The following is a 115,343-nucleotide window of genomic DNA, read 5'->3' on the forward strand; positions in this document are numbered from 1 at the left end:
TGACATTCATCTTTCTTGCCACCTGGCGATGGGGATCGTTGGGGTGTGCTCCGGACTCAATCAGGATCGTGCTGGCCCCGGTACCGGCAATGTTGTCACCAAATGAGCGCTGCGAATAGGTATCGTCGTAGCGGCCGATATGGCAGGGCAGCCAGTGGCTCAGGGTATCAGCCATGCAGGCAATCAGTTGTTTTGCCCGCAGGCGCGGCGCATCAACATGCTTATCCGGATGAAAAGCCGGCGCAAGAAAAGCAATGGTAGCCGGGTAAGCCGTTGGGCCAACCGAATAGTAAGGGTTTTGGTCGTGCAGGTTAAAGGCCACATCCGGTTTAAGCGTTTGCACCTGTTGCCACAACAATCTGCCTTCCGGCGTTTGCAGCTGTTTGGCATCCCGGTTGATGTCTATGCCCTGCTCATTCACCCGTGTATCACGCTCAGCGCCATCCGGATTCAGCATAGGGATAATGTGCAGGGTAACCAGCGACATCCAGTCATTGCCTAATGCCAGTGCATTACTGCTTGTATTGAGGTGTAGCAGTTTCAGCCAGTCGAGCACCGCTGCGGTAGCTGTAGGCTCGTCGCCGTGCATTTGAGTCCAGGCCAGGATAATCAGCGGACCATTGCCCATACTTAATCGCTCAATGGATTTGCCGGTGCAGCTGTAACCGATAGTTTCACGGGTAATCGACGGATAGTCACCAATTTCATCAAGCACCGGCTGAATATCCTCGTGGCGCAGATGGGCTTTATCCAACGTATTAAAATAATGAGAATCCCAGAGACTGGCGATGGCCTGTGCTGGCGCGTGGGGATGGGCAGCTTTCATAATTTACGGTAACCTTACAAACAGTTAAACGCGTAGAGCGCCGAAAACACTATTTAAAGAGATTTTGATATTCTTATCAACTGGTTTATATTTGAATAAAAAATTCTTTCGTTATTTTTGTTGTTGGTTTCTTTGCTTAGTAACCGACGCCGACAACCGGGAACAAGCGCATGTCAGCTTTTGTTAAAATTAAAGCAATAAAGCATTCATTGTCGAGCAGTGAATCAAAACTAGCGACTTTTACGCTGGATTCACCTAACGCTGTGCGGGACCTGTCTTCCCAGGAGCTGGCCAATGTGGTGGGAGTGAGCCAGTCCAGTGTGGTGAAGTTCGCGCAAAAGCTCGGTTACAAAGGCTATCCGGCGTTCAAACTGGCAGTGATTGATGCGCTCAACCGGGAAACTCCCAACACCCAGCTACATGGCAAAATAACCCTCAATGACGGTTTTGAGCAAATGGCCGACAAGCTGCTGAGCAGTAAGATCAGTGTGCTCAATGAAACCCGCAACCTCAACGAACTGGTGGAGTTTGAGAAGGCGGTTGAAATCATTAAAAACGCCAAACGTATTCTGATCTGTGGGGTGGGCGGCTCAGGACTGGTGAGCAAAGATTTTTCATTCAAATTGCAAAAGCTCGGCATGATGGCAATTGCCGAGGCCGACGGGCACGTGCAATTAGCGCTGGCTGCTACTTTTAACGAGAGTGATGTGGTGGTGGCCATTTCTGAGTCTGGCGCTACCCGGGAGATTGTTAACGTGGTCAATCAGGCTAAAGATAATCACGCCAAAGTTATCTCCATTACCAAATATGGCACTACGCCGGTGTCGGAGCCGGCTGATGTGCAGCTTTATTCGGTGGCCGAAGAAGCGTCGGCGCGGTTGTCCTCAATCCTGGCCAGAACCGCTCAGGAGCTGATTATCGACATGCTGTTTATTGCACTTACTCAGGCATCACGGCCTGGCCGCAAACTGCTGGAGAAAACCAACGAGATTGTTTCTCAGTTTCGACGCGGCGGTTCGGGTACTCCGGGTAGCTGAACCAAGGCTGATTAGTGCGGGTAAAGTAAGTACGGCTGGCGCTGTGCTTTAAAGGCATCCAGGCCCGGTTGCCAGGTTGTGCGGATGGCGGCAGGGTCAAGCCCTTCATTCAGCTGTTTACGTAGCTTGTCAGTACCGCTTAACAGATCAAAAAAGTCGGGACGGTCGATAAAGGTCTGCCCACGTTCCTCAAACTGCTGATACACTGCGTAAAGCAATTCAATGTTAAAGCCCTCAATGTTGCTGTCGCGTAAATCACGGCCAAATAATAATTCGCCCTTTAGCTTTGGGGTCGGCGCGCTTTCCGGCATGGGGTGCGGGGTAAAGGTAAACTCGCCAAGAGCTATCTCATTATGACCGATAACCTGAAACGGCCAGTCGGTACCTCTGCCTATACTAACTACGGTGGCTTCGAATAAGCATAGCGACGGATACAGGCGAATGGCCGTGCTGTTGGGCAAATTCGGGCTGGGTGCCACCGGTAATGCATAGTCGAGCGCTTTGTTATACCCGGCAACCGGGATAACTGTGAGGCTTAGCTGTTCTGCCTGATTTATCCAGGCTTCGCCTTTTATCATTGTTGCCAGCTCACCCACAGTCAGCCCATGTAGCAGCGGCAGCGGGTCCAGACTGACGAATGAGGTAAACTCGGCTTCTCGTAGGGGCCCGTCAACATAGCGCCCGTTGGGATTGGGGCGGTCCAGCACAATAACCTCGATGGATTGTTCAGCGGCGGCTTCAAGCACATAGTGCAGGGTGCTGATGTAGGTGTAAAAGCGCGCGCCGACATCCTGAATATCAAATACCAGCAGGTCGATGTCGCTGAGCATTGCCTGGTCTGGCTTTTTATATTTGCCATACAGTGAGCGGATCGGCAGGCCCGTTTTTGGATCTGTGCCATCGGTGACTTTTTCACCGGCGCCTAATTTGCCTCGGAAACCGTGCTCTGGCGCGAATACGGCCTGCACTGCCACATTGCGACTCACTAAGAAATCCACCAGATGGGTTTGTTTTACCCGGCTGGTTTGGTTAACTACCAGACCCACCTTTTTACCTGCCAGCAGCGGTAAGTAACGCTCTGGCTGCTCAGCGCCAACCTGTAGCGCTTTACTTTGTGAGGTTGCCGAGGTGAGCAACAACAGAATAATGGCCAGAAATCGGGTCATGACTAGGAATGAGATTGCACGGCACGGCGTAAAAAGCCACCGTTGTCGGCCAGTTGTGCTTCTGCTTCAGCGGCGCTCTGGCCGGTGAGGATCATCAGAATAGCCAGCTTGGCGCGGTTATTGGCGGCCTGTAGCGCTGCATCGGCTTGTTCTTCGCTGCAGTCAGTAGCCTGCATTACAATGCGCGTGGCGCGGGCTTTTAACTTCTGATTGGTGGCGTTTACGTCTACCATCAGGTTTTCGTATGTTTTACCTAATCGGATCATGCTGGCCGTACTGAGCATATTAAGAATTAGCTTTTGTGCAGTGCCCGATTTCATGCGGGTTGAGCCGGTAATGCATTCAGCACCTACCACGGCACAAATACCAATAGCGGCTACATGCATCATGGGTGACTCTGGGTTACAGGTCACAGAAATGGTGGCGGCGTTGAGCGAGTTTGCGTAATTCATTGCTTCAATTACGTAAGGCGTGCGGCCGCTGGCCGACAAGCCGACCAGTACGTCATTGGTACAAAAGTTAATGGCTTTTAAATCTTCCACACCCATCACGGTGTCATCTTCGGCGCCTTCCACAGCGTTCTTAATGGCCTGATCACCGCCGGCGATGATTCCGATGACCATGGATTCCGGTACGCTGAAGGTTGGCCGGCATTCTACTGCATCGAGAATACCCAGACGGCCGCTGGTTCCGGCGCCCATGTAAATCAATCGACCGCCAGCCTGTAGGCTCGGCACTATAGCGTCTACGGCTTTGGCGATGTGAGGGATGGTTTTACGCACAGCATCGGCTACCCCTGCATCTTCCTGGTTGATCTTTTCCAGAATTTCGATGGTCGGCAGTACATCAATATCCATCGTGTGAGGGTTACGGCCCTCGGAAATAATTCTGTTCAGTTGTTCAAGCAATGTTGCTGACTGTTTATTTGTCATGTGCATAGTTAACTGCCGACCTTAGGGTTAGCTATCGTCCAGGTTAAACGTGTTAGTCCATTCATTTTACTTCCGCCTTTGTCTCAGGCATGTATTCAGGCTGGCGGCCTGCAGCACATACCAGCGTGGCCACCAGCGTTCCAATCACCAGTTGCCAGGTGAACCCCAGACTCAGTTGCCAGGCTTCAGGTAAATACCAGCTCATCACATAAGGTTGTAGCAGCAAGGGGATAATAAAACCACACAATAATGCTGCTGTGACGGAGGCAGGGCTGCCTCGCTGAGTAAATAGTGTAATAAAGTATACGCCAAGTAAGCCACTGTAGGAAAAAACCATCACACCCAGGGCAAACTGTAATAACGGCGTATCTGAATACTGTTGCCAGTAATAGCATAAACAGGCCATCGACGCTAACGCCAATGCTACTATCGCCATGGCGACCCGGCCGGCGTTTACAAAATGGTGCTCACTGCGCTGCTGGCCCCGTTTGCGTTGCCAGGGGCGGTATAAGTCCTGTATGAGTACACTCGACATGGAATTTAACCCGGAGTTCAGTGTGGATAGCGCGGCGGCAAGGATACCTATGGTTACCAGCCCTTTTAAACCCGCAGGTAAGTCGGTGAGTACGTAATACATAAAGATAGTGACCGGCTCGCCGGCAAACTGCGGCACCGGTGCACCGGCATTGCTGGCCATCAAAGCTGGTTGCTGATAATAGATATACAGCAGCAGGCCTATCACGATAAACAATAACATTACCGGGATTACCATAACCACCGACCAGAGCATGGCTTTGGCCCCTTCCTGCGCGTTGCGGCAGGTTAGCACCCGCTGAGTCATATCCTGATCGAGTCCAAAGGCGGCGATATTCAGTAACACAAAGCCGGTAAATACCGAAGTCAGGGTAAACACGCCGGAGGGTGAAAAGTCGATGCGGCTGTCGAACAGGGTGAGTTTTGAAGGCTCGCCGGCACCGGGGTTTTGTAAAACGTCGAGGATTGCCGGCACATCCGCGGGGATTGCATTCAGCAGCGCTATAATCACCGCCACGGCGGCGCCGATGTAGGTGAAAGCCTGCATGACATCACTGTAGATAACCGTACGGATACCGCCATAAATACTGTATATCAGCCCGATAACACTGATCAGCAGTGTGGCGGTGATGACGCTACTGGCAGCAATATTGCCATACAGGATCATTGCGACAGCCAGTGCGGCCATGTAGAGTCTTGCCCCACTGGCAAAGATGCGACCAAACAGGTACATCAGTCCGGCCTTTTGTTTGGCGCCGGCACCAAAGCGAGTTTCCAGTAATTCGTAAACGGTAAACACTTTTAGCTGGTAAAAGCGTGGAATGAGCACCCGGGCAACGAAAAAAGCGGCTATAAAAGCGCCGAGGTTGGTTGCCAGATAGGTCAGGTTACCGCGATAACCCTGATCGGGGCCGCCTAAAAACGTGGCGGCAGACTGGGATGTTGCCAGTACAGACATGGCAACCATCCATACCGGCATTGCCTGACCACCTAAAAAGTAGTCACTGGTGTTTTGCGCACGTCGATTAAAGTACCAGCCAGATACCAACAGCAGCAGCCCGTAAAAGGCAAACAGCAATAAGTCTGGCAGGGTGTAATTGGCTAGCATTTATTCTCGTTCTCACCGTTTGAAAGCTGGGTTATCATGGTGCTGTGTAACCAATAACCATCGATATCGACACCAGTTTGTCAGAGTTGGTGTGATTTTAGAATATATTATTCTGCGCTATTTTCAAATTAAGAATTTATTAATTTATAAGCAAGGTGTATTGTACAGGATATACCCAATGTAATCCGCAACCTGAGAGTCAGTCGCTTGAGCAGATCAACCCGCGCCATCATTAACCCGGATGCTATTCGCAATAATTTCCGCCAGCTGAGTGCTGGCCGGGATTGTACGGCTATTGCGGTGATTAAGGCAGACGCGTATGGGCACGGTGCGATAACGGTAGCTAAAGCGCTGGCAAAGCAGTGTGAATTTTTTGCCATTGCTATTTGCGATGAAGCGGCGGCACTCAGAGAGGCAGGTATTAACCAGCCGTTACTGGTACTTGAAGGGCCTCATGATGCTGATGATTGCCGTGCAGCCCGGGCCGGTAATCTTATTTTGTTGGTGCATAACCAGCAACAGTTGGCCTGGCTGGACGAACTTGAACAGGCACAACGGCCCGAGGTCTGGCTCAAGGTTGATACCGGCATGCACCGGTTAGGCTTTAACGCTGACGATATTGCTATGGTACTGAGTAGCTATGAATGGCTTAATCAACAGCAACCGGTGCTGGTTTCTCATTTTGCCTGTGCTGATGATCCTGACAACCCGAATAATGCCGCCCAACTGCAACAATTTTTAGCGCTGACAGGGTCACTGGCCCTGCCGGGTTGTATGGCGAACTCTGCGGCGACTTTATGTAACCCGGCGAGTCAGGCCGACTGGTGCCGGTTAGGCATTGGTCTCTACGGCGCCAGCCCGGTGACTGGTCATGCTGCTGCTGAATATGGCCTCACACCGGCTATGACGCTGATGGCGCAAATTATTGCATTACATAATGTAAAGCAAGGCGAGACTGTAGGCTACAGCCAGACATGGACGGCCCCGCGAGACAGTGTCATCGCTACTGTGGGGATAGGCTATGCCGACGGGTACCCCCGCCATTGCCCGAATGGCACGCCGGTTATCGTGCGTGGTCAGCGCGGGCAACTGGTAGGCAGGGTGTCCATGGACATGATTACCATTGATGTTACCCATATCGGGGAGGTTGCCCTGGGTGACGACGTGGAATTGTGGGGCGCGCAATTACCGGTAGATGAGGTGGCCGACCGGGCCGGCACCATTAGCTATGAATTGATCACCCGCGTCTCGGCCAGAGTACCAAGAGTCACTGGTTAAAATGGGAAATGGGTAATTGGATAGTTCACAAATAGTTTGGGCTGGTGTTATCGCCAGTGGCTGTGCCAGTCTGGGTACTGCTGCTGGAAGCCTCGGGGTCTTTTTAATCAGGCAGTTGTCACGCCGGCTGGAAGATGCCCTGCTTAGCCTGGCTGCCGGGATCATGCTGGCCGCCACCTTCTTTTCGTTGTTACTGCCATCGCTGGAATATGGCAGTACCTTATACGGTGGTGAAATGGCGGGCGGTATGGTGGCCGCAACGGGGCTGATGACCGGCGCGTTTTTATTGTTTTTTATTCACCAGACGGTGCCCCATGAGCATTTTGTTACCGGGCGTGAAGGGGCGTCGAAAACCAAATTAGCCAGGATTTGGCTGTTTGTACTGGCCATCACCCTGCACAACTTTCCAGAGGGCCTTGCCGTTGGCGTTGGCTTTGCTGGTGGTGAAATGGCAAATGGACTGTCTCTGGCACTGGGCATCGGCCTGCAAAATATACCCGAGGGCCTGGCGGTATCAGTGGCCTTGTTATCGGTGGGATTTACTCCAGCCAGAGCGTCACTGATAGGTATTGGCAGTGGCCTGGTTGAGCCGCTTGGTGGACTTGTGGGCGCAGTCGCTGTGTCGGGCGCTGAAGCGTTTATGCCATGGGCGCTGGCGTTTGCTGCCGGTGCCATGTTGTTTATCATTTCTGATGAAATCATTCCGGAGACCCACCAGAATGGTAATCAGAACATAGCCACGTTCAGCCTGCTTATTGGTTTTGTGGTAATGATGTTGTTGGATGTTTTACTGGGGTGATGGAAATGACACACAACCTGAAGTACGGCGAATACTGGCTAGGCGTAGACGGCGGCGGCACCAAGTGCCGGGCTGAGCTGTTTAACGAACTCGGTGAGTCGTTAGGACAGGGAGTTGGCGGGCCTGCCAATATCGCCAGGCATGGGCAGCTGGCTTTATCGTCAATACTGACCGCTGTAAAGCATGCTGTGGCCGATGCCGGGCTGCAGTTTAGTGACATCAGCAGTGAGCTGGTAGTCAGTGCGGGCCTGGCCGGTGCCTACCTGGACTCCTCCACAGCGCTGCTCAATCAGTGGCAGCACCCTTTTGCTGAACTGGTTTTCTCTTCCGATTTGCATACTGCTTTACTCGGTGCCCATGGTGGCGAGGATGGTGTTGTGATTATTACCGGTACCGGCTCTTGCGCTGCGGTGCTGCAAAATGGCAAAGTTACTCAGTATGGCGGCTACGGTTTTCAGCTTGGTGATCAGGCCAGCGGTGCCTGGCTCGGCCAGATGGCAGCCAGACAAGCGTTGCTGGTGGCCGACAAACTTGGCCATGACAGTCTGTTATGGCCTGAAGTGAGTCGTTTCTATCATTGTTCAACCCCGTCCGGATTAGTTGAGCGACTCAACAGCGCTTTGCCTGGTGAATTTGCCCGCTTTGCGCCCCGGTTGTTTGAACTGGCTAAGGACGATGCAGCGGCAGCGGCGATTATTAAAGAGGGTGCCGGATATTTAAATGAGCTGGCTAAACGAGCGCTTGTAAACAGCAACATGAATCTGGTGTTCAGTGGAGGCCTGGCCACCGCATGGCGGCCTTATCTGGCGGAGTCTGTTGCTGCGCGCATCAAACCTGCCCGGCAAGGGCCGGAATGGGGTGCAGTTTACCTGGCTAAACAGCAGCTTACAGCAGTGGATACCAGCTTTTAGCCGTTTTGCGGGTGCAGATGCTCCACTTCATCATCTGCCTGAGACTTTTTTACGGCGGGCAGGGTGTAACGTTCCGGTCGGTGATTCAGTGAAATCACCATGTTCAGACAAAACGCTGCCAGAATAGAGATTAGCACCAGATGCGCGTCGATAAACACAAACGACAAACTCAGGATGCAGGTATCAGCAATTAGCTGGAACGAACCGGCGCGAATATCAAACCGACTTTGCAGATAATAAGCCAGGATCCCAAGTCCACCAAGGCTAGAGCTGTGACGAAACATGATGAGCATGCCCACGCCAATTAAAATGCCGCCGAACACTGCCGCGAAAAAGGGATCGACCCGTGAAATATCAACAAAATGGGGAACCCACTCAGAAAACAGCGACACGGTAGTAACGGAAATAAACGTATTGATCATAAACCGCTTGCTGATATGTCGCCACGCCAGATAATAAAACGGTAAATTGATCAGGAAGAATAACAAGCCAAACTCAAGCGGTGTTACATAAGTCGCCAGCAGGGCAAGACCCGCGGCGCCACCCACCATGAGCTCCTGAGACTGAAACAGGAAAATACCAAACGCCACAAACAAACCGGCGCATAGCAGAGCAAAAACATCTTCAAAAACACTGTGTGATGCATTTTTCATAATAATAAACTGGATTTCTGTCGTTCTGAATGAAGTTAATTCGTCTGTTAGTTTTATAGGTTGACGAAAAATTAAGCGTCTATTATACGTGCATTACAGCATCAGAGTAGCCTGCGGCGGCCACTCGGGACCAGAGTAGAGACTCTTCTGGTATGGTAGCTTTACGTGGTGTTGCTTAGTTATTTTTAATATGTATTTTTTTTGTAAATTTAATCGCTGCTGTGGCCAGTGTATTGTGGCCTTGATCGTGAAATGACTGAGCTGGCAGGGTAAATTGATTGCCTGATGAGCAATTCGTTTCTTGAAATACTCACCTTTATAAAACCAGACAGTTTATTGCTTAAGAAAATCGACCAGTTTATCAACCGGTAAGGGTTTACTCAGCAGGTAACCCTGAATGCGATCACAACCGATGGCGGCTAGCGTCTCACGCTGGGCATCATCATCCACGCCCTCAGCAAGCACTTCGAAATGCATGGCTTTACAAATATCAATCATACCTTTGTAAATTTGCCGGGCTTGCTCACAATGAGCCAACTCTCTGACAAAGCTCATATCAATTTTTATAGTGTCTACCGGTAATCGGGTCAGGTAGCTCAAAGAGCTGTAGCCAGTGCCGAAATCGTCGATGGATAGGGCAAACCCGGCGTCACGCAGGGCGGTAAGAAGTAATATGCAGTGATCAAAGTCGCTGATAAAAGCGCCCTCGGTGATTTCTAACTCGATGTCACTGGTATCGATGTTATAAGGCTTGAGCAACGCCAGCAGACTATCGACCAGTTTAGCTCGCATAAAGTCGTTAGCTGAGATATTGATAGACACTTTGCCGGTAAACCCGTGCATGCGCAGTTTCGGGATGTCTTTGGCAACCTGACGAACAACAAAGTCGGTAATGCTGCAAATTAAACCGGTGCGTTCAGCAAGGGGGATAAACTCACCGGGGGAAATCAGTCCTTCGGTAGTATGGTTCCAGCGGATCAGTGCTTCCAGACCGTTAATCTGCCGGTTATGCAAGTCCTGCTTGGGCTGGTACCACACCAGTAAACTATCTTCTTCGGTCAGCGCCTGATTGAGCTGGGCTTCGAGCAATACCTGGCGGGTCAGGGTGTGTTCCTGCTGAGGATTGTACAATTTCTCTTTGGTCAGCGGGTCGTCTTTAGCATGGTTGAGGGCAATATACGCACTTTCCAGCAAACTAACGGGTTCTTTGCCGGTATTGATATTCAGAGACAGGCCAATTGAGGGGGTCAGGAAGACGGCACCTTTCTGGGTCATAAACGGTGGTTCGAACTGTTCGCAAATCCAACTTGAGACCTGCCAGATAGCCTCGGCATCGGCTAGTTGCGTGACCGCCAGGGCAAACTCATCACCATGCAGCCTGACCAGCTTAAACCGGGAGCCATGGTAACGCTCGAGGCGGCGGGCAATTTCAAACAGGACAAGATCACCGGCTGCATGGCCAATGGTATCGTTAATATCACTGAAATCGTCGAGCTCGACCAGACAGATACCGGTTATCGCCTCCGGGTCCTGTTCGTACCAGATACCCAACTGACGCAATAGAGACACACGCAATGGCAGTTGGGTGACGTGGTCAATTTTTTCCTGCTCCCGGTTAATTACAATTTCGACTTTGTCATCTTTTGCGATGAGCGTGACACAGCGGTGGCACAAAGGGACCACGCCATGGGTATTCTGCTCTGACGTAGCATGCAGTTTATGCAGATTTTTAATCAGGTATTCGCACTCATCGGGATAGATAACAGAACGACTTTGCAGGTTCAGCAGGTGCGCTTCAATATCAGAGACGTCACATTCAAAATACCAGATTCCGGTTGAGTCACTTTGCATTGCGCTTTCCTTCAAAAATAAAGCCGGGAGGGAAGGATATAAAGTAGCCAGACGCCAAGGTCACGCTGGGTCAGGCCTGTACACACTATTAAAACTATACGCCCATGCCGACTTTATAAAGCTTTTTTTTGTGCACGGCTGAAAAAAGTCGCCATTTAGCAACACATCGGATTTGTAGGGCTAATTTGTCAACTTATGTCCTATAAATGACCAGATAAAACCCATAAAATACAAAAATTAAGTTCACCATAAATCGACAGGTTGACTTCTTTTCACGATATTCGGGTAAAGCGCCCCACGTAATAGTGCAAATTGCCGGGTATTGGATTATATTGAACTACTATTGGTAGTAATAGTGGGTATTTGGAGACACTATGGCAGTGTGCAGTGGAAGCATCAGACAATATTCTTTCGTAGTTGCCGCATTTTTTGTTGCTTTTCTGAGCGTTGTGAGTGCACCAGCGACCGCTAAGCTGGTTGAAGCCAAAGGCATCAGCGCGGTGGCAGACAACAACATCGTCGAAGCCCGCAAAGTGGCCCTGGAAAATGCAAAACGGGCCGCAGTAGAACAGGTGGTTGGCACCTTTGTGCGCTCCCGTACCGACGTTAACAATTACCTGCTCGGCAAGGACCAGATCTATTCCAGCACTGCTGGCCAAATCGACGAGTACAAAATTATGTATGATGGCGTTGGTGACAGCCAAGACATCTATGAAGTGGTAATTCAGGCGGATGTACGGGTTGATTTACTGGTCGACAGAGTTGCCCAGATTCAGGCCTCTATGGGCTGGACCAAAATGCCCCGCGTTACCGTAGTGCTGGACGAGAATTCGACTAACCCTATCATTGCCCAGCATGCCCGTAACGAAATGACCGAACGCTTGTTACGGGATGGCTTTCAGGTGTTTGACGAGGACGAACCCATTTATGCCGGTTTTGCCGTTAACCTGACCGTGGATGCTCAAATAAAGCCGGAACAATTTCAGGGCATGAAGATTAATGCCAACGAGCTGACCCTGGGCATGCAGGTCACCCGGGTGGGTGATAACCAGGTGCTGGCTGCAGGCAGCAAGAGCGCCAGCAAGCCGGGCGTTAAATCGAACAGTATTTTTGCAAAGCTATCAGCCGATATCATTCGCAAGGAATGGCCTCAGTTACGTAAGCAACTGATCCGTTTCTGGCACCAGGAGCAGGTAAAAGCCCGCAATGTGTTTCTTGATATTGAAGGCGTTGAGTCACTGGATGTCGCGAATCAGATGAAAGCAGTCATTCAGGAGGCCATGCCGGCCATTCAGCAAATCGAAATTTCTAACATCGCCAATGGTGTGGCACACCTTGTCATTAGCTATAAGGGCTGGACAGAACAGTTATATGAAGAACTGCTGGCCAGTAACATAGCGCAACGACATAAAATACAGATTGTTGGCGTCACAGGTAACAAAATCACCGCAACCAAAGTTTGAGGATCAACCAATGAGACGGTACGTATTGGCCGCTCTGGTATTGTCAGCCCTGGCAGGCTGTCAATCAACGGGCAAGGGAAAAAAAGAGTTTGATGTATCTCAGCAGCCAGGGCAACCGCATACTTTTACCCAAAAATAAGCTCTGCTCTGAATTCATCGGCCCAGCCAGCCATTTTGAGTTTGCTTCTCATGCTGGCTTTCTTGGGGTGTAAACGAGCCATATTCAAACAAAACCGCCTAATCACTCCGACATTTTCCGCTCCGTCCTCTTTGCGTATTCGGCTATCATCTTCTTTGAACGTCACGTCTAACACCCAGTGGACTTTATTTTCGACTTCCCAGTGTGCTCGGATAGCCTGGTTGACCGCAACGGGGTCAATATCCAGTGAACTGATGTAATATTGCGTTTCAGTGCTCACCTCTTTGTCTTTAAGGTGGCGCTCTCGCTCTATTTTGATAACACTGCGTATACCTTTCCAGTGCTGTGCTTCACTTATCCACTCACTGACTCTTAGTTGCTGGCACCGGCGTACTTCAATTCGTCCATGGCCAGAATCAGTCTGTTCATTACAGGCAATCCAAGCGGGATTATCCCTCTCTACCTTATGGAAATAGGCGGCAATTTCATCGCGTAGTTGTTTGTGGTTGTTTTTGATGCAGAGCACATAATCTGCGTTCTCCGAGCTGATTTTCTCGACTATCTTTTTCTGAGAGTTCATGGCATCTGCACTGATAAGAGCGCCTTTAATATTAAGCGTGTCGAGTAGGTCCAATACCGAAGCATTCTCATTTTTCTTGCCCGATGACTTCAGTTGCGCAAGCACTAAACCTGCATCTTTGCTCCAGGCGGTAATGCTATGTAATGCCGTTTGCTTATCGCCATCGTAGGAATGACGAAGTGTCTTACCGTCGATGGCAATTTGAGGCTTACCCGTTTCAACACGCACTTCATTCACCCAATTCATAAAGGCTTTATTTAATTGTTCAGGGCATATTACTCGAACAATTCGGGCAATGGTATCGTCAACAGGAATGCCGTTTTCAAAGGGACGGTATTGGCGCAACCAATCAAGTTTATCTCGACCAAACACTTCTATATCGCTCCAACCCTCTGCTCCAGAAAGGACTGCACTCACAGTCAGAAATATCACATCAATAAAGTCATGTTGAACATTAATTTGCGTGCGGGGATCGGTAACTTCTGAAAAATGGCTTAGAAAACTCATAATTAACTCGTGTCATCAAAAAAACTATTTGATCACACTAATGATGATAAATATAACGAATTAAATCGATCAGATATCAGAGTAATTTAACAAAAGTACGATCTTGCCCTGTCTCAGCAGCTCGCTGCAGCCGGGAATTATGCTGAGGCCATTGCTTACCTTAAGCAGGCAATTGCCAAAGAGCCGGATAACCAACAGTATTCAGCTCAGCTTAGCAGCTTACGCCTGAAAGCCTCACAGACACTTATTAGTCAGGCTCAGGGGCTGCTGAATGCGGCCAGTGTCAACATTAATGATATTGAGAAAGCAGAGTCTCTGGTGGCGGAAGCAAAGCAGTTCTCGCCGAACCTGCCGGCCATCGTGCCGCTGGAAAGTCAGATTGATACCTCACGCAGTGAACTCATTGATGAAGTGAAAGAACGTTATTCTGAAGCACTGGCACTGATTGATCGTCAGGACTGGGTGCGCGCCAACCTCACACTACAGCAGGTACAAAAGCTGTATCCAAACTTTGAAGCATCAGTCCCCTTAGCTTCGCGGATTAAAACCGAAGGTACCCGGGACTATTTGCTGCAAGCCAAGAAGGCTTTCGTTGAGTATGAGTTTGAAGATGCCAAGCTGGCAGCTCGCAAAGCCACCATGCTGGATCCAAACAACGCGCCATCGCCAAGAAAATGGCCGCCGATGCCGACCAGAAAAACAATGCCACTTTCTTTAAAAACCTGGCTGCCCAGTCGTTAGATACGCAAAACTGGAGTCAGACTGAATTTGCCTGTGAAAAAGTGCTTTCGTTCAGCCCTAACGACCAGGACTGCATTGCATGGAAAGCCACCGCGCTGGAAAAACAGGTTGACGAGAAAATTGTTGAAGCCACCCGTTTACTGCAACAGGGCTACATCGCCCGGGCAATCAATCTGGCGATTGAAATCGATGAGAATACCGGTGGTGCGCTGCCTCCGCGTGCCGTTGCACTGCGCAACGCCGTGGTATCCCGCGCCGAAGATATTGCCATTGAATACATGGACAATCGTTACTGGGGTGTTGCCTGGTACATGTATGAGTTAATCGGCAAGCTCGATCCGTTAATGGAAGGCCTGTTCGAGAAGTCACGTGATGTGCAGGATAAAATTCGCGAGCGTGTCATCAAATCTATCGCGGTATTCGACTTTAAGAGTCCTTCTTACAACATGGATGCGGGTGGCCTGATTGCTGGTAAGCTGATTTCCAACCTGTTCAACAACGCCACCAAGGATATCAACATCCTTGAGCGTGAAAACCTGAAGTCAATCCTGGAAGAAATGAAACTAGGCCAAATCGGGGTGGTATCTGAAGATACCGCGAAAGAAATGGGCCGTTTATATGGTATCGACGTGGCAATCATGGGCTCGGTACTGCTGTTTAAAGTAGACGAAACCAAATCCGAAAGTGCCGAAACCGTACGTTATCAGGTAGGCCAGGAAATTCAGGACAACATTGACTTCCTTAACTGGAAAGCGCTGAACCCGAATCCGGATAAAAACGACCTGAAAGAAGCGCCTCAGGCGAAAATTATGGTGCCGGTTTATGCGGAAAAAGAATACACCGTAAACAAAGCCAAAAAGGTTGGTTTTATCGAGATTTCGTACCGTATCGTTGATGTTTCAACCGGACAAAACGTGAGTGTGGATACCATCCGGTCGCGTCTGGTGAAAGAAGACGTGGGTAACGACGGGGTAAAAGACGCCAACATCGCTTACGATCCACTGGAAATCGCCACCGACACTGAAATGTTGCAGATGATGGCCGATCAGGTGGTGGAAGACTTATCCCGTAAGGTATTACAACCACTGCGTAACCGAGAAGTGGATTACTTCGAAGCCGGTGAAGAGTTACTGCTTAAGCGGAAAGAATCGCTGGAAGCACTGGAGCGGTTTGTTGATGCCAAGTTTGACGAGCGGGTTAAATCAAACGTTAACTCTCCAATCTCCGCCAAAATTGACGGGTACATGAAGCAAATCATCGAAACCTATCAATTTAAAAACTAGTTAGCAGGCGAGGGATATGCAAGCAGTAATCTATAGAGTAGTAGTGTTGGTGATGTTGTTGTTACCAACCACTACTTTTGCAAAAACCAGCCTCGCTTTATTTAACTTGTCACCGGCCAGTATTGATGCTATTGGTCTGGACGGTGACCTGCTCTTTTCCATGCGAAAGGAGCTGGAGCGTTCGCAAACCTATCAACTGCTGTCTAGGCGCCAGATGGAAGAAGGCCTGTACCGTATTGGCGGTGCACAGGTAGCGGATACGCAAAAGATTATTCAGTACGGCAACGGGCTGGGCGTTAATTTTATTTTGTCTGGCTCCATCGACATTAAACGCGCCACTATTATTGTGGACTTCAAGCTCATTGATGTGTCAAATGGCCGGGAAGCAGCGATTTGGCAGGAAAGTTTTCAAACTCAGGGAGAGTTGGTTACCCGGGCGCCAGAAATCGTTGAGTCACTGGAACGCCGCATTCGCCGCGCCTTGTCGGTGCAGCCGGATATCGCACAAGCCAGTGCCGCACTCACTACGTTTACCAGCAAAGCGCAGGGCGAACAGATTGTGCTGAACTGGGCAACGGCGGATATTGGCGCGGTTTTTTATTACAATCTGTACCGCGGCGAATCAGAATCGGGGCCTTTTGAGTTTGTTGAAAGTACTACTGAAAGCCAGTATGTCGATACCCGAATTCCCCAAAGTGGCACTTTTTATTACCGCCTGGATATTATCCTGGAAACCGGTGATGAAATGGATGGTGGCCTGGTCAGTAAAGCCACTATTGCTAAAACTCAGGCCAGTGCCGATGTAGCAGCGCCGTCTATCCTGCAGCATCAGGTTTATGTTAATGGCGTCAAGCTCGACTTTGTTCCGTCGATTGCTAATCAGGAAAAAACCGCTGCCTATCAGGTATATTATCGTGAAATCGGCGGCGTGTGGGCGCCTGCGGTAAAAATTGAAGACACCGGTAAAATTAATTACTCCGTTTCTGCTGTTAATCTGATGGAAGCGGATAAAAGCTATGAGTTTGCGGTAACTACGGTAACCAACAGTGGTAAGGAAAGTGCAAAGTCTCCACCGGTGATGGTCACCAGTGCACCGATCATCCTGCTTAATGCGGAGAGTGAGATAAAAACCCGTGAAGTCACCCTGCAATGGCAGCCGGCCGCATCAGAATACAGTGTGCGCATCGAGCGTCGCGGTGCCGGCACCAATGACTGGCAAACGGTGGGCGAAATTAATCCGGGCCACAACGGCACATACGTAGACAAACAGGGGCTGGAAGATGGCCTGGTTTATGAGTATCAGGTTCGCCTGTTCGATCAACTGTCTGCCTCTGCGCCTTCTAATATAACCCGCAAGGAAACCAAAAAACTGGCGGCACCGGCAGAGTTCAGCGTGTCTGGCGGGGTGAAATCTGCGCACTTGTACTGGCAGGCGGTAAAAGACGATGATGTGGTGGGGTATCGGATCTTCCGTACGGAAGGAGAGCTGAAGCAGGATACCCTGCTCGATGAATTAGCCGATGTCAGCGGCGCCGATAAAACGCAATTTATTGATGGCGTGGATAATGGTCAGCCTTTAAAAGACGGCACGACCTATCATTACCTTGTGGTTGCACTGAATAAATTCAAAGGCGTTGGTTTTGTATCAGCAACCCGCAGTGCGCAAACTAAGCCACGCCCTGATCAGGCGCAGAGCCCGGCGCTCTCGGCAGACAATAATACAATTCGTGTCAGCTGGCCGCCATCGGGCGAGGTAGATATCAAACAGTACCGTTTATACCGCCGCTGGAATAACCAGGGCTGGCAGGAAATTGCGATGGTGCCCGCCAATGAGTCAGCATTTATCGATGCTAATCTTAAACCCTATGCGCAAACTTCCTATTATGTGGTGGCCGAGGATAAAGACGGCTTGCGCAGCGACCCGTCGGCGTTTGCCAGTATTGCTAGTCCTGATGAAGTAACGCTAAGTGTGGCTGCTCAGGGCATGTTGCGACGAACAGATTTAAGCTGGACTGCTCATAAAAATATTGATGGCTATAAACTGTACCGCCGGGTGCAGGGTGTAACTGACTGGGACTTGGTAAATGCTATCACAACACCGAGCATTACTCAGTACTCCGACAATGACCGCCGTAATCTGGCTGATGGGGTTAGCTATGAATATGCGATTAGTGCGGTAGACGGTGACAAAGAAACGCAAAAGTCGAATATCGTGACGGCCACTACCAAAGCGGTGCCGGCAGCACCTCAGAACTTTGCGGCAGCGAGTAATCAGGTGAAGCAGGTAACACTTACCTGGCAGCCGGCTAACGATGCCGATATTAAAGGCTATAAAATCTATCGTGAAGACAAAGGCAAATTTGATTTGCTGGACACCCTGAGCAGTCGATCGGCCAGTCGCTATGTTGATGAGGGGAGCTTCTTCAGCAAACTGGGGGATGGTCAAACCTATCGCTACAAAATACTGGCGTATAATCTATATGATGCCAATGGCGTAACCTCGCCGGTGGTTGAGGCCAGAACCAAACCGCTACCGGCCCGCATTGAGGGACTAAGCGTTATGGAATCGGCGCCTAACGTGGTCTTGCAGTGGCAGCCGGCGCCCGAAAGCGATATTGATTTTTATCAGATATACCGTGGCTCCAGTTGTGGCAATGTAAGAAAACTGGCTGCTGTCAGTGCCGCCAACTACGTTGATACAGATGTCTCTGGCAATCGCAGTTACTGCTACCGGGTATCCGCGGTAGATAAAGATGAATTAGAGGGAAGCGTCTCTGCTTCTGCTGAAATCACCACTGCACCGCGTGCAGAAGGGAACTAAATATGATCAAATTATCCAGGCTGTTATTGCTGTGCTCGGCAGTAACAGTGTTTTCCGGTCTCAATATGGCTGTGGCCAATGAGTATTCTGCGATTAAGAAAGTGAGCGAGTCGAAAGAGCTGGAAGGCCTGCGCGACAAGTACCGCGAGTGTGTATTAGCCAAAGGCACGCTATATTTAAAAGTCAACGATGTGAACTCTGCTATCGCTCATGCGCCCATTGCCTGTAAGCGTGAATTACTGAGCGTGCGTCAGTTTTTGCTCTCCGGTGCGTTTAAAGTGGAAGTTGTTGATCAATTGATGGATTCAGTACGGGAAGGTGTAGAGATTGACCTGGTTAATCACGTCTACGCTGAGGTACTTAAGCAAAAAGGGATTAAACCATGAAAGTAACGTTTTTACTGCTGCTGTTGACCGGTTTTATCGGCGTAGTTCAGGCTGAAGATTTACCCGGTGTAGTGACGGCGCAGGGTTTTGGTACTGTGGATCCGGCGATGGCAAAAACCAACGCACAGGCTCGTATGCTGGCTAAACGCGCCGCCCAGCTTGATGCTCAGCGCCAGTTATCTGAGCAGGTAAAAGGTATCGAATTACGTGCCGGTTCTACCGTAGAAGAATATGAAGTAAAAAGCGATATCATTGCGACCCGCGTGAAAACCTGGTTACAGGGTACCGTTGTGGTAGATGAGAAGGTGTATGAGCAGGAAGGTACCTGGATTGCTGAAGTGGTACTGGGCATTTGCCTGACAAACGAAGCAGATATTTGCAAAGAACGGGAAAGTCTAGAGGCGATCAGTAATGCGGCACGTTCTCAATATTAGCCTACTGGCCGCGTCGCTGGTAATCAGTCCGCTCAGTGCTGCGCAGTCGGTAGATGACTTCGATGAAATCAGCGCGCGGATGGATGCTGAATTTGAAAACCAAACAAAGCGGATCGATGATATCTACCAGGCGGTCGATGAAGCCATCGACCGCGCTTTTCGTGGCCTGACCAAACGCATTGAAGTTAAATGGCCGGATGGCGCCCTGCCTGAAAGGCACCGCTGGGTTACCTATAACAAAACCATGAGCAGCCGGGCAATCGCCGACTTTGAGTCGGGTGAATTGATCATCGAAACCCTGGTTGAGCCTGGTGAGGATCTGCAGGAACGGGTTGCTGAACTGATGGAAATGTCATCTTCCATTGCCACTGCCACACCCGCCGAGCTGGATGAGCAGGACGTATTGCTCCAGGAAGTCACCAAAGAGGTGGCCGAGGTCACCGAAGAGCCGGTAGCGATTACATCATCTACTGATTCATCCCTGGCCAGTGTGCTGCCCGACACCATCGGCGGTCAGCTCGAAGGTTTGGCTGACGCTTTACAGCAGGATTTCTCTGCAGTGCCTGAGTTAAAGATTGAATCTGAGTCGGTTGATATCAGTGCGGTGGTAAGCAAAGTGGCGCAACAGCAACAACTAGCCAAAGACAATGCGGGGCAGCCACGGCCGCAGCCAAAGGTAAATGACAAGGCGGAAGAATCACCACAAGTCGCCGCTGTACCTGTAGAAAAATCACCTGTTGTCGTTGAGCAGCCAGCTACACCGCAAAACCCCAAAGTGGAAACTGAGATAGCAGCAACCCCACAACCTGCTGAACAGGCCAAACCCTTTCCGGTACCCGCCCCCATGCCGGTGTTGAGCGTAGTGGAAGAAAACGGGCAAACGCGCCTGCAGTTAAAAATTGAGTTCGTGAACGGTTATCAGGAAAAACTCGTTAAGCAGTATTTTGATGATATTAAAGGCTATGCAGAACAGTATGATGTGCCGGTCTCAGTGATCATGGCCATCATCGAAACAGAATCAAGTTATAACCCCAGAGCGGTATCTCCCGTTCCCGCGTTTGGTTTAATGCAATTGGTTCCTAAAACCGCTGGCCTCGACGCACACCTTTTTGTGCACGGCGAGAAAAAGATAGTAAGTGCTGAGTATTTGTTTAATGAGGATAACAACCTGAAGCTTGGCTCAGCTTATTTCCACCTGCTAACCCACCGCTACCTACGCAAGATCACCGACCCGCAGGCGCGTTTTTACTGTGCGGTTGCCAGTTACAATACCGGAGTGGGCAACGTAGCCAGAACCTTTACCGGCAAAAAGAGCATTACCGCCGCGGTGAACACCATCAATGAGATGTCACCCGATGCTGTTTATGATTTTCTGATGGAAAACCTGCCAGCCCAGGAAACTAAAAACTACCTGAAAAAGGTAGTTACCCGAATGGCCAAATATAAACAATTTGATGCGTAACCCGTTTAAAGTGAGAGCAACAATGAACACAATGCGATATTTAACTTTGGTGTGTGCGTTCCTTACCGGCCTCGCGAATGCAGAAGAAGTCGTTGAGCAAAAGCCCGGAGGCTTAATTAACTGGTCTTCCGGGGTGATTTCAGCCTACGGTTACGGCGTTGCACCGGATGATGTACCGCTTGTAAAACAACGGTTGCTGGCCCGTCGGGCAGCGCAACTGGATGCTTACCGGAACCTGGCCGAGATGATTAAAGGCGTGCGGGTATCGTCTGAAACGGTCGTTGAGCAAATGGTGGCCCAGAGCGATACGGTGAAAACCAGCCTGGAAGCCATGATTAAAGGCGCTGCGATGACCGCCGATCATTACCAGAACGACGTTGCAACGGTTACCATGACCATGTCACTGGACGGTCGTTTTATTCAGATGATTGCGCCTGAGGTAGCAAAAGGCGGCATGACGGCGGCAAACTGGTACGATAAACCGGTGCAATGGGTACTGGCACGCACCGGCCAGATTGAATGGCCCTCGCTTACCCTGTTCCCCACGGCTGCGGCAGCAGAAACAACCCAGAGCCATCTGGTTATCGACAACCCCAACCAACTGGAACTGGTAAAAGAAATTACCCGGTTACTGAAAGCCCACAGCCAGCCACAGGTTATCGCTCAACTGGAACAACAAATAGAGTTCTACGAGAGTAACAGTAACTTTACCGGCGTATTAATTGATGCCAGCCAGATTGCTAATTTTGAACTGGCGACCATTCCGCGTATCAGAAATCAGAAGGGCGACATTATTTACCCTACCGCGGACGATTTAACCCAGGGCCGGATCAGCAGCCGCCCGGTGTCTTACGACTTTGATGTGAATGATGCGGTACGCAACGCGCGAATTGCGGTTAAACCTTTTATCATTCCGGCTGAAGGCACCTATAAATCGCGTAAGTCAGATTTAGTCATCAGTGACGCTGCCGTGGCGTTACTGAAATCCCAGCAAACCCTGCAAAAAGCGCTGGGTAACGCCGAAGTGATGATAGTGATTGCCAGATGATGAGCGCCACCTGCTATCGAGGGTTATTGGTGTGCCTGCTGCTGGTGTTTTGCCAGCCGGTTGCCCATGCGTCACCCAAAGTAGCGATTGTTGAAGCGCAAATCCTCATTGAAAGCGGCGAGTACGAAGAAGCTATTCGTTATCTGGAGAATGCCACGGTACAGTACCCGGGCAATGACATGCTGCTGTCGCTTTATGGTGATGCGCTGTACGAAAATAAACAGATAGCCGAGGCCGAGGTGGCCTTTCGGCGGGCGCTGGAAATCAACCCGTTGAATGCCCTTGCGGCCCGCCGGATAGAAGTAATACGGTCTATTTACGATGCGTCGGTGAGTGAGCAGGCTCAGCAGTTAGAAGAACTCACCCTTGATAAACTGTTCGACCTCATTGCGATGGCCATGGCGTTTGCCCTGGGTACGGTGATGTCGAAATATCTGCGTAAATTTTCCGACTGGAATTTTATGCGTCGCAGCCGCAAATTGTTCTTAAAAGGCGATTACGATGACTTTGTTGATTTGCTGGAAATTCAGTTGTCGACTAACGAGCTAAAACCTCTGCGCCGTAGTATAAACTTTATGCAGGAACAAATGTCGCAGGACGAAATCATGACGTTGCTTAATCGCTACGTAAACACGGAAGATAATCTCCATACCCTCACCCGTATGGTAAGGCTAAGTTATGAACACGGCGATACTGCGAATACTTAGCTTTTGCTGCGCCGCCTTGTTGTGGAGTTGTGGCAGTACGCCACCGCCACTCAGTCTGTCTGCACAGTATCAACAGCTCGCGCAGGACGCCGGTTTTCCGGTGTACGCCATGCGTAATATTGCCAATCAGGCCTATCTGAATAACGACCTGCCACTGATGGCGAAGGCGCTGTGGAAATTATGCCAGCGAGGGGTTGCCTCCACGGGAGTCACCGATGATTGTGCGGCACTGCTGGACGTGGCAATTATTCAGGGCGATGAGTTAGCCCAGGCAAGAGCCCACCTGGGGCAGTATTTTATTACCGGCAACCCGGGTGATTACGCGCGCGCCATGGCGGCACTGCCAGCCAACGACGCGTCTTACCGGGCCATCTTTGATATCAGTGTGGATAACTGCCTAAACAGTACACAAACAACCGAATGGTTAGCCTTACAGTGTTATCTCTCTGGCAAAGCCGCGTTCAACGAACCGGCCTTACAAAAAGCGTTGGTGTTATTTGAGCAATTTGATGCCCGCCATAACATGGCAGACAGCTATTTTTTACTGGCAAAGTTAAAATACGAGCAGGGACAACCGGACACGGCAGCGGATTATGCGTCGCGGGCAGCGCTGCTGCTTAGTCAGCTGGGCGAGGCCGCCCGGGCAGAGCAGGTCAGAGCCTGGCGCAGGGATACGGTTCATGCTCAGTAGCCTGGGATTAAGAGCCCGGCGTTATGCCAATGTGCTGGTAGGGATAACCGGTCTGCTCGGGCTGGCGATTAATACCTGCCCGCAACTTTTAAAGCCTCAGCGGCGTCGTATATTCTGGTTGCTGTTTAAGCGTCAGTTGTATAACTCAGGCCTCAGAGCAGCGTCGATCAACACTATTATTGCTGTGTTGCTGGGCGTGTTCGTGATGTCCAAGGCTTATTCGGTTATTCCCAATAATATGCAGTTTATCGATTACTACGCGCAGTTTTTTAATATTGTGGTGAATCGGGAAATCGGCCCGCTAATTTCCGGCATTATACTGATCGCGCGTTCAGCTTCGGCGGTAACCGCAGAAGTGGGGCAAATGCAGCTATACCGCCAGTTTGATGCTTTGTCTGCGGTGAATATGAGTCCGGCACTGGTTTTCTTGCTGCCCGTGTTCTTTGCGTTTCCGCTGTCTTTGTTGCTGATGTTTTTCTATTTTAATCTGATATGCGTGTTTACCTCCTATGCGGTCATCGAGTTATATCATGAGGGTGGCATTACACTGATGGCATTTATCCGTGCCCTGCTAGAGCAGCTCACTTTCACCGAAGTGCTGGTGAGTATGACCAAGGCGCTGGTGGGCGGTTGCCTGATTGGTCTGGCGAGTCTGTTTTTTGGCTACAATGTACAAGACCGTTTTACCGATGTGTCGCGGGCAATTTCTAATTCAAACACCTTTCAACTGTTTGCCTTTTTTGTGCTGAACGTGGGCTTGTCTTACCTGGTGTACCTATGACTTGCTTACAGATAGATAATGTTGATTTGCGGTTTAACGATAATGTGGTGTTCCGGCAGCTCAACCTGCGCGTTAATAGCGGTGAAATTGTGTGTGTGGAAACTGGCGTGCTCGATGGTGGGTCGAGTCTTTTAAAGCTGGCTGCCGGGCTGTGCGAACCGGATGACGGCAACATCATTATCGAAGGCTTATCGCTCAGGGATATGACCGAACAGGCGCGGTTTAAAGCTACCTGTATGGCTTTTGAAGACGGTGGGTTACTGAGTATATTTACTAACTACAATAACATTGCCTTTCCGATGCTGTACCATACGCGGATGTCTGAAAAGGAAATTGCTGAACACATAGAGCCCCTGGCAGAGGCGCTGGCAATAACCGAATTACTGGCGCTCGAACCGCATCAGCTGAATGATGTGCAAACCCGTATGATGAACCTGTTACGGGCCATGGTGTTTCGGCCTAAACTGATACTACTGGATGAAGTGCAAAGCGGAATGTCACACGAAATGCGTGAAAATATGCTAAATGTGTTGCTCAGGGAACAGCAAGCGCATCAGTATGCGGTAGTGATGACGGTCACCGCCGGCGATCGCACCGACTTTGCCGACCGGGTACTGGCAATCCATAACCATCAACTGGAGGAAGTACAATGAGCTTTGCGCCATCACAGTCGCTGTCTTCCCGTGCGCAGGATACGCTGCTTGGTTTGTTTGTGGTTGTGGCTGTGTTACTGGCTGGCTGGTTACTGTTTGAGGATTTACAGGAACAACACGCCGATCAACTGCGTTTTCGGGCTAACCTTTCTTCGTCGTTCGGACTGAGCGTGGGCTCGCCGGTGAAAATTAATGGTGTCAGCGTGGGCCGGATTGATAATATCCGCCTTAGTGAGCAGGGGCAGGTGGCGCTGGACTTAGTGATGCAACGGGAATACCAGCCACTGTACCGGGCGGGAAGCCGGCTTAAGATAGATTCTACGCTGGCCATTGACAACGTGCTGTCGGGCGCGGCCATTGCTTTTATTCCCGGGCCGGCGGGGCAATTACAAAACGGTGCCTTGCTGGAAGCCGAAGAGCCACGGTCAATCCAGGATCTTATGCAGGAATGGGATATCCAGGCGCTGTCACAAAAAGTGGCCGATATACTGGTGAACCTCGACAACATAGTGACCAATGTCAGTGATAATCAGGACTCACTGACGAAAAGTCTGGAAAACGTTGCTGCGCTGACCTCCAGTATGACCGAAGCCAGTCAGCAGTTGCCTGACGTGCTTAATCAGATGCAGCGCACCATGCAGGTGATGGAAAACACGCTGCAGGAAGGCTCGCAAACGGTGAACGATAATATGGCTACCTTTGCCGAGGTGGCAGAGCAGTCGGCACAGTTAATGGAAAGTATTAATGCTATCGCGGTGAATATGGAACCCACTGTGGCAGACATGCCAGAAACCCAGGCATTACTTAACAATTTATTGTTTGAGGTAAATGGTCTCACCCGCCAGTTACGTCAACATTGGTTATTACAGGGCGGGGAGCCCGCGCCGATACCAGGCAAGGGGCGGGAAAATAATGGTTTGTTCCCGCCTGATGAATCCCTATACGACCCTGCGGTACCACCGCCTGTGGAAGGAGAATCCAAGTCATGAATAAGCTGTCTGTGCGCCTGTGGTTAGGTGCGGTGTGTCTGGTGTTGGCTGGTTGTACGGTAAGTACAAAAGACACGGTGCTGGTGGGTCCACCGCAACGTTCAACCAGCAGCGAAGTTGAGAACAACACCGGCGTAAGCGGTGACCAGCAGGCGATTCCTTCGAGCATTGCCATTTTACCCTTCAGTAATGTCACCGAGGAAAAAGTCGCCGGACCGCTGCTTCGACAAGTCATTAACAGCCAGCTTTCCGGCCGGAACTTTTCGGTAATGCATCCGGGGGAAGTGGATAAACGGCTGCCATCGGGTCCGCTTGATCATACTCAGATGGCGTCTTACCTGGGCGTTGAAGGGGTACTGGTTGGTGAAGTGGTAGACTTCGAACGGTTTTTTGCCGGAATTTATTCAGAGATCCGGCTGGGCATTAAACTGTCACTGTATAACACCAAAGGCGATGTGGTATGGACCGGCGAGCATGAGGTCACTCAGCGTGCCGGTGGTGTATCGACTACCGCCTGGGGCTTATTACTCAATGCTGCGATTGCCGCCATGAACCTGGATGATGAAAACCTGCTCGCGGCCGCCGACGAACTGGGTCGCAAAGTGGCTTTTGAATTTCCTCAACCGCGCTTTTATAAAGGCAGTGCCGGACCTCTTATTGAATCAGTTATTCACGACAAAGCTGGCAAATGGCTACGCTATGGCGACGTAATCGAAGTTGGCGTGAAAGGCGAAGCAGGTTTGCAGGCATTTGTAGAGCTTGGTAATCAGCTACGTACCGAGCTTAAAGAAGTGGAGCCAGGGATTTATATCAGTGAGATCCCGGTACAACCCGATTGGAACGAACAGCGGGTGCCGGTTACCGGTATTCTGCAAGACACCGATGGCAGCACCAATACCCTGCTGAGTATTACCGGCCTGGTGAATTTTGATAATGAAGCGCCACCGCCGGTCACTAATCTGGTAGGCAGTCAGACTGAAACCACCCTTAAACTGGCCTGGCAGGATGCTGAAGTTGCAGCCGCCTATAAAGTAACGCGTACCAATGACGGCGGTAGTCAAGTCATACAGCAGAGCAGTGACTCCTTCGTGAACCTCGACATTGATTCAGAAGCATTCAGTAAGAGTACCTATGAGGTGGTGGCCATTGATGAGGCCGGCAATGCCAGTGAGCCTAAGGCACTGACGCTGACTACCTATATAAAGGAAGTGGGTAAACAAACCTTTGTGAGTGGCCCGCTGCAGGGTGGTTATACCGGTATATTGTCGCTAACCGAAACCTTTAGTCCTTATCAGGTAAAAGGTGAGGTGGTGTTTGAAGAAGACAGTGAGTTGTACATTGAGCCGGGTGTGGTGCTGGAGTTTGAACCCGGTGCGACTATCGAAATTAATGGTGAGGCGTATTTCTGGGGGCTGAAACAGGATATCCGTATTCGTGCCAGTGGCGAACAAGCGCGCCGGGAGCCATACCTGATTGTTAACAATACCAAACCAACACAAATCTCAGGACTAAAAATGTCCGGCGCCGGCATCGGCATACTGGTTAAATCCGGTCAGCCACTGCTGGAAGCCATTGAGATAACCGGCAGCCGTTTTACCGCGTTGAGTATCGAAGGTGAATCCAATGTGACCTTACGCTCCTGCGTAATTGACGGCAGTAATACGGCCGGTATTGTGGTGAGTGATTATGCCAAGCTCAATATGACCGACTGCACGCTGCAGAATAATTTCCCGTTTCATATTCAGAACGCGTCCAGTTATGAGGTCATAGCCGAGGGCAACCAATGGCAACCTGCGCCATCTGAAACGTCAATTTTAGGTAAGGTAAGGACTAAATAATGAGAAAGCTTTTATTCGCCCTGGCGCTGGTAAGCAGCAGTAGCATTGCCGCGGACGCTCATTATGAAGAATGGACAGCGGCCGGCGGTAAAATTAACTGGACCACGGCGCAAGTCTCTGCCGAAGGTTATGGTTTGCCGCCGGGCAATGTGGGCGGTAAAGCCGGGCCATTACTGGCGTGCCGTGCGGCAGTGGTGGATGCTCAGCGTAATCTGCTGGAGGCAACCCAGGGCGTCCGGGTTACTGCGACCACCGTTATCGACAACTACATGTTGAGTAACGATAAGGTGAAAAGTGAAGTGGAAGGGATCATTCGAAATGCCCGCATTATTAGCCGCACTCCTGCCAATGACGGCAGTTGCAAAATAGAAATGGTGATTAACCTGGGCGGTAAGGCTTCTAAAACCATTTATCAGGAAGTCTATCAGGAAACCGGCCTGCAAAGTTTCTATCGCTCAACACTCGACTGGTTAGGCGGAGCAGTGATCAGTAAAGCCTATGCTCAGGACGATGTGGAGCTGGAGCAACCGGTATGGCTACAGGAAATGGAAAAGCTCAACCGTCGGTTATCGGTTATTGAGCAAAAACTGGTTGAGAACCGTCGCCAGGAAGCTCAGCCTGCGCCGGCCACCGATGTGCAGCCTACCGGGCTGGTAGTGGATGCCAGAGGCAGTAACTTTATTCCGTCACTGAGTCCGAAGATTCGCCAGTTACGCGGCGCGGTTGTTTACCCGGATCAGGGCGCTAGTAATGAGCGCTTACTGGAGCGTGGTCAACTGGTGTCTTTGTTCGCCCGCGATGTGGACTTTGCTGTGCAGCACCCGGTGGTTGGAAATCGCCCGCTGTTAGTTAAGGCGCTGCGTACTTATGGTGATACACGTACCGAAATTGTGCTGGCCAGCGAATATGCCGAGCGCATTATCGAGCTTAATGATAAAGGCTTTTTCAATGAAGCCGGCGTTATTATTGTGCTCGACTAAGCGGTAATCGCTTAACAACCTTGCGTTGTTAAAAACGATTCTTACTACATTAAATTGGGCCGTAAAGGCCCAATTTGCTATCCGTTACCTGTGTCAACATAGCCAAACTCAGGTCTTTTAAGGCATACTTGACGACCTCGAAGATTACTGTCTGTGTCTATGCCTGATTTATCCCAACGCCATACTTTTGGTATCGCCAGTCGTTGCCGCGTGCTCCACGAATTTTGCTCGGTGCAGCAACTTCTCGATTTATACCCCCGCGAAACCCCTTGTTACATCATGGGGGAGGGAAGTAATACGATTTTTACCGAAGACTATGATGGTCAGGTGCTGGTGAACAAAATAACCGGCGTTGAAGCTTGTCATGAGCCCGGTGGCGTGAGCCTGCGGGTGGGCGCTGGTGAAAACTGGCATACACTGGTGGCCTATACCATAGAGCAAGGTTGGGGAGGCCTGGAAAACCTCGCGCTGATCCCTGGTTCTGTAGGTGCCGCCCCCATTCAGAATATTGGTGCATACGGCCTGGAAGTCGGCGAACGTATCAGTCAGGTAGAGGTGGTAGATGTTATCACCGGCCAGACATTCACATTAACCCGGGACGAATGCCAGTTTGGTTACCGGGACAGCCGCTTCAAACGCGCCGAGGCAAAGCACTGGGTCGTCACCCACGTGCACTTCTGGCTGGCCAACGATATTGCACCGGTAACGGCTTACGCAGAGCTGGAAGCGCTGGATAACCCAACACCTGTTGAGATTTTCAATAAGGTGATAGAGGTGCGCCAGCAGAAACTACCGGATCCTGCGGTGCTGGGTAACGCCGGCAGTTTTTTCAAAAACCCGACTATCACTACCACTGAGTATGCAGCACTGAAAAAGTCGCATCCGACTATTCCTGGCTTTGTGGTGAATGACCAACAGGTAAAAGTACCGGCGGCCTGGCTAATTGATAACGCCGGTTTTAAAGGCCAGTGCATCGACGGCGTTTGTTGTTATCATCGCCAGCCGTTGGTGCTGGTTAATCAACATCAGGCTACGGGTGAAGCACTGCTTGCGTTGGCCCGGGCGATTCAGCAAAAGGTCTCACAGCTATTTTCTGTCACGCTGGCGCCCGAAGTGAGACTACTGGGTAAACAAGGACGTATAGAACTATGAAACATAAATCCCGCGAGGTAAGGCAACAGCTACTTTGCTTGCTGGCGGACGGCGACTTTCACTCCGGTGAAACCCTGGCCCAGACATTAAACCTGTCCCGCACTGCTATTGCCGGGCATATCAACCAGCTAATTGACTGGGGCCTGGACGTCTTCAAGGTAAAAGGCAAGGGCTATAAATTAAATCGCCCGCTTAAGCTGCTCGATACTGAAACCATTACCGGTGCTTTTTGCAATAAGCCTTATGCCGACATCAGTGTGCTGCAGGTAATCGAATCAACCAATACCGAACTGAAAAACACCGACCGTGTGCGGGCGAATGGCGATACGGTACTGGCTGAGATCCAAACCGCTGGTCGCGGCCGCCATGGTCGCCAATGGCTGGCGCCGGTGGGCGGCAGTTTAACATTTTCCATGTACTGGCGTTTTAATGATGGCTATCAGGGCATGGCTGGTTTGTCATTATTAGTTGGCATAGCCATATGCCGGGCATTACGAGACTGCGGTGTGGAAGAAGCACGCCTTAAGTGGCCAAACGATGTGTACCTGTATGGTAAAAAGCTGGCCGGGGTCTTAATTGAAGTGGAAGGCCAGATTGGCGCCCCCGCCGATTGTATTATCGGCATCGGGCTGAATGTTATGGTACCGGCTCACGAATACGATGTCGGCCAGCCGCATACCGATTTAAGTCAGGTTCTCGGCCCCGATGTCGATCGGAATGAGGTAGCGGCCCGTATCATTGAACAACTCTGGACATTACTGCCTGATTTTTCCCAGCGTGGTTTCGAACCGTATATCGAAGAATGGCAACACCTGGACTGGTTTGCCGACCGCACTGTGGTAATCAAAACAGGCGACAAACGAATCAGTGGCATAAACCGGGGCATCGACGCCAGTGGCGCGCTGCTGCTGGAAACAGCAGACGGCATAACCCGGTTCCACGGAGGCGAGGTAAGTTTACGTGCAAACTAACAGCGTATTGCTGGTGGATATTGGCAACACCCGAATTAAGTACCGTTTATTAACTGATGATGCCGATAACGTCACAACGGTGGATGACTTGTCGGCATTGATTACTTATATAGAGGCCGCACCGGTTACGCATTTATATATTGCTAATGTGGGTAAGCCGGCGGTGGAAGAAGCGCTGGCACAATTATGTAACGAACAACAGATGACATTTTGCGCGGTAAAAACAGAAAGCGACGCATTTGGTATTACTAACAGTTACCAGAATCCACAAAAAATGGGTGTGGATCGCTGGCTGGCCATTTTAGGTGCGGCAAAATTAACCGATAAACCTTTTGCTGTTATTGATGCCGGTACAGCCGTAACGGTAGATTTTGTGGCAGGTGGTCAACATTTAGGCGGTTGGATAGCACCAGGCTTTCATACAATGAAAAAAGCATTGCTGTCGAATACCACCCGGGTTTTCGAAAATGAGACCGTGCCGGAACAATTAATGGCTGCCAGTGACACCGAAGAATGTGTGGCCATGGGATGCTTAGCGGCATTGCAGGGCGTTTTTTGGTCAGCTAAGCGCCGATTAAATAATCAATTCAAAGAAAATGTCATAATTTTTACCGGTGGCGACAAAAAACTGCTGACAAGTGCTTGCGACGGTGATAGTCTCACCGCCGCGAATTTGGTGATAGACGGCCTTGCCCGCTATGCTGAAAAAGCTTCTTTTGGTTGATTTTGTTCAATTAAACGACAGGGTGGTAAATTAATGACCACTCAGTCAAAAAAAAGAAAATTTTTCGCAAAAGCCTATTGCACTGAGTGATTCATTACTCTAGAATTCGCACCCACTTGATGAGGAGCCGACTTAGCTCAGTTGGTAGAGCAACTGACTTGTAATCAGTAGGTCGCCAGTTCGATTCCGGCAGTCGGCACCATTCATCAATCTCTGGAGGGGTACCCAAGCGGTCAACGGGAGCAGACTGTAAATCTGCCGGCTCAGCCTTCGCAGGTTCGAATCCTGCCCCCTCCACCACTTTCTATGAGTGTGGCAAGAGAATTAGGAATGCGGGCATCGTATAATGGCTATTACCTCAGCCTTCCAAGCTGATGATGCGGGTTCGATTCCCGCTGCCCGCTCCAAGTCCCGTGCTGATATAGCTCAGTTGGTAGAGCGCACCCTTGGTAAGGGTGAGGTCGGCAGTTCAAATCTGCCTATCAGCACCATTTCTCCCCAGCTCATGTAATAATACGTAAATTCACCTAACATTGTACTTTGCTGGGATATTAGAAAAATGGCAAAAGAAAAGTTTGAACGTTCGAAACCCCATGTAAACGTGGGTACTATCGGCCACGTTGACCACGGTAAAACCACTCTGACTGCAGCAATCACTACTGTTCTTGCAAAGACTTACGGTGGTGCGGCTCAGGCGTTTGATCAAATCGATAACGCGCCTGAAGAAAAAGCACGTGGTATCACCATCTCTACTTCACACGTAGAGTATGACACTCCAAGTCGTCACTACGCACACGTAGACTGTCCTGGACACGCTGACTATGTTAAAAACATGATCACTGGTGCTGCTCAGATGGACGGCGCGATCCTGGTAGTTGCTGCAACTGACGGCCCTATGCCTCAGACTCGTGAGCACATCCTGCTTGGTCGTCAGGTAGGCGTACCTTACATCATCGTATTCATGAACAAATGTGACATGGTTGATGATGAAGAGCTGCTTGAGCTGGTCGAAATGGAAGTTCGTGAACTGTTATCAGAATACGATTTCCCAGGTGATGACCTGCCAGTAATCCAGGGTTCTGCACTGAAAGCCCTTGAAGGCGATGCAGCTTGGGAAGCGAAAATTGTTGAGTTAGGTGAAGCCCTGGATTCATACATCCCAGAGCCAGAGCGTGACATCGATAAGCCGTTCATCCTGCCAATCGAAGACGTATTCTCAATCTCAGGCCGTGGTACTGTTGTAACTGGTCGTGTTGAGCAAGGTATCGTTAAAGTAGGTGAAGAAGTAGAAATCGTTGGTATCAAAGATACTACCAAGACTACTTGTACCGGTGTTGAAATGTTCCGTAAGCTGCTTGACGAAGGTCGTGCAGGTGAGAACGTTGGTGTTCTGTTACGTGGTACCAAGCGTGATGACGTAGAGCGTGGTCAGGTACTGGCTAAGCCAGGTTCAATCACTCCACACACCAAGTTTGAAGCGGAAGTATACGTACTGTCTAAAGATGAAGGCGGTCGTCACACTCCATTCTTCAAAGGTTACCGTCCACAGTTCTACTTCCGTACCACTGACGTAACCGGTGCTGTTCAACTGCCAGAAGGCGTTGAAATGGTAATGCCTGGTGACAACCTGAAGTTCGAAGTTGAACTGATTGCACCAATCGCGATGGACGAAGGTCTGCGCTTCGCAATCCGTGAAGGTGGCAGAACTGTAGGTGCAGGCGTAGTTTCTAAGATTATTGAATAATAGAAGCTAGCTGCATTCCAAAAAGGTCACTTCGGTGGCCTTTTTTTGTGCCTGTTGGAAAGGTCGTATTAAACCCACGATATCATGTCGGGGGTCCACGCTAAAAAGCGCGCGGGGATGACGATTTATAATCTTGACATCCCGGCCCTCGAGCCGGGATCTCCTTAAAAGGCTGACTCACCAGACACAGCCTTTTCGCTGAGGAAGTATTTATTGAGACGGAGGCGGCAATAAAGCTAATGCTGAAGGTGGCAGAGCAGACATATCAATGATCACGCCTTTCTTTGCTGCTTCCCGACCTATAATAGCGCCGATATCCTGGGGAGACTTAGCGCCGGATGCTGTCACCGCAGCCTCTACGGCACCAAAGAATTCCTGAAAGTGCCCAGGCGCAACCATTACCAGTAACTGAGCAGGCTCATCGTAAGGATTCCAGAAACCGTGCTGATTGTTGCGTGGCAATGACGCTACCGTGCCAGACTCGGCAATCACCTCATCGGTCCCATTCAGAAAATGTACCGTACCGTCTAACACGATGAATATTTCATCTTCATTGGTATGGGTATGCGGCGGAGCGCCGAGTGACTTTGCCGGCAATATTTCCTCGAACAGGCCAATTTCGGAAGGTAAATCACCCGCTTTAACATGTTGGTATATAGGCCTGCCGGTATAGATTATGGGCTTACCTTCACCAAGCTTAGTAAAGGTAGCGTGGTATTCATCATGGGACGATTCGTGTTGATGTGCAAAAACGGGAGTCGCCAGTAAAGCCGCCACACCTACCACCGCACTTAGTGTTACCTTTTTCATAGATACTCCTTGTTATTATCTGCATAAAATATGAGCAATCAATGAGCGGTGGTCAAGTTTTCAACCTGTATCAAAAATTTCTGGTAGCCGGTACAGCTTAAAAAATGCCAGACATAAGGCAGGCTAAAGGTAATCAAATTTTATCCTCTGCCTGTAAAGGGCTCAGAAAATCCAGGTAAGACTATGTTTAAAATAGTAACGTGCCATGCTTTTCAGGCGTTTGGTATCTATATGGTTTACATCAACGTTCTCAATTGGATGACGAACCAGACATTTGAGCTGATTACAGACACAAGCCTACTGCCTTATTTCTTTATATTATCGGCTTGTAATCTGTTTCTTCGTAAGGAAGAGACAATGATTCAGCGTAGCCTTTCTTCATCGTAACGAACTTAGCGGTGTAGTTATCAGCAAAATATGACGTCATGTAAACGTCATAAATCTGGGGTAGCGTCGGGCTTTATTTGCCGGCGAGGTAAAGCGATGAAATGGGATTCAATTAAGTCCCGGTTACTCCTTATGACAACTTTATGTGTGCTGGGCATGGTGTTAATGACCATTAACCAGCACTATTTTGGTCAGAAGTTAAGTGCGCTGAACGAACAGAATGTAGCGTTACAGCAAATGCAAACTGACTTACTGCAGTTAAGGCGTCACGAAAAAGATTTTTTACTGCGCCATGACCGTCGCTACATCGATCAGTTTCGTGAGCAATACCAACGTTTTATCGCTACTATTAACAGCCTCGACCAAGTCATTGGCCAATATGAATTACCCGCTAGCCTGGTCAGCGATATCGCAATAAATAGCGAACTTTACGCTCGCCATTTTTATAAATTGACTCAGTTGATGGAAGTTTACGGTCTCACCGCAGACACGGGCATCAACGGCGAACTGCGCCAGCTTTCCACGGCGTTAAATGCCCGGGCTGAAGAGCTTACGCCAGCCCTGGTAAATTTGCTGGGGCGAACTACTTATCTGGCTGCCGACTATCAGCTTATCGCCGATCCGGAAACGCTGGAAGCGCTCAGACAAACGCTGTCAGTCATACTTAGCAGTCAATCGTTACCTGTGGAAGTAGAACGTCTGCTGATTGATTTTCGCCAGCAGGTGAATCGCCTGGCTAAGGTGAAGCAGCAAATCGGCCTTACCGAACAGCAGGGCCTGCGCGGTCAGTTTCGCCAACAAGCCCATCGGGTTGAAGAGGATCTTAAAGCGCTGGATAACGCCTTACAGCCAGTGCTGGTATCACACAAAGAACAGGCTACAGTGTTCAGTACGGTTATTGCTGTACTGACGTCAGTCGCACTAATCTTGTTACTGGTCAAAAGTTTTGCCACCTTTCACCGGTCTTTTGCTAACTTCGTACTGTTTTTTTACCGCTGTAAACGGCAATATCAACGTATAGACCCAAAGCAACTGGGATTTTCGGAGTTTCGCTCGCTGGCTGCACTGGCCAATGAAATGGTTGAAAGCCGCCGGCAAATTGAGCGGCGACTGGCTAAGTTAGAAGCGACTGACTCAAAGCCCGCGGAGGTTGCACCATAACATTTTAAAAGAGGGCAGCAATGCAATTTAATCAACTAGGTAGCAGTGATTTACAGGTATCGGAAATTTGCCTGGGGACCATGACTTTCGGTATTCAGAATACTCAGCAGGATGCGAACGACCAACTGGATTACGCGATTGATTACGGTATTAACTTTATCGATACCGCCGAAATGTACCCTATTCCGCCTAACGAAGCGACCTACGCTGATACTGAGCGCTTTATTGGAAACTGGCTGGCAGCTAATCAGGATAAGCGTGATAAGCTGGTGTTGATGACTAAAATTGTCGGCAGTGGTCTCGCTTATATTCGTGATGCCAGTCCCATCAGCAGCAAGACCATTGCTATGGCACTGGACGACTCTCTGAAGCGGCTGCAAACTGATTACGTGGATGTGTATCAACTGCACTGGCCAAACCGTACCTCGCCCCATTTTGCCAAACACTGGCCCTGGCGCACTAACCCACAGGATACTGATGTGGAGCACGAGCGCGAAGGCATGCGCGACATTGTTAAAGGCATTGGTGAGGCAATCGATGCCGGTAAAATCCGTCACTGGGGGCTCTCTGATGATACTCCTTGGGGGATCCATACATTTTTAACCCTGTGTCAGGAAATGGGTGTGCCAAAGCCGGTTTCCATCCAGAATGAGTTCAGCCTGTTACATCTAAAAGACTGGCCTTATCTGATTGAGACCTGTGTATTTGAAAACATTGCTTACCTGCCCTGGTCGCCACTGGCAACCGGATTGCTAACCGGTAAATACCAGAATGATGAACGACCTAAAGGCAGTCGCTGGACCTTTGTGCAGCGTCAGGGATTATTCAGAAATACCATCGAGGCGCACGAGGCGACGGCGCGCTATCTGGAAGTTGCCGAGCGCGCTAAAATTACCCCCGCACAATTGGCGCTGGCCTGGTGTAAGCAGGTCCCCGGCGTGACATCTACCATTATTGGCGCAACCAGTGTGGCACAGTTGAAAGAGAATATTGAAGCCTTTGAAATAAACCTGTCAGAAGACACCAAGAGACAAATCAACCAGGTAATCAAGCGCTACCCTATACCGTTCTAGGGCGTTTACCCCTTCATCGATTTGTCATGTAACGTCCATAGACTGAAGGTTGGTTTACTTTCCACCTTCGGTTTATGTCCACATCATCACTTCCATTAGGCAGCCAGGCGGGCGCTGCACCTCAACCAAACCGCCATCAGTGGGTGGTCTTACTAGGGCTTATATACCTCATGCTGGTTGCCGTATCGGTAATTGGCAATGGTTTTCAGGCGATGACCGCCGGCCATGCAGAGTCACTCTTTGAGTTTGCTGAAAACCCGGTTACTGGACTTATCATCGGTATTCTCGCCACCGCTTTAATTCAGTCATCCAGCACAGTCACCTCGATTATTGTGGCGATGGTGGCCGGTGGCCTTCCCATAACCCTGGCGGTGCCGATGATGATGGGGGCCAATGTTGGCACCAGTATTACCAATACCATTGTGAGTATGGGGCATATAAAAAATGCTGATGAATACCGCAAAGCTTTTCAGGCCGCGACGATTCATGACATTTTTAATCTAATGGCGGTACTGCTCTTCCTGCCATTGGAAATCATGTTCAACCTGCTTGAGAATATCAGTGGCGTATTAGTGAGTTGGATGCACAGCGACGAGGTGCTGGAGGTTGGTGGGTTTAATCCTATTAAAGCGGTCACCTCGCCGGTAAGCAAGCAACTGGAGTCGATGCTATCGGGCTTATCTTCAGGCTTTGCTGGGGCGCTGATGATAGCAGCAGGCATAATTCTGATTATCCTCTCCATTACTTATCTCGGCAAAATAATGAAAGCGCTGATGGTCGGCAAGGCCAAGGCTTTGCTGTACAGCAGTATCGGCCGAGGGCCGGTTTCTGGTATTGCGTCTGGCACGGCGGTAACCGTACTGGTGCAGTCTTCGTCAACCACTACGTCGCTTATGGTGCCGTTAGTCGGCAGTGGCGTACTTACCGCCAGAGATATATATCCTTTTACGCTGGGCGCGAATATCGGTACCTGCATTACCGCGATTATTGCCGCGCTCGGGGTAGGGGGCCTTATGGCAGAACCTGCTCTGCAAATCGCGCTGGTGCATTTTGTTTATAACCTGCTGGCAGTGCTGTTGATTTTTGGCCTACCGTGGTTACGGGAAATCCCGCCGCTGTTGTCTGGAGTGCTGGCTGACAGGGTCGCCAAACAAAAAGTATTGGGTCTGGTGTATATTCTGGGAGTCTTTTTTGCGATGCCTTTCGGCTTTTTATTGTTGTCGGGATTTAAGCTGCCATAAAAAAGGCCACAATCAATGTGGCCAACTTGGGAACAACCGAACACAACGGGCAGCGCGCACACGCTGCCTTTTAAAGTGTAGTCTTAAAAAGCGTACTTCGCAGAAAATTGCACGCGGCTCATATCACCTTCAAGACCTGCATCGGTTTCACGCTTAGCGTAAGCATATTCAGCACCCACCGTAACGGTTTTAGTCATCGAATAAATGTAGTTTACGCGGGCACTGTAGGTTTTGTCGGTGTAATCAACCATGGTGACTTCAGTGACTTGCTCAGCGTCGGCATCGAAGGCCGAAAACATGATGCTGGTGCGGGCTTTGTCGGTCCACATGTGGCGATAAGCCACACCGTAACCAGTTGAATCAATGGCGTCCAGGCTGCCGGTTTCTTCGTTGTACACGGCACCCTGCGCGGCATTCAGTGCAGCATAACGGCCAAGGCCACTACCTGTGAAGAAAGTGAAACGCAGGTCGTCGGTATCACTTAACTTTACCTTTGAGGTAATAGATACACCCATACCGGTATCCGAGGCATCAATACCGCCAACCTCATAAGATAACTGGCGTAAGATACCGGCTACTTTCACGTGACCCCAGTCAGCTTTATGCGTGTAGGCACCAATCACGTCTGGTACTGAGTTGTCGTCTGTCGCACCCACACCTACTACGGTGGTTTCCGGGTTTTCCAGAGCAAAATCAAAACCGTTTTGTGAATAACGCACCATTACCTGACGACCGAAGGTAATCCCATCGGTGGTACCGATAAAGTCCAGAGACTCCGGTAACGCACCCACGTCCATAAAGGTGGTCCAGGTTTGGCCCACTAACCAGTTTTTGTATTTTAAGAAAGCGTGACGCATACGAGGCAGATAAGAGTTAGAAATCCGCTCGTTGTCGTAGTCGCCTTTGGTTATCATGAAATCAAGTTCCAGCACACCTGTGATGCTGTCACCGCCATCTACCGGTGTATTGGTGGTCAGACGAAAGCGAGACTGCCTTGCTTGGCCGTCAAAGCGGCCGCCAATATCATCATCAGAGGCGCCAACAGCAATAGTGGAAGGTACATAAAAATCCCGGTTCAGAGGATGACCTTCACCGTTGGAGTAATCACTGTAGATGCCATCTACTTTGATGTAACCGGTGTATTTAACGTCTGTTGAGCCGATGGTAGCGGCGTTGGCGGATGCCATACCAAAGCCAGCTACTGCCAGTGTTACTGCGCGGGTAATTGTTTTCATAGTGGTTTTCATGTTTCTCGTCCCATTTGTCCAGGAATTGGATGATTGGTAAAAAAAGTGTAAAAATACAGTTAACGAATAATAATTTGGATGAGTTTAGACCAATTGCAAATAAGCGGATGGTCTATAAGACGAAAGTCGTAACACATGGTAAGTAAATAGAATTTTCGCATTCGATAAGACCAAAGTCGCATTTTTCTTTGGTCAGGAACGGCTACATTGATCTATCAACAATATCACTGCTTTTTATTAAAAAATTGGAGGCACATCAAATGACTGCCAGCAAGATATACCCGGTTCCAGAGGACATCAAAGCATCTACACACCTGACTGAAGAGCAATACTTCGAGATGTACAAGAAGTCGGTTGAAGATCCTGAAGGGTTCTGGGGCGAACATGCCAGCACGCTGGATTGGTATACCAAGCCTACAAAAGTAAAAAATACTCACTTCGGCGCCGATGACGTCTCAATTAAATGGTTCGAAGATGGTGAGATCAATGCCAGTTATAACTGTATTGATCGTCACCTGGCTGAAAACGCAAAGAAAACTGCCATTTTCTGGGAAGGCGACTCGCCTGAAGACAGTGATGAAATTAGTTTCCAACAGCTTCATTATGAAGTCTGTAAGCTGGCCAACGGCCTGAAAAAGCTGGGCGTCGAAAAAGGCGACCGCGTTGCTATTTACATGCCGATGGTGCCGCAGGCAGCGTACGCCATGCTGGCGTGTGCGCGCATTGGTGCTGTGCACTCAGTCATTTTTGGTGGTTTCTCGCCAAACGCTATTGCCGACCGTATTAACGACAGCAGTGCCAAGGTAGTAATTACCTGTGACGAAGGCCGTCGTGCCGGTCGCAGTGTACCGCTTAAAGCAAACGTTGACCGCGCGCTGGCCAATGATGCCTGTCCTTCTATCACAAACGTTATCGTGCATAAGTTAACGGGCGGTGATGTTGCCTTTGATGACAGCGTTGATGTGTGGTGGGACTCGCTGGTAGAAGACTGCTCTGCGCAGTGCGAGCCAGAAGTGATGAACGCAGAAGATCCGCTGTTTATTCTGTATACCTCAGGATCTACCGGTACCCCTAAAGGTGTGGTTCACACTACCGGCGGTTACCTGCTATATACGGCAATGACCTTTAAATATGCCTTCGATTATCGCGAAGATGATATTTACTGGTGTACCGCCGATGTGGGTTGGATCACCGGTCACAGCTACATGACCTACGGCCCGCTGATTAACGGTGCTACGCAGGTATTCTTTGAAGGTGTACCCACTTATCCGGATGTACGTCGTATTGCTCAGGTTGTTGAAAAGTACAAAGTAAACTCTCTGTATACTGCGCCTACTGCTATCCGTGCGCTGATGGCCCACGGTGATGCGCCGGTGGAAGGCTGCGATCTGTCTTCTCTGCGTCTGTTAGGTTCGGTAGGTGAGCCAATCAACCCGGAAGCCTGGGAATGGTACTACCGCGTTATCGGTGAAAGCCGTTGTCCTATTATGGATACCTGGTGGCAAACCGAGACCGGCGGTATGATGATCACGCCGCTGCCTGGTGCAACACCACTTAAGCCGGGTTCTGCTTCACGCCCGATGTTCGGTATTCAACCAGCGCTGTTCGACGCAGAAGGTAAAGAGCTGGACGGCGCCAGCGAAGGTAACCTGGTGATTAAAGAAAGCTGGCCTAGCCAGGCCCGCACAGTCTATGGCGACCACGAGCGTTTCATTAATACCTACTTCAGTGCTTATAAAGGCGTTTACTTTACCGGTGACGGTGCCCGTCGTGATGAAGATGGTTACTACTGGATCACTGGCCGCGTAGATGATGTACTCAATGTATCTGGCCACCGTTTAGGTACTGCAGAAATCGAAAGTGCGCTGGTTGCTCACCCTAAAGTGGCAGAAGCTGCGGTAGTGGGTTATCCGCACGATATTAAAGGTCAGGGCATCTACGTGTACATCACACCGAATGAAGGCGTGGAGCCTGACGACGAGCTGACTAAAGAAATCCGTGCCTGGGTACGTACCGAACTGAGCCCAATCGCAACACCGGATATGATCCAATGGTCGCGTGGTCTGCCGAAAACCCGTTCAGGTAAAATTATGCGTCGTATCCTGCGTAAGATTGCAGCTAATGAGCATGAGCAATTAGGCGACACGTCAACGTTGGCGGATCCGTCGGTTGTTGATACACTCATAGAGGAGCGTCTTAACAAGTAAACGGAGTAACAATGATAACGCTGCTGATTGCCGACGATCACCCTTTATACCGCGATGCGCTAAAGGGAGCGTTGTCATTGTCGTTGCCAGACCTCACTATCCTCGAGGCTGGCGACCTTACTGCCACTGCCGACATTCTCGAAAAAGAGGATGTCGACTTGTTATTACTTGATTTACATATGCCGGGCAGTAACGATTTGTTTGGCTTATTACATATCCGTAAACTCTATCCCGACTTACCTGTAGCGGTGGTTTCTGGCACTGAAGATGCGACCATCATCTCTAAAATTGTGGGCGTGGGTGCGCTCGGTTTTATTCCTAAAACCACCAGTGCCGATAACATTGCCAAAGCGGTGGAGGTGATCCTCGACGGCGACATCTGGCTGCCTGAGTCAATCAGCGAAAAAATCGAAGATGTCGACGAAGAGTTCTCAGAACTGGCGGATAAAATGTCAAGCCTTACACCTTCTCAATACAAAGTGCTTTGTTACATGCGTGATGGGCTGCTTAACAAGCAAATCGGCTATAACCTCGATATCGCTGAAGCCACAGTAAAAGCTCACGTTACGGCAATCTTTAAGAAGCTGGGAATCAACAACCGCACCCAGGCGGTTCTGATTGCTTCACAGCTGGAACTGGAACCGCCGGCCACATCAGGCAAATAGTTGTTTTAAAATAAGTGCTCAAGCGGGCTGTCGAAGCGTGCTGTCGCTGCTTTGGTGGCATCGGACAGTAGTGGGTTCTCCAGACTGATAAGCGTTCTGCCTGCGAGCAGGTTACGCGCTCTGATATAGAAATGCTGGGAGGTAAGCAGGCGGGACAAGTCGCCATTGGCGGCGAGAATTGCTAACCCTTTTTCTAACCGGCGGGCGAGCTCGGGTTTGCGCTTAGAGACAAAGAAAAACATCGGGTTATCGTATTGCAGGGTGATGTGGCTGGCAATAACCAGGTCTCTGGATGCCCGCATCGCCAGTTCTTCAAAAACCTCATGGGCTGCTCGGGGAAAGTAATCTGCACTGCCGTCACTGAGCCTCTCAAAGGTTTCATCGTAGCTGTCTGTTATTAACTGAAAACCGTTATAAGTGAGTATACTGTTGTCCGGCCAGCCGGTTCCCTGTATTGCCGTAAGTGCCTTGAGGGTGGCAATAGAAAGCGGCTGCGCAAAGCGCTCGTCGTTTTCTCGTACCAGCATCACCCGATAACCAAATAAGCCGGCGGTTAAAGGCACCCGCACTGCAATGTGCTGCTGCTCCCTTTTTATTGTGGTAATTGACCAGGTAATGTCGGTCAGCCCGAGGGTTAACTCTTCAAACTGTTGTTCCTGAGAAACTACCCGGGCGTCGGGTACCAGTATTACAGGGCCATACTGGTTATCAGTCTGGGCCAGGGCCAGACTCAGTAAGGTTTTGATGTAAAAATAAAATTCACCGGTGCCCGGCTGATAAGTGGGAATATGAATTTCGCTTACTTCACCAAAAGCGGTAGGTTGTGCCAGACCGCTGGCAGACGTGAAAGATAACCAGCCGGCGAGCAGGGTTGCGATGATTAACCTTATCCGTGGTCGTGTTCTCATGCTACTACCTAATCATTATTGGTATAGGGAGCCTGCAGTAATTGCTGATACTGTTCCTCAGCTTCAAGACACTTACCCATAGAGCCATTGTTTACAAGATTGAAAATAGTCCTGTCCTGCAACATTTCCTTCGCGTTTTGAAACCACTGCTGAGATTGCATCAGGGTCTGAAATTTACCGTTTTCCAGGTTGTGGTTAAAGCCCTTAGTCAGTCTTTCAGCGAGCTCTGTATTGCTCTTTTTCACATAAACCAGAAACAATAGCGGATAGCGTAACGCGTGTTGAGGCGCCACCGTGAGCCCTTTGGTTTCGGCTATCTCCATCTCGCCAATGACTTCAGCTATGCCCCTGGGGTAGTAATCGGCCAGGCCTTTCTCAACGGCACGGTAGGCCGAAAAACGGTCTGAAGAGAATAGCGTAAAGCCATTATTCACCAGAATATCGTAGTCGTGCCATTTTGAAGACTGCACTGCAACCAACCCTTTAAGGGTTTCAACTGAGTTAATGGTAGAAAAGCGCTGGTCGTTTTCACGCACGACACTTACCCGAACACCAAAAAGTCCGGCTATCTGAGGGACTAACACGGGTTGATAAGCCTGGTTACGTTTGACAGAGCAGGTCGCCCAGGCGATATCGGTAATGCCCTGGTTTAGATTGCGCAGTTGGCGCTCTTCTTCGACCGGGATCTTCAACCATACAACATCTGTTTCACCATAATCCTGCTCGGTGGCTCTGATGGCCTGCTCCAACTGTACATGAAGGTACTGGATAATAGGGTGTTCTGTAGTGAAGGTCGGTAGCCTAATAACGTCCTTGGCATTACTCTTTACCGAGTAAATTCCAAGTACAACAAGGGCTAAGAGGGCCAGTTTCTTCATGGGCTGCAGACTTCTGTAATCATCACTGTTCCAGTATAGGTGATGGGTTTGTTTCCTGCACAATCGTTAGGCAAAAATTACTGAAGTTATGGTTAAATCCGGAAGCAGGTGCTTCCGGATAGCTTTCATTGGCAGCACTATGGTCGGGTTGGTAGGATAAACTCGTACTCCGGATCTACGTAAAATTTTCCTACCATGGCTTGTCTGCCCAACAGCATCAGATACGTCATTTCTGAACGGTCAGTCAGTGTCAGTTTAATTTTCCATGACCGGGTACCCATCTGCAGGCGCGTGTTTATGACATAGCGCCGCTGCCGGTCAGCGGTAGAGCTTTTAATTTTTTTCTGGCTGAGCACCTTACTTTCGCAGCGTACCGTGCGGGCAACGTCGTGTATATCCGGGTGAATATCAAAGCGGATCCAACGTTCGTTGTCGCGCTCGAATTCTTCGATGTTGTCTACGTGCAGCGAAGACGTTGCGGCGCCGGTATCCACCCGCATGACTAAGTTACTGATCCCCAGTTCTGGCATACTGCCATATTCAAGGGCGCCAATCATTTGTTTGGTTTTACTGGATTTGCTCATTTACAAGGCCACCGTAGTGTCATTAGGAACCAGATCGTCTTGCAGCATTCCCACCTGCTCTGCAACAGTATCCGGTGTTTTAAAATAGGCGATGTGATAAATCGCCTCGCCTTCCTGGGTAAGCGGAATATTCTGTTTACCGATGACGACGCCTTCAGACGGGCTGGTCAGGGTACCCAGAAACTGGCCGTAAGAATCGGCTATTGTGGCCAGTTTATCGCCTTTTTCCACATGATCGCCCAGTTGCGCCAGGTGGTTAATAAAGCCGCTTTCAGGCGCCCGAACCCAACCGCTGGAGCGGGCGATATAGGGTTTAATCGGCACACCTTTGGCGCGGCTTTTATTGAGCATACCCAGATGACGCATGGTGTTGATAATGCCTTTTACCCCGGCCCGAATGGAAAACTCGTCGTAACGCAGGGCCTGCCCGGCTTCGTACAACAGAATTTTGATACCGGCTTCACTGGCTGTAGCACGTAACGAACCATCACGGATATCGGCGTTTAGGAGCACGGGTACTCCAAAGGCCTGCGCCATAGCGAGGACTTCCTCATCGTCGAGATCGGCGCGGATCTGCGGTAAGTTGCTGCGATGAATCGCTCCGGTGTGCAGGTCTATACCGACGTCACACTTACTGACCACTTCATTAAAAAACAAATGTGCCAAACGCCCGGCCAGGCTACCTTTTCGACTGCCCGGAAAGCTGCGGTTCAGGTCCCGTCGGTCGGGTAAATACCGTGACTGATTGAGTACGCCATATACATTAACGGTTGGTACAGCGATGAGTGTGCCCTTTAACCTGTCGATGGCCCGGGATTTAATGAGACGGGCAATGATTTCAATGCCGTTCAGCTCATCACCGTGGATTGCCGCACTCACGAATAACGTAGGGCCTGCACGCTTACCGCGCTTCACATACACCGGAATACTCATACTGGTAGCAGTATAAAGAGGCGGCATATCCAGGGCGATTTTCTTCGTTTCACCCGGCAGTATGGTTTCACCGCCAATCACAAGCCCTTTGGTGGCCATCAGCCTTTTCCTTTCGTTTTAGTTTTATGTGGCTTTGCTGACGTTTCGATAAATTGAATAATCATGCTGGCCACATCTTTGCTGGTCGCTTTTTCGATACCCTCCAAACCGGGCGAGGAGTTTACTTCCATCACCACGGGACCGCGTGAAGAACGTAAAATGTCTACACCACAACAGTTTAAGCCCATGGTTTTCGCGGCGTTGATAGCGGTTTTTCGCTCTGCTGGCGACAAGCGAACCAGGCTGGCTGAACCACCACGGTGCAGATTAGAACGAAACTCCCCCGGTGCTGCCTGGCGTTTCATTGCGGCAATTACTTTGCCACCAACAACGAAACAGCGAATATCGGCACCACCGGCTTCTTTAATGTATTCCTGAACCAGAATGCTGGCATTAAGACCCATAAAGGCTTCGATCATTGCCTCAGCCGTTTTTTGAGTTTCAGCCAGTACCACGCCGATACCCTGAGTGCCCTCAAGTAATTTAATCACCACGGGCGCGCCGCCAACGTTTTTAATAACATCGTCAACTTTATCCGGGTGGTGAGCAAAGCCGGTACGGGGCATGCCAATCCCTTTACGGGATAAAAGCTGTAAAGAACGCAGTTTGTCCCGTGAGCGGCTGATGGCCACCGATTCGTTGATGCTGTAAGTGCCCATCATTTCAAACTGACGTACCACCGAGGTGCCATAAAAGGTCACCGATGCCCCAATGCGCGGAATAACCGCATCATAGTCAGGTAGTCTCTCACCTTTATAGCGAACCGACGGATCGCTGCTGGTAATGTCCATATAGCAGTGCATGGTGTCTATGATATCCACGGTGTGTCCACGCTCCTCTGCAGCTTCTTTGAGGCGGCGGGTAGAGTAAAGGCGGGGATTTCGGGATAGTATTGCAATTCGCATGGTTCAGCCTAATTCTGGTTGCGGCAAAAAACGGCATACTTTGCCTTGTGTGAGAGTAATGTAAAGTAAATAAAATTTGTCGTGACGGTGATAAATATTGAGTAATAACAACACTCACCGTCTACCGTATTGTTTATAGCATACGCCTAAAAAAGGGCCGCTGTCACGGGGAGATGCTGCCCACAATTAGTGGGCAGATTTAATATACCGGGTCATACTTTTCAGCAAAGCGCGCAGCTTGGCCGGTTTAATGGGTTTGCTCAGATAATTCACCCCTTGTTCCTTACAGCGGGTCACTACATCCTCATCGTGAGTGGCGGTAACCAGTGAGGCAGGCAGCACAATATCGAGATGCTGACGAATAGCGTCAATTAAATCCAGACCATTCTGATCGTTGCCAAGCTGGTAATCCATCAGCAAAATTTGCGGCGAGAAAATATCGGCCTGAGTGATAGCGTCGTCCCAGTTATCCGCAAGCACTGTACTGACACCCCATTTTTCTAACAGGGTTTGCAGTGCGTCGAGGTTTTCCTGCTGGTCGTCCACACACAGTACCCTTAAACCGCGGAAGGACGCGGTGGGGTTGGCCAGCGACGTATTCTTTGAGATCTGAGGCTGGGTTATAGGGAAGCTTAATGAGAAACAACTGCCCCGGCCCACTTCAGATTCCACTTTTACCTTACACTGCATCTGCTGGCTTAAGCGTCTTACTACACCCAAACCCAGACCGATGCCATGCTCGGAGCTTTCATTGGTGCGATAGAAGTCGCTAAAGATGAGCGCCTGTTGCTCCTTGGAAATACCAATGCCGGTATCACGAATTTCAATCAGTAATTTGCCACCGCGTTTACGGATAGAGAGCAGTACTTTACCTGAGTTTGTGTATTTCACCGCATTAGACAGCAGGTTCTGAATAATTCGATACAGGAAGGTTTTATCGGCATAGACCCAGCAGTCCAGGATGCGGGTACGCAGGATGAGGCCTTTATCCTTAGCCCGCATAGATAATTCATCGACAATGGGATCACATAAATCCTTAATGTTTACCGGCTCAGGGTTAGGTTTGAGCTCGCCCTGATCGAGGCGGGAAATATCCAGCAGAGTGGCTATCAGCGCCTCACTGGAGGTTACCGAGTGGTTGAGTTTGTTGACAATGTTATTCACCGCCTCCGGCAATTTAGCCTCCTGCAAGGCTGAAACATATAGCTTGGCCGCGTTTAGCGGCTGTAATACGTCGTGGCTGGCCAGCGCCAGAAAGCGGGTTTTACTGGCATTGGCATCTTCGGCCTGTTTACGGGCCCGGATGAGTTCTTTCTCTACGCCGCGGCGACGCTCAATCTCGAGGCGTAATTCGGCGTTAATCGAGTGCACTTCTTCCGTGCGCTTTTTAATGCGCAACTCAAGGTCGATATTGGACTCTTCCAGCGCCTGCTGGATTTCCACGTGCCCGGTAATGTCATTAAAGCTAGTTACGAAGCCACCACCAGGGAGCGGGTTGCCAACCATTTCAATAACCCGGCCGTCGCTGCGCTGGCGGGTAAACCGGTGTGGCGTACCGGAACGCAAATGTTCCAGGCGTTTCTCGATTTCGTCTTCAATATCATTTACCCCGAATTCGCCACGTTCAGCATTGTAGCGAATGAGTTTTTCTATCGGCATTCCGACCACTAAAAAGTCTTCCGGGTAGGTGTACAGCGTGGCGTACTGTTTATTCCAGGCCACCAGATTCAGGTGTTTGTCGATGACGCTGATACCCTGATCCATGTTTTCCAGTGAGGTAAGCAGGGCCGTCATATTAAACTGCATGGCCTGGGTAGTGTCGTCAAAGAAGTTAATCACTTCGGTAAAGTCGAGCTTTTTACCGCGTAATACACTGTCGATTAGCGCTTTGGCACTGGATGCCCCGATTACTCCGCCAAGTGCCCGTTCGCAGAAAGCCATAAAGGCTTCATCCGGTACCTGAGAGCTTTCTATGGTGGTGTGGTGAAGTTGCTGGTATTCGTTAACCAGTTGCTTACAGCGTCCGGTGCCCATAAACGTGGAGAGCAGTGTGATCAAATCGGCAATGGTCACGTTGACACTCTGATTTTTAAGCGGGGTATTACGGACCTCGGCCGGTGATACAAAGGCTTCGGCCTGAATCCGGTCAATCAACCGGGCCGGGGCAAACCAGGAGAACAGGCAATAGGCGATGGTGTTGGCGATAAGACTGATGATAGCGCCCTGGCTTAGCAATTCACTTTGTTCAAAGTCTGACGAGGAAACATTAACGATCGGCAAAACCAGCCACAGCACCCAGGTAATGAGGCCCACCACCAGCCCGGCATAGACGCCGTGAGCATGGCCTCGTTTCCAGTACAAACCGCCAATCACAGCGGGCATCAGCTGAATTACCAGTGAAAAAGCAATTAACCCTATGGAGTGGAGCGAACGACTGCCGGTCATTTGCTGATGGTATAAAAACGCCAGCAGCAGAATAATGCCGATGATAATACGCCTGATTAAACGGATACGTTTACCATAGTCGCCGTAGGAGGCGGAATGCTGTTTAACCGCCAGCAACCGGGGCAGAACCACGTCGTTGGTCAGCATAGTACTGAGGGTTAAAGTGGCCACAATAATCATTGCCGTGGCAGCAGATAACCCCCCTACGAATACGATCACCTGGAGCAGGAAAGACTCTGAGAACATAGCCAGCGATAACACGTACGTATCCGGCTCAATAGGGTTATCGGCGAATACAGACTGCCCGGCCATAGCAATAATAGGAATAACTGCTGCTGTGATTGCCAGATACAGCGGGAACAACCAGCGTGCGGTTTTTAAATGGTTCAGGCTCAGGTTATCAACGATCGCTACATGAAACTGACGGGGCAAACAAATGACCGCCGCGGCAGCCATAATAACCTGAGCAAAAAAGGTAAAAGAAGAAAACTGAGACAACGCCTCAGTGGTAAGGAAGTCTTCCAGGATTGGCCTGGTTTCCTGCTCGTACCACGCCTGATAGCCGACGATGGCTACAAGAACCAGCGCTAACAGTTTAATTGAAGATTCAAAGGAAATGGCCAGAATTAAGCCGCGGCGGTATTCGGTAACGTCGGTTTGCTTAGTCCCAAAATAAATGGCAAACAGGGCAATAAAGGCGGTGGCCAGGACAATAATAAACTGGCTGTTAGGCTGATTGGTTAACAGTTTAAAGGTGGCACCTATGGCTTTTAATTGCAGCGCTATGTACGGAATGGTAGCCATCAAAGCGATGATGGTCACCAACAGGGCAACCGCCTGACGTTTGCCATACCGGGACGCAATAAAGTCAGCAATAGTGTTGATATGCTGCTTTTTGCTGACCAGTGTCAGTTTATAAATAAACCGGTAGCCGAGCACGTAAACCAATACAGGCCCAAGTAAAATAGGTAAATATATCCAGGTATCGCGCGATGCCTGGCCTACCGCGCCAAAAAAGGTCCAGGCGGTACAGTAAATGGCCAGTGCCAGCGAGTAGATCACCGGGTGTGAGGTTATCCATCTGGCAGTGGGAGAATTCTTATCTCCCCAGCTGGCGATATAGAATAATAAAAATAAATAAACGAGTGCGAGCGAAACCCAACCGAACGTCATGCCTTGTCCTAACAGGTTTTTAACAAATCTGACTGCATTATAACCAACCCCCTAAGACCTGACCTACGACCATGGTCTCATTTCTTGAATTGTCATGCCCGTCTAGAGTATATCCGAAGCTCCTAATTATGCGGTTTTTAGGCGATTTTGGCGGTTTGGGATTGCTAAAGTAAGCGCTAAAGTCGCCTGAGAAGCTCTCCGTTAGGAAAATGTAAAAATAGAACATCGAATTAACCTGTTGATGAGGACGGAAAGATGGCATTTAAAAGTGATGACGACAAAACGGCGTATTGGAAGGAGAATCTCTCCATCCTCGCCAAATTGTTAGTAGTCTGGTTTGTCGTGTCTTTTGGCGCCGGCATTCTCTTAGTAGATGTGCTAAACGAGATCCAATTCTTTGGCTTTAAGCTGGGATTCTGGTTTGCACAGCAAGGTGCAATATACGTGTTTGTGGTACTCATTTTTGTGTATATGGCCAAAATGAATGCGTTAGACAAAAAATACGGCGTAGACGAGGAGTAATCCAATGGATGTACAATTATTAACCTTTATCATCGTTGGCGCCTCGTTTGCCCTGTATATCGCTATTGCGATTTGGGCTCGCGCTGGTTCAACCAACGACTTTTATGTTGCCGGCGGTGGTGTTCCACCTGTCCTTAACGGTATGGCAACCGCAGCGGACTGGATGTCAGCCGCATCATTTATTTCTATGGCCGGTCTGATTTCCTTTATGGGTTACGACGGCGCGGTTTACCTGATGGGCTGGACCGGTGGTTATGTACTGCTGGCGTTATGTCTGGCACCGTACTTACGTAAATTCGGTAAATTTACTGTACCGGATTTCATTGGTGATCGCTACTACTCACAAACCGCACGTACTGTGGCGGTATTCTGTGCCATCTTCGTAAGCTTTACTTATGTTGCCGGTCAGATGCGTGGTGTTGGCGTAGTATTCAGCCGCTTCCTTGAAGTTGATATTGTTACCGGTGTGGTTATCGGTATGGCAATTGTATTCTTCTACACTGTACTGGGTGGTATGAAAGGCATCACCTACACTCAGGTTGCCCAGTACTGCGTATTGATTTTTGCTTACTTAGTACCTTGTGTATTTATTTCTGTAATGGTGACTGGTCACATTCTGCCACAAACTGCCTTCGGTGCAACGCTGGCTGACGGGTCCGGGATGTACATGCTGGAGAAACTGGACCAGATTTCACTGGCACTTGGATTTGCTGAGTATACCACCGGAACGAAGAGCACCATTGACGTATTCTTTATTACCTTCGCACTGATGGTAGGTACTGCGGGTCTGCCTCATGTAATCGTACGTTTCTTCACTGTACCTAAAGTTCGTGATGCACGTAAGAGTGCGGGTTGGGCGCTGGTCTTCATCGCTATCCTATATACCACTGCACCGGCACTGGCTTCATTTGGCCGCGTAAATATGATTGAAACCATCAATGGTCCGGATCTGGCGGGTACGCCTTACGCTGAAGCGCCTACCTGGATTAAGAACTGGGAAAAAACCGGCCTTATCGAATTTAACGATAAGAATGGTGATGGCAACATGTACTATGCAGCGGGTAGCATTACCGACCCTAACAGCGCTAACGAAGTGAAAGTTGACCGTGACATCATGGTGCTGGCTAACCCTGAAATCGCCAATCTGCCGGCCTGGGTAATCGCGCTGGTGGCAGCTGGTGGTGTAGCCGCGGCACTGTCTACTTCAGCGGGTCTGCTGCTGGTAATCTCTACCTCGGTATCGCACGACTTACTGAAACGAAACTTTGCGCCAAACATCTCCGATAAAGCTGAGCTGGGCTATGCCCGACTGGCAGCCGGTGTGGCGATTGTTATTGCCGGTTACTTTGGTATTAACCCGCCAGGATTCGTCGCGCAGGTGGTCGCCTTCGCGTTCGGTCTCGCGGCCTCGAGCTTCTTCCCTGCCATCATTATGGGTATCTTTAGCAAGCGTATGAATGATAAAGGTGCTGTGGCAGGTATGGTCTCGGGTATCGCGTTTACCGCCGCCTATATCATCTACTTCAAGTTTGTGAACCCGGCGGCTAACGTACCTGCTAACTGGTGGTTCGGCATTTCACCTGAGGGTATCGGTACCCTGGGTATGCTGGTGAACTTCGCAGTAGCTTACGGCGTGTTCAAGATGACTGATGAAGCACCTCAGGAAATCCAGGAAATGGTTGAAAGTATCCGCTTCCCGAAAGGTGCGGGTGAAGCTTCGGCTCACTAAGATTGACTAACATTTAATTAAGAAAAGGCTCACCTTGTGGTGGGCCTTCTTTATTTATCCCTGAGTTGCTTTTTAAGCAGGCAATTCAGGCATAAACAGGGTTGATCCAGCACAGTTTGTTACTGGCTAAAACCCGCTATGCTGTATCTACTAAAAGAGAAAAACGCGACCGGGGACAGCTTATGAGTAGCACGCCACAGCAAGTTATCGATTTTCTGAAAACGTCAGCACCGTTTGACCAGTTGAAAAATGAATTGCGCGAAGAGCTGGCGCAAAAAGCGCGGCTTATCTACCTGGCTAAGGAAAGCCAGGAAACGCTACTCAAGGAAAATGCCGGTCGTCTGTTTCTTATTCAAAGCGGCCAGTTCTCGGTGAAAGACAGTGACGGACCCCAGCGCCACTTAAGTGAAGGCGATTACTTTGGTTTTCATGCCCTGATTGATGGTGTGACCTACCCGTTGGAAGTCGAAGTGGACTCTCCCGGGCTGGTGTATTCGTTTAGCGAGGCCGCGTTTAAAAAATCCCTGGAAATGCCGGAAATCGCCAACTTCTTCCTGGGCACCAAAAGTGAGGCCCTGCAAAATCAGGCGGTGCAGGACTCAAACTCCATGTGGCTGTATAAAGCCCTGTCTGAAGTGATTGAGCGTGCACCGGTAAAAATAGATGTGAATCTGTCTGTACAGCAAGCTGCCGAGGTGATGTCAGAGAGTAATGTGTCGTCGTTGCTGATCACCGAAAATGACAAACTGGCTGGCATAGTGACCGACCGTGATTTACGTAACAGGGTAGTAGCCACCGGCCTGGATGTTGGTCTGCCGGTCAAATCTATCATGACAGAAAAACCGGCCATGATTATTCAGAACCGCACTATGTTTGATGCCATGGCGCTGATGACGGAGCGTAACATCCACCATCTTCCGGTTGTCGATCGCACCACCCGGGAGCCGATGGGGATGGTCACCGCATCCGATGTAATACGGCATCAAAAGGGTAATGTGTTGTTTGTGATTGGTGAGCTGTCCAAGGCTGAAAACCTTTACGAACTTACCCGTCTGTCCTGGCAAATGCCTCATTACTTCGCCACCCATGCCAAGCGACCCGGGGACTTTGATATTGCCGGTAAAGTACTTGCACAGGCCACCGATATCATGACCCGCAAACTGATTAGTTACTACCAGCAGCAACACGGTCCCGCTCCGCTTGATTTTGCCTGGATAGTGTATGGCTCTCAGGCCCGGGAAGATCAGACCATGGGGTCAGATCAGGATAACGGCTTATTACTGGAGCGCGAGCCTAATCAGGAGGAAGCTGAGTATTTTGCTGGTATGGCCGAGTATGTATGTAACGGACTTGGTAAATGCGGGATAAAACTGTGCCCGGGCAATATTATGGCTAGTAACCCGGATCTCAGGCTATCGCTTGATGCCGCAGTAGATGAAGCTAAAGGCTGGGTAGCTCAGCCTACCAATAAAGCCATTATGTATTTTAATATTTTCCTGGATGCCCGGGCGGCAGCCGGTGATGTGGATTTATTCAGAAAAATGCAGATGGCCCGGGCGCCTTTATTGAAGCAGCCTATGTTTTTGGCCGCGCTGGCACGTCAGGCCAATGATGCCTCGGTGCCCCTGTCGATGTTTAAGAAGTTTACCTATGAAAAAGGTCACACCGTTAAAGATGCCATAGACCTGAAGGTGAGGGCTATTGCCATTATTAATAACCTGGTGCGGCTTTATGCGCTGGCAAACGGCCTGACCATGCCGTCCACCCTGGGGCGGCTTGCCGCGCTGCCGGCCGGCGCCGGACTATCGAGCCGCGATGCAGATAACCTGCGGGATATCTGGTTGTTCTTAAACCGCCTGCGCTGGCGTCATCAGCTACATAATAAAGTGACCAATAATCTGGTGTCTGTGAGCGACTTGTCGTCGATTGAAAAACACCAGCTTAAGGCGGCTTTTCAAGCCATAGAGCGAGCCCAACAGGCCGCTGTTATGAAGTTCTCTGGTGGAATGTCCTGATATGTCGACACCACAACAGCCTCCAATCTGGCGGCGCATACAGCAGTGGCTGAGCGGCGGAGCAGCGCTACCAGAGAGTCGTAAACACCAAATGCTCAGGGATGTCCCCTTGCTGGCGGTGGATCTGGAACTGACCTCGCTGGACCCACAGAAAGCCAAGATAACGTCGATTGGCTGGACTGAAGGGAAAGCGGGCAGTATCGATCTGAGCAATTGCTATTATGCGGTGGTCAGGGCATCCGGCGATTTGGAACAAAGCCCGGTTATCCATGGCCTGACAGCTGATGAAATTGCCCGGGGAGCACATATTAAAGAGGCGCTTGAGCAACTGGTGCCGTATGCGCAAACCCATGTCTGGGTATTTCATAACGCCGGGCTGGACTTAGCTGTACTGGATAAAGTGCTGGCCGCTAACGATATGTATCTGCCAGAGGTGATTACCATTGATACGTTGAAGCTGGCGGTGTATCAGTTGCAAAAACAGCACGACGTACTGCCGCCTAACAGCGCTACCCTGACTGTTTGTCGGCAGCGATTAAATTTACCGCTGGCGCCCGCGCACAACGCCCTTGATGATGCGATGGCCACTTTGCAGCTCTGGTTTGCGCAATATTACAGCATGGACCCCAGCGGCAAGATGAGTTTGCAGGATATTGCCCACACTCAGGCAGTCGGATGCAAAAATTTAGGAAAAAGTTCGAATAAGTGATTGACAAGATTAGCCCAAGAGCGTATCTTTCCGCCCGCGTTGAGCAACGAGCTAAACGCAAAGGCCCAGGTGGTGAAATTGGTAGACACGCTAGCTTCAGGTGCTAGTGACCTCACGGTCGTGGCGGTTCAAGTCCGCCCCTGGGCACCATTCCTCGAAAGACGTTTTAAACTTCCTATTTCTAGATAAATTCAAGCTTTTATCAAATCGGCGGACTATTCCAGCCGAAAATCGCAGATTTTCGTCGTTCATCCGTACGCGAAGCAGAGCTTCGCATAAAACGTACGGCTTCACCCACCCCTGGGCACCATTCCTCGAAAGACTCTCAAAAAATCAAACTCCCGATTTATAAAACTAGCAGGACAAGACCTGTTGGTGACTGTTTAATTAATAAAGCTCCCGCTAACAGTTCATATGTGTATTACATCCCTGTAGCACCGTCCAGCCACGCCATCCGGGCGTGTCGTTCTTCGTGCTGCGTTATGCCACTGGCATAACGGTCACTCATTACCCAGCCGAAAATCACAGATTTTCGTCGTTCCTCTGTACGCGAAGCAGTGCGTAATTAAACGCGATTTCAGTAAATTTTAATCTGCGTAGCGTACGCCCTGGCAGAATTGCTGCTAATATAGCGCCACGTTATCCGGCGACATTAATTTTTGCGCCATCTGCCGTTCTCATTGTTCACTATTCAGGATCACCATGGCACTTAAAGCAACCATTTTTAAAGCAGACCTGTCGATCACCGATATGGACCGCAACTATTACAACGACCATAACCTGACCATTGCCCGGCATCCGTCTGAAAATGATGCGCGTATGATGCTGCGAATTATTGCGTTCATCGTGAACGCGCATGAGCGACTGCAGTTCACTAAGGGATTATCCGATGATGATGAACCGGACCTGTGGCAAAAGAACTTCAGTGATGAGATTGAGCTGTGGATTGAATTAGGCCAACCCTCAGAACAACGTATTAAGAAAGGCTGTAATCAAAGCCAGCAGATGCTGATTTACTCCTACGCCGACAACAGCTTTGATGCCTGGTGGAAAAAGGAACAAAACAAGCTGCAAACCCGCAAGAATCTCTCGGTGTTTACGGTGCCTGAAGAACTGGCTTCCACGCTGGAAAACGTCGTGCAACGCTCAATGCAAATTCAGGTTACTGTACAGGACGGTCAGATGTGGCTGACTATCGAAGGGCCGGATGTCACGGAAAGTGTTGAAGTGGCTATTGAACAGCACATGTAGCAGGCGGTAAGCGACGGACGTCTGGAACGTCCGTCGTGTATTGTTCGGTAGCAGGAGAACGGCTAGTTGAACAGACCGTTAAGTTTGTCTTTGCCTTTTTCCATTAACTTGTCTTTTTCTTCCTCAAGTTTTTCTTTGGCTTTATCGGCTACCACTTTTTTCGCTTCGGCTTTTGCCTGTTTAATGGCGTTATCCAGCATTTGTTGCACAATAGCAGCACCCACCTGGTCAGCCGGCAAACCGTCGGGCTTACCAATTGAACCGGCGTTAAAGGTTGGCAGCGTGACTTCATAAGCCTTTTTATCAATCTCAAATTCTCCGGTGTCGAGGTTTTCAAAATTCAGCACCAATTTAGCGTTACTAACGGTGACCTGGTCGACAATCAACTTTGGGCTGGGTGATGAAGGCTCGGCAGGTTGCTCATTGCCGCCTTCAGGCAGGTTGGCGGTCAGGTTGTTCTTAAGCACTACCAGGTTGCCCTGGCCGCTGCTATCCAGTTCATACAGGATTTCCGGGCCGTCTACGGTGACCTCCTGAATACGGTAAGGCTCTTCGGTTGAACCGCCTAAGTCCAGGGTAATACCAGTGAGGCTGAGAGCGTCTTCGTCGCTAAAACCATCCGGATTCTCCACGTCGATATCGTTGATGGTCAGGCGGCCTTCACTGAACGACAAATCTACCGAAGCCACGCTCACCGGGGTGTCTAAATATTTAGTTCCCTGGGTTTCTATCTGCGAGCGGATAAATTCATTGGCACCGCTGGCGAGATACACCACGCCACCCACAATGGCGGCAATCACTACCAATAAAACGATAAGAACTTTTTTCATTACGCTTCCCTTTATCTAATGAGTTATACGCATCCTACTACAAAATACGTAACGGCAAACAATACTCGCGATGAAATCCCTACACTGCTGTTTAATCACTACGGCAAACCGCCTAAAAAGTATTATTTGGCAATGCGTTGATCACCACTAAGGCGGAAATCCTCGCTTTAGGATTCTGAGCTGTTAAATAAACCAGAGCTAAAACTCAGACCGCCCACGCCCAGTACAAAGCCGAAATCGTACCAACCGCCATTGTTGTAAATGGCATAGATTGCTACGTCATCGAATATTAATGAGGCGAGCCAGGAAAAAATAATGATCAGCCCGTGCCACAAGCCGTGTAAAAAGCCCACTTTATCGGCCTGCTGCGCCTCCTCAAAGGTCATTTGATCGGCACAACCAGCAAGCAACAGGACTGCCACGGCCAGCATGATCAATTTGCTCTTTGCCATAAGTATTTCCTTATACGGGGAACCAGTTGGCAGATTAGCAAAGTCTGACCCCGTTGTGCATGACAAAGTCAATTTTTGTGCGATAACAGTTGGGTAATTGCTTGAGCCACGACAACCGGTTGGTCTTTATGGGGTTGGTGGCCAAATTGTTTTGAACGGATATGCCAGGCCTGCTCTGAATTAGCAATCAGCGCCTGATGCAAGGTAAGCCACTGCTGTTTGCCTTGCTCGGTTTCTTCAAAAAATAAGGGGTCTGCTGCGCGGCGGGTGGAAGTGAACAAAACTACGGGTAACTGTGCGGGCAATGGATAGGTGTCGATAGCGGCATCGTCGAGTTGTTGAATCAATAATTGATACTGGGCCAACAGGTGGGCAGGCAGGTACTGCCGCATCATCTCGTCATCTTTGGCAATACGCTGGCTATCAATGGCTTTAAACTGCCGTCGCTGGCTGAGTACGGTAGGCTCAAGTAACACTACACCGTGGATTAATTCGGGAGTAAGCTCAGCGACCTGCGAAACAATCAGCCCGCCGTAGGAATGGCCTACCAGAACGATCTCCTCACCCTGAAAAGGCTTAAGCCGGCTAATCAGATGCTGCACGTCCTCGGCAATGCTGGTGGGTTTTGCATTCGCTTTGGCAATACTCGGGCGGGTATAGGTTATTACTTTATAATCGGCTGGCAGGTGTTTTAACAGAGGACCCCAGCTTTGTGCTGTTTGGCCAAAACCGGCCTCAAACACAACCACTGTGGCAAGCACGGGGCTGGCTGATAACAGCAGAATAAAGGGTAAACAAAAGTGAATGATTTTGTGCATAACAGGCCTGTTGATAAAGGTAAAAACAGCATGTTAGCGGGCAGGGGGTAAAGTCGGGGTCAAACAACCGGGTAAGATTGCCAGCGGCAAAGGCCGCTGGCATACAGAGGCTACAGGCTGTTCATGCTCTGTACCGAAACCGGACCAAGGCCAGCGGCTTCAACTTCATCTTTAATTTTCTCGGCATCACCAATGATAAGCCAGGTCAGCTTATCCGGGTGAATGACCTGTGCTGCCGCTTCATTAAGGTCGTCCAGGGTGAGACCGTTGTATTTTTCTACCAGGGTTTCCGGATAGTTATACTGGCGGTTAAAACGGCTACTGGAAAGCAGACTGCCCAGCACCGAACCGGCAGTTTCAAACTGCCCCGGCAGCGAGCGTACTTCATCCAGACGGGCACGTTCTAGTTCCATGGCCATAGGCGGCTTATCACCTAAGTAACCATTCAGCTCTTTCTTAAGCTCCAGTAACGACGGGCCGGTCTGGTCGGTCTGCACCGGTGCATACACCATAAACGGACGCTGACCACGGGCATCCTGCAGGAACGTATAAGCGCCGTAGGACCAGCCCTTATCTTCACGCAGGTTCATATTAACCCGGGCAGTGAACGCACCGCCTAAGGTCAGGTTCATTGCCTCAATGGCAATGTTGTTGTCGATACCGGTGGGTGGCGCTAAATGGGCAGCCAGGATCAGCGACTGCTGCGAGCCCGGACGGTCAATAATAATCGCCTGGCCCTGTTCAGGTAGTTTGGCCTTAGCGATTTGCTTGCTGCCTTTGCTACCTGATACTTTCCACTTACCAAACTCTTTCTCCAGTTCCGGTTTAATCTCGCTTAAGGTGGTGTCACCTACTACGAAGATAGTGGCGTTATCCGGGCGTAACCAGGTGTTTTTAAAGTTAACCAAGTCATTACGGGTAACCGCCTGCACATCTTCAGCCGTTCCGGTGCCGGTAAATGGGATGCCGTAGGCATGGTCGTCACCGTAAATAAGCGGTGGCAGCAGGGTCAGGGCGATACTTACCGGACGGGTCTTTTGCTGAGCAATATTACTTAAGATAAGCGCACGCTGACGCTCAATTTCTTCCTTGTCAAAGGATGGATCTTTAAGGATATCACCAAGTAAGGCCAGTGATGGCTTCATGTTTTTCTTCAGCATCGACATGCTGACGGTAGTCGTGTCGAGATTAGAGCCACTGTTTAAGTTAGTGCCCAGTTGCTCCAGCTCGGCTGCCAGTTCCAGTGCGTCATAGTCACCGGCACCTTCATCGAGCATTCGGGTGGTAAAGCTGGCAAGGCCCAGCTTACCGCCTGCATCGGCCGCATAACCGGCATCAAACTGTACTGCTACATTCACTAACGGCACCGTAGAGCGCTGTGCGAAAACCACTTTGATGCCATTCGACAACTCAGTTTCAGTGACTTGTGGGAAGCTTAGCTGGGTTTCTGCATCAATCGATGGCAGGCCAGTGCTGCGGTCAACACCTTCTGCTTTGGCGGTATGTTCTTCGAAAGGCACAAAGGTAATCTGATGCCAGCCATCACCTAGCCACTGCTGGGCCGCCGCCTTAACTTTTTTAGGGGTGGAATCAGCCAGTTCTTCCAATTCGGTTTTGAAGTAATTGGGATCGCCGGCAATGTATTCACCGGTAGCCAGCGTATCGGCCTTACCGCCAAATCCGCCGACTTCCTCAAGGCCACGAATAATCGAGGCGCGACGCTTGGTGGACACCAGTTCAACCTCATCACGGCTGGGGCCTTTACGCAAGAATTCGGCGATAATTTTATCCATTTCGCGTTCAACTTTAGCCGGATCCTCACCGGCTTTTACGTCTACACTGACACCAAAAATAGACGCCATCTGCAGTTCATAATTAAACACCGAGGCGTTGGTCGCAATTTGCTGATCGTAAACCAATTCTTTATACATCCGTGAATTCTTGCCATCGCCTAACACACTTGCAGCAATAAACAGGTCTGTGGCAGTAGGACTGGTATTCTCGGGTGAAACCCACAAACGATAGATACGGGTTTGTGGTACCTTATCCTGCACGACCTGACGGGTATTGGCCTTACGCTCAGGTACCCAAGATTGCCATTTGGCCAGGGCCGGGCCCGGCTCAATATCGCCAAAGTATTTGTCGACCAGCGGTTTGGCCTCGGCGACGTTAATATCACCACTGAGCACTAAAATGGCATTATTAGGCCCGTAATACTGATTAAACCAGGCTTTTACATCGTCCAGCGAGGCCGAGTTGAGGTCATCCATCGAGCCAATAACCGTGTGATTGTATGGGTGGCCACTGGGAAACAGGGCTTCAACCACATGATTAAACAAGGTGCCGTAGGGCTGATCTTCACCCTGGCGTTTTTCGTTTTGTACTACACCTCGTTGCTCGTCGAGCTTATCCTGGGTTACCGCGCCGAGCAGGTGGCCCATGCGATCTGACTCCATCCACAAAATCCTGTCGAGGGCTGGGGTGGGAACGGTCTGGAAATAGTTAGTGCGGTCAAAGTTAGTGGTGCCGTTCAGACCTGTAGCGCCAGCCTCCTGTAATGGGCCGAACCACTCGTCATCGTAGTTTTCAGAACCATTGAACATCAGGTGCTCAAATAAGTGAGCAAAACCTGATTTTCCTTCCGGCTCATCCTTAGAGCCCACTTTGTACCATACCGCTACCGCTACTACCGGCGCTTTGCGGTCTTCATGGACAATAACGGTAAGGCCGTTATCGGTGGTAAATTTCTCGTAGTCGATGTTAATGTCGTCTTTGGCAAACGCAGCAGTTATACATAAACCACTGAGTGCCAGCACACCAACGCCTCTAGTTTCAGGCCTTTGGTGAGGTGCTTGATTACTGTCATGTTTGTCATCCTTAATCATTTTTTTAGCGTTGAGTATCGCCCGGGCAAATATACCAATCCGCATAGTAGTTTAGCCTCTCAGAGTGAGACAAAACGACTTAGATCACGACGCGTTCTCTGCGGCATAGTTATTCTATGTCCAGAGGGCGCAACACAGATGTAAGTCGTTTTGGCCACTCCCTTTGGGCAATGCTGTCAGGTTTTCTGGCGTTGTTATGCTTGCTTGATTTGGAACCACCAAACCTGTGCAACCAAGCCTAGCCAGAAAGCCTGACAGTCTTGCTGAGTGGGCAAACTACTATGCGAATTGGTATTATGCCAGTGTTAAACATAAAGCATTCCGCCAGTTAATAAAGTGCTGGCGGAATGAAAACTGTAAATGTTTGTGAACGGCTCAGATTTGACCCGGTTTATTCGGGAACATGCACCTCAGGTACTTCGGTAAATGGCTGAATTCCAAACGAAGGGTAGACTTCGGTAGGAAAGTAAATTCGACCCTGCGTAGCCACCATGGCAATGGTTTTAATGGCTTTGAGATCCTCGGTAGGATCGCCGGGTACCAGAAAGAAATCGGCCTGCTTACCCACTTCAATAGAGCCGCGTTCTGTACGCCCCAGATACTGCGCCATATCATAGGAGCCACGCCGTAGCGCTTCGGCTGCGGTCATGCCTATTTTTTCAAACAGCTCCAGCTCACGATGCAGGTAAAAAGCGCCGCCCATATCGGTTCCGGGCACCAGCAGAATGCCACGTTTATGCATGAGTGCGAGGGTATCAAGAATTTTCTGGTAAGCGGCCAGATAGGCCTGATCCTCTGCATCGTCTGCGACATTTAGCATGGCGGATTTGGCTGACCGTTGCACGCTAATGGGCATATGGTCTATGTAATCGCGCACTGCCATGGCTGTTACGCCATTACGTGAAGTCATACCATACTCGTGGATAACGGCGGTTGGGTCGTGAGCGATATTATTTTCCACCATTAAATCCAGTATATGCTGCACTTTATCGCTGTTAAGATCTAAGTCGACAAAGCGTTTCATACCCGTAATCCTGAACAAGGTACGGGTGTCCTCTTCCGGCCCCAGCACCCAGCCGAGCATTATCTGATTAATATGGGTTAATTCGTCGTAGCCCGCTTCAATCATCTGATCGGCGCGGTAAAACGCCGGAACGTGGCCTGCTACCCGCATACCCAGCCGGTGAGCTTCAGCGGCCATTTCTTCAACCCAGTCACCGTTCATTGAGTTATAGATTTTAATTTGCCAGTAGCCTTTTTCGGCGTAGCTTCTGACCAGTTCCAGCGCTTTTTCTTTACTGTCTGCCAGCTCTCCGGTGGCTGCGCTGAATTCGCTTACGCCTTCAATAAAGCCGCTCTTGGTAATCGTTGGGCCAATCAGTACGCCGCGGTCAATCTTATCTATCAGGTCTGATAGTACGTCGTCTTCATTACCCATATCACGAATGCCGGTAACCCCGGCCATGACATTCATGATTGCCTGATTGTCGCCCACGTGGCCATGCATGTCGTAAAGACCTGCCACCAGTGTGCCACCTTCGCCTTCGATAAATACTTCATCAGCGCCGGGGGCAGAACGAACGTCTTCGATAGCGGTAATGGTATCGCCGGTCATGACCACCGATACCGGAGCGGTCAGACTAAGTGACTTTGGATCGAAAATGCGCACATTGTTTATCCGCACCGGCTGTTCATATTCATGGGTGACGTTACTGGCGATGTCCTCGTAACGCTGGGTATTGAGGGTGGCCGTTAGTTCGCGCAGGCGGCTGTCTTCATCCTCATAGCCTGTTTTTAATAGTGCAAAACGAGGAGATACGGTGCCTACGTACTGCTGTTGTTCATCGAGTAATATATAGCTCGGGTTGAGGTTGATGCCGCCAACGGCATACAGAGTAACGGCCAGTTCGCCGTCTTTACCCTGTAAGGTAAGGGACTCTTTCGGCGTAACTGTTACCTGCCCGGCCGGTAAAGCAGGGTAGGGCTCACCACCGGCATCGAGAACAGTTTTCGCATAAGTATACAGCGCATAAGGACTGGGGTTCTGGGCAATATAAATGGGCTTGTTGCTGGCATCGGCTTCGCCGCTGCCAGCCGCAGAAGTCCAGCTGGCCTGGCCGTCTTTTACCTCGTAGGTTTCATTAACCTGGTTACCAAATGTTGTCTTTCCGGTGATTTTCCAGCTGATTGGCAAGCCAGCTTCAGACAGTAACAGGGTTTCTTCGCTGCTGGCACCACGGCCGTTATTGCTAAATCCATAGCTGATATCAAGCAGCGTGCCGGACTGGCTGATGGTCATATCGCCCACATCGGTACCGCCAAACAGTACATTGTAAGTGGCGGTTTCAACCTGTGGTTGCTGGCTTTGTGAAGCCGTTGTGTCTGAGCTTACTGGTGCTTCACCGCTACAGGCAGCTAAACCCGTAAGTGTGAGTAAAACAATCAGTTTTCGCATGTTTCATCCTTTCTGTCGTTATTATTCTCAGTATGTCACAAAGCGGACATTAGCCTAATATTTAAAATTACCCATGGTACGCTCAAGCAGCGCATTGTTGGTTTGCAGGTCGGTTGTCAGTGCTTTGAGTTCGTCGGCAATGGAAACCTGATGGGTAGCGGCGTCCTGCACCGAAATCACATCCTGAGCAATTTGATCTGAGGTAACCGACTGTTGCTCGGCAGCAGCCGACATCGCATTGGCCTGTATTTCCACGTTACCGGCGCTCTGGCGTACGGTATTAGCGGTGCGCTCACCGCTTTCGGTTAGATTGAGTGAGGTACGAGCGGCTTCAGCACTTTGGCTTACCCCGCTAATCACTTTGGTACTCACTTGCGCCAGGGTATCGAGTAGCGATGAAATTTTATCGGATGAGCCGCGACTGGCTGTGGCCAGCTGGCGCACTTCGTCGGCCACCACGGCAAAGCCTCTGCCGTGCTCACCGGCCCGGGCAGCCTCAATGGCGGCATTCAGCGCCAGCAGGTTGGTTTGATCTGAGAGAGTGTTGATGGTGTCAAGAATACCGCTGATTTCGCTTAGGTGTTCGCCCATGGTTTTAGCGCTGTTTTCTACATCCTGCATTTGTTCTGTCAGGCTGTGAATCGATGTTTTAATAGTGTTATTGGCCTGGGTCGCCTCATCGGCCAGTTTGTCGAGGGCCTGACTCGACTCCAGGGTATTAAAAGCTGACTGAGCAATTTCCTTACTGGTTTGAGTCATCTGCTCAATAGCAGTAGCTATGCTCATGGCACGTTGTTGAGTTTGTTCTGACTCAGTGTGAATGGTATCGGCCGACTCGGCTACACTGTCGCCCAGCCGGGTGCTGGTATTTACCGATTTGGCTAATCCGGTAATCAAGTCCCGGATCGCCATTAAAGTTTGATTTACCGCTCTGGAAATAACGCCTAGTTCATTGTCGCTATTGAGTTTAACGTTAATGGTGAGGTCGCCGCTGCGGGAGATGTCGTTGAGCCTGTAAGTCAGTGTAGAGAGCTGAGAATTAAGGGTTTTGACCAAAGTGATCACCAGTAAAATAACTACTGCAAATACCGCTCCGGTTACTGAAACCAGGACAATCAGGCTGGTGAGCTCTGCCTGGTATTCAGCCTCCGCACTGGCTTTTACCTCTAGCCAGGTGCCGTCCAGCAACCCTTTTACCAGGCCAATCTGGGCCGTGGCCTGACCAAACCAGTCGGATGCGGCCGGTAATTGTGAAAAATCCACTGAGTCAGCGACTAAAGCGCGGTAAACCTTATCCATAAAGGCTTTTTGAGAAGACCCTGCAACAGCATTAAAGTCAGCCAGTTCCTGACCAGTTAAGGCATTTTTTTGTACGGTAATAAGGTAGTCAATGCTGTCGTGGTATTCCGACAGGTCGTCGGCTAGCTGTGGCGTAATGCTCTGGCTGGCCAGTACACCATTAATTTTGCCGCGTAATTGGCCGAGACGTTCTTTCAGCCACGCGTAGGTCAGGGCGTGAGCCACGGTAGTACTCACATCGCTGTTGGCAATGTTGAGCACCAGCGTATTGGCGGTATCGAGCGCCATACGGTTGACCTTGCTGTAATAAGCGAAAGCCTTGCTGCCTTCACGCCTGTCGACTTGTTGGTGAATGGCACTTTTGTTGTCCAGCATAGCAAACAGACCGCTGAGCTGGTGTTGAATACTGAGTGAGTCAGGCCAGTCCTGGTCAGCAAGCTGGCGTAGCGTATTTACCGATGCACTGGCTTTTTGCCGTTGCTCGAGGACTCTGGCCCGCGCTTGTTCACTGCCTGAGCCCAGAAAACCGGCGGTTAGTCCACGCTCTACCGCGTGATTATGGGCAATTTTTTCAACCGCATCGACCAGTTCTACCATGCGGGTTTCCAATTCATCCTGGTTTAACTGAGTTAGGCTTTTGTTCACTGCGATGCCGGTCATCACCAGCATTAATCCGCCAATCAGGCCGATACACAGTAGCGTCAGGTTTACTATCGAAAAACGCATATATCCATTCATAGTCTGCCCTTCAGAAGGACCCTGGACTACACAACTCAGAGGTATCTTGGTTAACAAGGCTTATAACAGCGGTGTCTGAGGGGAATCTTCTGGTTTATTTCCCGTCACTTAGACTAAAGTATAGTTACAGATTTCGGTTTCGCGAGGATTTGCCTGAGCGATATGAAAAGTGGGCCCAAAGGCCCGTAACAGATTGGCTTTTAAGCATTAAACGGCTTGCTGCCAGTAAAGGTGAATATCGGTCAGTGCGGCGATGTCATCTACATACTGCTCCACCGGTTGTGGCCATTGAAGGCCTTTTACCATGGTCAGGTTACGCAGGAACGGGAAAGTAAGCACATCATCCATGCCCAGGCTTGCAGAGGCCTTCAGCGGTGGCAGTTTGCTGAGCATTTCATTCACCCGGGCAATGTAGTGTTCTGACTGCGACATGGCTTCGGCAAAGGTCATGGCAATCACTTTTTCTTTTTTCGCCTGAAAATAGTCACGGGCCGCTGCGGTTGCAAACTCCGGTTGGTCGATAAGGATATTGCGCGGGAAGAGTAAACCGTTCATATCGCTGCTATATTCGCTTAGCAAAGCAGTAACTTTTTCAGCTTGTTGTGCTGGCTGTAACTGTTTATCGGCAGGGGCCAGAGACAATATTTTAGCAACAATATCCAGGCTTTCGCCCATTGCGCTGCCATTATCGGGTTGTAATATCGGCACCATTTTTTTACCAATCAACTGGTGACAGGTCTCATCGTCGTCGTTAAGCAGCAGTACCTTCTTGTGAGGAACACCGGTATAGTTGGCTACCATATCGGCGCGCACGCAAAACGGGCAGTGTAAATATTGATACAGGGTGAACATTGAGACACTCCTTTTGGCTGAATTTGTTGATAAACTATAACGTATTCACCTTACACATTTCATTTTTCAAAGATAATAAGTTATTCATTTCATGACCTTAACGCCTGATACCCTTATGGCCTTTGTAGTAGCAACGCTGATCATCAGTTTGTCGCCCGGCCCCTCCAATCTGTACATTATGGCTTGCACGCTGGGTTCAGGCCGTACCGGCGGCACCGCTGCAGCACTGGGCATGGCAGTAGGGTCTTCCAGTTATGCCATTGCCACGGCTTTTGGACTGGCGGCCGTTATAGCTTATGTCCCTGTGGTATTTACGGTGATAAAGGTGCTGGGCGCGCTGTATCTGATATATCTGGGTGTTAACGCGTTACGTTTTGCCGCGGCTCCCCATCTGCGCAAGCCTGTTCAGGCATCGACCCGGCGGATTGTTTCCAGAAGCTTGCTGGTAGAACTGAGTAACCCTAAAACCGCGCTGTTTTTTATTGCCTTTCTACCGCAGTTTACCCATGCAACCGGCGATGTATTGATTATGGATTTGCTGGTCCTGGGGCTGTTATTCAGTGTAATTGCACTCTGTTGTGATTTGCTGGTGGTGCAACTGTCGCATCAATTGGGGCGTTGGATGGCAAAGAATCCACGCATTGCGGTGCGTCAGGAACAACTGGTCGGGCTGATTTTTCTTGTCCTGGGCGCCACCCTGCTGCTGGACTTTGGCCAGACAGCAACGGTTTAGTCAGCCGGCCAACCTTAACTGCCTTCTACCTCATCGAACAGCGCCGCAATTTGCTTGGTTACCTTATGGCTGGGCATTAAAAATGGTAGCGGTGTACGATGGGAGTGGGATTCTTTCACTTTCACAGAGCTGCTCAGCCGGGTTTGAAACAAGGGCAAGCCTTTTGCCTGTAACTCACCAATCAGCGCTGCTGGCAGCTTGGCCTGAGCGTTATACTGATTGATCACCACGCCGGATAGTGCCAGTGACTGGTTGTGGTCTTCTTTGATTTCCATAACATTTTCCAGCAGGCGTTCAATGGCCTGGGCAGAAAAATGATCGCAATCAAAGGGTACCAGAAATTCATCGGCAGCAATCAGTGCTGCTTTGGAGTAAAAGTTAAAATTGGGCGGTGTATCAATATAAATGCGTTCAAATTCTTCACTTAGCGCTTCGAGGGTCTCGCGCAATTTGAACATCTTGTAGCGTGATTCCAGTTCTCGCTCAATGGTGGTGAGAGTTGGATCTGCTGGCAAAACAAACAGATTTTCGAAAGCCGTTTCCTGCACAAATGCCGTGGGCGGTTGGGGCTTGGAAAACCAGCCGACAATTTGCTTAAACATGTCGGCCACGGTGAGGGTCTCTTCGCTAATATCGATGCCTGCATAGTGGGTGCTGTTACCCTGAGCATCGAGGTCAACCAACAGGGTTTTATATCCTCTTAAGGCACTTTCTGCTGCGAGATTGGTGCTGATGGTTGATTTGCCAACGCCGCCTTTTTGATTGAATACCACCCGTTTCATGTGACTCCCTTTTTTTTCCTCATCGATCGATGAGATGCAGACCCGCTGTATAAATAACCGCCGCTTTCAGCATAAGTTATCCCTGCCGAAAAGTAACGGATTAAAATGTTTAAAAAATGTTAATTGTATGTGAATTGAGCTAAACTTATACAAGCTATTTTAATGGAGTGGCCTGCCTATGAAAGTTTATGCATTGGTTGTGGTACTCAGCAGCTTCATCTTGCTTGGCGGATGCGCCAGTACCGAACGCGATACCGGTAACTATTTGTACCCGGTTTATAACGACGCTTTTCCGGCTGCCAGCTCAGTAAACATTGAGTCGCCAGCCCAAATCCTCACGCTGCCTGAAGAGGCCAAACGGTTTTTAACCAAAATTAGGGTGACGGCGAATCTAAAGCAATCCACCCCGCTAGAAGAGCTGGTCAATAGCCTGTTTGCCGAGCAAGCGCTTGGCTTAAGTTACTATGGCGATGCAAATTCCACGGTTGCAGAAACTTTTACAAACCGCCAGGCAAACTGTCTCTCGCTCACCCTGATGACCTACGCGCTGGCGAAGGGCCTGGGGCTTGATGCCAGCTTACAGGACGTGTTTATTCCTGAATACTGGTCGCGCAAGCAGGGCTTTAGCCTGCTCAACGGCCACGTTAATGTACTCCTCACCGACACGCGGGATCCGTTCGCTACGCCAAGACTTGTTGACTTTGATGCCCGCATGCAGGGCCAGCAATTTAAATCTGAAACCATGTCTGTAAACCGTGCGCTGTCGATGTTTTACAACAACAAGGGTGCCAATGCATTGGTATATGGCAATTATCCGGTGGCATTCCGATACCTCAGGGCGGCTCTGAAGCAGGACGATCAGTTTACCGCGGCGTGGATCAATCTTGGGGTACTGTATCGGTTTGCTGAGCATTATCGTTACGCCGAAGAGGCCTATCAGAAAGTACTTCAGCTCGACGTACAGAACCTGACAGCCAGAGAAAACCTGGCAATTTTGTTTCGTCTAACCGGCCGGGATTCCAAGGCCGATGAGCTGGTCAAAGAAGTACATCAGCTGAGGGTAGCTAACCCTTATTACCATCTGATCCGCGGCGATGAGGCCTTTGAAGAGGGCGACTTTAACCTTGCTCACAATTACTACCGGCGGGCCTACCGTTTAGACAGAACCAATCACTTGATCCTGTTTGCCCTGGGCAAAACGGCGCTGGCAACGGGTGAAACTCACGATGCACAAACTTTTTTGGAACGCGCCATCAAGCGCGCCGAGTTACCGGCCGACAGGCAGCGCTATGCAGCCAAGCTGGCCGTACTGAGTCATTTTTATGAGGAACAGCTGTAATGAAGTTATCCCTGTTAATCGCAGTCTGGGGGATTGGGTGGTGTGCATTGGCGAGTGCCAGTGAGCCGGTATGGGTGCAGGATCTTAATGTGCTGGCCGATGATATGATGGAAGGCCGTGAAGTGGGTAGTAAAGGCTCAAAGCGTAGCCGCGAATACCTGATACAGCGCTATGCCGAAATTGGCATTGAGCCACTGCCGGCACTTAACAACTATGGTCAGCCTTTTTCAGCCATCCGCAAGAATAAGCCACTGGCCGGCACCAATGTGGTTGGTCAGCTCAAAGGCGCTCTGGACCGGTATATTGTGGTAAGTGCTCACTACGACCATATAGGACGTAAGGGGAGGCGTATATTTAACGGAGCAGATGATAATGCCAGTGGTGTGGCGGCTATGTTGTATCTTGCCGCGCAAAGTCAGCAAAGTGGGCGGCAGTGTCACCAGGTGTTTTTAGCTTCAGACGCCGAAGAGCATGGACTGCTTGGCGCCAGGGCCTTTGTGGCGTCCGACGTAGTGGCGGCTAAGTCGATATTTGTAAATCTCAATCTCGATATGCTCTCGCAACCGGGCGGCCGCAAGGAAGTCCTGGTGAGTGGCAATCTCAGCCATCCGGCGTTTAACGGCCTAATCAAGGATATCGAACTGGCCAGCAACATGCCCATGATTGCTACCGATGAAAAACGTCGCGTCGGCCGCTACCCGAGTCTGACCGATCGCCGCAAGGTAAGCGACCATGCCGCTTTTGCCGAACAGGGGATCCCGTTTCTTTTTTTGGGTGTGGGCCGGCATAACTACTATCACACGCCAAGAGATACCGCTTCCCGGGTAAATCAATCGTTCTATGGTGAAACGGTTGCTATTGCCTGGCAATACCTGCAAAAGCTGGATGCTTTGTGCGCCCAAGCTGCCGAACAGCCATAAAAAAGCGGAGCCATTGCTCCGCTGCTAATTCTTACCGACGCCTTAGATTACGCCCAGTTCACGCAGGCGTTCCTGTAAATACGCCTCGGCAGTATAGCGGTCAGACAGTTTAACGTCGGGACGTGGGTGCAGGAACAACGGCAGAGAAATACGTGATTTAGTCATATCCGCACCGTCGGGATTAATTACCCGGTGGATGGTAGAGGGGTAATATCCGCCACTGGCTTCCTGCAGCATGTCGCCAATATTCACAATCAGCGTACCGAAATCACAGGGAACATCCATCCATGAACCGTCTTTTCGCTGAACCTGTAGGCCCGGCTCGTTAGCTGCCGGTAATACGGTTAGCAGGTTAATATCGCCGTGAGCCGCTGCCCGGATAGCATCCGGCTCTTCATTGCCGTCCAGTGGCGGGTAGTGCAGTACCCGCAGCAGGGTTTGCTCACTGCCATCGATCATTTGCGGCAATGGCTCGTTAAAACTGGCCTTAACGTCATCAGGTGCATTGTCTTCTACCCAGCTGAGTAATTCAGCGGCGAGGTTGGTGGTTTTGGCGTAATAGTCTGCCAACTGCTGCTTCAACTCCGGCGGGCACATGCCCCACGGGTAGTAGTGAAAATATTCCTTAATGTCTTTTTTCTTAAAGCCTTTGGCAACTTCGGATACCGACTTGGAAAAATAACCGTCCTGAGTGCCTTTATTGTAGGTGTAATCGAACTTTTCTTCGCTGTCGAAAAACGCCTGCCAGGCTGTGTAGATATCTTCTACCAGCTGTTTCTGAATAGGGTGATTTTTTAATACGCCAAAACCGGTTTCATGCAGCGATTTTGCGAATAACTCGGCAGCGTTGTCTGCCTGATAATCTACGGCAACTAAGTTCATTAGGGTTTCCTGTCGTTCTGATTTTACAAATTATAATGTGGCTTTGAGGTACTGCAAATGCCGCCGGCTTGATACATATCAAGCCGGATTGATTACGGCCGAATTTAGCCCAGTGTCAGATAAAAACCGGCCAGGGCAGCGCTCATCAGGTTTGATAAGGTGGCGGCAAAAACCGCTTTTAGACCCAACTGAGCGATCTCCTTACGCCGGGTCGGGGCCATGGCGCCAATACCACCCATCAGAATGGCAATGGATGAAAGGTTGGCAAAACCACATAAGGCAAACGTGATAATCGCCTGACTGATAGGAGACAGCTCAGGCTGCGCCGCAATAAAGTCCAGGTAGGCTATGAATTCGTTAACCACTATCTTCTGACCAATAAAGCTGCCCGCTATCTGCGCTTCAGACCAGGGTACGCCCAGTGTCCAGGCCAGAGGTTGCAACAAGAAGCCGAGAATTTCCTGAATAGTGAGGTTTTCAAAGCCGACCAGACCGCCAGCCCAGCCAATAATACCGTTAAGCATTGCTATCAAAGCGACAAAAGCCAGCAACATTGCGCCTACATTCAGCGCCAGCTGTAAACCGGAAGCAGCGCCACTGGCGGCGGCGTCGAACACGTTGGCATAGTGGGTTTTTTCTTCTTCGGTTTTTTCCAGCTCGTTGTGCGGCTCTGAGGTTTCCGGCTGCATAATTTTAGCCATTAGCAGGCCACCCGGTGCGGCCATAAAGCTGGCAGCCAGCAGATACTTAAGCTCAACGCCCATGCCGGCATAGCCAGCCATTACCGAACCGGCAATAGAAGCGAGCCCGCCCACCATAATTGCAAACAACTCAGAACGGGTCATGTTGGGGATAAATGGCCGAACTACCAGCGGTGCTTCGGTCTGACCGACGAAAATGTTGGCGGCTGCCGACATCGACTCCGGGCGACTGGTTTTCAGGGCTTTTTCCAGCAAACCCCCGATCAAACGAATGATAATGTTCATCACTTTGAGGTGATACAGCACGGCAATCAGGGAAGAGAAAAAGATAATAACGGGCAATACATTAAAGGCAAAAATAAAGCCCAGGGATTTGTTACCAATCGGGCCAAACACAAAATCGATACCGGCCTGGCTGTAGTCGATAATGTTCTGCACAAACTCGGTGGTTTTAAGTAACAGCTGAATACCGGGTTCAAAATACAGGATAAACGCGCCCACGGCCGCCTGAATGGCGAAAGCGCCACCCACGGTGCGCCAGTTTATGGAACGTCGATTACTTGATAAAGCGAATGCAATACATAACAGCAGGGCGACGCCCAGTAAACTTATCATGGGGTAATCCTTTACTTAATAGCTTGTTGTATGTGTGATTTTATTACGTCCAGCGCAATTTGGTTTTTGCCACCCTGAGTGACCACTACGTCGGCGGTAAAGCGACTGGGTTCAATAAACTGGTGGTACATGGGTTTTACGGTTTTTTCGTACTGCTTGGCCACTGAATCCATGGTCCGCCCGCGCTCTTTAACATCCCGCATCATGCGGCGCATCAGACAGATATCCAGCGGTGTGTCGATGAAGATTTTTACATCGTATAAAGGCAGTAACTCTACTCTGGCAAGCAGCATAATGCCTTCGAGGATCACTACCGGGGCAGGCTGCAACCGCTCGGTTTTAGGTAACCGGGTATGGGTTTTAAAGCAGTAATGCGGGTAGTCAATGGGCTCACCATTACGCAAAGCTCCGAGGTGGGCTTTTAATAATTCATGCTCAAAGGCATTGGGATGGTCGTAGTTGTTTTTTTCCCTTGCTTCCATGGGCAAATGGTCCTGGGCCCGGTAATAATGGTCCTCGCGGAGGATTTGTACCGGCCGACCTTGCTCAGAAAAAGCATTAATTAGGTTCTGCGTAAACAACGACTTACCAGAGCCAGAAGCACCGGAAATAGCAATAATCAGGGGTGTTTGCATAGTGGGAATTACGTATTTTTAGTTATAGCAAAGATACGCAAATGCACCGCGCGAATCAATCCCGCAGTATAGGCTTTAAATCAGATAGCGCCGTTCGGGGGTGTTTTGACATCCCGGCAAATGGTGAGTCTTTGCATTATAATGCTGACCATCTGTTCAGGTTACCATTGTTTTCCCAGCTTGCAAACTGTCTGTCATCAGGGGGGGCATATCTGTGCTGTACAAGCGTGATTACAAATCCTGTTATTCACCAATAATGTCGATGTCACTGGCATGCAGTAGCGGCAGAGCATAGGAGTGTTGCTTGGAACGTGAGCCTTCACCCTGTGCACGCGGCGGATAGTAACGTGTTTTCTCTTCACTGAAGCCGGCAAATACCTCATCGAGGGCGGCCCGGATCTCACTCAACGTTTTATCCAGGTTAGCGTTAAAGTCTGGTCGTTTGCGTTTGGTATGACCTAATTCCATCAGGCGCGTAAACACCTTACTGGCCAGGTGGGTCAGTTCAGGCGGGATGTCTTTGTGGTGAAGTAGTATCGCGTTTGGATTTTCAATGCAATAGTGCAACAAAGCCGTATAAAAGCATAACGGTTTATTTTGTAGCTGCACAGTGACATCGTTAACACCATTGCCCAGGGTTTTCTCGTTGAGGTTAACAGTTAACTTAGGCGTAATCTTAACAATTGGCACCGCTTGCGCTAACGTGGCTGCTTTTATTGCGCGGCGTTGGCTGGTTCGCACCTTCACAAATGCCGGTGAGACCAACAGGGCTGCTAACAGTGCTAACGGGCTGAATGACAGATAACGATAAAGCGGTTTGGTAGCCAGCTGTAGGTTGACGGTTTGTTCGGAATTTTCCAGTACCAGTTGGGTTAAACGTGCATTTTCAGGCTGCCCCGCGGCATTGGCAGTAACCGACTGCAGAGACAGCAACCATACGCCGGTTTGCTGCTCGCTGAGAATGGTATTAATCCGGTTAAGATAAGCTTTAAGCGTATCCTGATTAGGCGGCGTTCTTAATGTTTGGTTTCCCACGTCCAGAAATTGCAGATCCAGGCTTATGCGTGCCTTTATCTTATCCACTGCCTCATGCTCGGCATATAACCGGGCACCGGTCTGGCCCAGCAGAGCACCAAGCTGAAAGATAACAAACAGTAAAAGGGTGACAAGAGCGCCCTTCAGCCAGTCGTTGGGTGTAATATCATAGGTTTTCATTTGAATTACACTCGTTAATTAGCACCACATCGCGGTAGTACTTACGTGGGTGGTTATTGGATATCTCGGTGATAACCTGCTGAATAGCACAGCGTAAATCCGTGTTGTTATCCTGCATCTTTAAATACCAGCGCATACCGGGCACGCTGTTTTCCAGTGATGTAATGTAATTACGTGACAACGTTTGCTCATCCGCTTTACCCCAGTAGCTGGAGATAATATCCACCTCTCCGGCCATCAGTGCGCGGCGGAGTTCCTGATGCGAATTGTAGTAATAAAGCTTGATGTTAGAATCGTTCAGGCCTAAACGCTGCAATACCGTTTTGGGTACAATATGCCCTGAACGACTGCTTGGGTAATCGAGTATACCGATGCGTTTGCCCAGCAGATACTCCTTAGTGAGCACCGGTTTTTCACGCAGGGCAATAAAATATGCGCTGTAATCGGGGTGAGCTGCTATGCTGTCGTAGTGATAGATGCGGTCGGCGCCGAAGGCGTCTACCACGTTACTTTTAACCAGGGTGAGTTCCGGCACGCCGTGATTAACAAACCGGAAGGTATCAAAGTCGTTACGACCGATAATCACTTTTACATCGCCAAACTGACGTTGCACTACATTATTAGCACATAGTAATGGCAGGGCTTTTTCAGCTATAGATTGCTCAGTAAGGTACACGTTAAAGACTTTGCTGTTTTGCGACAACGGCGTATCGCACTGCAACTTGCTGGTAGTTTGCGGTGAAATATCATTTATTTTTTGTGAATTTTGCACAAAGCCAACCACGCCACTACAAATAAAAATAGCAGCAACAATCAGCCATCGTGTTGTTGAATTCAGTCGTAAACGGTGCAAAGTGTTTTAGAGTTAGTTTTACTTGTTTGACCAATTTGAACAGTTAAACTTATTTAATGCAATAAGTAAGTTTATTTTGAGAGTGTAAGTGACTGAAAAAATGAATTATTCATTAAGTAACTTTGAATTTGCTTAAACGCTGTTTATTCATTGTGGTTATGCGAAGAATATAGCTGGGCTTGTGAGCAGGGCCGGGAGTTCTAATAATTACGGTAATTAACTGACCGTTCGTTCAGGAAAATATAAAAATAATAAGCGTTGTCAACTTTTTAAGTAGTTCAACCAGAGCGAATTTGTCATATTGCTGAAACAATAATAATGAACAATCTCGGCCCGATTTACGCTGTTTCAGAAAAATGGAATGTCACCGATAAAACGGCAAGGTGGCCGAACCAAATTGATTTTACTGCCGGAAGCAAACGGTTGCTGTATTAACTCTTGTTTACGGGGGTGAGACAAACGCCTAATGAATATAAATGGGAAACACACTAATGATGACAAAATCTAAGTTTAATCGCATTGCCCTCGCGGTAGCGATGTCTGTAGGCTTATCTACAGCAGCTATAGCACAGGAAACGACATCGTCGATCCGTGGTAGTGTTGTTAGCGAAGCCGGTGCCAACTTCTCTGGCGCTACTGTTACCATCAAGCACGAACCATCAGGTACTGTGTCAACAGCAACAACTACCTCTAACGGTTCGTTCTCAGCGCGTGGTTTACGTGTTGGTGGTCCATACACGATTACCATTAAAGGCGATGGCTTTGTTACTACTCAGGTAGATAACGTTTATCTGTCTCTTGACCAAACCTTCTCTCTTCCTGTGACTGTAGAAACTTCAGAAAGTTCAGAAGTTATTGTGGTAACGGGTACTCGCGCTGCGGCGGGTTACTCAAACGAAGGTCTGAGCACTAGTCTTGGCCTGGAAGCGTTAAGCGAAGTTACGTCAATCGACCGTGACATTACTGATGCAGCTCAGCTTGACCCGTTTGCATCGGTTAACGTGCAAAGCGGTGGCGCGAAAGAGCTGTCAATCGCTGGTGCGAACAGCCGTTTTAACTCACTGACTGTTGATGGTGTTGCGTTAAACGACCGTTTTGGTCTGAACGCTAACGGTTACCCTACTCAACGTTCACCTATTTCTTACGATGCGATTGAATCACTGTCTATTCAGACTGCACCGTTTGACGTTGAATACAACGGTTTCACCGGTGGTACTATCAACGCGGTAACCAAGTCTGGTACTAACGAATTTCACGGCTCTGTAGGTTATTACTACACTGACGACTCAATGATCGGCGACCAGAATGGCGACGACGAATTCGACTTCATCTTTGAAGAAGAAACTTTCGTAGCCACATTAGGCGGTCCAATCATCAAAGACAAAGGCTATGTTCGGATTAACTGTTGTTGAATCGAAAAGAGCCTGTTTCCGTTAAGGTTTTCTGGGTTATCCATAAACCTGAACCAACCAAGGTAATGTTCTAGGTATTTTGTGGCTACTCCGTGAAACCGTTTTATCCACGCTTTCAGACGACTGTGATAGGCGTTAACATTCTGAATATGAAAGACTTTATCTATCACCTTAACACCTCCCGCCACGTCTAAGCGCTTGTGTATTAAATCATTTTTCTCAGAAAGAGCTATGTAGGGCTTATATCCATCACTACATAACACACTGTCTTTCTCTAATTTTCCTGCTAGCTCCTGATGCAGAGTTGCCGATGTAACACTTGGCACAACGGCCTCATACGTATTCTTGGCTCTGTCTCTGACCGTTAAAACGGGCACCCAGTCATCTTTTGAACGCCCTCGTTTTTTCGCTTTCATCCCTCTTTTGCGGGGCTGACGAGTCATCCGTTTTGAGCCTTTCTCTGAGTAGGGAAAAAGTGTTTCGTCAGCCTCGATAATACCTTCTAGTTTGCTCGCCTTCAGTGCTGATGGTAGCGCTAGGAATCGATGCCGCCACCTGAACGATGTTTCAAGGTGGAGACCACATTCTTCGGCACATTTACGCAATGGCTTACTGTCCAGCATACAGCGAATATATTCTAACCAAAGCTCTTTGTACCTCAGTCGAGCTAGCGGTGTCGCCGTTGTCGCTACAAAGGTTTTGCCGCAGTTCTTGCAGCGATAACGCTGCATCTTGTTTACCTTGCCGTGCCGATTGATCAGTGAGCTATGACAGTGCGGACATTCAGGGTTTTCAACCATCCGCTCCTCAAGCTCTGTTATCAACTGTGAGACGCTATCAGTGCCTTTCAGCAGCTTCTCAACATAACGGGTTTGACTATCTGTTAAGTGTTCTAACTCGGCTATAAGCTTTGTAAATTGTGCTGGGATCATGATTAACCCTCAATAACTGTATCTATATACAGTGTAGCAACAATTTAGCAGAACATAGCCAAGACAAATTGTTCTTCTTTGTTGCTTACGACAAGTTTGAAGCAGTTGCTCCTCTGCGTAACGGACCTACTGGTTCTGGCGCGCTGAACGAAGAGCCAGACATCTCTATGGATGACGTAGCAGCGGTTGGCGAAATCGTTTCTAACGTTTGGGGCTTCGATATCGGTGACTTTAACAAAGGTCCTGAAGAAGACGAGAAAGTTCTGGCGAACATCGACTGGAACATCAACAACGATCACCGTGCAAAGTTCACTTATATGAGAACCGAAGGTAACTCAATTAATGAACAGAACGGTAATAACTTCCTGGCTTCTGACAACATCCTGGGCGCTTCTTCTGCGTGGTATGACCGTTCAGAAAAAATCGAAAGCTTCATCGGTCACCTGTTCTCAGACTGGACAGCGAATTTCTCGACTCAGTTGAAAATTGCCAGCACTACTCAGGCGACTGGTCAGGATCCGTTAAATGGCGGTGAGTTCCCTAACTTTGCAGTATTCCTGCGCGAAGTAGACGGTGAAGAGAACTACCTGACAATCGGTCCGGACCGTTATCGTCACGGCAACTCGCTTGACCAGGACTTCCTGCAAATTAAAGCCGTTGCTATTTACTCGATGGATGATCACATCATCAAAGCGGGTTTTGAGCGCGAAGACGTAGACGTGAACAACCAGTTCTCGCAAAACTCTGAAGGTTCATACCTGTTCGACAGCCTGGAAGACCTGCAAAACGCTCAGGCCTCTGCATTGCTGTACAACAACGCTGTGACTAACAACGAAGATGATCTGCGTGCAATCTGGGGTTATGCATCTAACTCTGTTTACATTCAGGATTCATGGGCAGCTTCTGCTGACCTGACCGTTGATTTTGGTCTGCGTTATGACTGGTATGAGTCAAGCGGCGAAATCCGTGAAAACCAAAACTTCATCGACCGTTACGGTTTCACCAACAGTACCGACATCGACGGCCTGGACGTGATTTTGCCACGTATCTCATTCGAATGGTTTGCGGGTGATTACACTACTGTACGTGGTGGTATTGGTCGCTTCTCTGGTGGTGCACCAAGCGTTTGGATTTCAAACAGCTACTCTAATGACGGTGTTATCTCTGATGACTACGAAGATTTTGGTTCTGGTATGACTTACCAGGTTCCAACCACGCCAGATGCAGCGACTGGTCAGTACATCCCACAAGACGTGCTGGATGCCCTGGCGAATACCGCTCCGGATGGTTCAGTTAACGCACTGCGTCCTGACTTCGAAATCCCGGTAACCACTAAAGTAAGCTTAGGTGTTGCACACGAGCCGCAGATTGATGCGCTTGAAGGCTGGGTATTCTCTGCTGACGTATTGTACAACAAGCTTGAAAATGCCACGTATTGGTACGATCAACGCTGTGAAGACCCAGTGGGTACAGCGCCAGACGGCCGCGGTGTTTACGACTGTAGCAATGGTCCGGAAGCACTGGTTGTAGGTTCAGTTGATGATGGCGACTCAATGCTTTACGCAGTGTCTGCGACCAACGAGTGGGATACAGCATACGGTACGTTTGATTTCTTCACCAGCTACACTTACGCAGATGTTGAAGATGTTGGTTACGGTACGTCTTCTACTGCAACCTCTAACTACTCTGACTTCGCGGCCTATGACCGTCAGAAGCCTCGCGCTGGTACGTCAAACTTCCAGACCGAGCATCTGTGGAAAATGCGCTTTAACTGGAGCAAAGAGCTGATCGACGGTTATCAAACCAAAGTATCGGTATTTGCGACTCGTCGTTCTGGTCAGCCTTACAGCTATACCTTTAACGAAAACAACGCGTGTGTGCTAGATGCCGATGGTGGTCGTTGTGCTCGTGAGAGCCGTAACGATGATGCCGGTCACCTGTTGTATGTACCATCTGGTCTGGACGATCCATTGTTCGCAGCCAGCTCATTTGGTGGTGACCTTGCCGCGCAACAAGAGTTTATGGATTACATCGCTAACTCTGAGTTAGCTGGCTACGCTGGCGGCATTGCCCCACGTAACGGTGACAACTCTCGTTGGTCAACAATTATCGACGTCCGTATCCAACAAGAACTGCCAGCATTTATGCCAGAGCATAAGCTGACCGTGTTCTTCGATATCGAGAACTTCGGTAACCTGTTAAATGACGACTGGGGTCGTATTGAGCGTACCCGTTACGAGTATGAGCGTGCAGTAGTATCTGCTCAAATCGTTGACGGCCAGTACGAATACTTCGACCTGAGAAGCCCAAGCCGTATCGAGAACTTAGAAGTACTGTCTCAATCAGTATGGCAAGTTCAGTTCGGTGTTAAGTACGACTTCTAATAGTTAAGTCTTTATACCTAAACGAAAAAACCACCCGCGAGGGTGGTTTTTTTATGTCTGGAAATGCGCGTGAAGGCAAAAGATTGCAACGCTATGCGCGTGCTGACGCTACACGTTGTCGAATAAGTCCTCTACACGCTGGCGCAGGTTTTCGATTTTAGTAACATCGGCCGGCGCAATAAAAATGGTGTCATCACCGGCAATGGTACCCAGCACACCGTCTTTTTTACTTAGTGAATCCAGCAAACGCGCGATGAGCTGAGCAGCCCCCGGACTGGTGCGGATAATTACCATCACATTATTATGGACAATATCCAGTACCAACTGCTTGAGTGGGCTTTTAGCCGTTGGCATGCCCAGTTCCGGCGGCAGGCAGTACACCATGTCGCCACGGGCATTGCGGGTGCGCACCGCGCCAAATTTACTTAGCATGCGGGATATTTTACTTTGGCTGATATTGTTGAAGCCCTGATGTTTGAGTCCTTCAACAATTTCGCCCTGAGAACCGTAACTTTCTGCCTTGAGGATGTCTTTGAATGCTCTGACGAGCTCTTCCTGCTTATGATTTGCCATTAAAATCCTGACGTTTATTAGTATCGTGATGGTAGCCTTGGTGGCTATGCAATAATGGTTAATCGATTCGGCTTACCCGTCGGCTTGGTGTATACTATGACTCGCGAAGGGTTCAGGCCGGTATGATTATTCTTACCCTAACTGTATAAAACCAGTTATTTTGCCTTGTTTTGCATGAAAAAACAACATATTTGCATAACTATGCAGTTATGTTGAATATAACCCGATTATTCGCTCGTTCATCCCTCATAAGACTAATAGGTGATTGAGTTTTAGGCTGACATCCTTTAGTGTGTTCGGCCGTTATTAAACGTGATTCTTTCCATAGGAGAAATGGTATGAAAGTAGCCGTGTTAGGTGCTGCCGGTGGTATTGGTCAGGCGCTGTCACTGTTGTTAAAAACACAACTGCCAGCGGGTTCTGAGTTAGCTTTGTACGACGTTGCGCCGGTTGTTCCTGGTGTTGCTGTAGATTTAAGCCACATCCCTACTGCAGTTAAGGTTACCGGTCACGGTAAAGACGATCTGGCTGAAGCATTAACCGGTTGTGATGTAGTATTAATTCCAGCAGGTGTTCCTCGTAAGCCTGGTATGGACCGTTCAGACCTGTTCAACATCAACGCTGGTATCGTGAAGGCGCTGGTTGAAGGTATTGCAGATAACTGTCCTTCTGCATGTACCTGTATCATTACTAACCCGGTTAACACCACCGTAGCAATCGCTGCCGAAACGCTGAAAGCAAAAGGCGTTTACGACAAGAACAAACTGTTTGGTGTAACCACTCTCGATGTTATCCGTGCCGAGACGTTTGTTGCTGAACTGAAAGATCTGGACCCTGCAAATACGCATGTACCGGTAATCGGCGGCCACTCTGGTACTACTATTCTGCCACTGCTGTCTCAGGTTGAAGGCGTAGAGTTCTCTGACGATGAGATTTCTTCACTGACTACCCGCATTCAAAATGCCGGTACTGAAGTCGTTGAAGCTAAAGCGGGCGGCGGTTCTGCTACCTTGTCTATGGGTCAGGCGGCAGCGCGCTTCTGTCTGTCTCTGGTTGCTGCTATGCAAGGCGACAACGTGGTTGAGTACACTTACGTACAAACCGACGACAGCGACGACGCAGCGTTCTTCTCTCACCCTGTACGTTTAGGTCCAAACGGTGTAGAAGAAATCCTGTCTTACGGCGAACTGAGCGCTTTTGAACAAAAAGCCAAAGAAGATATGCTGGAAGGCCTGCGCGGCGACATCAAACTGGGTGTTGACTTCGTAAACGGCTAAGCGTCCTCTTACGTTATTTAAGAAACCGGCTCTCGTAGCCGGTTTTTTTATGTCCTAAAGTAGTGTTCACAAAATCATCATTTATGTGGCGAACTATCGGCGTTGATTTATACTAGGCGAGAGGCGGATTGGTATCCGCCGCTTGCTAATGAGTCGGGCAGACAGTGATTCTCTTACCCGGCTAAGCACTATCGGTATTTTGCAGTATAAAAGGGTGGTGGGGTGAAGTTCGTTACAAGAATGGCGTTGAGCCTTGCTGTGTTTCTGAGCTGTAACGGTATAGCCTGTGCTAATGCTGGTGCACAGCAGGCGCCGTCGCAACCCTGGCACAACATTGACTTCGTAACCCATAGCTCAACGTTTTACGATGCTTTCAGAGACCAGGCGAATACCGAGCCCGGTTTAGCTGCCGACGTTTACAGGGCATTGTTTAGCCAAATGGGCTTTGTGCCCACAATCCGGCTGGATGTGATCAGCCGAATCAATTCACTGGACTTTGACTCCGAGTCGGCCTGCAGCGTGTTAATGCTAAAAAGTCCTGCACGGGAAGCGGCATTTACCTTTAGCCTGCCAGTCGATTTTTTACTCTCACACCGCCTTTATCAAACAAATGAGACGCCAGCGGTTCCGGCTGAGGTACTCAATGATAAAGGTGAACTACTTAGTCTTTCGGCGCTATTTTCGCAGCGGGAAAACCACCAATTGATTGTGCTGAAAGGGCGTTCTTACGGGTCTGTTCTGGATGCGCAGATAAGGCAGTTACCCGATGCTGCAAAATATACGCGCTGGGGCAGCAATCAGTATGATGCTGACATCAGAATGCTTGCCAGAGGCCACGGAAATTACATTCTCGCTTATCCCTATGATATTCATCGTGAAGCGGCAAACTTTGCAGGAGTATCATTTAAAAGTACGCCGATTGCCAACAATACAGCGATCCGCACCGGGCATATTATGTGTACAAAGACACCCCTAACTTTGGCGTTTTTGGAAGAGGTAAATACTCACTTACGTAAGCTATATCATCAACAGGTTTATATTGATGCGCATTTAAAGCATACCCCGCCGGACTCGCATCAGGCCCTGCATGAAGGTGTTGCTTACCTGAGATCGTTGTAATAAAAAAACCACGCCGAAGCGTGGTTTTTTGTTACAAACTACTGCGCAAAACAGCTTTCAAAATCCTCATTTACTCTTTGTAAACTGCGGTTTTTCAAACAATTTTTGCTTGTAAGAGCTAGCCGGTATTACGCATACCGATAGCAATACCACTGATCGCCACCATCATGGCTTTATCCAGCGTGGCATCATGCTCGTCTTCATCTAACTGACGCAGACGGGATAACAGCTCGATTTGCAGGAAGTGCAGAGGCTCAAGGTACTGAGCACGAATGTTCATCGACTCTTTACCTTGTGGATCGGCTTCCATAATGTCGGCCTGGCCGTTGATATCCAGCTGCAGCTTAATGGCTTCCTGTAGCTCCGCGCGCAAACCTTCACCAAAGTGCTTCAGTTCATCGGGTACCAGACGGTCATCGTATTCGGCGCTGATACGCGGGTCAGCCTTCTGGAATACCATGTCGAGCATGGATAAACGTGACTGGAAGAACGGCCAGTTCTCGCGCATTTCCTGAAGCTTCTCGTGGTTACCTTCCTGACGAACCGCTTCAATGGCTTTCATGCTGCCTAACCAGGCTGGCAGTACCAGACGGGTTTGTGCCCAGGCAAAAATCCATGGAATAGCACGCAGGCTTTCAATACCACCAGTTGGTTTACGTTTGGCAGGACGACTACCTAACGGTAATTTACCCAGTTCCTGCTCAGGTGTAGCCACTCTGAAGTAAGGCACAAATTCCGGATCCTGACGAACTACGCCACGATAGAAATCACGACCCTTAGCGGCCATGGCTTTCATCAGTTCACGCCACTCGTCTTTAGGAGCCGGTGGTGGGAACAACATGGCTTCTATAATCGCACTGGTGTAGATACCCAGGCTGCGTTTAGCCAGTAATGGCATACCAAACTTATAACGGATGGTTTCACCCTGTTCGGTGACCCGGAAACCGCCGTCCAGTGAACCCGGAGGTTGCGAGTGGATAGCGGCATGTGCCGGTAACCCGCCACGGCCAATTGTACCGCCGCGACCATGGAACAAGGTCAGCTTAATGTCGAACTCCTCAGCCAGCGCAACCAGCGCTTCCTGAGACTCGTACTGCGCCCAGCCTGCGGCAATGGCGCCCGCATCTTTGGCAGAATCAGAATAACCAATCATAACGAACTGCTTACCCTGAATATAACCGCGGTACCAGTCGATGCTCAGCAGTTTACGCATCACAATCGGTGAGTTATTCAAATCGTCCAGGGTTTCAAACAGCGGTGCTACTGGCATTGGCCAGTCAACGCCCATTTCCTGTAGCAGTAACTGTACGGCCATGACATCAGACGCTTCACTCGCCATGGAAATGGTATAGATACCAAACCCGTGTTTACTGTGGCTGGCAATCACCTTACAGGTGTCCAGCACTTCCTTCACATCTTCTGAAGGTTCCCAACAACGCGGGAACAGTGGGCGTTTGGAGCTTAACTCGCGGAGCAGGAAGGCTTGTTTGTCGGCCTCGTTCCAGTGCGCGTAATCGCCTAAGCCCAGATAGCGGGTTACTTCGCTCAGTACATCAGCGTGACGCTGTGAGTCCTGACGCACGTCCAGGCGTAACAGGTGCACACCAAAACACTTAACGCGGCGGATGGTGTCGAGCAGCATGCCGTTGGCGGTAACTTCCAGGCCCGACTCACACAGTGAGCGGTAGCACATCAGCAGCGGCTCTAACAGTTCATCGTTAGACCCAATCCACTGGCTGGAATCGTAAGGACGACCGTTGAAGAAGTCGTAAATACCGTCGCGAGTGTCTGCACAACGTTTTACCAGCGGACGTAACAATGCGCGGTACGGTTCGTAAACTTCGCCAACCGCAGACTTGAGTTCATCGTTGCAGTCGTTCATCGACAGCTCAACCTGCAGACGATCAAGGTCAATGGTCAGCAGTTTGGCGGCACGGCGACGGGCCAACAGCAGTACTTCTTCGGTGACCTTGGCAGTAACAAACGGGTTACCGTCGCGGTCGCCGCCCATCCACGAACTAAAATGAATCGGCGCTGCATCGATTGGCAAACTAACGTTGTAGTCCTGCTGTAAGCGCTCATCTAAGTCGCGCAGAAACTCAGGCACCGCATCCCACAGAGAGTTTTCGATGACTGAGAAGCCCCAGCGTGCCTCGTCAACCGGGGTAGGGCGTACCGAACGAATTTCTTCGGTGTGCCAGGCCTGGCTGATTAAGTCGGCAATGCGGGTTTCCAAACGTTTACGTTCAGTGTCACTTAATTGCTCGTGGTGAATGCTCTTTAAGCAATACGCCAACTCTTTGTGCTTGTGAATAAGGGTGCGACGGAATACTTCGGTAGGGTGAGCGGTAAGCACCAGATCGATGTCCAGCTTTGCCACCGCTTCTTCCACTTCAAGCGCACTCAGTTCCGCCTTATCGAGGTGTGAAAAGAGCGAGTCGATGGATGCGTCGACATCCAGGCCGGCGTTGTATTCCTGTTCGGCGATATTGCCCAGGTTAAGAAACTGAGCGAATGCTCTGGCTACTACCAGTAATTCGCTGTCGGACATGGTTTTGAAAGTTTCTTTCAGATTTTTACTGCAATCTGTATCACCCTTAAACGATGCACGGCCGTCAAGGCGAACTTTCTCTATTTTCTCTAACCAGTCATTTCCCAGCTGAGCTTTGATTGTTTGTCCCAGCGTTTTTCCCAAATAGCGAACAGTGTCTTTCAACTGCGCGTCATAATGTGATTGCATGGCGTCCTCCAAAAAACAGTGCTATCAACATACTGTCTCTTAGTTAAATTGTCTAATAGCTTTTTATCTAACAACCCCTTGAAACGGGCTCTTCAAACCGGTCGGAACAATGTCGCGGGCACGGATTATCTGGGTGTGTTACACTACGCCAGCGAAAAATCGAAGCGTAATAAAAATTTTCAGAATACTACGGGTTTTGATTAATAATTGCGCAAAAAGTGTAATTTTATTTCAGGAGACACTGTGTCAGATTTATTTAAAACAGTAGAAACCCAGGCTAGTTACGGAATTGGTTTCCAAATGGGTCAGCAATTACAATCAAATCCATTTGACGGACTGGATCTGGACTCTGTTGTAGCAGGGTTACAAGATGCATTTACGGGTCAGGCTCCACAGGTTGACAACGACGCTCTGCGTGCCGCATTTGGTGAAATCCATGAACGTATGCAGGCAGCTAAAGCTGAGCAACATAACGCGGCGATTGAAGAAGGCGAAAAGTTTCTGGCTGAAAACGCCAAGCGAGAAGAAGTTCAGGTAACTGAGTCTGGTTTGCAGTACGAAGTAGTTAATGCCGGCGACGGTGAAGTACCGACTGCAGAAAGCACTATTCGTGCTCATTATCACGGTACGCTCATCGACGGTTCTGTATTCGACAGCTCTTACGATCGTGGCCAGCCGGCAGAATTCCCGGTCGGTGGTGTAATTAGAGGCTGGACCGAAGCACTGCAAATGATGCCGGTTGGTTCTAAGTGGCGTTTATATGTGCCGCACAACCTGGCATACGGTGAGCAGGGCGCAGGTGGCGCGATTGCACCATACAGCACGCTGGTATTTGATGTCGAGCTGCTCGACGTAATTGCTTAAGTAACTACCTGTTGCTTATAAAAGCCCGCAACCGCGGGCTTTTTGCTATTGTGCGCCGGGCATGGCGCGTGGTGTTTCGACACCGTTTAACTCACTGTGGTGGTGAGTTGATGACTTGGAGGTGAAAGTCCTCTGCACACCCGGCAAGGGGAAGTGTTAGCCGAACGGCAAGGGTGTTCACCGCGAGGTGAAATCTGAAGGAAGCCGAAGGCAAAATGCTGGCCTGACGAACAGGAAGCGGTTTAGGCGTTGCTGCAGGGTGAGGTGGCGATTATCACTAAAGCCCAATACTTGCACGGAATGCAGCAACGTAAAGCCGACAGGCATAAGCAGGAAGGTCGCGCGAATTACCCCGGGAGGTCTGATGTTCTGCCTCTGATTTATTTTTTTTTAAAAAAACAGCGTGCTACTGACATCAAGAGGTGTTGGGATGGAATATCAGAAGTCAGCCGAGGCCGTAGTAGTGTTATTAAACCGATAACATGAAGGGCTGAACATACTTAACCGCTATTAGGACACTGTTACTCGATGTTGATTAATGATGCACAAGCGCAAAAGACTGCGGCCAGTGAGTGCGAAGACGGGCGGAACCTGTCGGGATACGCCTCTGGTGTTGAAATTGACACGGCGGGCAGTGGGCGAACGAAAGCGGAACCATCGGTGACGATGGAAGCAGTGACAGACCGAGCCAATATGATGCTGGCCTATCAGCGGGTGGTGGAGAATAAAGGCGCAGCGGGTGTAGATAACCTGAGCACGCTGGACTTAAAACCGTGGCTGAAACAGCATTGGCAAGGTGTGAAGGTCTCACTGACAGAGGGCAGCTATCTACCGCGGGCCATCCGTAAAGTGGATATCCCGAAACCGAACGGCGACGTCAGGACGTTAGGCGTACCAACGGTGGTAGACAGACTCATCCAGCAAGCGATAGCACAACGGCTAAGTCCGTTGGTAGAACCGTACTTCTCTCACTCCAGCTACGGATTCAGACCAAACCGCAATGCATGGCAAGCAGTGCAACAAGCACAGCAATACATACGTAGCGGAAAACGGTGGGTCGTAGACATGGATTTGGAGAAGTTCTTCGACCGGGTAGACCATGACATCTTAATGTCGAAACTGGCGAACCTGATAGAAGATAAACGGCTGTTGAAACTCATCCGTCGCTTCCTTGAAGCGGACATGATGGATAATGGCGAATGGGTCACAAGGGACAGAGGCATGCCGCAAGGCGGCCCACTGTCACCATTGCTATCAAACATCCTGCTGGATAGCTTAGACAATGAATTAGAGCGACGAGGTCACAGCTTCTGCCGCTATGCCGATGACTGCAATATCTACGTGAGCAGTCAAAAGGCAGGCGAGAGCCTACTGGCCGATATCACCGACTTCCTGTCTAACGAACTGAAGCTGCAAGTGAATGTCAACAAAAGCGCGGTAGCCCGGCCATGGGAACGCAAGTTCTTAGGCTATAGCTTTACCCGGCACAAAGAGAGCCGGGTGAAAATCGCCGCGCAAAGTGTGAGTCGCTTCAAGGATAAAATCCGCGAACTGACCACAGGGCATTGCTCGCGCTCAGTCAGTGACACGATAAACGTATTGACACCAGTACTTCGTGGCTGGATAAGCTACTTCCGCCTGACAAAGGTTAAAGGCGTGCTGGAAGAACTAGACGGTTGGATACGACGAAAACTCCGCTGCCTGTTATGGCGGCAATGGAAGGGAGTGTTTACCCGTGCTGGTAATCTGATGAAAGCAGGCCTTAGCGAGAGTCGGGCATGGTGGTCAGCGACAAACCAACGAGGTGCATGGTGGAATGCGGGGGCTAGCCATATGAATCAGGCCTTCAGAAAAGGGTGGTTCGATAAAATGGGGCTGGTATCACTGCTGGAGTGTCACCGACAGTTCCAGTGTTAATATGAACCGCCGTGGTACGGAACCGTATGCCCGGTGGTGTGAGAGGACGGGAGTTGTAAAACTCCCTCCTACTCGATTTAGCCTCGGGCATTGAGGAGTGGTTTGCAATCGGCGAAAATAGCATTAGGCTTACTCCAGCTGTTCAGAGTTGTTATCAATCGCCGGTCATTTACAATACGCGCTAAAATAAGAAAGGATAGAGTCACTATGGTTATCAAGCCCAAAATTCGAGGCTTCATTTGTACAAATGCACACCCACAGGGTTGTGCTGCAGTTGTTGCAGAACAGATTCAATATATTAAAGGTCTTGGCGAGCTCGGTGACGGGCCTAAAAAGGTACTGGTTATTGGTTGCTCTACCGGCTATGGCCTGGCGTCGCGGATCACCTCAGCGTTTGGTTATGGTGCCGACACGCTGGGTGTATGTTTTGAGAAGCCGCCAACAGAGCGTAAGACCGGTACTGCCGGCTGGTACAACACCGCAGCGTTTCATGAGCAGGCAAAAGCTGCCGACCTGTACGCCGAAACCATTAACGGTGATGCTTTCTCTAACGAATTAAAAGCGCAGGTTATCGACAAAATCAAAGCCGACCTGGGTCAGGTGGATTTAGTTATCTACAGCTTAGCTTCACCTCGTCGCACCGATCCAACAACAGGCGAAACTTACAAGTCTACACTGAAGCCGGTTGGTCAGGCATATACCACTAAAACTTACGATACTGACAAAGACAAAATCCACGACGTTTCACTTGAGCCGGCTACCGCAGAAGAAATTGCCGATACCGTTAAGGTGATGGGCGGTGAAGACTGGGAATTATGGCTTAATGCGTTGGCCGATGCAGGCGTGCTGGCTGAAGGTTGTAAAACCACAGCTTATACCTATATTGGTAAGGAACTAACCTGGCCAATTTACGGTTCGGCGACAATTGGTAAAGCTAAAGAAGATCTCGACCGTGCCGCCACGGCAATTAATTCTGACCACGCTGATTTACAGGTTGATGCACACGTATCATCACTTAAGGCGTTGGTGACTCAGGCCAGTTCGGCGATTCCGGTAATGCCGCTGTACATCTCGTTAATCTATCAGGTCATGAAAGAAGAGGGCACTCACGAAGGTTGTATCGAGCAGATTGCAGGCCTTTACACAGAATGCCTGTACGGTGATAGCGCCACACTTGATGAACATAATCGCTACCGTATGGATGGCAAGGAAACCAATGATGCCACCCAGGCGAAAATTAAAGCGCTGTGGGATCAGGTCACGCAGGAGAACTTCCACGAGCTGAGCGATTACGCCGGTTACCATCATGAATTTCTGAAGCTGTTTGGCTTTGACGTGTCAGGTGTCGATTATGACGCCGATGTCGATCCATTGGTTAATTGGTAATACCACTAAATAATTAATATAAGCCGTCTTTATGACGGCTTTATTATGGCGTTTTGTTAATACTTTAGTGCATAGTGGTATGTCGACAATATTCAGTGCAACGGGCATTGCAAGCCAGACAGGGTGGCCCCTGTGATTAAATATAAGACTAATGTGGTAGGTTAGTTGTACAGATAATTGGGATAAAAATTACGGATAATATGTAATCGGCATAGCGTAAGTTGCTATGTTGATGCTAAAATTCCGAAATTAAGTGGGGGACCTTTTTCATAAATCCTCCTCTCGTCGTGAAAAAGGCGATAAGCAGCCGCCCTACAACAAAAGTAACGACGACGTCTAACAACAATAATAGTTCAGCTGAATAGCATATTGCGAAGTGAGAACAGAGCTTTGTTGCTTTGTTACGGTTTTAAACAACCAAATTTTACTGTGTGTACGAAGTACGTTTTTGAATTGTGGCTCTGTTGGCAGCTTTGCCGGAGCGCAGCAAATTCAAAAGGGTATTTCTATTAGAGTAGTGCGATTACGTATGATAAAAATCAAAAAAGGTCTCGACCTCCCTATATCGGGAGCTCCGACGCAGCAGATCCAGGATGGTCTGTCTGTGTCTCGGGCTGCCATACTGGGAGAAGAATATGTGGGTATGCGTCCTACCATGCACGTGCAGGTTGGAGACAAGGTAAAGAAAGGTCAGCTGATTTTTGAAGATAAAAAGAATCCTGGCGTTAAATTTACTGCTCCGGTTGCGGGTGAAGTGGTAGAAGTAAACCGTGGTGCTAAACGTGTTTTACAATCAGTTGTTGTAAAGCAGGAAGGTAACGAAGCTGAAACCTTCGAAGCCATTGCTGCTGACCAGATTACGTCAACTGCGCGTGAAAAACTTGAGCAAGTGCTGGTAGACACTGGTTTGTGGACGACTCTTCGTACACGCCCGTTCAGTAAGTCTCCGGCGCTGGGGTCTACCCCAAGCTCAATTTTTGTTAACGCGATGGACACTAACCCGTTAGCAGCTGATCCAGCGGTGATTATCGCTGAGCGTCAGGACGATTTCGCTAACGGCTTAAAAGCGCTTAGCATCTTATCCGGCGGCAAGGTTTATCTTTGTAAGAAAGCCGGCGCAAACGTATCTGCTGGCGACAGCAAAGCAGAAACCGCTGAGTTCGATGGTCCGCATCCTGCTGGTCTGGCTGGTACTCACGTCCATTACCTGGATCCGGTAGGCGCCAAGAAAGCCGTATGGACAGTAAACTACCAAGACGTTATTGCCATTGGTAAAACACTGACCAGCGGTGAACTGGACAACAGCCGTGTTGTGGCAATCGGCGGTCCGGCAGCGAAAAAACCTCGCCTGGTACGTACTGTTGTTGGTGCAGACCTGACAGAACTAACTGCCAGCGAGAAGAAAGACGGTGACGTTCGCGTAGTGTCTGGTTCAGTACTTAACGGTACTACCGCACAGGGCGTACACGGCTTTTTAGGTCGTTTCCACTTACAGGTATCGCTGTTACTGGAAGGTAAAGAGAAAGTCCTGTTTGGCTGGATAACGCCTGGTTCGGATAAACACTCAGTTACCCGTGCTTATACCGGTCACTTCAGTGGTAGCAAGCAATTCGATATGACGACTACCACTAACGGCTCAGAGCGTTCGATGGTACCAATTGGTAACTACGAGCGTGTGATGCCTCTGGATATCCTGCCAACGTTATTATTACGGGATTTAATTTCTGGTGATACTGACAGTGCTCAAACACTGGGCTGTCTGGAACTGGACGAGGAAGATTTGGCGCTGTGTACCTATGTGTGCCCCGGCAAATACACTTATGGTTCCATACTGCGCGATTGTTTGACCACCATTGAGAAAGAGGGTTAATTCATGGGCTTAAAAGCGTATTTAGAAAAAATCGAACCTAACTTCGAGCCCGGTGGAAAGTACGAAAAATGGTATGCACTGTATGAAGCAGCCGCGACTATTTTCTACACGCCTGGTCACGTAAACAAAGCTGGTACGCACGTGCGTGACAGTATCGACCTGAAACGCATCATGATCATGGTGTGGATGGCTACTTTCCCAGCCATGTTCTTTGGCATGTACAACATTGGTTTCCAGGCTCAGGAAGCAATTGCTTCTGGCGCTGGTACCTTACCTGATGCCTGGCAGGCGGGTCTGTTTGCTGCCTTAGGTGGTGACATTTCAAATGCCGGTACACTCGGCCTGATGTTCTACGGTGCCTGCTTCTGGCTGCCTATTTATGCAACGACATTCGTTGTAGGTGGTTTCTGGGAAGTACTGTTTGCCTCAGTGCGTAAGCACGAAGTAAACGAAGGCTTCTTCGTAACGTCAGTACTGTTTGCACTAACACTGCCAGCAACTATTCCACTGTGGCAGGTTGCTCTGGGTATTACCTTCGGTGTGGTTATCGCCAAAGAAATCTTTGGTGGTACTGGCCGTAACTTCCTGAACCCGGCACTGTCTGGTCGTGCGTTCCTGTACTTCGCATATCCGGCGCAAATCTCTGGTGACCGCGTATGGGTTGCTGCAGACGGTTACTCAGGTGCGACTTCACTGAGTGAAGGTGCATCAGGTTCATTAAACTATGCCGACACCAACGCGTGGATGGACGCGTTCATGGGCTTCATTCCTGGCTCAGCCGGTGAAGTTTCTGCGCTGGCGATTATGCTGGGCGGTCTGTTCATTATTTACATGCGCATTGCTAGCTGGCGAATCGTGGCCGGTGTTGCACTGGGTGTAGCGTTCTTTGCAACCCTGCTTAACCTGATTGGCAGTGATACCAACCCGATGTTCGCCATGCCGGCGCACTGGCACTTTGTAGTGGGTGGTTTGGCCTTTGGTATGTTCTTTATGGCTACAGACCCTGTGTCTGCGTCATTTACCAACCAGGGCAAATGGGCGTACGGTTTCTTTATCGGCTTTATGACCGTATTGATCCGCGTACTTAACCCTGCATTCCCAGAGGGTGTCATGCTGGCAATTTTGTTTGCCAACCTGTGGGCGCCACTATTCGACTACTTTGTCGCTCAAAGCAATATCAAGCGGAGGATAGCTCGTGTCGGCTAAAAAAGAATCTTTAGGAAAAACGGTCGGCGTTGTACTGGCAGTTTGTTTAGTTTGTTCAATTATTGTATCGGGTGCGGCCGTTGGCCTGCGTGATATTCAGCAAACCAACGCTAAAAAAGACAAGATGTCTAACATCCTGCAAGCGGCGGGTCTGCTGGACCAAGCTAACGGTGATATCCTGGCAACTTATAACGAGTTCGTTGAACAGCGCTTTGTTGACCTGAGCACAGGTGAATTTGTTGAAGCGCCGGCTGATGACTACGATATGTATAAAGCGGCTAAAGAGCCGGATAGCAGCATCAAAGTTGAAAACAGCAATGTGGGTTTTCAGCGTCGCGCAGAAGTGGCATCAGTTTACCTGGTACGCGATGACGCCGGTGATGTTAGCCGGGTAATTCTGCCGGTTCACGGCAGCGGCCTGTGGGACCTCATGTATGGTTTCCTGGCGGTTGACTCAGACGGTAAAACCGTTCGTGAGCTGATTTACTATCAGCAAAAAGAAACGCCAGGACTGGGTGGTGAAGTACAAAACCCACAATGGCAGGCAAAGTGGGATGGCAAGAAGCTGTATAAAGACGGCGACGTTGCACTGGAAGTGAAAAAAGCGGCCGGTGAAGACAACCCGTATGCAGTTGATGCGCTGTCTGGCGCAACGCTAACCAGTAATGGTGTTAACAACACTATTCAGTACTGGGTTGGCGAAAACGGCTTTGGCCCGTTCCTTAAAAAACAAGCCTGGCGTTCGTAAGGGGTTATTATCATGGCTGATACTAAAGAAATGAAGAAGGTCCTCTTTGGACCGATCTTAGACAGTAACCCAATTGCACTACAAATCCTGGGGATTTGTTCTGCACTTGCGATTACTACCAAACTTGAAACGGCGTTAGTAATGTCGTTGGCTCTGACCAGCGTAGTAGCATTCTCTAACCTGTTTATCTCGTTAATTCGAAATCAGATCCCAAGCAGCGTGCGGATCATCATTCAGATGACCATCATCGCGTCGCTGGTAATCGTTGTGGATCAAATCCTCAAGGCTTACTCCTATGAGGTATCAAAACAGCTGTCGGTATTCGTTGGTCTGATTATAACCAACTGTATCGTAATGGGTCGCGCAGAAGCCTATGCAATGAAGAGCCCGCCGCTGATGTCTTTCTTAGACGGCATCGGTAACGGTCTGGGTTACTCATTTGTATTGATTGTTGTGGGTATCATTAAAGAGTTGTTTGGTTTCGGTACTATCCTTGGCTTCGAAATCCTGCCACTGATTCAAAATGGTGGCTGGTATCAGGCTAACGGTCTGCTGATTCTGCCGTTCAGCTCGTTCTTCTTAATCGGTGGTCTGGTATGGGTTATCCGTACTATTCGCCCGGAACAAGTTGAGCCTAAGGAGTAAGTTTCGTGGAACATTATTTATCATTATTTGTTCGCTCAATTTTTGTTGAGAACATGGCGTTATCGCTGTTCTTGGGTATGTGTACTTTTCTGGCCGTATCTAAGAAAGTAAAAACAGCTATGGGTCTGGGTGTTGCAGTAATCGTGGTACTGGGTATTTCGGTACCGGTTAACCAGGTTATCTATGTAAACATTCTGGCTCCGGGTGCACTGGCCTGGGCAGGTTTCCCTGATGCGGATCTGAGCTTCCTGAACTTCCTGACCTTTATCGGTGTTATTGCAGCACTGGTTCAGATCCTGGAAATGAGTCTGGATAAGTTCTTCCCGGCACTTTACAACGCTTTGGGTATCTTCCTGCCGCTTATCACGGTTAACTGTGCAATCTTCGGTGGTGTAGCTTTCGCGGTACAGCGTGAGTACAACTTTACAGAGAGTATTGTTTACGGTGTAGGTAGTGGTATGGGTTGGGCTCTGGCTATTGTGTTACTGGCTGCTGTGCGTGAGAAGCTGAAATATGCTGACATGCCAGACGGTATCCGTGGTCTGGGTTCTGTTTTCATGATTGCTGGTCTGATGGCGCTGGGTTTCCAGTCCTTCACTGGTGTACAGCTGTAATCGACGCTAGGGAGCAGAAACTATGAATCAAATCGAAATTTTTCTTGGCGTAGGGATGTTTATCGTCATCGTACTGGCGCTGGTATTCATCATCATGTTTGCCAAGTCGAAACTGGTACCATCAGGCGACGTCACAATCAGAATCAACAATGATCCTGAGAAGGACATTAAAACTGCGCCGGGCGGTAAACTGCTGGGTGCATTAGCCGATGCGGGTATCTTCGTATCATCAGCCTGTGGTGGCGGCGGTTCTTGCGGACAGTGCCGTGTCGACGTAAAAGAAGGTGGTGGTGAAATTCTGCCTACCGAGCTTGACCACATCACCAAGCGTGAAGCACGCGAAGGCTGCCGTCTGTCTTGCCAGGTATCTGTTAAGCAAGACATGGAAATTGAGCTGGAAGAAGAAATCTTTGGTATTAAAAAGTGGGATTGTGAAGTTATCTCTAACGATAACAAAGCAACCTTCATCAAAGAGCTTAAGCTTAAAATTCCTAACGGCGAAAGCGTACCTTTCCGTGCCGGTGGTTATATTCAGATCGAAGCTCCACCGCATCACGTTAAGTACAAAGACTTTGATGTACCAGAAGAGTATCGTGGCGACTGGGAGCGCTTTGGCTTCTTCGATATCGAGTCAAAAGTAGACGAAGAAACCATTCGTGCTTACTCAATGGCGAACTATCCGGAAGAAGAAGGCATTATTATGCTTAACGTGCGTATTGCTTCTCCGCCGCCTAACAATCTGAGCCTGCCAGCTGGTAAGATGTCATCGTACATCTGGAGCCTGAAGGAAGGTGATAAAGCGACTATCTCTGGTCCATTTGGTGAGTTCTTCGCTAAAGATACTGATGCAGAAATGGTATTCGTTGGTGGTGGTGCTGGTATGGCGCCAATGCGTTCACATATCTTCGACCAACTGCGTCGTATTAAGACTGACCGTAAGATCAGCTTCTGGTACGGTGCCCGTTCACTGCGCGAGATGTTCTATGTAGAAGATTTCGATATGCTGCAGGAAGAGAACGACAACTTCGAATGGCACGTTGCACTGTCTGATCCTCAGCCAGAAGACAACTGGGACGGTTACACAGGTTTCATCCATAATGTATTGCTGGAAAACTACCTGAAAGACCACCCTGCACCAGAAGATTGTGAGTTCTACATGTGTGGACCACCTATGATGAACGCTGCGGTTATCAACATGTTGAAAGACCTGGGCGTAGAAGACGAAAACATCCTGCTGGATGACTTCGGTGGCTAAGTAAGCCATAAGGGTAAAATAATAAAAGGGGCTGTTAGCCCCTTTTTTATTATGCCTGTATAATTAAGCTGATTTAGCAGTAGTGTCCAAAGGGGACGAACGTGACACAAATGAAATTTTTGCTGGTTATGGTGGTCTTATTAATGACTGCCTGCTCCAGGCAGCCGGTGGTAAAAGTTGAGCATGTTTTAGGTCAGACAATGGGGACGACCTACAATGTGAAGTTTCCGGAAGTGGCTGGTGTGGATGAAGCCACCATTAAAAGCGCTATTGATAAGCGACTGGTACAGGTTAACAAGTTAATGTCGACCTACGATCCAACCTCGGAGCTATCCCGTTTTAATCAGTATCGCTTTGCTGAGCCCTTTGCGGTATCAGATGAAACCTTACTGGTAGTAAACGAAGCGCTAAGGTTAGGAGAGCTGAGCAACGGCGTACTCGACGTTACCGTAGGCCCGCTGGTAAATCTTTGGGGGTTCGGGCCAACCATGCGTCCTGAAACCATCCCCAGCGAAGAGGAGGTTGCAGCAGTCAGAGAGTATGTTGGCCTGGATAAATTACAGGTACAAGGCAACGCGCTGGTGAAAGGCCACCCGCAGCTGTATGTTGATTTGTCGACCATAGCCAAAGGTTATGGTGTGGACGTAGTCGCTGATCTGCTGGAAGAAAACGGCATTCATAACTATCTGGTAGAGATTGGTGGTGAAATGCGCGTTAAAGGCGAAAAGGGCGATGGTTCCCCATGGCTGATAGCCATTGAAAAGCCGGTGTCGAATCAACGTGCGGTACAAAAAGTGGTATCGATAGGTGAAAACGCCATTGCCACATCGGGCGATTATCGTAACTACTATGAACAGGATGGCACGCGCTATTCACATCTTATTGATCCGCGCACCGGTAAGCCTATTCAGCACAATACGGTAGCGGTAACGGTAGTACACTCGTCGTCAATGACGGCAGACGGCCTGGCCACTGCATTCAACGTTATGGGATGGGAAGATGCCATCGAAGTGGCCGAAGCCAATAACATTGCGGTATTTATTATCCGTCGTAAAGACAAGGATTTTGAAGAATATACCAGTCCGGCTTTTGCAGAGCTGGTAACGGTTTATTAATGCGCTAAGCGCTGAGGTTGGTTAAACAATGAGTACTTTTATATTAGCTTTTGCTTTCTTTTTAGTGATGGTAAGCGCCATGGCAATTGGCTACATCATGCAAAAGAAAAGTATCTCGGGTAGCTGTGGCGGTTTAGGTGCCCTGGGCATTGATAAAGCCTGTGATTGTCCGGAACCCTGCGACCGTAAAAAGGCTCGTATGGAAAAAGAACAAGCTCGGCAGGAAAAGTTAAAAGAGTGGGATAAAGATCGCATTATCTAACCCGTCAGATATAAGAAAGCCCCGCCAGCGGATGCTGAGCGGGGCTTTTTTGTGGTCGGTTAGTTATTCGCTACCCTGATTAAAAGCCGGGTAGGATAGCTGGCAAGCCTGGCAGTATTCCAACCAATGCCATCACAGTGGTAAGTACGCCAAACATGATACCGGGCACAATCCAACGGCTCATGCTGGAGAGTTCTGCACTACGCTCTTTACAGCCAATAAGGCCAAGGTTATCTAACAGCATAGTGAGTGACCAACCAAAGGCCGGATTAACCAGTGCCGATGAGAAAACCACAATAGCCGCTGACTGAGTGGTTTTTCCTTCACGGGTCATTTCCATACCGGCTTCTAACAACGGAATGAAGACACCCACAATCAATGCCACACACAGCACAGGCTCCCAGATAGCTAAATCCATAGGGTAACCCCAGATGCCGGCGATCACGCAGAACAATGCAGTTAACAACGCGCCTGCTGGAATAGGGCGTTTGGCAATGGCGGCTGGCACAATGTAAGTGCCCCAGGAGGAGGTAAAGTTAGCTCCGCCCATCACAGAGCCCACCATTTGCCGGGCTGAAGCGCTGACCATAGTATCGTCGATATTCATTTGTACCTTTTCGGTTTTCGGCGGATAGCTGATTTTTTGGAACACCTGATGACCAAGAAAATCCGGTGACCACATAGCTACTGCCAGCACGGCAAAGGGTAATACCACTACAAAGCTTTCAAAGGTGGGTAAGCCGAGCATCCAGCCGGTATTCTCACCCCACCAGTAGGAAGGGCTCATATTCGGAAAGCCAGGGGCCGTGTTAAACTCAAACGGTGCACCCAGTAAAAAAGCCACACCACCACCCAGCAGGCAACTCAGAGGGACTGCTAACCAGCGCTTTTTCCAGTGCTCCAGCAAGGCATAGAGCACGATGGTACAAGCAATAACAATAAAGGCGATGTGGGCCATATCGATGCCTTCTGCCCAGGCAAATAATTTCCTAACCTGAGAGGTAGTGCCAATAAAGCCGAGGTACAGCAACAGGCCTCCGCACACCCCTTTACTGGTGAGCCGGGCAAGCAAACTGCCACCTTTGCTAACCGCGAGTAAGAAACCAAACACGCCAATCAGAAGACCAAATGCCATAGGGTGACCGCCTGCAGCGACCACGATAGGGATAAGTGGAATTAACGGCCCGTGGGTACCGGCCAGGTTAGCGGTGGGCAGAATAAACCCGGAGAACAATACGATGAAGCAGGCGACCAGGATTAGCTCGTAGCGCACATTCTCCAGCACGAAACCGTCTCCCAGCCCTAAAGGGCCGGCAAAGGTCGCCGCAATCGCGCCCACCATAACAACCTTACCGATAGTGCCGGCCATAGCTGGAATGGTGTCTTCCCACTCAAAACGGTAGTCACGAAAAGGCAGATTAGGCCGCCAGCGCCGTGGCGACATGATTTGAAGTTCATGCTCAAGGTACTCATCCCTGCTGTTAAAGGCAGAGCTGGGTTTATGTTGTTGGCTGTAATCTGAAGACTGCGGCGATGAGGCTGGCCCGGGCAACTCAGCCTTGCCGTCCACGGTTGTACTGTCACTCATGTGTACTGACTCCAAATAAGGTAATGAAAATCGGATGAATCACCATCCTAGAGAAAATAAAAACGCTTATTTGTTAATTGATTGTTTATTTGTTATCTCTGCATTTACAATTGTGTTGTCAGTTTTTACACGAATAATCAGAATGTTAACGTGAGCTTGTACGCAGGTATTGGTCTGTAGCTAGTCTAAAGTACTAAACAAATTCGTCAGGCGGTGAATTGGCGGTAACAAATTGTTAACACATCCATATGCGCTATTAGTCGTAGATGCCAAACGCAGACAGGCCAAAAGCGGCAAGTGAAACTGGATGGCTGGTTAAATATACAGTATTATCTCACTACCATGAAGACCCAAAGTAAACGGTTGCCCAAACAGGCTGAAATTAAGAAGCTGTCATGCGCAAGATAATACATGTGGATATGGATTGCTTTTACGCAGCAGTAGAAATGCGGGACAACCCGTCGCTGCGTAATATTCCTATTGCTATTGGTGGCAGCAGCGAGCGCCGTGGGGTGATAGCTACCTGCAATTACCCGGCACGTAAATTTGGTGTGCGTTCTGCTATGGCGTCGGCCTATGCCTTAAAACTGTGCCCCAATTTAAAACTGGTCAAAGGGCGCATGGCCGTTTATCAGGAAGAGTCACAAAAGATACGAGCTATATTTGCTGACTACACTGACCTCATTGAACCCTTGTCTTTGGATGAAGCCTATCTGGATGTTACCGGCTCGTCGTTGTTTCAGGGCAGTGCTACCCGCATTGCCGAAGAAATCCGTCAGCGTATCGCCAGCGAACTCAACCTTACGGCATCCGCCGGTGTAGCGCCCTGTAAGTTTGTTGCTAAGGTTGCCAGCGATGAAAACAAACCCAATGGCCTGTGTGTGGTAACACCAGACCAGCTGGATGAATTTGTTAAAGCTATGTCGCTTAAAAAGATCCCCGGGGTTGGCCAGGTAACCGTGCAAAAGCTCAATCAGCTGGGTTTGCATACCTGTGCAGATGTAAGAGCCTACCCAATGACGGAGTTGCAAAAGCGCTTTGGTAAGTTTGGTCAGGTTATTTGGGACAGAGCCCATGGCATAGATGAGCGACCTGTGCAGACCAACCGGGTACGCAAGTCGCTTGGCGTGGAGCGTACATTAAGCGAAGATATTCAGACAATAGAGGCGTGTGATGAAATTATCGATAAGTTATATACTACGCTGCAGGAAAGACTCACCGCCCATCAGCAAAAGCACAATGGTGGCCGGCCTCCTAATATTCGGACACTGGGCGTAAAGCTCAAGTTTAGCGATTTTCAGCTGACATCAGCAGAACACCGCTACCCCAGTGTTCACCGCAGTGCTTTTAAACCCTTGCTGCAGGAAGCGTATCAGCGCAGCAATGGGCGCGGCATAAGACTGGTAGGCTTACAGGTAGGCCTGGCAGAAAAAGACGAAAACAAGCAGTTGGATTTACCGTTTGAGGAGTCTTAAATCAGCCGGCAATGAACTGCGCCGATGAGTTCGCAGAGCAAAGGATCCTGAACTAGACTTACAAACTGACTGTGCGCATCACCTAAAGGAAGTATTTAATGATAAGCCCGGGAATTTACCAACATTACAAAGGTAACAATTACGAAGTCATTGGTGTGGCAACCCACTCAGAAGATGAAACCCACCTGGTGGTTTACCGCCCCCTCTATGGTGAAAGAGGCTTGTGGGTAAGACCGCTTTCCATGTTTACTGAAGAAGTAAAAGTAAACGGCCGCAGTGTAGAGCGCTTTCGCTTTTTGGGTGAAAAGGCTGTCGAAACCACACCATAAGGGCCAATACGGCTCCATGAGTGAACCTATTTGTCTGTAACAGCCTATAAATGGCAGAATGGCATTTCGGCCACCACTATACGCTAACGACAGGTAACCAAATAAAATGAAAACACTTATTTCCAGCACGCTTGGGGCGGCTCTGTTATTTTGTGCGTCACAGAGTACAGCTCAGGACCGTTTTGCCGATGTGTCTATTAGTGTCACGCCACTAAACGGTAGCGTTTATATGCTACAAGGTGCTGGCGGTAACATCGGGGTATCCGCCGGAGACGATGGTGTACTGATCATCGACGACCAGTTTGCGCCTCTGGCGCCCAAAATCAGTGCCGCACTGGGCGATTTAGCCTCCGACTCTCCAAGCTATGTGATCAATACCCATTATCATGGCGACCATACCGGCAGTAATGCGTTTTTCCACGATAATAAAGGGGCCACCATCTTTGCCCATGAGAACGTGCGTATCCGCCTGGCCAATGACGACTCCATTGCCAAAGCTGCCTTGCCGGTAGTCACTTTTGAAGACGGTATTAAAATTCACTTCAACGATGAGACCCTCACTGTGTTTCACTTAGCTAACGGCCACACCGATGGCGACAGTGTGGTGTGGTTTGAAGAGGCCAACGTGTTACATACTGGCGATTTGTTCTTTAACGAACGCTTCCCCTATATCGACTTAGGTGCTGGCGGTACCGTAGAGGGGTATATCAAGGCGGTTGAAACCCTGCTAGGAAAAATCGATGGCAAAACTAAAATCATCCCCGGCCATGGCCCGCTGGCTAACAAAGCGGATTACGAGAACTTTCTGGCGATGATCAAAGCCACCAAAACCTGGGTGGAAGAACAAAAGGCAGCCGGGTTATCGGCAGAGCAAGCGGTAGCAAAAGGCTTACCTGAACAATATGCTAAGTGGGACTGGAGTTTCATAACCGAAGAAAAGTGGATTAAAACACTTTACTGATCCTCGGGAGCTAAATTTACAAGTTATTGTTTTTTATGGATTAATCTGGTAACTTCAATTTGGACGGGCGTTTTGGTTTATGAAGAAACAAGCGCCCGTTTGGTTTTCCTCTTATTTGTCGTTATCCGTTGTGATGACTTTTGCTGATTAAACAAAAGGACTGTTTATGGCTTCAATCTTCGCAAAGTGCGTAACTTTGCTTCTTCTCTTTTTTTCTTTTTATACTTATGGTGCTAACCCCGATCGCTGTTTTGATCCTGGTAGTCTTTGTACTATCGAGGAAACGGAAGTCAGATTTGATCAATTTACTATTCCCGAATTGAGTGACCCTACTTTTCAAACCAAGGTAAGAATGGAATACCGTGTTGCTCTGACTGCTACTTATGAGGATGGTGAGAAGGTCAGGTCGGTGATTACTGGTGTCGAGCCGGGCAAAGTCAGTGTTGATATTACAACGAGAACCTGCGTTTAAAGTGAATGTGGTCGGGCGGATTTTAATCGTTATATTGCCCATACAGGTATGACGGCTACATTCTTCACACAGGTCGTTACTGATGGCATTACTACCAGGGTATCCGGGTTGGATTTGACCTCTCGTTCTCCTTCTGCGCCATCTCTCGTTTCTCTTATCCTCGATGTCGTTAAGAAAGCGCAAGCGCCTTTTTATTTTCGTTTTGTGTCGCCGGAAGGTGAAACACTGGGATGGATTAATGTTGAAGTAGATGATGATTTCAACTTAGTTGCCGGCGACTACCTTGCTTACGGCAGTGACTTGGATGGCGAGTATGCTTATGGCCCACCTGGCTTTTTAGGCCGTGATAATTGGTTAAGAGATTATATTTATGTCTTCCATACCGTAAAAGTCTGCCAAAATGAAATTATCTGGACAAGTGATGAATCAGGCGTGATATCTGAGGTTGAAAGGACTGTCTGCCGGTTTGAGAATCGTCAGATTTTCCGGCCTTAACACGCTAGATAAGCGAGCCATTCTGTTGATGGCTCGCTGAATAAACTTAGCCTTAGCTATAGAAGCACAGGTAAGCAGTAGTGGTGCTAACTTTAACGTCGAACGACTGATTCGCTGCGACATTAAATTCGCTACCGGTTTTAAATGATAAAAATTCTGCCGCGCCAGGCAATTTTACTACCAGCTCACCTTCAACCACTTTCATCAATTCATCTTTACTGGTAGAGAATACATATTCACCAGGCAGCATCACCCCTGAAGTACACGGGCCGTTGGCCGATTCAAAAGCGATAGATTTAACGTTATCGTCGAAATAGCTGTTTACACTTAAAGACATATTGATTCCTGTTAGCTAAAAAACGGCGATCACTATACAGTATTTCATCATCGCATTGTGGGATTTCCGGTCAGATCAGTCCGATACTACTCAGGGAGATTAGGAATTTGAGTACAGCCCAAAAAAGAAAATACCTCAAATATACCCTGGCAACCGGTTGGCTTTGCCTGTTTATTATGTTGTTGTTAAGCGGCAGTGTGCTTACCGGTTTTATCAATGGAAACTCCGCCAGTGGTACTGTGGTGAATAAGCAGGTTTATATTGAGCAAATTCGGGGAACCGGCTCTCCGCGGGAGTCTGAGTTACATGAGATTACGGTTGAGTATCAGGTAGCGGGAGAGACCTACCGAATATACGCCAATGCTCATATTTATGCTGGCATGGGTTTAATCGAAGAAGGTGATAACCTGACCGTTGTATATTCACCAGGCAACCCTGCACAAGCCCAGGTGCTGAGTTATGCCCTATATAGCCCGATGGTAAGCATATTGGGTTATGTAACCTTTGTTTGCTTTTTAGTTGGCTTGCCGCGCTGGTTGTTGTGGCGGAATAAGCCGGTAACAGATGGGCATAAATAGTACTCTATTTATTGCTGTGCATGGAGGGACAGTATCAACTGCTCTCCCTGAAACACTTCCTAATGCTTAAATTTGGTCATCGGCACTCCTTCATTCAGGCTGTTAACTACCGCAGCAAGTAAATGGACTATATCTTGTACATGTTTGGGTTTTCGGGATAAACTTGTCCTATATAATGTACAAGTGAGGTGCGATATGAAAATTGTTTCTTTTTCGGAAGCCCGAAATAGTCTTAAAGCCGTTTTGGATCGTGTGATTAACGATGCTGATACAACGGTCATCACTCGTCGTGACTCAGAAAACGCAGTTGTCATGTCACTGGACTACTACAACAGCCTTATGGAGACCGTTCATTTGCTTCGTTCGCCGGCTAACGCTGAGCACTTAAATCGTTCCATTGAACAGTTTAAAGCTGCCAAAACGACTCAGCGAGAACTTATTGATGACTAAACGGCTGTTATCATGGACTGATGAAGCTTGGAATAGTTACATTTATTGGCAGACTCAAGACAAAAAAACGTTAAAACGTATCAATAAACTAATTAATGAGGTCTTGCGTTCACCCTTTGACGGTATCGGAAAACCGGAGCCCCTGAAAGAAAATCTTTCAGGCTTTTGGTCTCGAAGAATAGATGATACCAATCGATTGGTGTACGCCGTGGATGATACAGAAGTTACGGTTATTTCATGTCGCTATCATTATTAGCAAGTGGCAGAGTACGAAGAAAAGATTGATGTGAAGTGCTGCGTTGAATTCGAGAAGCCTGCGGCCAAAGAGGCCGCAGGCCTTTAAAGATTATTCGGCAGAGGTGTTCGCGTCGAACACTTTCTCACCGGCCACCCAGGTTTGAATGACCTTGGTTTTCCAGATGTCCTGAGCTGGCACTGCAAAAATATCCTGATCAACCAGAATAAAGTCAGCCCATTTCCCCGGGGTTAAGGTACCCAGAGCGTCTTCCATGTGGGCGGCGTAGGCGGCGTCCAGCGTAAAGCCTTTAAACGCTTGTTCTATGGTTAATGCCTGTTCCGGGTACCAGCCAGCCACGGGTTGGTTGTTTCTGTCCTGACGGGTAACCGCTGCGTGCAGGCCATAAAACGGATTGGCCAGTTCTACCGGAAAGTCTGAGCCCAGAGGTAACGGAATACCACTATCTATTAGGGTCTTCCAGGCATAAGCGCCTTCCATACGGTCTTTGCCTAAGCGATCTTCGGCCATGTTTTTATCACTGGTCGCGTGGGTAGGCTGCATAGAGGGTAAAACCTTCAACTCGGCAAATCGTGATAAATCTTCTACCGCAATCACCTGGGCATGCTCTACGCGGTTGCGCAGTTCCTGACCTCCTGTGGAGCTGAAGGTGCGCTCGAATTCATCCAGTACCATTTGATTGGCACGGTCACCGATGGCGTGAAAATTCAGCTGAAAGCCTGCGCCCAACACCTGTTGGAAGATTTTTGGAAAGTCTTCCGGTTGTGTGAGCAGTAAGCCGTGCTGGTGGGGCGCGTCGCTGTAGGGTTTAATCAGTGCTGCGCCACGGCTGCCCAATGCGCCGTCGCCATAGGCCTTAACACTGCGAATAAACAGGAAGTCGTCACTGCTGCGAATAATGCCGGTATCCAGCATATCTGGCAGGGTAGGGTCGGTCGCGCTTAACATAGCGTAAATGCGCACCGGCAGGTTTTGCTCGGCGGCCCGTGCCAGATAAAAATCGTAGACGTGATGGCCAATGCCAGCATCATGCATGGCAGTGATACCTACCGATAGTAAGTGCTCACCTGCCGCATTGAGCTGTGCCTGGTATAACTTGCTGCTTTGCTTGGGCATAACCTCAGCAACCAGGTCCATGGCGTTATCAATCAGTACGCCGGTGGCCTGGCCGTTTTCATCACGGATAATCTGGCCGCCGGCAGGATCAGGGGTGTCGTTGGTGATGCCTGCCAGTTCCAGCGCTTTAGTGTTTACCCAGGCAGCATGACCATCGACCCGGGTTAGCCATACTGGCTTATTGCTGATGACATCATCGAGTACTTCTGCATTGGGAAAAGAGCGATCGCTCCAGAGTTCCTGATTCCAGCCACGCCCCATAATCCATTCCTGATCGGCATGGCCCATAGCGTATTGGGCTACCCACTGTGCCGCTTCCTGCATGGTACCACTTTCGCGCAGGTCGACTTCCAGCAGATTACCGCCCAGGCCCAGCAAGTGCCCGTGAGCATCAATCAGGCCCGGTAGCAGTACCTTGTCGTGGCCGTCCAGTCTGTCTGTATTGTTCGGTACATTTTTAGGATCCAGGCTGACTACCTTACCCGCGTCATCAACCAGCATGCGCTTGAATTGGATAAGTTTACCTTGTTCGTTGAGGGTGTAGCCTTTCACATTGGTGATCAGCGTGGCGGCGCTAAGCGACACGCTAAAGCCTACAGAAAGGAGCAGCGAAGCAGAGAGTGTGAGCAATGATTTTTTATGCATAGTGTTATTCAGTTTGCTGTTATTCAATGATAGGGGGCTGTAATAAATAGTCGGTATCCCAGACCTTTGTCATGGTGGCTTTACTGATATTGCCACCAGAAAGGATAACCACTGCGGTTTGCCCTTTGGGCGAATTCACTGCCCACGCGGCAACGGCCGCCATACTCATGGCGCTGGTGGGCTCTACGTGTAATTTTAGCAGATGCTGTAACCACTGGGTCCAGTAAGCTATTTGCTGCTCGTTGACTTCGTAAAAGTCGTCGAGTTGTTGCAATATCGGGAACGTTACATCACCTACTGAGGGCGTTGCAGCGCCATCAGCTAAGGTTGAAACCGGCCCGCTGAGGGATTCTATGACGCCAGACTGTAACGAGCGTGCTGCATCGTTAGCCAGCAGCGGCTCTGCACCAATCACTTTGGCATGGGGAGCCAGATGGCGGGTTGCCAGTAAACTGCCGCTTAGCAGACCGCCACCGCCACAGGGGGCAAATACGGCGTCTACGTGATCGGCATCCTGGATAGCTTCCAGAGTGGCGGTGCCCTGACCGGCCACAATTAGCGGATGATTAAATGGCGGGATCCATACTACGCCTTCTTGCTTTGCTGCTTGTTTTACCGCTTCGTCGGCTTCCGGGCGGGTGGCGTACAGGCGCAGCTCTGCGCCATAATCCTCGGTTGCTGCTGCTTTTACCTCGGAGATGTTCTCTGTAGAAAATATCGTTACCGGTATTCCCGCCTGTGAAGCGGCATAGGCTACAGCCTGTGCATGGTTGCCGGAGCTATTTGCTACTATATGGCGAGGAATATTGCCCTGCTCCTGCAAACTCGCAATAAAGTTAGTGGCGCCGCGCAGCTTAAATGCGCCGGTGGTTTGAAAGCATTCAGCTTTAAACAGGATACGCTGCCCCAGCCATTGATTAAGTCGACTCGATTCGATTAGCCGCGTACGAGTAACTTTGCCAATCAAACGTAAGGATGCCTGATGAACATCATCGAAGCTTACTTGCAGCGCAGTGCTTTCCATTAATTTATCCTTTAGCTATTTGCTTCTAGCTTACCATCTTGTGCGTCGAGAAAAATGGTAAATCCATTTGGCTGTCTAATTTAGCGGCAACTTCGTCGTGAATGTGAAATTTTCTGTCGCCGAGTCATGCCCGGGAGGCTGAATTTCTAAAAAGGTGTGCTAAGGTAAAATTCTAATTAATCACAAAACGGAGATCATCATGGGTTTACTTGATGCACTCATGGGCAATGCCAGTGAAGTAGATGTCGCTGAAGTTCAGGAAGAGCTAGCACCAATACTGGGCGACAGTGAAAGGGTGGTAAGTGCTTACAAACTGGTTAGGGATTTAATTGTCTTTACCAGTAACCGGTTTATGTTTATCGACAAGCAGGGCATGACCGGTCGCAAAGTGGACTACCACTCCATTCCCTATAAAGCGATCACTCAGTTTAAGGTAGAAACTGCTGGTCATTTCGACCTGGACGCTGAACTTAAAATCTGTGTTTCAGGGCAATCCACACCGCTTGAGTTTGAACTGAAATCAGAGACCGCCCAGGGCGTACAAAAATCCCTGGCCAACGCAATGTTTTAAAACGCCTTAGCGTTTTAAATCCCGGAGGCGCACAGCGCCATCCGGGATCGCCCTTACCAAGTCGTTTAAATTACCTGGCTGCGTTTTAAAATCCCGGAGGCCTGCAAAAAGCTTGTGCGTTTTGGCAGTCCCGGAAACGCATGGTGTTATCCGGGAGCCCTTTAACAGGTTGGCGTTTAGAGCTAACTTGTGGGTCCGGTTCTGATTACCCCGCGTGCGCCTTTAACACCAGTGATTTAGGTTTGACTCACCTCATCAAATCAAGCATGTTTAGCCAATAAAGGATAAGCCTAAACAATAATAAGTGATGAAAGGGAGCTAACATGGACTGGTTGATACTGGTGGTGTTCATTGGATTGTTTCTAATTGCCGGCGCGATACTCTCTTTTAGTAACCGCTCGACCCTTAATGAGCTCAGGCGAGAGATCAAAGTCCTGCATGAGCACATCAACTTACAGGCGCGCCAGATTGGCCGCCTTAACAGTTTAATATCCAGTCAACGTGCCGCTTCGGAGTCTATTGAGCCGTCTGAAACAAATGCCGGTCAGGAAGACCGCCTTCCCGAGACTGTTGCAAGCCCGATAAAGGCTTCTGCAAGTCCAGTAAAACCATTCTCAGCAGCCGTTTCCATAAGCGCGTCCGAAAAAACAAAATCGCCGTCTGCTACTCAAAAGAGCGGTTCGTTTAATTTTGACCAGTTTATCAAGGGCAATGGCTTGCTGTGGCTTGGCGGCCTGGTATTGGCAATGGGGGCATATTTCTGGCCCGCTATTCCATTGAAGCCGGATTGTTATCTCCACAGCTCAGAGTGATCCTGGGTACCGTGTTCGGTGTGAGTTTGGTAGTCGCGGCAGACTATCTCTTCCGTCGCCGGGAGCGTTTTCATATCCACTCTCCGTATGTTTGTGCGGCACTTGCCAGTGGTGGTGTTATTACCTGCTTTGCGATGGTGCTGGTGGCTTACGACTACTACGATTTTATCCAGGCGCAACTGGCCTTTGGCTTGTTGGCCATTGTATCCCTTGTTTCAGCGACGTTGGCATTAAGGTTTGGCCCGTTGTTGGCCTGGATAGGCGTGACAGGCGCTTATGCGGTGCCGGCTTTGGTTAATACTGACTCCGGGAATGTGGCAGCATTATTACTTTATACGGCTTTCGTTTCGGTTTCAGCCATCTGGGTTGCGCAAAGCGTTCGTCAAATGCGTTTATGGTGGCTGAGTTTTCTCGCCAATTTTGGCTGGTTGGTCATGGCCACTTTAATGGCCGGTCAAAGTCACTTCTATGCCTTATTATTGTTTACCCTGGTGAGTGCTTATTTATTTGTTTTATCCGATCTGATGGGATGGAGTTTACGCGCTACCATGACCAAAAGCCTGCCCTTTAGAACGTTGTTGATGCCTCGCAAAGAACACCTTGGTGTTGTGCTGCCTGTGCTGGCGCTGGCCGGGTTTCTCGCTGCACAGGGCTCACCACATCACCTGTTAATCAGCGCGGTGGCCCTATGTGCACTGTTTTGGGTGGTTCCAGCCCGGTATAGCGCGCTGGATAGTTGGGCCTTCCTGGGACTTGGATTTCTGCTATTTGTGTTTATCCGAATGCCTGGTGCCCAGGATTACTCTGACAACCTGTTCCCGTTTCAGGATAACTACCTGTTTGCCCAGCTGGCAGCCTGGGCAACACTGGTATACAGTGGCCTGATGTACCGGTTATGGCAACGACCGGCGTATTTATTGCTGTTAGTGCTCGGCCCGATGAGTATGTTTGCATTAAGTTTCGCATTGGCAGCAGCCGAGGCAAGCGCGTTTCTTTATCCGGTTTGGGCGATTCAACTGGCTGTGATTGCGATTGGCAGTTCTGTTATCGCCAGCAGGGTAACCAACACTTTAGTGCAGGTAACCTTAAGTATCCTGGCTAATACATCTATTACCCTGTGCATGACCATGTTGCTTGACGCCGCCAGCCTAACCCTGGCTATTGCCATTCAGATTGCTGTTATGAGCTACCTGAGCTGGAAGCTCAGGGTACATCTACCAGACTGGTTGTTTAAAGCGGCACTTATGGTAGTGGCAGTGCGTCTCACCTTTGCACCGTGGTTGGATACTTATGCGGGGCAACAAATACTAGGCGTGCATTGGACGCTGGTAATCTATCCGCTGGTGCTGGGCATTTTGTGGTTTAGCCGCGCCTACAACGAGTCACAAGAGTTTAAGCGCTGGTTAGAAGGGGCCTTTTTGCATGTACTGGCCCTCTTTGTCACCACAGAAACCACTTTCTGGCTCGTAGGGCACTATCCTGACTTTATCGATCTGAGCTTCACAGAAGCAGCTCTGTTGGCTCTAAACTGGCTTATTCTGTCGGCTGTTTACTGGTGGCGTGCCAGATTAGCCCTTAAAGCTACTCGACTTTATCAGGGGTTTGGCTTGTTACTGGCGGTGGGGCCGGACTGCTTCATTTTGATATTTCTGTGCTCAGTAATCCGTTTATTCAGTCCGTCGACACGGGTAGCAGACTGCTGATTAACTGGTTATTGATATTGTGGGCTATCCCGGCTGTCATCCTGCTAATTGTTGCGCGGCTGGGTTTCACACCAGTCAGGTCGCTACCTTTTCTTTATGCACTGAGTGGAATACTGAGTTGCTTTTATATCAATGGCGTTATCCGCGGCGCCTATAACGGGGGCGCACTTAAGTTAAGCGGGGGCCTCGAACAGGCTGAGCTATATACCTATTCAATTGTCTGGTTGTTACTGGCCACTGCCATGATATTTTTAAGCCAGTATAAGGCGCAACTGCGACTTCGTAATATCGGCTTTGGCGTGCTGGCTCTGGTGATCGTCAAAGCATTTCTGGTTGATATGGCCCACCTTGAAGGGCTTTATCGCGCAGTCTCGTTTATCGGGCTGGGTTTAAGTCTGGTTGGGATTGGCTGGTTGTTTCAAAAGCTCAGCCATGGAGAAAAAGCCGGAGAAACCCGATGAGCCGGCACCAGAATGGGCACCGACTATGACTGGGAATTACCTAAATATTTAAGGTTCGCTGAAAAAACTGCACGGCTTGCTGATACATCTGTAATGCCAGTGCGCCGTCATAGCGCTCGCCTTCATCGCGCATAAAGGCGTGCACGGCATTGACTTCCTGCCACTGGTAATTAAGGCCGCTGGCCAGGCATTGCTGATAAATCTTCAAACGACCCTCGGCGGGCACGTGAGGGTCTTGTTTGCCCCACACAAAGTACACTTCGCCCTGAATATCAGCCATGCGATGGAAGCTCTGGTCTTCATTACTGGCAGGCAGGGTATTGCTGTGGATGTCTGTGGCATACAGGCAAAAGGCACTCGCCACCGCCGGATTGATCGCGGCCCGGTAAGCCAAATGACCGCCAAGGCAAACGCCCATGGCCCCTACGGCGCCGGTGCAATAGGGCGCGGCTTTGCAGTGCTCGATAATGGCATCGAGGTCTGTGTCGTAACTGGTTAACGGCTTTTGCCATTTGTCGTTATTGCCTTTGTCTTTGCCTTCGTCATCATAGCCAAGTACCGTACCTCTGGGATTCAGCTCGTGGAAGACTTCCGGCACGATTACCACAAAACCGTGGCTTGCCATGAGCGCTGCCGAGCGAGCGATGGGCGCGGTGTGCTGAAATATTTCAGAGTAGAACACGATGGCCGGATAGCGTTGCTCACTGGCCGGGCGATAAATATAGTTGCGCATGGTGCCGGTGGCTGTGATCAGGTCTTCGCTGTGTTGAATGATCTGCATGGTAGCTTCCAATTAGTCTTGGTTGGGGGTAGATGTTGTCAGGCAACAAACCACAGTAATTCCGCCAGGCTGTGCAGATGAACACTGGGTAACACGCTTACGTCTTCCTGACGCAGATCCATGGGGCGGTTTACTGCAATCCAGGCGGTTTGTAAGCCGGCCTGATGTGCGCCAAGTACGTCTTTTTCGAGGTTGTCGCCCACATGGAGGATCTCGTGTGGCGCAAGTCCTAAGGTTTGTGCCGCTTCATCAAACATATGGCGGTGGGGCTTGCTGGGGCGACTCAGGCTGGCGTGGTACGTGGCGGTAAAGAATTCATCAATACCTATTTGTACCGTGTCCACATTGCCATTGGTTATAGCGATTAACGGGACTTTTGCGGCCAGTGCAGTCAGTACCTCTCTGACCTCTTCGTTTACAGCAAAGTCGCTGCGGGCATGGTAAAAATAATCAAACAACGATTGTGCAGCCTGGTGCCGCTGGTCGTAGTCTAACTTCTCTGCAGCCAGTCCGTGATACAAGGTTTCGTAGCGTAATCGGCCCATGTCCGAAGCTAATCCCCGGTTGCCTTTAATCAAGTCGCGTTTAATAGCGGCCCATTGTGCTGGTGGTAGCGCGGCTGCGGCCGGGTAGAGCTCGGCAATACGATTGTTCAGGGCCTGGGTAGCGCCTGCAATGATAGGCTCGTTATCGTACAGGGTGTCGTCTAAATCAAAGGTCATAGCTTTAACCGGCGAAACCGGGCGGTAACATTGCATCAAAAATTCCTGACTGGCTGTTTAATCTTTCTTCTTACGGGCGCGAGGGTGGGCTGTATCATACACTTTGGCTAAATGTTGAAAATCCAGATGAGTGTATACCTGAGTGGTCGACAGATTTGCGTGGCCTAATAACTCTTGTACTGCACGTAAATCACCGCTCGACTCCAACACATGGGTAGCAAAAGAGTGGCGCAATTTGTGCGGGTTAATGCGCTGGTTGAGGGTTTGCCGCCGCGCCATTTCCGTGAGGCGGTTACCTACCTGACGATTGGATATCCGTCGCTTCTGACGGCTGATAAATACTGCGTCATCCAGGCCCGCGCCCCAATGACTGCGAATGGCCAGCCAGCGCTGCAAGGCCTGCCAGGCTTTACGGCCAATGGGCAGCAGGCGTTGCTTGTTGCCTTTACCTGTTACGCGTAACTGACGGTCACCGGTAATGTGCTCAAGCTCCAGCGAAGTAAGCTCACTGAGGCGTAAACCACATCCGTACATCAGTTCAAACATGGCTTGGTCGCGGATAACAATCTCTTCATCATCCGACTCATTTAGCAATGCAGACATATCGTCCACCGACATTTGCTTGGGCAGGGGCTTTTCTGCTTTGGGGGCGGAAATGCCTTCTACCGGATCGGTGCCGATAATCTGGTGGCGCAACAGATATTTACAAAATGTGCGCAGTGCAGATAAGCGTAGCGCAGTGCTGCGAGCGCCGAGGTTTTGTTTGCGGGCAATGGCGACGGCTTTTTTTACCGCGGCCTGGTTCAGTTGCTGCCAGCTCGCCAGCTCCAGACTCAGCGCAATCTGTTCAAGCTGTCGGGTGTAATTTTTTATGGTGTGATCAGACAGGCCGCGTTCGTAACGCAGGTAATCAATAAACTTGCTCAGCCAGTGTTCGCAGTCCGGCGCCAGCGATACAGGAGTGTCGGCTGCCGATGCACTCATCAGTAACGCAGTTTCTCGGGCAGAACAACATTGAGCACTTCGCGTAGCTGGTTTAGCAGCAGGGTGTCCATATCGGGGGTAAAGTGGTCGGCGCTACGGCTGCCAACGGCCAGCACGCCTAAATTGCGGTTCTCACCAAGCAGGATCAAAGCCACGGATTCGGCGACTTCGTTGCCAAACAACAGTTGTTTTTCATGCTGACTGAGACGGCCAAAAAAGTAAGGCCCCTGTTTAAAACGCTTTTCCATAAACAGCCGTTGCTGCAATTCTGGCAACGCATTGGCGCCTTTAAACAGCTTAAGTTCGACACTCGCCAGTCCCAGCTCATCCTGCAGGGTTTCCTGCAGTTTAAGTAGCATTTCGCCGACATCTTTGCAGGTTAACAGGCGCAGATTTAAATCGGCGTAGGCGCGGTAAATTTTTTCGTTTTGCTTGGCAATGCTAATTAACTGACTGAGTTTATAGTTGAGCAGGCGCACTTTTTTGCGTAGCTGCTCACTTTGTAATTCTACCAGGGACACGCTGCCTTTTTGCAGGTGGGGGATTTGCAGCGCTTCCAAAATACTCGGATGCTGAATAAAAAAATCAGGGTTCTCGACCAGATACTGACTCACTTGTTCGGCAGTCAACTCGCCTACCTCAGGAAAGTCGGTATCAAACTGCAGTGTTGTATTGGCCTGACCTGATAGTTCATTCATATATTTATTGTTCCGTCGTATACATGCTCAGCCGGTCCGGTCATTTTTAATGGGCTTCCCGGCCCTTGCCAGCGGATGCGTAAGCGCCCGCCAGGTAAATCCACCCGAACGTCTTTCCCTAATTTACCTTGTATTTGTCCTATTGCAACTGCTGCGCATGCTCCGCTACCACATGCCAGGGTTTCTCCGGCACCACGTTCAAATACTCTGAGGCGAATGTGTTCGGCCGACAATAGCTGCATAAAGCCCACGTTAACCCCTTCAGGAAAACGCTCGTGGCGCTCCAGTTGTGGCCCGACCGTTTCCACATCGGCGCTTTCGGTGTTGTCAACCTCCAGCACGCAATGGGGATTACCCATGGAGACCGCACCACAAAAGTGGGTGCTATCGTCGGCCCGAATAATATAGGTTTTTTCTTCTTTGTTAGCCTTTAACGGGATTTCTGCCGGGGTGAAATTCGGTACCCCCATGTTTACCGTTACCTGACCGTCCTTTTCGAGATACAGGATCATCTTGCCGGCTTTGGTGCTCACCAGAATCTTGTTGCGGTTGATTAAACCTTTGAGCTTTACAAAGCGCGCAAAGCAACGCGCCCCATTACCGCATTGCGACACTTCTGAGCCGTCGGCGTTAAAAATACGGTAGTGGAAATCCTGATCAGGATCGTATGGCGGCTCAACCATCAGGAGTTGATCGAACCCAATACCAAAATTGCGGTCGGCAAGCTGCTGGATTTTCTCCGGAGAGAAAAAAACATTTTGGGTCACATTATCAATAACCATGAAGTCATTGCCGAGACCGTGCATTTTAGAAAAGTTTACCAGCATCCTGGGCCTGTTTATTTAAGTGTTGCTGACTATTTTTATTTGGTACCCGGTGTTGTTATGGCAGAGAAGGTGATGTGGTATTCATCACAATAACCCAACAAACAACAACGGGTTTTAGCGCAACAGGACTTATTAGAATAGCTCTAGTTTACGTAACTTTATGCTCACCTTTCCAGAGATCTTTTAGATTTTCTCTTTCTCTGACCACATTAACATCGCTTTTATCTACCAGTAACTCTGCCGGGCGGCAGCGCGTATTGTAATTAGAAGCCATTACAAACCCGTAAGCACCGGCGCTACGTACCGCCAGGAGGTCGCCCGGGGCAATCGCCAGTTCGCGGTCTTTACCAATAAAATCACCGGTCTCGCAAATTGGGCCAACCACATCATACACATGGGGTTTGTGGGCCGGGTTTTCATCTACCGGAATAATCGACATCCAGGCCGAGTAGAGCGACGGGCGAATGAGATCATTCATGGCCGCATCCACAATGGCGAAGCTTTTATCCTCGCCTTCTTTTACAAACTCTACCTTGGTAAGCATGATGCCGGCGTTAGCGGCAATAGCGCGCCCTGGCTCCATGATCAGCGTTAAGTGCTCGCG

102 protein-coding genes, 5 tRNA genes and 2 pseudogenes (2 of these 109 running past the window's edge) are annotated in these 115,343 nt (G+C 49.5%); 68 read left to right on the plus strand and 41 right to left on the minus strand.

Going from position 1 to position 115,343, the window contains the following annotated elements; all coding sequences use genetic code 11:
• A protein-coding gene (locus AC566Q_RS02095) for a M14 family zinc carboxypeptidase (RefSeq protein WP_499613124.1) crosses the window boundary here: on the minus strand, positions 1 to 826 show its 5' portion. Its footprint begins 524 nt before the window's first position; only the first 826 of its 1,350 coding nucleotides appear in the window; it begins with the start codon at positions 824 to 826; its stop codon lies off the left edge, out of view.
• A gap of 170 nt (positions 827 to 996) precedes the next feature.
• Between AC566Q_RS02095 and AC566Q_RS02100 the strand changes: the two genes are divergently transcribed.
• Positions 997 to 1,863, plus strand: a complete 867-nt coding sequence (locus AC566Q_RS02100; protein WP_499613127.1) for a MurR/RpiR family transcriptional regulator — start codon at positions 997 to 999, stop codon at positions 1,861 to 1,863.
• Between the two features lie 11 nt (positions 1,864 to 1,874).
• Here AC566Q_RS02100 and AC566Q_RS02105 read toward each other — a convergent pair whose 3' ends face one another.
• The 3 genes from AC566Q_RS02105 to AC566Q_RS02115 form a co-directional block, all read right to left on the minus strand.
• On the minus strand, positions 1,875 to 3,029 hold the full coding sequence (locus tag AC566Q_RS02105; RefSeq protein ID WP_499613130.1) for an exo-beta-N-acetylmuramidase NamZ family protein: 1,155 nt from the start codon (positions 3,027 to 3,029) through the stop codon (positions 1,875 to 1,877).
• Positions 3,030 to 3,031: 2 nt separating this feature from the next.
• Entirely contained in the window at positions 3,032 to 3,961 is a 930-nt protein-coding gene (gene murQ / locus AC566Q_RS02110; protein ID WP_499613133.1) for an N-acetylmuramic acid 6-phosphate etherase, read from the minus strand.
• A 61-nt stretch (positions 3,962 to 4,022) separates the two neighbouring features.
• Entirely contained in the window at positions 4,023 to 5,603 is a 1,581-nt protein-coding gene (locus tag AC566Q_RS02115) for a sodium:solute symporter (RefSeq protein ID WP_499613136.1), read from the minus strand.
• 207 nt (positions 5,604 to 5,810) lie between these two features.
• Between AC566Q_RS02115 and alr the strand changes: the two genes are divergently transcribed.
• Genes alr through AC566Q_RS02130 form a run of 3 tightly spaced genes read left to right on the plus strand, consistent with a single transcriptional unit; the run spans position 5,811 to position 8,591 of the window.
• Positions 5,811 to 6,881, plus strand: a complete 1,071-nt coding sequence (gene alr, locus AC566Q_RS02120; RefSeq protein WP_499613139.1) for an alanine racemase — start codon at positions 5,811 to 5,813, stop codon at positions 6,879 to 6,881.
• Positions 6,882 to 6,897: 16 nt separating this feature from the next.
• Complete coding sequence (locus AC566Q_RS02125) at positions 6,898 to 7,680, plus strand: ZIP family metal transporter (protein WP_499613142.1); 783 nt, start codon at positions 6,898 to 6,900, stop codon at positions 7,678 to 7,680.
• Between the two features lie 5 nt (positions 7,681 to 7,685).
• On the plus strand, positions 7,686 to 8,591 hold the full coding sequence (locus tag AC566Q_RS02130) for a glucosamine kinase nucleotide-binding domain-containing protein (RefSeq protein ID WP_499613145.1): 906 nt from the start codon (positions 7,686 to 7,688) through the stop codon (positions 8,589 to 8,591).
• Here the strand turns inward: AC566Q_RS02130 and AC566Q_RS02135 are convergent.
• Positions 8,588 to 9,244, minus strand: a complete 657-nt coding sequence (locus tag AC566Q_RS02135) for a YitT family protein (protein WP_499613147.1) — start codon at positions 9,242 to 9,244, stop codon at positions 8,588 to 8,590. The genes AC566Q_RS02130 and AC566Q_RS02135 overlap by 4 nt on opposite strands.
• A 333-nt stretch (positions 9,245 to 9,577) precedes the next feature.
• On the minus strand, positions 9,578 to 11,095 hold the full coding sequence (locus AC566Q_RS02140; protein ID WP_499613150.1) for a putative bifunctional diguanylate cyclase/phosphodiesterase: 1,518 nt from the start codon (positions 11,093 to 11,095) through the stop codon (positions 9,578 to 9,580).
• A 374-nt stretch (positions 11,096 to 11,469) separates the two neighbouring features.
• On the opposite strand from AC566Q_RS02140, the gene AC566Q_RS02145 reads away from it, so the two are divergent.
• Complete coding sequence (locus AC566Q_RS02145) at positions 11,470 to 12,558, plus strand: hypothetical protein (protein WP_499613153.1); 1,089 nt, start codon at positions 11,470 to 11,472, stop codon at positions 12,556 to 12,558.
• Between the two features lie 125 nt (positions 12,559 to 12,683).
• Here the strand turns inward: AC566Q_RS02145 and AC566Q_RS02150 are convergent, their stop codons facing one another.
• Positions 12,684 to 13,784 (minus strand): ISAs1 family transposase, encoded by a 1,101-nt coding sequence (locus tag AC566Q_RS02150; RefSeq protein ID WP_123323549.1) that lies wholly within the window; start codon positions 13,782 to 13,784, stop codon positions 12,684 to 12,686.
• A 108-nt stretch (positions 13,785 to 13,892) separates the two neighbouring features.
• Between AC566Q_RS02150 and AC566Q_RS02155 the strand changes: the two are divergent.
• From AC566Q_RS02155 to tuf, 23 genes and pseudogenes are all read left to right on the plus strand, one after another.
• Positions 13,893 to 13,961: pseudogene (locus AC566Q_RS02155) on the plus strand (hypothetical protein); the annotation flags it as partial.
• Between the two features lie 141 nt (positions 13,962 to 14,102).
• Positions 14,103 to 14,525 (plus strand): hypothetical protein, encoded by a 423-nt coding sequence (locus AC566Q_RS02160; protein WP_499613156.1) that lies wholly within the window; start codon positions 14,103 to 14,105, stop codon positions 14,523 to 14,525.
• Entirely contained in the window at positions 14,459 to 15,808 is a 1,350-nt protein-coding gene (locus AC566Q_RS02165; RefSeq protein WP_499613159.1) for a CsgG/HfaB family protein, read from the plus strand. Before AC566Q_RS02160 ends, AC566Q_RS02165 begins: the two co-directional genes overlap by 67 nt.
• A 16-nt stretch (positions 15,809 to 15,824) precedes the next feature.
• Positions 15,825 to 18,629, plus strand: coding sequence for a fibronectin type III domain-containing protein (locus AC566Q_RS02170; RefSeq protein ID WP_499613162.1), 2,805 nt, complete (start codon positions 15,825 to 15,827; stop codon positions 18,627 to 18,629).
• 2 nt (positions 18,630 to 18,631) lie between these two features.
• Positions 18,632 to 19,015 (plus strand): hypothetical protein, encoded by a 384-nt coding sequence (locus AC566Q_RS02175; RefSeq protein WP_123327233.1) that lies wholly within the window; start codon positions 18,632 to 18,634, stop codon positions 19,013 to 19,015.
• Positions 19,012 to 19,449 (plus strand): hypothetical protein, encoded by a 438-nt coding sequence (locus AC566Q_RS02180; RefSeq protein ID WP_499613165.1) that lies wholly within the window; start codon positions 19,012 to 19,014, stop codon positions 19,447 to 19,449. The genes AC566Q_RS02175 and AC566Q_RS02180 overlap by 4 nt, the downstream gene beginning before the upstream one ends.
• Entirely contained in the window at positions 19,427 to 20,911 is a 1,485-nt protein-coding gene (locus AC566Q_RS02185; RefSeq protein ID WP_499613167.1) for a transglycosylase SLT domain-containing protein, read from the plus strand. The genes AC566Q_RS02180 and AC566Q_RS02185 overlap by 23 nt, the downstream gene beginning before the upstream one ends.
• 22 nt (positions 20,912 to 20,933) lie before the next feature.
• The gene (locus AC566Q_RS02190) at positions 20,934 to 21,959 is read left to right on the plus strand and encodes an LPP20 family lipoprotein (protein WP_499613170.1); all 1,026 of its coding nucleotides are present in this window, start codon (positions 20,934 to 20,936) and stop codon (positions 21,957 to 21,959) included.
• Positions 21,956 to 22,666, plus strand: coding sequence for a tetratricopeptide repeat protein (locus tag AC566Q_RS02195; RefSeq protein ID WP_499613172.1), 711 nt, complete (start codon positions 21,956 to 21,958; stop codon positions 22,664 to 22,666). Before AC566Q_RS02190 ends, AC566Q_RS02195 begins: the two co-directional genes overlap by 4 nt.
• Complete coding sequence (locus tag AC566Q_RS02200) at positions 22,638 to 23,357, plus strand: hypothetical protein (RefSeq protein ID WP_499613175.1); 720 nt, start codon at positions 22,638 to 22,640, stop codon at positions 23,355 to 23,357. The genes AC566Q_RS02195 and AC566Q_RS02200 overlap by 29 nt, the downstream gene beginning before the upstream one ends.
• Complete coding sequence (locus AC566Q_RS02205; protein ID WP_170308541.1) at positions 23,347 to 24,138, plus strand: MlaE family ABC transporter permease; 792 nt, start codon at positions 23,347 to 23,349, stop codon at positions 24,136 to 24,138. The genes AC566Q_RS02200 and AC566Q_RS02205 overlap by 11 nt, the downstream gene beginning before the upstream one ends.
• Positions 24,135 to 24,791 carry an ATP-binding cassette domain-containing protein gene (locus AC566Q_RS02210; RefSeq protein ID WP_105936122.1) on the plus strand — a complete coding sequence of 219 codons (657 nt, stop codon included), beginning with the start codon at positions 24,135 to 24,137 and terminating at the stop codon, positions 24,789 to 24,791. Before AC566Q_RS02205 ends, AC566Q_RS02210 begins: the two co-directional genes overlap by 4 nt.
• Complete coding sequence (locus tag AC566Q_RS02215) at positions 24,788 to 25,780, plus strand: MlaD family protein (RefSeq protein WP_105936121.1); 993 nt, start codon at positions 24,788 to 24,790, stop codon at positions 25,778 to 25,780. The genes AC566Q_RS02210 and AC566Q_RS02215 overlap by 4 nt, the downstream gene beginning before the upstream one ends.
• Positions 25,777 to 27,618, plus strand: coding sequence for a right-handed parallel beta-helix repeat-containing protein (locus AC566Q_RS02220; protein WP_499613179.1), 1,842 nt, complete (start codon positions 25,777 to 25,779; stop codon positions 27,616 to 27,618). The genes AC566Q_RS02215 and AC566Q_RS02220 overlap by 4 nt, the downstream gene beginning before the upstream one ends.
• Positions 27,618 to 28,598, plus strand: a complete 981-nt coding sequence (locus AC566Q_RS02225) for a TP0624 family protein (RefSeq protein WP_499613181.1) — start codon at positions 27,618 to 27,620, stop codon at positions 28,596 to 28,598. Before AC566Q_RS02220 ends, AC566Q_RS02225 begins: the two co-directional genes overlap by 1 nt.
• 159 nt (positions 28,599 to 28,757) lie before the next feature.
• Entirely contained in the window at positions 28,758 to 29,750 is a 993-nt protein-coding gene (murB, locus tag AC566Q_RS02230) for a UDP-N-acetylmuramate dehydrogenase (RefSeq protein WP_499613183.1), read from the plus strand.
• On the plus strand, positions 29,747 to 30,721 hold the full coding sequence (gene birA, locus AC566Q_RS02235) for a bifunctional biotin--[acetyl-CoA-carboxylase] ligase/biotin operon repressor BirA (protein ID WP_105933366.1): 975 nt from the start codon (positions 29,747 to 29,749) through the stop codon (positions 30,719 to 30,721). The genes murB and birA overlap by 4 nt, the downstream gene beginning before the upstream one ends.
• Positions 30,711 to 31,445: a type III pantothenate kinase gene (locus AC566Q_RS02240; protein WP_499613186.1), complete on the plus strand. Its 735-nt coding sequence runs from the start codon at positions 30,711 to 30,713 to the stop codon at positions 31,443 to 31,445. The genes birA and AC566Q_RS02240 overlap by 11 nt, the downstream gene beginning before the upstream one ends.
• A gap of 126 nt (positions 31,446 to 31,571) precedes the next feature.
• A tRNA-Thr gene (locus AC566Q_RS02245) sits at positions 31,572 to 31,647 on the plus strand.
• Between the two features lie 13 nt (positions 31,648 to 31,660).
• Positions 31,661 to 31,745 (plus strand) — tRNA-Tyr (locus AC566Q_RS02250).
• A gap of 32 nt (positions 31,746 to 31,777) precedes the next feature.
• Positions 31,778 to 31,852, plus strand: a tRNA-Gly gene (locus AC566Q_RS02255).
• An 8-nt stretch (positions 31,853 to 31,860) separates the two neighbouring features.
• Positions 31,861 to 31,936 (plus strand) — tRNA-Thr (locus AC566Q_RS02260).
• A 68-nt stretch (positions 31,937 to 32,004) separates the two neighbouring features.
• Positions 32,005 to 33,189 (plus strand): elongation factor Tu, encoded by a 1,185-nt coding sequence (gene tuf / locus AC566Q_RS02265; RefSeq protein ID WP_499613189.1) that lies wholly within the window; start codon positions 32,005 to 32,007, stop codon positions 33,187 to 33,189.
• A 210-nt stretch (positions 33,190 to 33,399) separates the two neighbouring features.
• Here tuf and AC566Q_RS02270 read toward each other — a convergent pair whose 3' ends face one another.
• A complete protein-coding gene (locus AC566Q_RS02270; RefSeq protein ID WP_499613191.1) occupies positions 33,400 to 33,999 on the minus strand; it encodes a cupin domain-containing protein in 600 nt (199 codons plus the stop codon).
• 519 nt (positions 34,000 to 34,518) lie between these two features.
• Between AC566Q_RS02270 and AC566Q_RS02275 the strand changes: the two genes are divergently transcribed.
• From AC566Q_RS02275 to AC566Q_RS02285, 3 genes are all read left to right on the plus strand, one after another.
• Positions 34,519 to 35,547: a chemotaxis protein gene (locus AC566Q_RS02275; RefSeq protein ID WP_499613194.1), complete on the plus strand. Its 1,029-nt coding sequence runs from the start codon at positions 34,519 to 34,521 to the stop codon at positions 35,545 to 35,547.
• 20 nt (positions 35,548 to 35,567) lie between these two features.
• Positions 35,568 to 36,620: an aldo/keto reductase gene (locus AC566Q_RS02280; RefSeq protein WP_499613197.1), complete on the plus strand. Its 1,053-nt coding sequence runs from the start codon at positions 35,568 to 35,570 to the stop codon at positions 36,618 to 36,620.
• Positions 36,621 to 36,694: 74 nt separating this feature from the next.
• A complete protein-coding gene (locus AC566Q_RS02285) occupies positions 36,695 to 37,861 on the plus strand; it encodes a Na/Pi symporter (protein ID WP_105933779.1) in 1,167 nt (388 codons plus the stop codon).
• A gap of 83 nt (positions 37,862 to 37,944) precedes the next feature.
• On the opposite strand, the gene AC566Q_RS02290 is transcribed toward AC566Q_RS02285, so the two are convergent.
• Positions 37,945 to 39,108, minus strand: coding sequence for a DcaP family trimeric outer membrane transporter (locus AC566Q_RS02290; protein WP_105933780.1), 1,164 nt, complete (start codon positions 39,106 to 39,108; stop codon positions 37,945 to 37,947).
• A 260-nt stretch (positions 39,109 to 39,368) separates the two neighbouring features.
• Between AC566Q_RS02290 and acs the strand changes: the two genes are divergently transcribed.
• Both acs and AC566Q_RS02300 read left to right on the plus strand, forming a co-directional pair.
• A complete protein-coding gene (acs, locus tag AC566Q_RS02295) occupies positions 39,369 to 41,315 on the plus strand; it encodes an acetate--CoA ligase (RefSeq protein WP_105933781.1) in 1,947 nt (648 codons plus the stop codon).
• Positions 41,316 to 41,326: 11 nt separating this feature from the next.
• Entirely contained in the window at positions 41,327 to 41,980 is a 654-nt protein-coding gene (locus AC566Q_RS02300) for a response regulator transcription factor (protein ID WP_105933782.1), read from the plus strand.
• 5 nt (positions 41,981 to 41,985) lie between these two features.
• On the opposite strand, the gene AC566Q_RS02305 is transcribed toward AC566Q_RS02300, so the two are convergent.
• The 6 genes from AC566Q_RS02305 to AC566Q_RS02330 all read right to left on the minus strand — a co-directional run bounded on the left by AC566Q_RS02305 (position 41,986) and on the right by AC566Q_RS02330 (position 49,905).
• A complete protein-coding gene (locus AC566Q_RS02305; RefSeq protein ID WP_499613201.1) occupies positions 41,986 to 42,888 on the minus strand; it encodes a transporter substrate-binding domain-containing protein in 903 nt (300 codons plus the stop codon).
• Positions 42,889 to 42,896: 8 nt separating this feature from the next.
• Entirely contained in the window at positions 42,897 to 43,766 is an 870-nt protein-coding gene (locus AC566Q_RS02310) for a type 2 periplasmic-binding domain-containing protein (protein ID WP_499613204.1), read from the minus strand.
• 137 nt (positions 43,767 to 43,903) lie between these two features.
• On the minus strand, positions 43,904 to 44,350 hold the full coding sequence (locus tag AC566Q_RS02315; RefSeq protein ID WP_499613206.1) for an ATP-dependent zinc protease family protein: 447 nt from the start codon (positions 44,348 to 44,350) through the stop codon (positions 43,904 to 43,906).
• Positions 44,351 to 45,382, minus strand: a complete 1,032-nt coding sequence (locus AC566Q_RS02320) for a succinylglutamate desuccinylase/aspartoacylase family protein (protein WP_499613209.1) — start codon at positions 45,380 to 45,382, stop codon at positions 44,351 to 44,353. It lies immediately after the preceding gene.
• A complete protein-coding gene (rimK, locus tag AC566Q_RS02325) occupies positions 45,382 to 46,287 on the minus strand; it encodes a 30S ribosomal protein S6--L-glutamate ligase (protein ID WP_499613210.1) in 906 nt (301 codons plus the stop codon). The genes AC566Q_RS02320 and rimK overlap by 1 nt, the downstream gene beginning before the upstream one ends.
• A gap of 186 nt (positions 46,288 to 46,473) precedes the next feature.
• Entirely contained in the window at positions 46,474 to 49,905 is a 3,432-nt protein-coding gene (locus AC566Q_RS02330; protein ID WP_499613212.1) for a hybrid sensor histidine kinase/response regulator, read from the minus strand.
• A gap of 255 nt (positions 49,906 to 50,160) precedes the next feature.
• On the opposite strand from AC566Q_RS02330, the gene AC566Q_RS02335 reads away from it, so the two are divergent.
• The 6 genes from AC566Q_RS02335 to AC566Q_RS02360 all read left to right on the plus strand — a co-directional run bounded on the left by AC566Q_RS02335 (position 50,161) and on the right by AC566Q_RS02360 (position 56,131).
• Entirely contained in the window at positions 50,161 to 50,427 is a 267-nt protein-coding gene (locus AC566Q_RS02335; protein ID WP_296050322.1) for a DUF4212 domain-containing protein, read from the plus strand.
• Positions 50,428 to 50,431: 4 nt separating this feature from the next.
• Positions 50,432 to 52,156, plus strand: a complete 1,725-nt coding sequence (locus AC566Q_RS02340; RefSeq protein WP_105933790.1) for a sodium:solute symporter family protein — start codon at positions 50,432 to 50,434, stop codon at positions 52,154 to 52,156.
• A gap of 182 nt (positions 52,157 to 52,338) precedes the next feature.
• Positions 52,339 to 54,171, plus strand: coding sequence for a putative nucleotidyltransferase substrate binding domain-containing protein (locus AC566Q_RS02345; protein ID WP_499613215.1), 1,833 nt, complete (start codon positions 52,339 to 52,341; stop codon positions 54,169 to 54,171).
• 1 nt (position 54,172) lies between these two features.
• Positions 54,173 to 54,880, plus strand: coding sequence for a 3'-5' exonuclease (locus AC566Q_RS02350; protein WP_105933791.1), 708 nt, complete (start codon positions 54,173 to 54,175; stop codon positions 54,878 to 54,880).
• Positions 54,881 to 54,943: 63 nt separating this feature from the next.
• Positions 54,944 to 55,030, plus strand: a tRNA-Leu gene (locus AC566Q_RS02355).
• Between the two features lie 552 nt (positions 55,031 to 55,582).
• On the plus strand, positions 55,583 to 56,131 hold the full coding sequence (locus tag AC566Q_RS02360) for a YaeQ family protein (RefSeq protein ID WP_105933792.1): 549 nt from the start codon (positions 55,583 to 55,585) through the stop codon (positions 56,129 to 56,131).
• 62 nt (positions 56,132 to 56,193) lie between these two features.
• Here the strand turns inward: AC566Q_RS02360 and AC566Q_RS02365 are convergent, their stop codons facing one another.
• The 7 genes from AC566Q_RS02365 to grxB all read right to left on the minus strand — a co-directional run bounded on the left by AC566Q_RS02365 (position 56,194) and on the right by grxB (position 66,460).
• Positions 56,194 to 56,961, minus strand: coding sequence for a hypothetical protein (locus AC566Q_RS02365; RefSeq protein ID WP_499613219.1), 768 nt, complete (start codon positions 56,959 to 56,961; stop codon positions 56,194 to 56,196).
• A gap of 167 nt (positions 56,962 to 57,128) precedes the next feature.
• On the minus strand, positions 57,129 to 57,413 hold the full coding sequence (locus tag AC566Q_RS02370; protein ID WP_499613222.1) for a hypothetical protein: 285 nt from the start codon (positions 57,411 to 57,413) through the stop codon (positions 57,129 to 57,131).
• Between the two features lie 68 nt (positions 57,414 to 57,481).
• Complete coding sequence (locus AC566Q_RS02375; RefSeq protein ID WP_499613225.1) at positions 57,482 to 58,231, minus strand: alpha/beta fold hydrolase; 750 nt, start codon at positions 58,229 to 58,231, stop codon at positions 57,482 to 57,484.
• 110 nt (positions 58,232 to 58,341) lie between these two features.
• A complete protein-coding gene (locus tag AC566Q_RS02380; RefSeq protein WP_499613228.1) occupies positions 58,342 to 61,161 on the minus strand; it encodes a M16 family metallopeptidase in 2,820 nt (939 codons plus the stop codon).
• A gap of 346 nt (positions 61,162 to 61,507) precedes the next feature.
• A complete protein-coding gene (locus tag AC566Q_RS02385) occupies positions 61,508 to 63,571 on the minus strand; it encodes an amidohydrolase family protein (protein ID WP_499613230.1) in 2,064 nt (687 codons plus the stop codon).
• Between the two features lie 54 nt (positions 63,572 to 63,625).
• Positions 63,626 to 65,608 carry a methyl-accepting chemotaxis protein gene (locus tag AC566Q_RS02390; protein WP_499613232.1) on the minus strand — a complete coding sequence of 661 codons (1,983 nt, stop codon included), beginning with the start codon at positions 65,606 to 65,608 and terminating at the stop codon, positions 63,626 to 63,628.
• 207 nt (positions 65,609 to 65,815) lie between these two features.
• Entirely contained in the window at positions 65,816 to 66,460 is a 645-nt protein-coding gene (gene grxB / locus AC566Q_RS02395) for a glutaredoxin 2 (RefSeq protein ID WP_499613234.1), read from the minus strand.
• A 91-nt stretch (positions 66,461 to 66,551) separates the two neighbouring features.
• Between grxB and AC566Q_RS02400 the strand changes: the two genes are divergently transcribed.
• On the plus strand, positions 66,552 to 67,193 hold the full coding sequence (locus tag AC566Q_RS02400) for a LysE family translocator (protein WP_499613237.1): 642 nt from the start codon (positions 66,552 to 66,554) through the stop codon (positions 67,191 to 67,193).
• Positions 67,194 to 67,207: 14 nt separating this feature from the next.
• Here AC566Q_RS02400 and AC566Q_RS02405 read toward each other — a convergent pair whose 3' ends face one another.
• Positions 67,208 to 67,975: a ParA family protein gene (locus AC566Q_RS02405; RefSeq protein WP_499613240.1), complete on the minus strand. Its 768-nt coding sequence runs from the start codon at positions 67,973 to 67,975 to the stop codon at positions 67,208 to 67,210.
• A gap of 178 nt (positions 67,976 to 68,153) precedes the next feature.
• Here AC566Q_RS02405 and AC566Q_RS02410 point away from each other — a divergent pair, with 178 nt between their 5' ends.
• Together AC566Q_RS02410 and AC566Q_RS02415 are read left to right on the plus strand one after the other, a co-directional pair.
• The gene (locus AC566Q_RS02410) at positions 68,154 to 69,314 is read left to right on the plus strand and encodes a tetratricopeptide repeat protein (RefSeq protein ID WP_499613242.1); all 1,161 of its coding nucleotides are present in this window, start codon (positions 68,154 to 68,156) and stop codon (positions 69,312 to 69,314) included.
• Complete coding sequence (locus AC566Q_RS02415; protein ID WP_499613244.1) at positions 69,314 to 70,234, plus strand: M28 family peptidase; 921 nt, start codon at positions 69,314 to 69,316, stop codon at positions 70,232 to 70,234. Before AC566Q_RS02410 ends, AC566Q_RS02415 begins: the two co-directional genes overlap by 1 nt.
• Positions 70,235 to 70,276: 42 nt before the next feature.
• On the opposite strand, the gene AC566Q_RS02420 is transcribed toward AC566Q_RS02415, so the two are convergent.
• The 5 genes from AC566Q_RS02420 to AC566Q_RS02440 form a co-directional block, all read right to left on the minus strand.
• Positions 70,277 to 71,116 carry an isopenicillin N synthase family dioxygenase gene (locus AC566Q_RS02420; protein WP_499613247.1) on the minus strand — a complete coding sequence of 280 codons (840 nt, stop codon included), beginning with the start codon at positions 71,114 to 71,116 and terminating at the stop codon, positions 70,277 to 70,279.
• A 104-nt stretch (positions 71,117 to 71,220) separates the two neighbouring features.
• Positions 71,221 to 72,432, minus strand: coding sequence for a NupC/NupG family nucleoside CNT transporter (locus AC566Q_RS02425; RefSeq protein WP_499613248.1), 1,212 nt, complete (start codon positions 72,430 to 72,432; stop codon positions 71,221 to 71,223).
• 11 nt (positions 72,433 to 72,443) lie between these two features.
• On the minus strand, positions 72,444 to 73,067 hold the full coding sequence (udk, locus tag AC566Q_RS02430; RefSeq protein ID WP_499613251.1) for a uridine kinase: 624 nt from the start codon (positions 73,065 to 73,067) through the stop codon (positions 72,444 to 72,446).
• A gap of 243 nt (positions 73,068 to 73,310) precedes the next feature.
• Positions 73,311 to 74,282, minus strand: coding sequence for a hypothetical protein (locus AC566Q_RS02435; protein WP_499613254.1), 972 nt, complete (start codon positions 74,280 to 74,282; stop codon positions 73,311 to 73,313).
• Positions 74,269 to 75,054: a PhnD/SsuA/transferrin family substrate-binding protein gene (locus AC566Q_RS02440; protein ID WP_240621862.1), complete on the minus strand. Its 786-nt coding sequence runs from the start codon at positions 75,052 to 75,054 to the stop codon at positions 74,269 to 74,271. Before AC566Q_RS02440 ends, AC566Q_RS02435 begins: the two co-directional genes overlap by 14 nt.
• A 572-nt stretch (positions 75,055 to 75,626) precedes the next feature.
• Between AC566Q_RS02440 and AC566Q_RS02445 the strand changes: the two genes are divergently transcribed.
• Positions 75,627 to 76,547 (plus strand): carboxypeptidase-like regulatory domain-containing protein, encoded by a 921-nt coding sequence (locus AC566Q_RS02445; RefSeq protein WP_499613256.1) that lies wholly within the window; start codon positions 75,627 to 75,629, stop codon positions 76,545 to 76,547.
• On the opposite strand, the gene AC566Q_RS02450 is transcribed toward AC566Q_RS02445, so the two are convergent.
• Positions 76,523 to 77,479: an IS1595-like element ISAma5 family transposase gene (locus AC566Q_RS02450; RefSeq protein ID WP_499607667.1), complete on the minus strand. Its 957-nt coding sequence runs from the start codon at positions 77,477 to 77,479 to the stop codon at positions 76,523 to 76,525. The genes AC566Q_RS02445 and AC566Q_RS02450 overlap by 25 nt on opposite strands.
• Positions 77,480 to 77,547: 68 nt before the next feature.
• Here AC566Q_RS02450 and AC566Q_RS02455 point away from each other — a divergent pair, with 68 nt between their 5' ends.
• Entirely contained in the window at positions 77,548 to 79,863 is a 2,316-nt protein-coding gene (locus tag AC566Q_RS02455) for an outer membrane beta-barrel protein (protein ID WP_499613259.1), read from the plus strand.
• Between the two features lie 108 nt (positions 79,864 to 79,971).
• Here AC566Q_RS02455 and argR read toward each other — a convergent pair whose 3' ends face one another.
• Positions 79,972 to 80,436, minus strand: coding sequence for a transcriptional regulator ArgR (gene argR / locus AC566Q_RS02460; protein ID WP_105933809.1), 465 nt, complete (start codon positions 80,434 to 80,436; stop codon positions 79,972 to 79,974).
• Between the two features lie 338 nt (positions 80,437 to 80,774).
• Here argR and mdh point away from each other — a divergent pair, with 338 nt between their 5' ends.
• Positions 80,775 to 81,713 carry a malate dehydrogenase gene (mdh, locus tag AC566Q_RS02465; protein WP_105933810.1) on the plus strand — a complete coding sequence of 313 codons (939 nt, stop codon included), beginning with the start codon at positions 80,775 to 80,777 and terminating at the stop codon, positions 81,711 to 81,713.
• A 222-nt stretch (positions 81,714 to 81,935) separates the two neighbouring features.
• A complete protein-coding gene (locus tag AC566Q_RS02470) occupies positions 81,936 to 82,832 on the plus strand; it encodes a hypothetical protein (RefSeq protein ID WP_146129511.1) in 897 nt (298 codons plus the stop codon).
• 118 nt (positions 82,833 to 82,950) lie between these two features.
• Here AC566Q_RS02470 and ppc read toward each other — a convergent pair whose 3' ends face one another.
• On the minus strand, positions 82,951 to 85,572 hold the full coding sequence (gene ppc / locus AC566Q_RS02475) for a phosphoenolpyruvate carboxylase (RefSeq protein ID WP_499613262.1): 2,622 nt from the start codon (positions 85,570 to 85,572) through the stop codon (positions 82,951 to 82,953).
• A 243-nt stretch (positions 85,573 to 85,815) separates the two neighbouring features.
• On the opposite strand from ppc, the gene bamJ reads away from it, so the two are divergent.
• From bamJ to nqrM, 11 genes are all read left to right on the plus strand, one after another.
• A complete protein-coding gene (gene bamJ, locus AC566Q_RS02480; protein ID WP_499613265.1) occupies positions 85,816 to 86,436 on the plus strand; it encodes a BamJ family beta-barrel-assembly machinery protein in 621 nt (206 codons plus the stop codon).
• 528 nt (positions 86,437 to 86,964) lie between these two features.
• Positions 86,965 to 88,353, plus strand: a complete 1,389-nt coding sequence (gene ltrA, locus AC566Q_RS02485) for a group II intron reverse transcriptase/maturase (protein ID WP_499609383.1) — start codon at positions 86,965 to 86,967, stop codon at positions 88,351 to 88,353.
• Between the two features lie 207 nt (positions 88,354 to 88,560).
• Complete coding sequence (gene fabV / locus AC566Q_RS02490; RefSeq protein ID WP_499613268.1) at positions 88,561 to 89,739, plus strand: enoyl-ACP reductase FabV; 1,179 nt, start codon at positions 88,561 to 88,563, stop codon at positions 89,737 to 89,739.
• Between the two features lie 529 nt (positions 89,740 to 90,268).
• A complete protein-coding gene (locus AC566Q_RS02495; RefSeq protein ID WP_499613271.1) occupies positions 90,269 to 91,609 on the plus strand; it encodes a Na(+)-translocating NADH-quinone reductase subunit A in 1,341 nt (446 codons plus the stop codon).
• Between the two features lie 3 nt (positions 91,610 to 91,612).
• On the plus strand, positions 91,613 to 92,815 hold the full coding sequence (locus AC566Q_RS02500; RefSeq protein ID WP_279321369.1) for an NADH:ubiquinone reductase (Na(+)-transporting) subunit B: 1,203 nt from the start codon (positions 91,613 to 91,615) through the stop codon (positions 92,813 to 92,815).
• Complete coding sequence (locus AC566Q_RS02505; RefSeq protein ID WP_499613274.1) at positions 92,805 to 93,563, plus strand: Na(+)-translocating NADH-quinone reductase subunit C; 759 nt, start codon at positions 92,805 to 92,807, stop codon at positions 93,561 to 93,563. Before AC566Q_RS02500 ends, AC566Q_RS02505 begins: the two co-directional genes overlap by 11 nt.
• Positions 93,564 to 93,575: 12 nt before the next feature.
• The gene (locus tag AC566Q_RS02510) at positions 93,576 to 94,208 is read left to right on the plus strand and encodes an NADH:ubiquinone reductase (Na(+)-transporting) subunit D (RefSeq protein WP_279321370.1); all 633 of its coding nucleotides are present in this window, start codon (positions 93,576 to 93,578) and stop codon (positions 94,206 to 94,208) included.
• A gap of 5 nt (positions 94,209 to 94,213) precedes the next feature.
• Positions 94,214 to 94,822: an NADH:ubiquinone reductase (Na(+)-transporting) subunit E gene (gene nqrE / locus AC566Q_RS02515; protein ID WP_123324680.1), complete on the plus strand. Its 609-nt coding sequence runs from the start codon at positions 94,214 to 94,216 to the stop codon at positions 94,820 to 94,822.
• Positions 94,823 to 94,844: 22 nt separating this feature from the next.
• Entirely contained in the window at positions 94,845 to 96,077 is a 1,233-nt protein-coding gene (nqrF, locus tag AC566Q_RS02520; RefSeq protein WP_499613277.1) for an NADH:ubiquinone reductase (Na(+)-transporting) subunit F, read from the plus strand.
• A 110-nt stretch (positions 96,078 to 96,187) separates the two neighbouring features.
• Positions 96,188 to 97,192 (plus strand): FAD:protein FMN transferase, encoded by a 1,005-nt coding sequence (locus AC566Q_RS02525; RefSeq protein ID WP_499617341.1) that lies wholly within the window; start codon positions 96,188 to 96,190, stop codon positions 97,190 to 97,192.
• A gap of 28 nt (positions 97,193 to 97,220) precedes the next feature.
• Positions 97,221 to 97,454 (plus strand): (Na+)-NQR maturation NqrM, encoded by a 234-nt coding sequence (gene nqrM, locus AC566Q_RS02530; RefSeq protein WP_105933822.1) that lies wholly within the window; start codon positions 97,221 to 97,223, stop codon positions 97,452 to 97,454.
• Positions 97,455 to 97,533: 79 nt separating this feature from the next.
• On the opposite strand, the gene AC566Q_RS02535 is transcribed toward nqrM, so the two are convergent.
• Positions 97,534 to 99,042: a DUF3360 family protein gene (locus AC566Q_RS02535; protein ID WP_499613280.1), complete on the minus strand. Its 1,509-nt coding sequence runs from the start codon at positions 99,040 to 99,042 to the stop codon at positions 97,534 to 97,536.
• A gap of 395 nt (positions 99,043 to 99,437) precedes the next feature.
• Here AC566Q_RS02535 and dinB point away from each other — a divergent pair, with 395 nt between their 5' ends.
• The 5 genes from dinB (at position 99,438) to AC566Q_RS02560 (ending at position 102,774) form a co-directional block, all read left to right on the plus strand.
• The gene (gene dinB, locus AC566Q_RS02540; RefSeq protein ID WP_499613283.1) at positions 99,438 to 100,517 is read left to right on the plus strand and encodes a DNA polymerase IV; all 1,080 of its coding nucleotides are present in this window, start codon (positions 99,438 to 99,440) and stop codon (positions 100,515 to 100,517) included.
• 98 nt (positions 100,518 to 100,615) lie between these two features.
• Entirely contained in the window at positions 100,616 to 100,846 is a 231-nt protein-coding gene (locus AC566Q_RS02545) for a DUF1653 domain-containing protein (protein ID WP_489808915.1), read from the plus strand.
• Between the two features lie 106 nt (positions 100,847 to 100,952).
• On the plus strand, positions 100,953 to 101,807 hold the full coding sequence (locus AC566Q_RS02550; RefSeq protein WP_499613286.1) for an MBL fold metallo-hydrolase: 855 nt from the start codon (positions 100,953 to 100,955) through the stop codon (positions 101,805 to 101,807).
• A 166-nt stretch (positions 101,808 to 101,973) separates the two neighbouring features.
• Entirely contained in the window at positions 101,974 to 102,279 is a 306-nt protein-coding gene (locus tag AC566Q_RS02555; protein ID WP_499613289.1) for a hypothetical protein, read from the plus strand.
• A gap of 114 nt (positions 102,280 to 102,393) precedes the next feature.
• Positions 102,394 to 102,774, plus strand: coding sequence for a hypothetical protein (locus AC566Q_RS02560; RefSeq protein WP_499613291.1), 381 nt, complete (start codon positions 102,394 to 102,396; stop codon positions 102,772 to 102,774).
• A 52-nt stretch (positions 102,775 to 102,826) separates the two neighbouring features.
• Here the strand turns inward: AC566Q_RS02560 and ppnP are convergent, their stop codons facing one another.
• Positions 102,827 to 103,111: a pyrimidine/purine nucleoside phosphorylase gene (gene ppnP, locus AC566Q_RS02565; RefSeq protein ID WP_499613294.1), complete on the minus strand. Its 285-nt coding sequence runs from the start codon at positions 103,109 to 103,111 to the stop codon at positions 102,827 to 102,829.
• A 107-nt stretch (positions 103,112 to 103,218) separates the two neighbouring features.
• Here ppnP and AC566Q_RS02570 point away from each other — a divergent pair, with 107 nt between their 5' ends.
• From AC566Q_RS02570 to AC566Q_RS02580, 3 genes are all read left to right on the plus strand, one after another.
• Positions 103,219 to 103,689: a DUF3592 domain-containing protein gene (locus tag AC566Q_RS02570; RefSeq protein WP_499613297.1), complete on the plus strand. Its 471-nt coding sequence runs from the start codon at positions 103,219 to 103,221 to the stop codon at positions 103,687 to 103,689.
• 195 nt (positions 103,690 to 103,884) lie between these two features.
• Positions 103,885 to 104,139, plus strand: coding sequence for a type II toxin-antitoxin system Phd/YefM family antitoxin (locus AC566Q_RS02575; RefSeq protein ID WP_499613299.1), 255 nt, complete (start codon positions 103,885 to 103,887; stop codon positions 104,137 to 104,139).
• Positions 104,132 to 104,395: a Txe/YoeB family addiction module toxin gene (locus AC566Q_RS02580; protein ID WP_499613301.1), complete on the plus strand. Its 264-nt coding sequence runs from the start codon at positions 104,132 to 104,134 to the stop codon at positions 104,393 to 104,395. The genes AC566Q_RS02575 and AC566Q_RS02580 overlap by 8 nt, the downstream gene beginning before the upstream one ends.
• 90 nt (positions 104,396 to 104,485) lie before the next feature.
• Here the strand turns inward: AC566Q_RS02580 and AC566Q_RS02585 are convergent, their stop codons facing one another.
• Entirely contained in the window at positions 104,486 to 106,156 is a 1,671-nt protein-coding gene (locus AC566Q_RS02585; protein WP_499613303.1) for an amidohydrolase, read from the minus strand.
• Between the two features lie 19 nt (positions 106,157 to 106,175).
• On the minus strand, positions 106,176 to 107,180 hold the full coding sequence (locus AC566Q_RS02590) for a serine/threonine dehydratase (RefSeq protein WP_499613305.1): 1,005 nt from the start codon (positions 107,178 to 107,180) through the stop codon (positions 106,176 to 106,178).
• Positions 107,181 to 107,379: 199 nt separating this feature from the next.
• Between AC566Q_RS02590 and AC566Q_RS02595 the strand changes: the two genes are divergently transcribed.
• The 3 genes and pseudogenes from AC566Q_RS02595 (at position 107,380) to AC566Q_RS02605 (ending at position 110,727) form a co-directional block, all read left to right on the plus strand.
• On the plus strand, positions 107,380 to 107,751 hold the full coding sequence (locus tag AC566Q_RS02595) for a PH domain-containing protein (protein WP_499613307.1): 372 nt from the start codon (positions 107,380 to 107,382) through the stop codon (positions 107,749 to 107,751).
• Positions 107,752 to 108,074: 323 nt separating this feature from the next.
• A complete protein-coding gene (locus AC566Q_RS02600) occupies positions 108,075 to 108,563 on the plus strand; it encodes a hypothetical protein (protein WP_499613310.1) in 489 nt (162 codons plus the stop codon).
• Positions 108,560 to 110,727: pseudogene (locus AC566Q_RS02605) on the plus strand (DUF2339 domain-containing protein). The gene AC566Q_RS02600 and the pseudogene AC566Q_RS02605 overlap by 4 nt, the downstream one beginning before the upstream one ends.
• 40 nt (positions 110,728 to 110,767) lie before the next feature.
• On the opposite strand, the gene AC566Q_RS02610 reads toward AC566Q_RS02605, so the two are convergent.
• The 6 genes from AC566Q_RS02610 to lysA all read right to left on the minus strand — a co-directional run.
• Entirely contained in the window at positions 110,768 to 111,508 is a 741-nt protein-coding gene (locus AC566Q_RS02610) for a dienelactone hydrolase family protein (protein WP_499613313.1), read from the minus strand.
• A gap of 38 nt (positions 111,509 to 111,546) precedes the next feature.
• Positions 111,547 to 112,266, minus strand: a complete 720-nt coding sequence (locus AC566Q_RS02615) for an HAD-IA family hydrolase (RefSeq protein ID WP_499613316.1) — start codon at positions 112,264 to 112,266, stop codon at positions 111,547 to 111,549.
• Between the two features lie 21 nt (positions 112,267 to 112,287).
• Positions 112,288 to 113,214: a tyrosine recombinase XerC gene (xerC, locus tag AC566Q_RS02620; protein WP_499613318.1), complete on the minus strand. Its 927-nt coding sequence runs from the start codon at positions 113,212 to 113,214 to the stop codon at positions 112,288 to 112,290.
• A complete protein-coding gene (locus tag AC566Q_RS02625) occupies positions 113,214 to 113,912 on the minus strand; it encodes a DUF484 family protein (RefSeq protein WP_499613321.1) in 699 nt (232 codons plus the stop codon). Before AC566Q_RS02625 ends, xerC begins: the two co-directional genes overlap by 1 nt.
• On the minus strand, positions 113,909 to 114,739 hold the full coding sequence (dapF, locus tag AC566Q_RS02630; RefSeq protein WP_499613323.1) for a diaminopimelate epimerase: 831 nt from the start codon (positions 114,737 to 114,739) through the stop codon (positions 113,909 to 113,911). The genes AC566Q_RS02625 and dapF overlap by 4 nt, the downstream gene beginning before the upstream one ends.
• Positions 114,740 to 114,887: 148 nt before the next feature.
• Positions 114,888 to 115,343 carry the 3' portion of a diaminopimelate decarboxylase gene (lysA, locus tag AC566Q_RS02635; RefSeq protein ID WP_499613325.1) on the minus strand. The gene runs 795 nt beyond the window's last position, so the window shows 456 of its 1,251 coding nt (coding positions 796–1,251); the start codon falls outside the window, past its right edge — the gene reads right to left on this strand; the stop codon is at positions 114,888 to 114,890.

Source organism: Alteromonas sp. H02 (assembly GCF_059682525.1).

Excerpts from the sequence above, each read along its gene's own strand:
- AC566Q_RS02100 (WP_499613127.1), top strand. The coding sequence starts at position 997 with ATGTCAGCTTTTGTTAAAATTAAAGCAATAAAGCATTCATTGTCGAGC.
- AC566Q_RS02105 (WP_499613130.1), bottom strand. The coding sequence starts at position 3,029 with ATGACCCGATTTCTGGCCATTATTCTGTTGTTGCTCACCTCGGCAACC.
- murQ (WP_499613133.1), bottom strand. The coding sequence starts at position 3,961 with ATGACAAATAAACAGTCAGCAACATTGCTTGAACAACTGAACAGAATT.
- AC566Q_RS02115 (WP_499613136.1), bottom strand. The coding sequence starts at position 5,603 with ATGCTAGCCAATTACACCCTGCCAGACTTATTGCTGTTTGCCTTTTAC.
- AC566Q_RS02130 (WP_499613145.1), top strand. The coding sequence starts at position 7,686 with ATGACACACAACCTGAAGTACGGCGAATACTGGCTAGGCGTAGACGGC.
- AC566Q_RS02135 (WP_499613147.1), bottom strand. The coding sequence starts at position 9,244 with ATGAAAAATGCATCACACAGTGTTTTTGAAGATGTTTTTGCTCTGCTA.
- AC566Q_RS02140 (WP_499613150.1), bottom strand. The coding sequence starts at position 11,095 with ATGCAAAGTGACTCAACCGGAATCTGGTATTTTGAATGTGACGTCTCT.
- AC566Q_RS02145 (WP_499613153.1), top strand. The coding sequence starts at position 11,470 with ATGGCAGTGTGCAGTGGAAGCATCAGACAATATTCTTTCGTAGTTGCC.
- AC566Q_RS02150 (WP_123323549.1), bottom strand. The coding sequence starts at position 13,784 with ATGAGTTTTCTAAGCCATTTTTCAGAAGTTACCGATCCCCGCACGCAA.
- AC566Q_RS02165 (WP_499613159.1), top strand. The coding sequence starts at position 14,459 with ATGGCCGCCGATGCCGACCAGAAAAACAATGCCACTTTCTTTAAAAAC.
- AC566Q_RS02170 (WP_499613162.1), top strand. The coding sequence starts at position 15,825 with ATGCAAGCAGTAATCTATAGAGTAGTAGTGTTGGTGATGTTGTTGTTA.
- AC566Q_RS02175 (WP_123327233.1), top strand. The coding sequence starts at position 18,632 with ATGATCAAATTATCCAGGCTGTTATTGCTGTGCTCGGCAGTAACAGTG.
- AC566Q_RS02180 (WP_499613165.1), top strand. The coding sequence starts at position 19,012 with ATGAAAGTAACGTTTTTACTGCTGCTGTTGACCGGTTTTATCGGCGTA.
- AC566Q_RS02185 (WP_499613167.1), top strand. The coding sequence starts at position 19,427 with ATGCGGCACGTTCTCAATATTAGCCTACTGGCCGCGTCGCTGGTAATC.
- AC566Q_RS02190 (WP_499613170.1), top strand. The coding sequence starts at position 20,934 with ATGAACACAATGCGATATTTAACTTTGGTGTGTGCGTTCCTTACCGGC.
- AC566Q_RS02195 (WP_499613172.1), top strand. The coding sequence starts at position 21,956 with ATGATGAGCGCCACCTGCTATCGAGGGTTATTGGTGTGCCTGCTGCTG.
- AC566Q_RS02200 (WP_499613175.1), top strand. The coding sequence starts at position 22,638 with ATGAACACGGCGATACTGCGAATACTTAGCTTTTGCTGCGCCGCCTTG.
- AC566Q_RS02205 (WP_170308541.1), top strand. The coding sequence starts at position 23,347 with ATGCTCAGTAGCCTGGGATTAAGAGCCCGGCGTTATGCCAATGTGCTG.
- AC566Q_RS02210 (WP_105936122.1), top strand. The coding sequence starts at position 24,135 with ATGACTTGCTTACAGATAGATAATGTTGATTTGCGGTTTAACGATAAT.
- AC566Q_RS02215 (WP_105936121.1), top strand. The coding sequence starts at position 24,788 with ATGAGCTTTGCGCCATCACAGTCGCTGTCTTCCCGTGCGCAGGATACG.
- AC566Q_RS02220 (WP_499613179.1), top strand. The coding sequence starts at position 25,777 with ATGAATAAGCTGTCTGTGCGCCTGTGGTTAGGTGCGGTGTGTCTGGTG.
- AC566Q_RS02225 (WP_499613181.1), top strand. The coding sequence starts at position 27,618 with ATGAGAAAGCTTTTATTCGCCCTGGCGCTGGTAAGCAGCAGTAGCATT.
- murB (WP_499613183.1), top strand. The coding sequence starts at position 28,758 with ATGCCTGATTTATCCCAACGCCATACTTTTGGTATCGCCAGTCGTTGC.
- birA (WP_105933366.1), top strand. The coding sequence starts at position 29,747 with ATGAAACATAAATCCCGCGAGGTAAGGCAACAGCTACTTTGCTTGCTG.
- tuf (WP_499613189.1), top strand. The coding sequence starts at position 32,005 with ATGGCAAAAGAAAAGTTTGAACGTTCGAAACCCCATGTAAACGTGGGT.
- AC566Q_RS02270 (WP_499613191.1), bottom strand. The coding sequence starts at position 33,999 with ATGAAAAAGGTAACACTAAGTGCGGTGGTAGGTGTGGCGGCTTTACTG.
- AC566Q_RS02275 (WP_499613194.1), top strand. The coding sequence starts at position 34,519 with ATGACAACTTTATGTGTGCTGGGCATGGTGTTAATGACCATTAACCAG.
- AC566Q_RS02280 (WP_499613197.1), top strand. The coding sequence starts at position 35,568 with ATGCAATTTAATCAACTAGGTAGCAGTGATTTACAGGTATCGGAAATT.
- AC566Q_RS02285 (WP_105933779.1), top strand. The coding sequence starts at position 36,695 with ATGTCCACATCATCACTTCCATTAGGCAGCCAGGCGGGCGCTGCACCT.
- AC566Q_RS02290 (WP_105933780.1), bottom strand. The coding sequence starts at position 39,108 with ATGAAAACCACTATGAAAACAATTACCCGCGCAGTAACACTGGCAGTA.
- acs (WP_105933781.1), top strand. The coding sequence starts at position 39,369 with ATGACTGCCAGCAAGATATACCCGGTTCCAGAGGACATCAAAGCATCT.
- AC566Q_RS02300 (WP_105933782.1), top strand. The coding sequence starts at position 41,327 with ATGATAACGCTGCTGATTGCCGACGATCACCCTTTATACCGCGATGCG.
- AC566Q_RS02305 (WP_499613201.1), bottom strand. The coding sequence starts at position 42,888 with ATGAGAACACGACCACGGATAAGGTTAATCATCGCAACCCTGCTCGCC.
- AC566Q_RS02310 (WP_499613204.1), bottom strand. The coding sequence starts at position 43,766 with ATGAAGAAACTGGCCCTCTTAGCCCTTGTTGTACTTGGAATTTACTCG.
- AC566Q_RS02315 (WP_499613206.1), bottom strand. The coding sequence starts at position 44,350 with ATGAGCAAATCCAGTAAAACCAAACAAATGATTGGCGCCCTTGAATAT.
- AC566Q_RS02320 (WP_499613209.1), bottom strand. The coding sequence starts at position 45,382 with ATGGCCACCAAAGGGCTTGTGATTGGCGGTGAAACCATACTGCCGGGT.
- rimK (WP_499613210.1), bottom strand. The coding sequence starts at position 46,287 with ATGCGAATTGCAATACTATCCCGAAATCCCCGCCTTTACTCTACCCGC.
- AC566Q_RS02330 (WP_499613212.1), bottom strand. The coding sequence starts at position 49,905 with ATGACGTTCGGTTGGGTTTCGCTCGCACTCGTTTATTTATTTTTATTA.
- AC566Q_RS02335 (WP_296050322.1), top strand. The coding sequence starts at position 50,161 with ATGGCATTTAAAAGTGATGACGACAAAACGGCGTATTGGAAGGAGAAT.
- AC566Q_RS02340 (WP_105933790.1), top strand. The coding sequence starts at position 50,432 with ATGGATGTACAATTATTAACCTTTATCATCGTTGGCGCCTCGTTTGCC.
- AC566Q_RS02345 (WP_499613215.1), top strand. The coding sequence starts at position 52,339 with ATGAGTAGCACGCCACAGCAAGTTATCGATTTTCTGAAAACGTCAGCA.
- AC566Q_RS02350 (WP_105933791.1), top strand. The coding sequence starts at position 54,173 with ATGTCGACACCACAACAGCCTCCAATCTGGCGGCGCATACAGCAGTGG.
- AC566Q_RS02360 (WP_105933792.1), top strand. The coding sequence starts at position 55,583 with ATGGCACTTAAAGCAACCATTTTTAAAGCAGACCTGTCGATCACCGAT.
- AC566Q_RS02365 (WP_499613219.1), bottom strand. The coding sequence starts at position 56,961 with ATGAAAAAAGTTCTTATCGTTTTATTGGTAGTGATTGCCGCCATTGTG.
- AC566Q_RS02370 (WP_499613222.1), bottom strand. The coding sequence starts at position 57,413 with ATGGCAAAGAGCAAATTGATCATGCTGGCCGTGGCAGTCCTGTTGCTT.
- AC566Q_RS02375 (WP_499613225.1), bottom strand. The coding sequence starts at position 58,231 with ATGCACAAAATCATTCACTTTTGTTTACCCTTTATTCTGCTGTTATCA.
- AC566Q_RS02380 (WP_499613228.1), bottom strand. The coding sequence starts at position 61,161 with ATGCGGATTGGTATATTTGCCCGGGCGATACTCAACGCTAAAAAAATG.
- AC566Q_RS02385 (WP_499613230.1), bottom strand. The coding sequence starts at position 63,571 with ATGCGAAAACTGATTGTTTTACTCACACTTACGGGTTTAGCTGCCTGT.
- AC566Q_RS02390 (WP_499613232.1), bottom strand. The coding sequence starts at position 65,608 with ATGAATGGATATATGCGTTTTTCGATAGTAAACCTGACGCTACTGTGT.
- grxB (WP_499613234.1), bottom strand. The coding sequence starts at position 66,460 with ATGTTCACCCTGTATCAATATTTACACTGCCCGTTTTGCGTGCGCGCC.
- AC566Q_RS02400 (WP_499613237.1), top strand. The coding sequence starts at position 66,552 with ATGACCTTAACGCCTGATACCCTTATGGCCTTTGTAGTAGCAACGCTG.
- AC566Q_RS02405 (WP_499613240.1), bottom strand. The coding sequence starts at position 67,975 with ATGAAACGGGTGGTATTCAATCAAAAAGGCGGCGTTGGCAAATCAACC.
- AC566Q_RS02410 (WP_499613242.1), top strand. The coding sequence starts at position 68,154 with ATGAAAGTTTATGCATTGGTTGTGGTACTCAGCAGCTTCATCTTGCTT.
- AC566Q_RS02415 (WP_499613244.1), top strand. The coding sequence starts at position 69,314 with ATGAAGTTATCCCTGTTAATCGCAGTCTGGGGGATTGGGTGGTGTGCA.
- AC566Q_RS02420 (WP_499613247.1), bottom strand. The coding sequence starts at position 71,116 with ATGAACTTAGTTGCCGTAGATTATCAGGCAGACAACGCTGCCGAGTTA.
- AC566Q_RS02425 (WP_499613248.1), bottom strand. The coding sequence starts at position 72,432 with ATGATAAGTTTACTGGGCGTCGCCCTGCTGTTATGTATTGCATTCGCT.
- udk (WP_499613251.1), bottom strand. The coding sequence starts at position 73,067 with ATGCAAACACCCCTGATTATTGCTATTTCCGGTGCTTCTGGCTCTGGT.
- AC566Q_RS02435 (WP_499613254.1), bottom strand. The coding sequence starts at position 74,282 with ATGAAAACCTATGATATTACACCCAACGACTGGCTGAAGGGCGCTCTT.
- AC566Q_RS02445 (WP_499613256.1), top strand. The coding sequence starts at position 75,627 with ATGATGACAAAATCTAAGTTTAATCGCATTGCCCTCGCGGTAGCGATG.
- AC566Q_RS02450 (WP_499607667.1), bottom strand. The coding sequence starts at position 77,479 with ATGATCCCAGCACAATTTACAAAGCTTATAGCCGAGTTAGAACACTTA.
- argR (WP_105933809.1), bottom strand. The coding sequence starts at position 80,436 with ATGGCAAATCATAAGCAGGAAGAGCTCGTCAGAGCATTCAAAGACATC.
- mdh (WP_105933810.1), top strand. The coding sequence starts at position 80,775 with ATGAAAGTAGCCGTGTTAGGTGCTGCCGGTGGTATTGGTCAGGCGCTG.
- ppc (WP_499613262.1), bottom strand. The coding sequence starts at position 85,572 with ATGCAATCACATTATGACGCGCAGTTGAAAGACACTGTTCGCTATTTG.
- ltrA (WP_499609383.1), top strand. The coding sequence starts at position 86,965 with ATGTTGATTAATGATGCACAAGCGCAAAAGACTGCGGCCAGTGAGTGC.
- fabV (WP_499613268.1), top strand. The coding sequence starts at position 88,561 with ATGGTTATCAAGCCCAAAATTCGAGGCTTCATTTGTACAAATGCACAC.
- AC566Q_RS02495 (WP_499613271.1), top strand. The coding sequence starts at position 90,269 with ATGATAAAAATCAAAAAAGGTCTCGACCTCCCTATATCGGGAGCTCCG.
- AC566Q_RS02500 (WP_279321369.1), top strand. The coding sequence starts at position 91,613 with ATGGGCTTAAAAGCGTATTTAGAAAAAATCGAACCTAACTTCGAGCCC.
- AC566Q_RS02510 (WP_279321370.1), top strand. The coding sequence starts at position 93,576 with ATGGCTGATACTAAAGAAATGAAGAAGGTCCTCTTTGGACCGATCTTA.
- nqrF (WP_499613277.1), top strand. The coding sequence starts at position 94,845 with ATGAATCAAATCGAAATTTTTCTTGGCGTAGGGATGTTTATCGTCATC.
- AC566Q_RS02525 (WP_499617341.1), top strand. The coding sequence starts at position 96,188 with ATGAAATTTTTGCTGGTTATGGTGGTCTTATTAATGACTGCCTGCTCC.
- nqrM (WP_105933822.1), top strand. The coding sequence starts at position 97,221 with ATGAGTACTTTTATATTAGCTTTTGCTTTCTTTTTAGTGATGGTAAGC.
- AC566Q_RS02535 (WP_499613280.1), bottom strand. The coding sequence starts at position 99,042 with ATGAGTGACAGTACAACCGTGGACGGCAAGGCTGAGTTGCCCGGGCCA.
- dinB (WP_499613283.1), top strand. The coding sequence starts at position 99,438 with ATGCGCAAGATAATACATGTGGATATGGATTGCTTTTACGCAGCAGTA.
- AC566Q_RS02545 (WP_489808915.1), top strand. The coding sequence starts at position 100,616 with ATGATAAGCCCGGGAATTTACCAACATTACAAAGGTAACAATTACGAA.
- AC566Q_RS02550 (WP_499613286.1), top strand. The coding sequence starts at position 100,953 with ATGAAAACACTTATTTCCAGCACGCTTGGGGCGGCTCTGTTATTTTGT.
- AC566Q_RS02555 (WP_499613289.1), top strand. The coding sequence starts at position 101,974 with ATGGCTTCAATCTTCGCAAAGTGCGTAACTTTGCTTCTTCTCTTTTTT.
- ppnP (WP_499613294.1), bottom strand. The coding sequence starts at position 103,111 with ATGTCTTTAAGTGTAAACAGCTATTTCGACGATAACGTTAAATCTATC.
- AC566Q_RS02575 (WP_499613299.1), top strand. The coding sequence starts at position 103,885 with ATGAAAATTGTTTCTTTTTCGGAAGCCCGAAATAGTCTTAAAGCCGTT.
- AC566Q_RS02580 (WP_499613301.1), top strand. The coding sequence starts at position 104,132 with ATGACTAAACGGCTGTTATCATGGACTGATGAAGCTTGGAATAGTTAC.
- AC566Q_RS02585 (WP_499613303.1), bottom strand. The coding sequence starts at position 106,156 with ATGCATAAAAAATCATTGCTCACACTCTCTGCTTCGCTGCTCCTTTCT.
- AC566Q_RS02590 (WP_499613305.1), bottom strand. The coding sequence starts at position 107,180 with ATGGAAAGCACTGCGCTGCAAGTAAGCTTCGATGATGTTCATCAGGCA.
- AC566Q_RS02595 (WP_499613307.1), top strand. The coding sequence starts at position 107,380 with ATGGGTTTACTTGATGCACTCATGGGCAATGCCAGTGAAGTAGATGTC.
- AC566Q_RS02600 (WP_499613310.1), top strand. The coding sequence starts at position 108,075 with ATGGACTGGTTGATACTGGTGGTGTTCATTGGATTGTTTCTAATTGCC.
- AC566Q_RS02610 (WP_499613313.1), bottom strand. The coding sequence starts at position 111,508 with ATGCAGATCATTCAACACAGCGAAGACCTGATCACAGCCACCGGCACC.
- AC566Q_RS02615 (WP_499613316.1), bottom strand. The coding sequence starts at position 112,266 with ATGCAATGTTACCGCCCGGTTTCGCCGGTTAAAGCTATGACCTTTGAT.
- xerC (WP_499613318.1), bottom strand. The coding sequence starts at position 113,214 with ATGAGTGCATCGGCAGCCGACACTCCTGTATCGCTGGCGCCGGACTGC.
- AC566Q_RS02625 (WP_499613321.1), bottom strand. The coding sequence starts at position 113,912 with ATGAATGAACTATCAGGTCAGGCCAATACAACACTGCAGTTTGATACC.
- dapF (WP_499613323.1), bottom strand. The coding sequence starts at position 114,739 with ATGCTGGTAAACTTTTCTAAAATGCACGGTCTCGGCAATGACTTCATG.